General features: G+C 70.4%; 111 protein-coding genes, 9 tRNA genes, 3 pseudogenes and 1 riboswitch. Of the genes and pseudogenes, 62 read left to right on the top strand and 61 right to left on the bottom strand.

The genetic code is table 11. The annotated features are described in order from the left end of the window. The first annotated feature begins 359 nt into the window (after positions 1-359). The 3 genes from J7E93_RS02970 to J7E93_RS02960 are packed head-to-tail and all read left to right on the top strand — an operon-like array spanning position 360 to position 3,072. On the top strand, positions 360-1,337 hold the full coding sequence (locus J7E93_RS02970) for an ABC transporter substrate-binding protein (RefSeq protein ID WP_215065630.1): 978 nt from the start codon (positions 360-362) through the stop codon (positions 1,335-1,337). Between the two features lie 29 nt (positions 1,338-1,366). Beyond that, positions 1,367-2,314, top strand: a complete 948-nt coding sequence (locus J7E93_RS02965) for an amino acid ABC transporter permease (RefSeq protein ID WP_215065629.1) — start codon at positions 1,367-1,369, stop codon at positions 2,312-2,314. Continuing rightward, a complete protein-coding gene (locus J7E93_RS02960) occupies positions 2,311-3,072 on the top strand; it encodes an amino acid ABC transporter ATP-binding protein (RefSeq protein ID WP_285440867.1) in 762 nt (253 codons plus the stop codon). The genes J7E93_RS02965 and J7E93_RS02960 overlap by 4 nt, the downstream gene beginning before the upstream one ends. Positions 3,073-3,132: 60 nt before the next feature. Here J7E93_RS02960 and J7E93_RS02955 read toward each other — a convergent pair whose 3' ends face one another. Next, positions 3,133-3,897: a class I SAM-dependent methyltransferase gene (locus J7E93_RS02955; RefSeq protein WP_215065628.1), complete on the bottom strand. Its 765-nt coding sequence runs from the start codon at positions 3,895-3,897 to the stop codon at positions 3,133-3,135. Positions 3,898-3,990: 93 nt separating this feature from the next. On the opposite strand from J7E93_RS02955, the gene J7E93_RS02950 reads away from it, so the two are divergent. Next, positions 3,991-4,632, top strand: a complete 642-nt coding sequence (locus J7E93_RS02950) for an ABATE domain-containing protein (RefSeq protein ID WP_215065627.1) — start codon at positions 3,991-3,993, stop codon at positions 4,630-4,632. Here J7E93_RS02950 and sodX read toward each other — a convergent pair. Next, positions 4,524-4,970, bottom strand: a complete 447-nt coding sequence (gene sodX, locus J7E93_RS02945; protein WP_215065626.1) for a nickel-type superoxide dismutase maturation protease — start codon at positions 4,968-4,970, stop codon at positions 4,524-4,526. The two genes, J7E93_RS02950 and sodX, sit on opposite strands and share 109 nt — an antisense overlap. 150 nt (positions 4,971-5,120) lie before the next feature. Between sodX and sodN the strand changes: the two genes are divergently transcribed. Beyond that, positions 5,121-5,516 carry a superoxide dismutase, Ni gene (gene sodN, locus J7E93_RS02940; RefSeq protein ID WP_215065625.1) on the top strand — a complete coding sequence of 132 codons (396 nt, stop codon included), beginning with the start codon at positions 5,121-5,123 and terminating at the stop codon, positions 5,514-5,516. Between the two features lie 7 nt (positions 5,517-5,523). On the opposite strand, the pseudogene J7E93_RS37940 reads toward sodN, so the two are convergent. Continuing rightward, positions 5,524-6,118: pseudogene (locus J7E93_RS37940) on the bottom strand (site-specific integrase); the annotation flags it as partial. 253 nt (positions 6,119-6,371) lie between these two features. Between J7E93_RS37940 and J7E93_RS02930 the strand changes: the two are divergent. Further along, positions 6,372-6,752, top strand: a complete 381-nt coding sequence (locus tag J7E93_RS02930) for a hypothetical protein (protein WP_215065624.1) — start codon at positions 6,372-6,374, stop codon at positions 6,750-6,752. A gap of 74 nt (positions 6,753-6,826) precedes the next feature. On the opposite strand, the gene J7E93_RS02925 is transcribed toward J7E93_RS02930, so the two are convergent. The 4 genes from J7E93_RS02925 to J7E93_RS02910 all read right to left on the bottom strand — a co-directional run bounded on the left by J7E93_RS02925 (position 6,827) and on the right by J7E93_RS02910 (position 9,834). Further along, the gene (locus tag J7E93_RS02925) at positions 6,827-7,372 is read right to left on the bottom strand and encodes an HAD domain-containing protein (protein ID WP_215065623.1); all 546 of its coding nucleotides are present in this window, start codon (positions 7,370-7,372) and stop codon (positions 6,827-6,829) included. Between the two features lie 32 nt (positions 7,373-7,404). Continuing rightward, complete coding sequence (locus J7E93_RS02920; RefSeq protein WP_215065622.1) at positions 7,405-8,097, bottom strand: bifunctional 2-polyprenyl-6-hydroxyphenol methylase/3-demethylubiquinol 3-O-methyltransferase UbiG; 693 nt, start codon at positions 8,095-8,097, stop codon at positions 7,405-7,407. A gap of 1 nt (position 8,098) precedes the next feature. Beyond that, a complete protein-coding gene (locus tag J7E93_RS02915) occupies positions 8,099-9,010 on the bottom strand; it encodes a phosphotransferase (RefSeq protein ID WP_215065621.1) in 912 nt (303 codons plus the stop codon). A gap of 74 nt (positions 9,011-9,084) precedes the next feature. Continuing rightward, on the bottom strand, positions 9,085-9,834 hold the full coding sequence (locus tag J7E93_RS02910; RefSeq protein WP_215065620.1) for a hypothetical protein: 750 nt from the start codon (positions 9,832-9,834) through the stop codon (positions 9,085-9,087). A gap of 223 nt (positions 9,835-10,057) precedes the next feature. Between J7E93_RS02910 and J7E93_RS02905 the strand changes: the two genes are divergently transcribed. The 3 genes from J7E93_RS02905 (at position 10,058) to J7E93_RS02890 (ending at position 14,129) form a co-directional block, all read left to right on the top strand. Further along, on the top strand, positions 10,058-11,413 hold the full coding sequence (locus J7E93_RS02905) for a tetratricopeptide repeat protein (protein ID WP_215065619.1): 1,356 nt from the start codon (positions 10,058-10,060) through the stop codon (positions 11,411-11,413). Between the two features lies 1 nt (position 11,414). Continuing rightward, complete coding sequence (locus J7E93_RS02900; protein ID WP_215065618.1) at positions 11,415-11,945, top strand: NUDIX domain-containing protein; 531 nt, start codon at positions 11,415-11,417, stop codon at positions 11,943-11,945. A 1,563-nt stretch (positions 11,946-13,508) separates the two neighbouring features. After that, the gene (locus tag J7E93_RS02890) at positions 13,509-14,129 is read left to right on the top strand and encodes a DUF5753 domain-containing protein (RefSeq protein WP_215065617.1); all 621 of its coding nucleotides are present in this window, start codon (positions 13,509-13,511) and stop codon (positions 14,127-14,129) included. A gap of 291 nt (positions 14,130-14,420) precedes the next feature. On the opposite strand, the gene J7E93_RS02885 is transcribed toward J7E93_RS02890, so the two are convergent. The 4 genes from J7E93_RS02885 to J7E93_RS02870 all read right to left on the bottom strand — a co-directional run bounded on the left by J7E93_RS02885 (position 14,421) and on the right by J7E93_RS02870 (position 16,976). Then, positions 14,421-14,963, bottom strand: coding sequence for a flavoprotein (locus J7E93_RS02885; RefSeq protein WP_215065616.1), 543 nt, complete (start codon positions 14,961-14,963; stop codon positions 14,421-14,423). A gap of 92 nt (positions 14,964-15,055) precedes the next feature. Next, positions 15,056-15,487, bottom strand: coding sequence for a GNAT family N-acetyltransferase (locus J7E93_RS02880; protein WP_215065651.1), 432 nt, complete (start codon positions 15,485-15,487; stop codon positions 15,056-15,058). Between the two features lie 35 nt (positions 15,488-15,522). Beyond that, positions 15,523-16,023, bottom strand: a complete 501-nt coding sequence (locus tag J7E93_RS02875) for a hypothetical protein (RefSeq protein WP_215065615.1) — start codon at positions 16,021-16,023, stop codon at positions 15,523-15,525. After that, positions 16,020-16,976 (bottom strand): LysR family transcriptional regulator, encoded by a 957-nt coding sequence (locus tag J7E93_RS02870; RefSeq protein WP_215065614.1) that lies wholly within the window; start codon positions 16,974-16,976, stop codon positions 16,020-16,022. The genes J7E93_RS02875 and J7E93_RS02870 overlap by 4 nt, the downstream gene beginning before the upstream one ends. Before the next feature lie 199 nt (positions 16,977-17,175). Between J7E93_RS02870 and snpA the strand changes: the two genes are divergently transcribed. Continuing rightward, positions 17,176-17,844 carry a snapalysin gene (gene snpA / locus J7E93_RS02865; RefSeq protein ID WP_215065613.1) on the top strand — a complete coding sequence of 223 codons (669 nt, stop codon included), beginning with the start codon at positions 17,176-17,178 and terminating at the stop codon, positions 17,842-17,844. Positions 17,845-17,983: 139 nt separating this feature from the next. On the opposite strand, the gene J7E93_RS02860 is transcribed toward snpA, so the two are convergent. Further along, complete coding sequence (locus tag J7E93_RS02860; RefSeq protein ID WP_215065612.1) at positions 17,984-18,403, bottom strand: DUF6304 family protein; 420 nt, start codon at positions 18,401-18,403, stop codon at positions 17,984-17,986. Positions 18,404-18,799: 396 nt separating this feature from the next. Then, positions 18,800-19,387: a dihydrofolate reductase family protein gene (locus J7E93_RS02855; protein ID WP_215065611.1), complete on the bottom strand. Its 588-nt coding sequence runs from the start codon at positions 19,385-19,387 to the stop codon at positions 18,800-18,802. Positions 19,388-19,512: 125 nt separating this feature from the next. On the opposite strand from J7E93_RS02855, the gene J7E93_RS02850 reads away from it, so the two are divergent. Beyond that, complete coding sequence (locus J7E93_RS02850; protein ID WP_215065610.1) at positions 19,513-20,088, top strand: TetR/AcrR family transcriptional regulator; 576 nt, start codon at positions 19,513-19,515, stop codon at positions 20,086-20,088. A 7-nt stretch (positions 20,089-20,095) separates the two neighbouring features. Here J7E93_RS02850 and J7E93_RS02845 read toward each other — a convergent pair whose 3' ends face one another. Next, complete coding sequence (locus tag J7E93_RS02845; protein WP_215065650.1) at positions 20,096-21,139, bottom strand: family 2 encapsulin nanocompartment cargo protein polyprenyl transferase; 1,044 nt, start codon at positions 21,137-21,139, stop codon at positions 20,096-20,098. An 88-nt stretch (positions 21,140-21,227) separates the two neighbouring features. Continuing rightward, entirely contained in the window at positions 21,228-22,643 is a 1,416-nt protein-coding gene (locus J7E93_RS02840; RefSeq protein WP_215065609.1) for a family 2B encapsulin nanocompartment shell protein, read from the bottom strand. A gap of 266 nt (positions 22,644-22,909) precedes the next feature. Here J7E93_RS02840 and J7E93_RS02835 point away from each other — a divergent pair, with 266 nt between their 5' ends. Then, positions 22,910-23,500 (top strand): N-acetylmuramoyl-L-alanine amidase, encoded by a 591-nt coding sequence (locus J7E93_RS02835; RefSeq protein WP_215065608.1) that lies wholly within the window; start codon positions 22,910-22,912, stop codon positions 23,498-23,500. Positions 23,501-23,511: 11 nt separating this feature from the next. After that, positions 23,512-24,438, top strand: a complete 927-nt coding sequence (locus J7E93_RS02830) for a 1-aminocyclopropane-1-carboxylate deaminase/D-cysteine desulfhydrase (RefSeq protein ID WP_215065607.1) — start codon at positions 23,512-23,514, stop codon at positions 24,436-24,438. A gap of 35 nt (positions 24,439-24,473) precedes the next feature. Here J7E93_RS02830 and J7E93_RS02825 read toward each other — a convergent pair whose 3' ends face one another. Further along, a complete protein-coding gene (locus J7E93_RS02825) occupies positions 24,474-26,072 on the bottom strand; it encodes a Na+/H+ antiporter (protein ID WP_215065606.1) in 1,599 nt (532 codons plus the stop codon). 40 nt (positions 26,073-26,112) lie between these two features. Between J7E93_RS02825 and J7E93_RS02820 the strand changes: the two genes are divergently transcribed. The 3 genes from J7E93_RS02820 to J7E93_RS02810 all read left to right on the top strand — a co-directional run bounded on the left by J7E93_RS02820 (position 26,113) and on the right by J7E93_RS02810 (position 28,019). Next, positions 26,113-26,373: a UBP-type zinc finger domain-containing protein gene (locus J7E93_RS02820; RefSeq protein ID WP_215065605.1), complete on the top strand. Its 261-nt coding sequence runs from the start codon at positions 26,113-26,115 to the stop codon at positions 26,371-26,373. A 267-nt stretch (positions 26,374-26,640) separates the two neighbouring features. Beyond that, positions 26,641-27,054: an anti-sigma regulatory factor gene (locus tag J7E93_RS02815; protein WP_019889334.1), complete on the top strand. Its 414-nt coding sequence runs from the start codon at positions 26,641-26,643 to the stop codon at positions 27,052-27,054. Then, entirely contained in the window at positions 27,051-28,019 is a 969-nt protein-coding gene (locus J7E93_RS02810; RefSeq protein ID WP_215065604.1) for an RNA polymerase sigma factor SigF, read from the top strand. The genes J7E93_RS02815 and J7E93_RS02810 overlap by 4 nt, the downstream gene beginning before the upstream one ends. Before the next feature lie 5 nt (positions 28,020-28,024). Here the strand turns inward: J7E93_RS02810 and J7E93_RS02805 are convergent, their stop codons facing one another. After that, positions 28,025-28,450, bottom strand: a complete 426-nt coding sequence (locus tag J7E93_RS02805) for a hypothetical protein (RefSeq protein ID WP_215065603.1) — start codon at positions 28,448-28,450, stop codon at positions 28,025-28,027. 74 nt (positions 28,451-28,524) lie between these two features. Between J7E93_RS02805 and J7E93_RS02800 the strand changes: the two genes are divergently transcribed. Together J7E93_RS02800 and J7E93_RS02795 are read left to right on the top strand one after the other, a co-directional pair. Next, positions 28,525-29,493 (top strand): diacylglycerol kinase family protein, encoded by a 969-nt coding sequence (locus tag J7E93_RS02800; protein WP_215065602.1) that lies wholly within the window; start codon positions 28,525-28,527, stop codon positions 29,491-29,493. Between the two features lie 317 nt (positions 29,494-29,810). Then, positions 29,811-30,068 carry a WhiB family transcriptional regulator gene (locus tag J7E93_RS02795; RefSeq protein ID WP_003953983.1) on the top strand — a complete coding sequence of 86 codons (258 nt, stop codon included), beginning with the start codon at positions 29,811-29,813 and terminating at the stop codon, positions 30,066-30,068. A 185-nt stretch (positions 30,069-30,253) separates the two neighbouring features. Here J7E93_RS02795 and J7E93_RS02790 read toward each other — a convergent pair whose 3' ends face one another. Both J7E93_RS02790 and J7E93_RS02785 read right to left on the bottom strand, forming a co-directional pair. Then, positions 30,254-31,720, bottom strand: coding sequence for a sensor histidine kinase (locus J7E93_RS02790; RefSeq protein WP_215065649.1), 1,467 nt, complete (start codon positions 31,718-31,720; stop codon positions 30,254-30,256). A gap of 303 nt (positions 31,721-32,023) precedes the next feature. Further along, positions 32,024-32,704, bottom strand: a complete 681-nt coding sequence (locus J7E93_RS02785) for a TetR/AcrR family transcriptional regulator (protein WP_308367626.1) — start codon at positions 32,702-32,704, stop codon at positions 32,024-32,026. Positions 32,705-32,786: 82 nt separating this feature from the next. Here J7E93_RS02785 and J7E93_RS02780 point away from each other — a divergent pair, with 82 nt between their 5' ends. Together J7E93_RS02780 and nagB are read left to right on the top strand one after the other, a co-directional pair. Then, positions 32,787-33,539, top strand: a complete 753-nt coding sequence (locus tag J7E93_RS02780; RefSeq protein WP_215065601.1) for an SDR family oxidoreductase — start codon at positions 32,787-32,789, stop codon at positions 33,537-33,539. A 152-nt stretch (positions 33,540-33,691) separates the two neighbouring features. Next, positions 33,692-34,477: a glucosamine-6-phosphate deaminase gene (gene nagB / locus J7E93_RS02775; protein WP_215065600.1), complete on the top strand. Its 786-nt coding sequence runs from the start codon at positions 33,692-33,694 to the stop codon at positions 34,475-34,477. Positions 34,478-34,535: 58 nt separating this feature from the next. Here the strand turns inward: nagB and J7E93_RS02770 are convergent, their stop codons facing one another. The 4 genes from J7E93_RS02770 to J7E93_RS02755 form a co-directional block, all read right to left on the bottom strand. Continuing rightward, positions 34,536-36,050 (bottom strand): glycoside hydrolase family 3 protein, encoded by a 1,515-nt coding sequence (locus J7E93_RS02770; RefSeq protein ID WP_215065599.1) that lies wholly within the window; start codon positions 36,048-36,050, stop codon positions 34,536-34,538. Positions 36,051-36,059: 9 nt separating this feature from the next. Continuing rightward, positions 36,060-36,938 carry a carbohydrate ABC transporter permease gene (locus J7E93_RS02765; protein WP_215065598.1) on the bottom strand — a complete coding sequence of 293 codons (879 nt, stop codon included), beginning with the start codon at positions 36,936-36,938 and terminating at the stop codon, positions 36,060-36,062. Next, positions 36,935-37,927 (bottom strand): carbohydrate ABC transporter permease, encoded by a 993-nt coding sequence (locus J7E93_RS02760; RefSeq protein WP_215065597.1) that lies wholly within the window; start codon positions 37,925-37,927, stop codon positions 36,935-36,937. Before J7E93_RS02760 ends, J7E93_RS02765 begins: the two co-directional genes overlap by 4 nt. Before the next feature lie 219 nt (positions 37,928-38,146). Next, positions 38,147-39,424 carry an extracellular solute-binding protein gene (locus J7E93_RS02755; RefSeq protein ID WP_215065596.1) on the bottom strand — a complete coding sequence of 426 codons (1,278 nt, stop codon included), beginning with the start codon at positions 39,422-39,424 and terminating at the stop codon, positions 38,147-38,149. Between the two features lie 285 nt (positions 39,425-39,709). Here J7E93_RS02755 and J7E93_RS02750 point away from each other — a divergent pair, with 285 nt between their 5' ends. From J7E93_RS02750 to J7E93_RS02725, 6 genes are all read left to right on the top strand, one after another. Continuing rightward, positions 39,710-40,474, top strand: a complete 765-nt coding sequence (locus tag J7E93_RS02750) for a GntR family transcriptional regulator (RefSeq protein ID WP_215065647.1) — start codon at positions 39,710-39,712, stop codon at positions 40,472-40,474. A 132-nt stretch (positions 40,475-40,606) separates the two neighbouring features. Then, positions 40,607-40,861, top strand: coding sequence for a DUF3311 domain-containing protein (locus J7E93_RS02745; protein ID WP_215065595.1), 255 nt, complete (start codon positions 40,607-40,609; stop codon positions 40,859-40,861). Beyond that, a complete protein-coding gene (gene mctP / locus J7E93_RS02740; protein ID WP_215065594.1) occupies positions 40,858-42,480 on the top strand; it encodes a monocarboxylate uptake permease MctP in 1,623 nt (540 codons plus the stop codon). Before J7E93_RS02745 ends, mctP begins: the two co-directional genes overlap by 4 nt. Before the next feature lie 94 nt (positions 42,481-42,574). Further along, on the top strand, positions 42,575-43,078 hold the full coding sequence (locus tag J7E93_RS02735) for a GNAT family N-acetyltransferase (protein ID WP_215065593.1): 504 nt from the start codon (positions 42,575-42,577) through the stop codon (positions 43,076-43,078). A gap of 76 nt (positions 43,079-43,154) precedes the next feature. Next, a riboswitch (cobalamin riboswitch) is annotated at positions 43,155-43,243 on the top strand. A 147-nt stretch (positions 43,244-43,390) separates the two neighbouring features. After that, complete coding sequence (locus J7E93_RS02730) at positions 43,391-45,760, top strand: ribonucleoside-diphosphate reductase subunit alpha (RefSeq protein ID WP_215065592.1); 2,370 nt, start codon at positions 43,391-43,393, stop codon at positions 45,758-45,760. Then, positions 45,760-46,773, top strand: a complete 1,014-nt coding sequence (locus J7E93_RS02725; RefSeq protein WP_215065591.1) for a ribonucleotide-diphosphate reductase subunit beta — start codon at positions 45,760-45,762, stop codon at positions 46,771-46,773. The genes J7E93_RS02730 and J7E93_RS02725 overlap by 1 nt, the downstream gene beginning before the upstream one ends. A gap of 85 nt (positions 46,774-46,858) precedes the next feature. Here the strand turns inward: J7E93_RS02725 and def are convergent, their stop codons facing one another. The 8 genes and pseudogenes from def to J7E93_RS02685 form a co-directional block, all read right to left on the bottom strand. Beyond that, positions 46,859-47,488: a peptide deformylase gene (def, locus tag J7E93_RS02720; RefSeq protein WP_215065590.1), complete on the bottom strand. Its 630-nt coding sequence runs from the start codon at positions 47,486-47,488 to the stop codon at positions 46,859-46,861. 69 nt (positions 47,489-47,557) lie between these two features. After that, the gene (locus J7E93_RS02715; protein WP_215065589.1) at positions 47,558-48,538 is read right to left on the bottom strand and encodes a hypothetical protein; all 981 of its coding nucleotides are present in this window, start codon (positions 48,536-48,538) and stop codon (positions 47,558-47,560) included. Positions 48,539-48,617: 79 nt separating this feature from the next. After that, positions 48,618-49,877 (bottom strand): HD-GYP domain-containing protein, encoded by a 1,260-nt coding sequence (locus J7E93_RS02710; protein ID WP_215065588.1) that lies wholly within the window; start codon positions 49,875-49,877, stop codon positions 48,618-48,620. A 317-nt stretch (positions 49,878-50,194) separates the two neighbouring features. Then, positions 50,195-51,583, bottom strand: a pseudogene (locus J7E93_RS02705) (HD-GYP domain-containing protein); the annotation flags it as partial. Between the two features lie 143 nt (positions 51,584-51,726). Then, the gene (rsrA, locus tag J7E93_RS02700) at positions 51,727-52,026 is read right to left on the bottom strand and encodes a mycothiol system anti-sigma-R factor (protein ID WP_215065587.1); all 300 of its coding nucleotides are present in this window, start codon (positions 52,024-52,026) and stop codon (positions 51,727-51,729) included. Continuing rightward, positions 52,023-52,679: a sigma-70 family RNA polymerase sigma factor gene (locus J7E93_RS02695; protein ID WP_189600590.1), complete on the bottom strand. Its 657-nt coding sequence runs from the start codon at positions 52,677-52,679 to the stop codon at positions 52,023-52,025. Before J7E93_RS02695 ends, rsrA begins: the two co-directional genes overlap by 4 nt. 227 nt (positions 52,680-52,906) lie before the next feature. Beyond that, complete coding sequence (locus J7E93_RS02690; protein ID WP_215065586.1) at positions 52,907-53,545, bottom strand: alpha/beta family hydrolase; 639 nt, start codon at positions 53,543-53,545, stop codon at positions 52,907-52,909. Positions 53,546-53,583: 38 nt separating this feature from the next. After that, on the bottom strand, positions 53,584-54,399 hold the full coding sequence (locus J7E93_RS02685) for an SOS response-associated peptidase (protein ID WP_215065585.1): 816 nt from the start codon (positions 54,397-54,399) through the stop codon (positions 53,584-53,586). A gap of 50 nt (positions 54,400-54,449) precedes the next feature. On the opposite strand from J7E93_RS02685, the gene J7E93_RS02680 reads away from it, so the two are divergent. From J7E93_RS02680 to J7E93_RS02665, 4 genes are all read left to right on the top strand, one after another. Then, positions 54,450-55,136 carry a M50 family metallopeptidase gene (locus J7E93_RS02680; RefSeq protein ID WP_215065584.1) on the top strand — a complete coding sequence of 229 codons (687 nt, stop codon included), beginning with the start codon at positions 54,450-54,452 and terminating at the stop codon, positions 55,134-55,136. Between the two features lie 28 nt (positions 55,137-55,164). Beyond that, complete coding sequence (gene aroA / locus J7E93_RS02675; protein ID WP_215065583.1) at positions 55,165-56,502, top strand: 3-phosphoshikimate 1-carboxyvinyltransferase; 1,338 nt, start codon at positions 55,165-55,167, stop codon at positions 56,500-56,502. Positions 56,503-56,505: 3 nt separating this feature from the next. Then, positions 56,506-57,519 (top strand): ribosome small subunit-dependent GTPase A, encoded by a 1,014-nt coding sequence (rsgA, locus tag J7E93_RS02670; RefSeq protein ID WP_215065582.1) that lies wholly within the window; start codon positions 56,506-56,508, stop codon positions 57,517-57,519. A gap of 92 nt (positions 57,520-57,611) precedes the next feature. Next, positions 57,612-57,935, top strand: coding sequence for a multidrug efflux SMR transporter (locus tag J7E93_RS02665; RefSeq protein ID WP_215065581.1), 324 nt, complete (start codon positions 57,612-57,614; stop codon positions 57,933-57,935). Here the strand turns inward: J7E93_RS02665 and J7E93_RS02660 are convergent. Further along, positions 57,827-58,516, bottom strand: coding sequence for a TetR/AcrR family transcriptional regulator (locus J7E93_RS02660; RefSeq protein ID WP_215065580.1), 690 nt, complete (start codon positions 58,514-58,516; stop codon positions 57,827-57,829). The two genes, J7E93_RS02665 and J7E93_RS02660, sit on opposite strands and share 109 nt — an antisense overlap. A gap of 106 nt (positions 58,517-58,622) precedes the next feature. Between J7E93_RS02660 and hisN the strand changes: the two genes are divergently transcribed. Beyond that, the gene (gene hisN / locus J7E93_RS02655) at positions 58,623-59,423 is read left to right on the top strand and encodes a histidinol-phosphatase (protein WP_215065579.1); all 801 of its coding nucleotides are present in this window, start codon (positions 58,623-58,625) and stop codon (positions 59,421-59,423) included. Between the two features lie 154 nt (positions 59,424-59,577). Beyond that, a complete protein-coding gene (locus tag J7E93_RS02650; RefSeq protein WP_215065578.1) occupies positions 59,578-59,979 on the top strand; it encodes a cyclic nucleotide-binding/CBS domain-containing protein in 402 nt (133 codons plus the stop codon). A gap of 70 nt (positions 59,980-60,049) precedes the next feature. On the opposite strand, the gene J7E93_RS02645 is transcribed toward J7E93_RS02650, so the two are convergent. Further along, the gene (locus J7E93_RS02645) at positions 60,050-61,501 is read right to left on the bottom strand and encodes a catalase (RefSeq protein ID WP_215065577.1); all 1,452 of its coding nucleotides are present in this window, start codon (positions 61,499-61,501) and stop codon (positions 60,050-60,052) included. Positions 61,502-61,680: 179 nt separating this feature from the next. Between J7E93_RS02645 and J7E93_RS02640 the strand changes: the two genes are divergently transcribed. Further along, positions 61,681-62,100: a Fur family transcriptional regulator gene (locus tag J7E93_RS02640; protein ID WP_215065576.1), complete on the top strand. Its 420-nt coding sequence runs from the start codon at positions 61,681-61,683 to the stop codon at positions 62,098-62,100. 122 nt (positions 62,101-62,222) lie between these two features. Here J7E93_RS02640 and J7E93_RS02635 read toward each other — a convergent pair. Both J7E93_RS02635 and J7E93_RS02630 read right to left on the bottom strand, forming a co-directional pair. Further along, positions 62,223-62,296 (bottom strand) — tRNA-Met (locus J7E93_RS02635). 63 nt (positions 62,297-62,359) lie between these two features. Then, positions 62,360-62,839: a rhodanese-like domain-containing protein gene (locus J7E93_RS02630; RefSeq protein WP_215065575.1), complete on the bottom strand. Its 480-nt coding sequence runs from the start codon at positions 62,837-62,839 to the stop codon at positions 62,360-62,362. A 235-nt stretch (positions 62,840-63,074) separates the two neighbouring features. Between J7E93_RS02630 and sigJ the strand changes: the two genes are divergently transcribed. The 3 genes from sigJ to J7E93_RS36670 all read left to right on the top strand — a co-directional run bounded on the left by sigJ (position 63,075) and on the right by J7E93_RS36670 (position 65,834). Beyond that, the gene (gene sigJ / locus J7E93_RS02625; RefSeq protein WP_215065574.1) at positions 63,075-63,965 is read left to right on the top strand and encodes an RNA polymerase sigma factor SigJ; all 891 of its coding nucleotides are present in this window, start codon (positions 63,075-63,077) and stop codon (positions 63,963-63,965) included. Between the two features lie 332 nt (positions 63,966-64,297). After that, positions 64,298-65,164, top strand: a complete 867-nt coding sequence (locus tag J7E93_RS02620; RefSeq protein ID WP_215065573.1) for a hypothetical protein — start codon at positions 64,298-64,300, stop codon at positions 65,162-65,164. A 172-nt stretch (positions 65,165-65,336) separates the two neighbouring features. Beyond that, a complete protein-coding gene (locus tag J7E93_RS36670; protein ID WP_251065937.1) occupies positions 65,337-65,834 on the top strand; it encodes a hypothetical protein in 498 nt (165 codons plus the stop codon). A gap of 616 nt (positions 65,835-66,450) precedes the next feature. Here the strand turns inward: J7E93_RS36670 and J7E93_RS02610 are convergent. From J7E93_RS02610 to J7E93_RS02600, 3 genes are all read right to left on the bottom strand, one after another. After that, on the bottom strand, positions 66,451-66,792 hold the full coding sequence (locus tag J7E93_RS02610) for a hypothetical protein (protein WP_215065572.1): 342 nt from the start codon (positions 66,790-66,792) through the stop codon (positions 66,451-66,453). Positions 66,793-66,801: 9 nt separating this feature from the next. Continuing rightward, positions 66,802-67,248, bottom strand: coding sequence for a hypothetical protein (locus J7E93_RS02605; RefSeq protein ID WP_215065571.1), 447 nt, complete (start codon positions 67,246-67,248; stop codon positions 66,802-66,804). A gap of 468 nt (positions 67,249-67,716) precedes the next feature. Further along, positions 67,717-68,016 carry a hypothetical protein gene (locus tag J7E93_RS02600; protein ID WP_215065570.1) on the bottom strand — a complete coding sequence of 100 codons (300 nt, stop codon included), beginning with the start codon at positions 68,014-68,016 and terminating at the stop codon, positions 67,717-67,719. Positions 68,017-68,129: 113 nt separating this feature from the next. Here J7E93_RS02600 and J7E93_RS02595 point away from each other — a divergent pair, with 113 nt between their 5' ends. The 6 genes from J7E93_RS02595 to J7E93_RS02570 all read left to right on the top strand — a co-directional run bounded on the left by J7E93_RS02595 (position 68,130) and on the right by J7E93_RS02570 (position 70,269). Continuing rightward, positions 68,130-68,348, top strand: coding sequence for a hypothetical protein (locus tag J7E93_RS02595; RefSeq protein WP_215065569.1), 219 nt, complete (start codon positions 68,130-68,132; stop codon positions 68,346-68,348). A 3-nt stretch (positions 68,349-68,351) separates the two neighbouring features. Continuing rightward, a complete protein-coding gene (locus J7E93_RS02590) occupies positions 68,352-68,858 on the top strand; it encodes a hypothetical protein (RefSeq protein ID WP_215065568.1) in 507 nt (168 codons plus the stop codon). 63 nt (positions 68,859-68,921) lie between these two features. Beyond that, positions 68,922-69,254, top strand: a complete 333-nt coding sequence (locus tag J7E93_RS02585) for a hypothetical protein (protein WP_215065567.1) — start codon at positions 68,922-68,924, stop codon at positions 69,252-69,254. Next, the gene (locus J7E93_RS02580) at positions 69,191-69,775 is read left to right on the top strand and encodes a hypothetical protein (protein WP_215065566.1); all 585 of its coding nucleotides are present in this window, start codon (positions 69,191-69,193) and stop codon (positions 69,773-69,775) included. Before J7E93_RS02585 ends, J7E93_RS02580 begins: the two co-directional genes overlap by 64 nt. Before the next feature lie 12 nt (positions 69,776-69,787). Continuing rightward, the gene (locus J7E93_RS02575; protein WP_215065565.1) at positions 69,788-70,015 is read left to right on the top strand and encodes a hypothetical protein; all 228 of its coding nucleotides are present in this window, start codon (positions 69,788-69,790) and stop codon (positions 70,013-70,015) included. Beyond that, the gene (locus tag J7E93_RS02570) at positions 70,012-70,269 is read left to right on the top strand and encodes a hypothetical protein (protein WP_215065564.1); all 258 of its coding nucleotides are present in this window, start codon (positions 70,012-70,014) and stop codon (positions 70,267-70,269) included. Before J7E93_RS02575 ends, J7E93_RS02570 begins: the two co-directional genes overlap by 4 nt. 64 nt (positions 70,270-70,333) lie before the next feature. On the opposite strand, the gene J7E93_RS02565 is transcribed toward J7E93_RS02570, so the two are convergent. Together J7E93_RS02565 and J7E93_RS02560 are read right to left on the bottom strand one after the other, a co-directional pair. Further along, positions 70,334-70,909: an HD domain-containing protein gene (locus J7E93_RS02565; protein ID WP_215065563.1), complete on the bottom strand. Its 576-nt coding sequence runs from the start codon at positions 70,907-70,909 to the stop codon at positions 70,334-70,336. A gap of 13 nt (positions 70,910-70,922) precedes the next feature. Next, a complete protein-coding gene (locus J7E93_RS02560; RefSeq protein WP_215065645.1) occupies positions 70,923-72,029 on the bottom strand; it encodes a DNA-binding transcriptional regulator in 1,107 nt (368 codons plus the stop codon). A 170-nt stretch (positions 72,030-72,199) separates the two neighbouring features. Here J7E93_RS02560 and J7E93_RS02555 point away from each other — a divergent pair, with 170 nt between their 5' ends. Continuing rightward, positions 72,200-72,646 carry a DUF6415 family natural product biosynthesis protein gene (locus tag J7E93_RS02555; RefSeq protein WP_251065936.1) on the top strand — a complete coding sequence of 149 codons (447 nt, stop codon included), beginning with the start codon at positions 72,200-72,202 and terminating at the stop codon, positions 72,644-72,646. Between the two features lie 194 nt (positions 72,647-72,840). Next, entirely contained in the window at positions 72,841-73,314 is a 474-nt protein-coding gene (locus J7E93_RS02550; protein WP_215065562.1) for a hypothetical protein, read from the top strand. Between the two features lie 374 nt (positions 73,315-73,688). Here J7E93_RS02550 and J7E93_RS02545 read toward each other — a convergent pair. The 4 genes from J7E93_RS02545 to J7E93_RS02530 all read right to left on the bottom strand — a co-directional run bounded on the left by J7E93_RS02545 (position 73,689) and on the right by J7E93_RS02530 (position 79,203). Next, positions 73,689-73,761, bottom strand: a tRNA-Lys gene (locus J7E93_RS02545). A gap of 101 nt (positions 73,762-73,862) precedes the next feature. Further along, on the bottom strand, positions 73,863-76,100 hold the full coding sequence (locus J7E93_RS02540) for an FG-GAP-like repeat-containing protein (protein ID WP_215065561.1): 2,238 nt from the start codon (positions 76,098-76,100) through the stop codon (positions 73,863-73,865). 240 nt (positions 76,101-76,340) lie between these two features. Continuing rightward, positions 76,341-78,392, bottom strand: a complete 2,052-nt coding sequence (locus J7E93_RS02535) for a DEAD/DEAH box helicase (RefSeq protein WP_215065560.1) — start codon at positions 78,390-78,392, stop codon at positions 76,341-76,343. Between the two features lie 199 nt (positions 78,393-78,591). Further along, positions 78,592-79,203 (bottom strand): hypothetical protein, encoded by a 612-nt coding sequence (locus J7E93_RS02530; RefSeq protein WP_215065559.1) that lies wholly within the window; start codon positions 79,201-79,203, stop codon positions 78,592-78,594. A 175-nt stretch (positions 79,204-79,378) separates the two neighbouring features. Here J7E93_RS02530 and J7E93_RS02525 point away from each other — a divergent pair, with 175 nt between their 5' ends. The 4 genes from J7E93_RS02525 (at position 79,379) to J7E93_RS02510 (ending at position 80,120) form a co-directional block, all read left to right on the top strand. Further along, positions 79,379-79,729 (top strand): metallopeptidase family protein, encoded by a 351-nt coding sequence (locus J7E93_RS02525; RefSeq protein WP_215065558.1) that lies wholly within the window; start codon positions 79,379-79,381, stop codon positions 79,727-79,729. 109 nt (positions 79,730-79,838) lie between these two features. Next, positions 79,839-79,911: transfer RNA gene (locus J7E93_RS02520), tRNA-Glu, on the top strand. A gap of 39 nt (positions 79,912-79,950) precedes the next feature. After that, a tRNA-Asp gene (locus tag J7E93_RS02515) sits at positions 79,951-80,024 on the top strand. A gap of 22 nt (positions 80,025-80,046) precedes the next feature. After that, positions 80,047-80,120: transfer RNA gene (locus tag J7E93_RS02510), tRNA-Phe, on the top strand. A 153-nt stretch (positions 80,121-80,273) separates the two neighbouring features. Here J7E93_RS02510 and J7E93_RS02505 read toward each other — a convergent pair. Genes J7E93_RS02505 through J7E93_RS02495 form a run of 3 tightly spaced genes read right to left on the bottom strand, consistent with a single transcriptional unit; the run spans position 80,274 to position 82,383 of the window. Next, positions 80,274-81,119, bottom strand: a complete 846-nt coding sequence (locus tag J7E93_RS02505; RefSeq protein WP_215065557.1) for a cytochrome c biogenesis CcdA family protein — start codon at positions 81,117-81,119, stop codon at positions 80,274-80,276. Further along, positions 81,116-81,910: a thioredoxin domain-containing protein gene (locus J7E93_RS02500; RefSeq protein WP_215065556.1), complete on the bottom strand. Its 795-nt coding sequence runs from the start codon at positions 81,908-81,910 to the stop codon at positions 81,116-81,118. Before J7E93_RS02500 ends, J7E93_RS02505 begins: the two co-directional genes overlap by 4 nt. Before the next feature lie 56 nt (positions 81,911-81,966). Continuing rightward, positions 81,967-82,383: a hypothetical protein gene (locus tag J7E93_RS02495; protein WP_215065555.1), complete on the bottom strand. Its 417-nt coding sequence runs from the start codon at positions 82,381-82,383 to the stop codon at positions 81,967-81,969. A gap of 106 nt (positions 82,384-82,489) precedes the next feature. On the opposite strand from J7E93_RS02495, the gene hrpA reads away from it, so the two are divergent. The 3 genes from hrpA (at position 82,490) to J7E93_RS02480 (ending at position 87,001) form a co-directional block, all read left to right on the top strand. Beyond that, positions 82,490-86,428, top strand: a complete 3,939-nt coding sequence (gene hrpA / locus J7E93_RS02490) for an ATP-dependent RNA helicase HrpA (protein ID WP_215065554.1) — start codon at positions 82,490-82,492, stop codon at positions 86,426-86,428. Between the two features lie 182 nt (positions 86,429-86,610). Next, positions 86,611-86,687: transfer RNA gene (locus J7E93_RS02485), tRNA-Asp, on the top strand. A gap of 125 nt (positions 86,688-86,812) precedes the next feature. Beyond that, complete coding sequence (locus tag J7E93_RS02480) at positions 86,813-87,001, top strand: DUF6274 family protein (protein WP_215065553.1); 189 nt, start codon at positions 86,813-86,815, stop codon at positions 86,999-87,001. 322 nt (positions 87,002-87,323) lie between these two features. Here J7E93_RS02480 and bldC read toward each other — a convergent pair whose 3' ends face one another. Beyond that, positions 87,324-87,530: a developmental transcriptional regulator BldC gene (gene bldC / locus J7E93_RS02475; protein WP_003949541.1), complete on the bottom strand. Its 207-nt coding sequence runs from the start codon at positions 87,528-87,530 to the stop codon at positions 87,324-87,326. A gap of 539 nt (positions 87,531-88,069) precedes the next feature. Further along, complete coding sequence (locus J7E93_RS02470) at positions 88,070-88,924, bottom strand: hypothetical protein (protein WP_215065552.1); 855 nt, start codon at positions 88,922-88,924, stop codon at positions 88,070-88,072. 157 nt (positions 88,925-89,081) lie between these two features. On the opposite strand from J7E93_RS02470, the gene J7E93_RS02465 reads away from it, so the two are divergent. Next, on the top strand, positions 89,082-90,182 hold the full coding sequence (locus J7E93_RS02465) for a Glu/Leu/Phe/Val dehydrogenase dimerization domain-containing protein (protein WP_215065551.1): 1,101 nt from the start codon (positions 89,082-89,084) through the stop codon (positions 90,180-90,182). 309 nt (positions 90,183-90,491) lie between these two features. Further along, positions 90,492-90,749, top strand: coding sequence for a DUF3073 domain-containing protein (locus J7E93_RS02460; protein WP_215065550.1), 258 nt, complete (start codon positions 90,492-90,494; stop codon positions 90,747-90,749). Positions 90,750-90,912: 163 nt separating this feature from the next. Here J7E93_RS02460 and purM read toward each other — a convergent pair whose 3' ends face one another. From purM to J7E93_RS02440, 4 genes are all read right to left on the bottom strand, one after another. Continuing rightward, positions 90,913-91,992: a phosphoribosylformylglycinamidine cyclo-ligase gene (purM, locus tag J7E93_RS02455; protein ID WP_215065549.1), complete on the bottom strand. Its 1,080-nt coding sequence runs from the start codon at positions 91,990-91,992 to the stop codon at positions 90,913-90,915. Between the two features lie 43 nt (positions 91,993-92,035). Next, positions 92,036-93,562 carry an amidophosphoribosyltransferase gene (gene purF / locus J7E93_RS02450; RefSeq protein ID WP_215065548.1) on the bottom strand — a complete coding sequence of 509 codons (1,527 nt, stop codon included), beginning with the start codon at positions 93,560-93,562 and terminating at the stop codon, positions 92,036-92,038. 276 nt (positions 93,563-93,838) lie between these two features. Next, the gene (locus tag J7E93_RS02445) at positions 93,839-94,672 is read right to left on the bottom strand and encodes an META domain-containing protein (protein WP_215065547.1); all 834 of its coding nucleotides are present in this window, start codon (positions 94,670-94,672) and stop codon (positions 93,839-93,841) included. 132 nt (positions 94,673-94,804) lie between these two features. Beyond that, positions 94,805-95,593, bottom strand: a complete 789-nt coding sequence (locus J7E93_RS02440; protein WP_215065546.1) for a maleylpyruvate isomerase family mycothiol-dependent enzyme — start codon at positions 95,591-95,593, stop codon at positions 94,805-94,807. A gap of 86 nt (positions 95,594-95,679) precedes the next feature. Between J7E93_RS02440 and J7E93_RS02435 the strand changes: the two genes are divergently transcribed. Continuing rightward, positions 95,680-96,081, top strand: a complete 402-nt coding sequence (locus J7E93_RS02435) for a nuclear transport factor 2 family protein (protein WP_215065545.1) — start codon at positions 95,680-95,682, stop codon at positions 96,079-96,081. A gap of 55 nt (positions 96,082-96,136) precedes the next feature. Here J7E93_RS02435 and purL read toward each other — a convergent pair whose 3' ends face one another. Genes purL through purS form a run of 3 tightly spaced genes read right to left on the bottom strand, consistent with a single transcriptional unit; the run spans position 96,137 to position 99,329 of the window. Next, on the bottom strand, positions 96,137-98,386 hold the full coding sequence (gene purL, locus J7E93_RS02430) for a phosphoribosylformylglycinamidine synthase subunit PurL (RefSeq protein ID WP_215065544.1): 2,250 nt from the start codon (positions 98,384-98,386) through the stop codon (positions 96,137-96,139). Beyond that, positions 98,383-99,063, bottom strand: a complete 681-nt coding sequence (purQ, locus tag J7E93_RS02425) for a phosphoribosylformylglycinamidine synthase subunit PurQ (protein WP_215065543.1) — start codon at positions 99,061-99,063, stop codon at positions 98,383-98,385. Before purQ ends, purL begins: the two co-directional genes overlap by 4 nt. Further along, entirely contained in the window at positions 99,060-99,329 is a 270-nt protein-coding gene (gene purS, locus J7E93_RS02420) for a phosphoribosylformylglycinamidine synthase subunit PurS (protein WP_215065542.1), read from the bottom strand. The genes purQ and purS overlap by 4 nt, the downstream gene beginning before the upstream one ends. 323 nt (positions 99,330-99,652) lie before the next feature. Between purS and J7E93_RS02415 the strand changes: the two genes are divergently transcribed. The 8 genes from J7E93_RS02415 to J7E93_RS02380 all read left to right on the top strand — a co-directional run bounded on the left by J7E93_RS02415 (position 99,653) and on the right by J7E93_RS02380 (position 104,354). Then, entirely contained in the window at positions 99,653-100,006 is a 354-nt protein-coding gene (locus J7E93_RS02415; RefSeq protein WP_215065541.1) for an Lsr2 family protein, read from the top strand. 145 nt (positions 100,007-100,151) lie between these two features. Then, positions 100,152-100,223: transfer RNA gene (locus J7E93_RS02410), tRNA-Gly, on the top strand. Between the two features lie 80 nt (positions 100,224-100,303). After that, positions 100,304-100,376: transfer RNA gene (locus J7E93_RS02405), tRNA-Gly, on the top strand. 215 nt (positions 100,377-100,591) lie between these two features. After that, a complete protein-coding gene (locus tag J7E93_RS02400) occupies positions 100,592-101,524 on the top strand; it encodes an ABC transporter ATP-binding protein (RefSeq protein WP_215065540.1) in 933 nt (310 codons plus the stop codon). Further along, positions 101,521-102,285 (top strand): ABC transporter permease, encoded by a 765-nt coding sequence (locus J7E93_RS02395; RefSeq protein WP_215065539.1) that lies wholly within the window; start codon positions 101,521-101,523, stop codon positions 102,283-102,285. Before J7E93_RS02400 ends, J7E93_RS02395 begins: the two co-directional genes overlap by 4 nt. A gap of 115 nt (positions 102,286-102,400) precedes the next feature. Beyond that, the gene (locus J7E93_RS02390; protein ID WP_215065538.1) at positions 102,401-103,645 is read left to right on the top strand and encodes a histidine kinase; all 1,245 of its coding nucleotides are present in this window, start codon (positions 102,401-102,403) and stop codon (positions 103,643-103,645) included. Next, a complete protein-coding gene (locus J7E93_RS02385) occupies positions 103,642-104,256 on the top strand; it encodes a response regulator transcription factor (RefSeq protein ID WP_215065537.1) in 615 nt (204 codons plus the stop codon). The genes J7E93_RS02390 and J7E93_RS02385 overlap by 4 nt, the downstream gene beginning before the upstream one ends. A gap of 22 nt (positions 104,257-104,278) precedes the next feature. Next, positions 104,279-104,354: transfer RNA gene (locus J7E93_RS02380), tRNA-Gly, on the top strand. A 137-nt stretch (positions 104,355-104,491) separates the two neighbouring features. On the opposite strand, the gene J7E93_RS02375 is transcribed toward J7E93_RS02380, so the two are convergent. From J7E93_RS02375 to J7E93_RS02355, 5 genes and pseudogenes are all read right to left on the bottom strand, one after another. Further along, positions 104,492-105,403: a phosphoribosylaminoimidazolesuccinocarboxamide synthase gene (locus J7E93_RS02375; protein WP_215065536.1), complete on the bottom strand. Its 912-nt coding sequence runs from the start codon at positions 105,401-105,403 to the stop codon at positions 104,492-104,494. Positions 105,404-105,496: 93 nt separating this feature from the next. Next, a complete protein-coding gene (locus tag J7E93_RS02370; RefSeq protein WP_215065535.1) occupies positions 105,497-106,957 on the bottom strand; it encodes a N,N-dimethylformamidase beta subunit family domain-containing protein in 1,461 nt (486 codons plus the stop codon). A gap of 193 nt (positions 106,958-107,150) precedes the next feature. Beyond that, positions 107,151-109,088: a hypothetical protein gene (locus J7E93_RS02365; protein WP_215065534.1), complete on the bottom strand. Its 1,938-nt coding sequence runs from the start codon at positions 109,086-109,088 to the stop codon at positions 107,151-107,153. A 217-nt stretch (positions 109,089-109,305) separates the two neighbouring features. Then, positions 109,306-110,556, bottom strand: a complete 1,251-nt coding sequence (gene purD / locus J7E93_RS02360) for a phosphoribosylamine--glycine ligase (RefSeq protein ID WP_215065533.1) — start codon at positions 110,554-110,556, stop codon at positions 109,306-109,308. A 61-nt stretch (positions 110,557-110,617) separates the two neighbouring features. Further along, positions 110,618-111,417 (bottom strand): annotated as a pseudogene (locus J7E93_RS02355) (DNA polymerase III subunit gamma and tau); the annotation flags it as partial.

Genomic DNA, 111,417 nt, shown 5'->3' with positions numbered 1-111,417 from the left:
AGTCCATAACGGAGCGGTGACGCGACTCATACGGCCGTATCGTCGGCTTGCGCAGAGCAGACACGTCCGTCCAAGTCCGGACAAGCGGACGGGTACACCGGATCGTGGCGTTCGTGTCGTCCGAATGGCGAGATCAACGGGAGATTTTTCGGTGCCGGGGAGCTATCCCAGGAGAAGGTCCGGCCCTGACGGGCGGGCCTGTCGCGATTCGAGGGTCACCCGTTATCCGATTTTGACATGCTGGGCCGCCCGTTTGCGGCAGTCCGAATGGCAAGATGCCGTAATCACACGAGGTCGCGACACCCGAAGGTGCGTGCGCGGCCTATGGCAACTCCCTCATACGCCGGAGGAACCCGACCATGACCGCACGCTCCACGCGCTGTACGACCGCCGCCAAGACCCGCACCTCCCGTCTTGCCGCGGTCGCCGCCATCGCGGTCGCCGGCTCGATGCTGCTGACCGCCTGCGGTGACCAGACGGAGGGCGCGAAGACCCCCGAGGGCGGCACGAAGACCGGCGCCGCCTCCAGCGCGCCGCTCTTCTCCAAGCTGCCCGCCGACATCCAGAAGGCCGGCGTCATCAAGGTCGGCACGGACGCCACGTACGCCCCGATGGAGTTCAAGAAGGGCAACGAGATCGTCGGTGTCGACCCCGACATCGCCGCAGCCCTCGCCAAGCAGCTCGGTGTGAAGTTCGAGTTCACCAGCGGCACCTTCGACACCCTGCTCACGGCCCTCCCGACCGGCCGCACGGACATCGTGATGTCGTCGATGACCGACACCAAGGCCCGCCAGGAGGGTCTGGACGACAAGGGCAAGAAGACCGGCACCGGTGTCGACTTCGTCGACTACTTCACCGCCTCCACCGGCATCCTGGTGAAGAAGGGCAACCCGCAGAACATCAAGTCGCTCGACGACCTGTGCGGCAAGAAGCTGGCCGTGCAGCGCGGTACGACGTACGAGCAGGCCGCCAAGGACCAGGCGGAGAAGTGCAAGAAGGACGGCAAGCCGGCCCTCACCTTCGAGTCCTTCCCGACCGACGCCGAGGCCCAGACCCGCGTCAAGGCGGGCGGCGCCGTCGCCGACCTGAACGACTCGCCGGTCGCCGCGTACATCGCCCAGACGGCGGGTGGCGGCAACGACTTCGAGGCCGTCGCCAACAAGACGGACGCGGGCCTCTTCGGCATCGCCGTCGACAAGAAGAACACCCAGCTGCGTGACGCGCTGAAGGATGCCCTGGACGCGATCATCAAGGACGGCACCTACAAGGCCGCCCTCGACAAGTGGAACGCCGGTGACGGCGCGATCCCCGCGGCCAAGATCAACGGCGGCTCCTGACCCCTACGCACCACTGAAGGGCAGTCGCTGTGACTGACAAGCTCGACAAGGTTCCCGCCGGGGCGTCGCCCGCCCCGGCGGGGGTCCCGCCGGAGGCCATCAAGGCCATTCCGGTCCGCCACTACGGACGCTGGGTCGCCGGCGTCCTGGTCGTAGGCCTCCTGGGCCTGCTCGCGTACGCCTTCTCCCAGGGCGATGTGCGCTGGGCCTCGGTGCCGGAGAAACTGTTCGACTCCACCATCCTGTCCGGCCTGGGGAACACGATCCTCATCAGCATCGTCTCGATGGTGCTGGGTCTCGTGCTGGGTGTGCTCTTCGCCGTCATGCGGCTCTCCAAGAACCCGGTGACCAGCGCCGTCGCCTGGCTCTACATCTGGGTCTTCCGCGGCACGCCGGTCTATGTGCAGCTGCTGATCTGGTTCAACCTCGCCCTGATCTTCCCGATCTTCAACATCGGGTTCTACAAGGACGAGATGACCGATGTCATGACCCCCTTCCTGGCCGCCCTGCTGGGTCTCGGCCTCAACGAGGGCGCGTACATGGCGGAGATCGTCCGGGCCGGTATCCAGTCGGTCGACGAGGGCCAGACGGAGGCCTCGCACGCGCTGGGCATGAGCCAGGCGAAGACCATGCGGCGCGTGGTGCTCCCGCAGTCGATGCGAGTGATCATCCCGCCGACCGGCAACGAGTTCATCAACATGCTGAAGACCTCGTCCCTGGTCGTGGCCGTGCAGTACCCGGATCTGCTGCGCGCCTCGCAGGACATCGCGTCGACCTCGTTCGCGGTGATGGAGATGTTCTTCGTCGCCTCGATCTGGTACCTGATCCTGACCTCGGTGTTCAGCGTGGGCCAGTTCTACCTGGAGCGGCACTACGCACGCGGCTCGCTGCGCACGCTGCCGGCGACGCCGTGGCAGAAGGTCAAGGCCAATCTGCGCTTCTTCTCGTCCGACCGCTCGGCCGGAGGTGCCGTATGACCCCCATGGTGAAGGCCGAGGGCGTCCACAAGTCCTACGGGGCCGCCCACATCCTCAAGGGCATCGACCTCGAGGTGAACAACGGCGAGGTGTTCTGCCTGATCGGCCCGTCCGGTTCCGGCAAGTCGACCTTCCTGCGGTGCATCAACCACCTGGAGAAGATCAACTCCGGTCGGCTGTACGTCGACGGTGAGCTGGTGGGCTACCGCCAGAAGGGCGACAAGCTCTACGAGCTGAAGGACAGCGAGGTCGCCGCCCAGCGCCGTGACATCGGCATGGTCTTCCAGCGCTTCAACCTGTTCCCGCACATGACGGCCCTGGCCAACGTCATGGAGGCGCCGATCCAGGTGAAGGGCGAGTCGAAGGCGGTGGCGCGCGAGCGCGCCGAGCGGCTGCTCGACCGGGTCGGGCTGGCCGACAAGGCCGGGAACTACCCGTCGCAGCTCTCCGGCGGCCAGCAGCAGCGCGTCGCCATCGCCCGTGCGCTGGCGATGGAGCCCAAGCTGATGCTCTTCGACGAGCCGACCTCGGCGCTCGACCCGGAGCTGGTGGGTGACGTCCTGGACGTCATGCGCGATCTCGCGGAGTCGGGCATGACGATGGTCGTCGTCACGCACGAGATGGGCTTCGCCCGCGAGGTGGGCGACTCGCTGGTGTTCATGGACGGCGGCGTGGTGGTCGAGTCCGGCCACCCGCGCGAGGTCCTGTCGAACCCGCAGCACGACCGGACGAAGGCGTTCCTGTCCAAGGTGCTGTAAGCGGCGACTCTCTGCGAAGGGGCGGTACGGGACTCCCGTACCGCCCCTTCGCCGTGCGGGCTACCTCACCGCGAGCACCATCGCGTCGGACGGCGAGGCCCAGACGGGGCGGGCCTCGGCGAAGCCGGCGGCGCGCAGGAGCTCGGCGTGGCGGCGGGCGGAGGGCGTGTCGCCGTCTGCGTGCTCGCCGTAGATCTCGAAGCGCCGGGCGGTGGGTCCGGCGAGGACGGGGTCCGCGGCGGCCACCGCCCACCAGTCGGTCCAGTCGAGGACTCCGGCGGCCTTCGCCGTGTCCATGCGCGCGTGGCGCTGAGCGCGCTCGGCGGCGTTGATCCTGGGCGTGGTCTCGTCGATCATGCGGTCGGCGTTCATGAAGACGCCGCCGTCGCGGACGAGACCGGCGAGCTGCCCGTAGAGCGCGGTGAGCGGCTCGGTGTGCAGCCAGTGCAGCGCGGTGGCGGTGAGCACGGCGTCGTACGAGGTGTGCGGGAGCTTCGCGACCCACTCGGGGTCCTTGAGGTCGGCGGTCACGAAGGTGACCCGCTCGTCGGCTGCGAAGTACCCCTCGGCGATGGCGAGCAGGGCGGGGTCGAGGTCGACGCCGGTGCTGCTCGCTCCCGGGAACCTCTTGAGGAGCCTGTCCGTGATACTCCCTGTACCGCACGCCAGGTCGAGGACGCGGGGCTCCGGCCCCACCATGGCCTCGACCATGTCGAGCATCACGCGGAACCGCTCCTCGCGGTCCGGCATGTACCACTCCTGCTGACGGTCCCAGCTCTGCTGCCAGGCCGCCCAGTCGGTTCCGGTCGTCGCCGCGTCCGTCATCTCCGTACCTTCCCCTCTCGTAATACCCTCGGAGGGAAACCATCGCTTACCCCTCCCGACCGAGACCCTAGACCGCCGGAGTAAGGACTACAAGTGGAACTGGCCTATTACTCGGATTACGCCGTACGTCTGGTCAACACCGAGGAGCCGGCCCGCAACAAGGACTCCCTGACCTCGGTCGAGGTGGTCCGCGAGCTCTTCGGCGCGGCCTCGCAGATGGCCCGGCGGGCGACGGACGCCGACGTCACCCGCTTCCGCTCGGTACGCACCCGGCTGCGGGCGGTCTTCACCGCCGCGGACGAGGGCGACCACACCCGGGCCGTGGACCTGCTGAACTCGCTGCTCCTGGAGTTCCCGGTCAGCCCGCAGATCTCGGGGCACGACCACCTGGACGACGAAGGGCGGCCGCGCTGGCACATGCACCTCGCCGACCACCCCTCGAACGCGACCGCGGGCTACGCGGCCATCGCGGCGATGGGGCTCGCCTTCCACCTCACGGAGTTCGGCGCCGACCGGCTCGGCCTGTGCCAGGCGGCACCGTGCCGCAACGCCTACCTCGACACCTCGACGAACCGCTCCCGCCGCTACTGCTCGGACCGCTGCGCGACCCGCGCCAATGTGGCCGCCTACCGGGCCCGCAAGCGCCTGGAGGCGGAACGGACCGACCAGGACGACGACCACACCGGCCTGACGGCCGAGAACAGCCAGGCGAGCACCACGGCCGGCGAACGCTGACGGCCGGGCGTCACGGGCCGGTAGCGCGCCCGTACGCGACCGAGCACCAGCTCCGGCGGCACGGCGCCGAAGACCCGGCTGTCGCCCTCGGTGTCGGGGTTGTCGCCCAGCACCCACCAGCCGGCGGCCTGTCGCTCGATCAGCCGCTTGACGATGAGCAGGTCCTGCTGCAGCGGATGACGCAGCACCGCCACGCTCCCCGGGCGCAGCCGCCCGCCGTAGTGCACGAGCAGCTGGTCGCCGTGGAGCAGCGTGGGCACCATGGACACCCCTGTCACCTCGGCGATCCCGAACAGGGGCCCGGGCCCCCGCCCCGGTTCCCGCCCCGATTCCGACATCCGGCACCTCCCGGTCCGCTCGTCCACTCGTACACGAGTCCTATCGTGACCCTGGACTTTTGTCCTAAGCCCCAGGGGGCGCTCGCGAAAACGCGCTTCTCGGGGAGTAATCTCCCACCTGAGAAGACGATCACGAGGAAGGACAGCTCAATGCTCTCCCGCCTGTTTGCCCCCAAGGTGAAGGTCAGCGCCCACTGCGACCTCCCCTGCGGTGTCTACGACCCGGCCCAGGCCCGGATCGAGGCCGAGTCGGTCAAGGCCGTCCAGGAGAAGTACCAGGCCAACGAGGACGCGCACTTCCGCGCGCGTGCCACGGTCATCAAGGAGCAGCGCGCGGAGCTCGCCAAGCACCACGTCTCGGTGCTGTGGAGCGACTACTTCAAGCCCCCGCACTTCGAGAAGTACCCGGAGCTGCACCAGCTCATCAACGACACCCTGAAGGCCCTGTCGGCCGCCAAGGCGTCGACGGACCCGAAGACGGGCGAGAAGGCGCTGGAGCTCATCGCCGAGATCGACCGCATCTTCTGGGAGACGAAGAAGGCCTGATCTCCCTCTAGGCGGCCTGACCTGCACTTTCGCGGGTCGCGCCGCTTAGCTGTCCGCACCCGGTCCGCAGGCCGCCGAGCACGGCGTCCATGACGGCCCGGGTGCGGTCTTCTTCCCCCGGCCACAGGTGCGCGTAGATCCGCAGCGTGATGACGGCGGACGCGTGCCCGAGGACCAACTGCACCTGCTTGACGCTCGCGCCACCGGCGATGAGCGCGGAGGCGTAGAAGTGCCGCAGGTCGTGCGTGACCATGTGCGGCAGCTCGACGGCCTTCCGGCCTTCCCGCTCGGCGGCCCCGTTCTCGGCCGCCTGGAGCGCCTTGCGAGCCCCGTTCCACTCGGTCTTCCACCGCCGGTAGTTGAGCGGTTCCCCCTCCTCCATGGTGAACAGCCACTCCTGGACGGACGTGCGGCAAGATGCGCGAGGAGCGCGTCGGTGACGACCTCGCCGACCGGGACCGTACGCCGAGACTTGGCGGTCTTCGGCGGGCCGATCTTCCCCGCTGGAGCCGCTGCCGCTCGACGCGGATGGTACCGGCCTTGCAGTCGACGTCCGACGCCTTCAGGCCGAGCAGTTCACCGACGCGGTCTTCATGGCCAGCCTTGACCAGCTTGCGAAGGTTCAGGATCAGACAGCGGCCCGGGTCCGGGAGATCTATGTGGGGTCGACCGCTGACATGGTGGCGCCGTGAGCGTCTGCAACGGCTACAGCTACGACAGCTGCTGGGTACGGCGCTCCATGAGGCTGGGCACGCGGTCGACGCTCGCGTGGCGGGGATTCCCGCCGTGCCGGTGGAGCTTATTGCGGGCCCAACCTGTGGAATGTGTGGCGCTGCTTGGTGGGCTGGTCGGAACGTGGCGGTGCCGTTGGACGCCGGCTCGGCCTACGACACGCTGGTGGCCTTGGCCGCGGGCGTGCAGGCGCAGCTGCTGTGGTGTGAACAGTCGGGGCCGATGACCGCCGGTCGCCGGTGGGCAGTTGAAATCGGGGGTTTAGGGGACCAGGTTCTCGCTCGGGAGGTCTGCGCCGAGACCGCAGGTCTTCCAGGGCTCGGCTGGTGGGAACTGGACTACGGACCGCCGGGCCTGCAGCCGCAGTCGTGGAACTGGGGGCACCAGCAGCAGCGAGCTAGGCAGACCCTGGTAGGCGCTTGGTCGTACGTCGAGAAGCTCGCCCGACGAGTGGCGGAGGACACCCTCGTCTCAGCCGAGGACGTGGCCGCGATCCTTGCTTAGCCACCTTCTGCACCGCTCACGGACCACAGCGCACCCCGATGCCCTCGCTGCTTGTGCAGCGAGGGCATCAGTCGTCAGGCGGTGCGGGCTGCGGGTAACTGCGAGACCCATGTCGTGAGCTCGGTCAGGTGCTCGGGCTGCAGCCCGAGATGTGGGTCAGGCTGAACGAGGAGGGTCGGTGTTCCCTTGGCGGTGCGCTCCACCGCCCAGGCGTGGTCGAGACTGGTGAAGTCGTCGTCGATCCAGACGGCGGGGGCGTCACCGAGCCAGGCGTCGACGTGGTCGCGTTTCCACAAGTAGCCGTTGGGGTGACTGGTGGCGATCTGGGGACGCGGGAGGTCGACGTGCGGTAGGGCTGGGAGGCCCAGGAGGGGCCCGATGAGGGTGGTGGCGTCCTGGCGCCAGCTCGTGCACCAGACCGGGGTGACCAAGCCTGTGCGGACGACGTCCATGAGCAGGCGGCCGTGGTCGGGGTTGAGCCAGACCGTGACCGGGTTGTCGGCGCTGCGGCCGGCGGGGACGACGTCGTGGCGAGCGTGTGTGGCTGGGGTGGTCCCATCCGCGTCGGGGAAGGGTATGAGGACGCCGTCGACGTCGAGAAGCAGGTACGGCGGGCGCATTGGTCCTCCAGCGGCCGGAGAGAAGGCGGCGGTCAGAGCTTGCGAGCGCGGATCAGCAGGGTCGTGGGCCAGTGGCCCATGCGGGCGTCGTGGAACTCCTGTGCCGAGGTGAGCCAGAAGCCCGCCCTGCTGAGGTGCTTCTCCCAGCGGTCCGTGGAGAACTCCCAGCGGGCGATAGGTAGACGGGTTCGATCGGGAAGAGTGACGTGGTCGCGGCGGGGCCGGTCGTCGCCCGAGGGGCTTCGGCCGCCACGCTGCGGGTGAGGGACAGAGAAGACGAGCACCCGGCCGGGCGTGAGGCACTGGGCCACGGCCGGCAACAGGAGCTCGGGGGCGACGAGGCCGACGGCGCCGAATACGGAGTAGATCGCGTCGAACTGCTCGTCGGAGGCGTGCAGGTAGTGGAGGGCGTGGCCGGCGACGAAGGTGAGGTTGTTCAGCCGCCCGTAGTGGGAGCGGGCGCGGCGGACCTGGAGGCCAACCAGGTCGACGCCGGTAACGCGGGCGCCGTGTCGGGTGGCGAGGTGGGCGGCGTTGTGGCCGGGGCCGCAGCCGAGTTCCAGGAGCTGCTTGTCTCGCAGGTCGGGGCCGAGGATCTCGGCACCGGGACCTTGGCCGGGTCTCGTGGTCCATTCCATCCGGGCGGGTACGGAGAGGGGTTCGGCGAGGCCGGCGGCGGTGCGCTGGAGCGCGTGGGCGTGCCAGGGGGATGCCTGGGCGAGCACGTCAGATCTCCAGGAGGTGGAGGACGTCGGTGAGGTGGCGGCGGACGGCCTTGATGTAGGCGGGGTCGGTGGCCGGGTCGTCGATCCAGCGGACGGCCTGCTCCATGAACCACTCGACGGCCCACATGCGGTGCCAGCCCAGGGCCCAGTTCTCGGCCGTAAGCCCACCGCGCGGGGCGAGGGCGTCGGGGGTGCCGCCGGCGGTGACGTACTGCTCCAGGAAGACGCGCAGGCGCACGGGGTGCGGGGGCTCGATGGTTCCGTGCCAGCTGGCGAGGTCGAGCAGGCCGGGGCCGGTGAAGGCGCGGGCGAAGTCGAGGAGCCGCCAGCCGCGCTCCCCGATGTGGAGGCTGGTGGGGTGGAACTCGGAGTGCACCCAGCCGAAGGGGGCGATCGTCGCTCCAGCCGACCGGGCATCGGCGGCCCGGGCGATCCGGTCGAGCGCGTCCGTGACGTCGTCGGCGTCCTGCCACCGGTCGGCCTTGCGCAGCCGTTCGAGATGCTCCAGCGCTCTGGCCGGGAGCGTCCGCAGCCGCTCCTGGCCGAGTACGGGCAAGGGCGGAGCCGTACGGGTGCCGTGCAGCACCACGGCCGCGGCGACGCCGTCGAGGTCGTCGGCCTCGCGTACGGAGGGTCCGAGGTCCTCCATGAGCATGCCGAGCCAGCCGTCCAGGACGGCGGAGGCGTGGACCTGAGGGACGGGTACGCCGAGGGTGTGGGCCAGGCGGAGGGCCTGGTCCTCGCAGTCGAAGGGCTTCTTGGCGTACTTGAAGACGGCCGTGGTGCCGTCGGTGCAGGTCACGCGCTCGACGCCGGACATGGACCACACGCGTACCTCCTCCCGTACGGCGGTGGTCTGGCCAGCCACGGTGAGCAGGTTGTCGAGGAGTTCGGCGCTGGGGTTCGTGGTCACGTGGGGCTCCGGGGGATGGTGGCGTCCGGGGCGGGCGAGGGATGCCGGCCCGCCCCGGAGCCTGATCGGGTGGGTTACGCGGTGGGGTTCACGCGATGGGCGTAGACCTGCTCGATCCAGCCCGCCTTGAACGCGGCGAGGTCGTCGCGGAAGTTCGCCATCGAGGCACCGTAGGGCGCGACCACGCCGCCGGACTGGTCCGGCACGGACTGGCAGCCGTGCACGAGCCGGCTGCCGAGCGCGGCGTGGGCCTTGATGGACTCGATCCGGCGGTGCTCGTTGAACCAGCCGCCGTGGTAGACCTCGTCGAGCATCCCGCCCGTCTCGTCGTCCAGGTCGAAGACGACGGAGGTGACGGCGGGGAAGAACCAGCACGGGCCGACGTTGGAGATGTGCCCGTCCAGCTCGACCTTGTTGAGCACCATGAACGTGGCTGCCTCGCGGAGCATCCGCAGGTGGTCGGCGGTGATCTGCGGCAGGCCGAGGCCGGTTAGGTGCTCGTCGCGGAAGAGGTAGGCGTACACCTCGTGCGCGGTGGCCAGGACGCGGGCCGCGTCGGAGGTGGACTCGCCGTGCTGCTTGATGAAGTCGAGCGCGAGCTGCTCGACCGCGCTCTCGGTCGTCTCGTCCACGTTCAGGAGCTGGGCCTTGACCAGCTCCCAGTCGGCGACGAGCCAAGTGTTGGACTCGAAGCGGAAGAAGTACTCGGCCGGGTCGATCGTGATGCGCCGGCCGTCGATCTGGATGCCGGGCAGGCGGCTCCAGCGCGGGTCGAGCGCCTCGGGCAGTTCGACCGTGATGGCCGCGGTGTCGATGGTGGTCACCGTGTCTCCGTCTCTGATCGGCCAGGTTCGGGCACAGAAATGCCCGAGCCCGGTGTGGGCGTACGGAACTTCGGGGTGCCGCCCGGACCAAGGGGGAGCCTGGACCACGGTCGCGCCGTTCCGGGCGGCTGCTGATAAGTGAACCGGTGGTCACGCTCAGTGGGTACGGTGGAAGGCAGTTGAAGCGGTATACGCGGTTTACAGCTCCAGGGCGGAGGCGATCGTGGCGGCGCAGAGAGAACCCAACTCCCGTCTGTGCGATGTCATCGAGCCGGTCGGCTGCACCTACGAGGCCCTCGCCAGAGACGTGCGGCGCATCGCCGCCGAGAACGGCGAGATCCTCCAGACCAACAAGTCGGCCATCTCGCATTGGGTGAACGGCACCCGCACACCTTCGGGCCGGGTTGGCCAGTACCTGGCCGAGGCGCTGTCCCGCCGAGCGGGACGGACAATCACCCAGAGCGAGATCGGCCTCCACAGCGGTGATACCGATGCGCCGGCGGAATCCGACCCCGTCCTCGCGGTCACCGACCTGGGCCGCGCCGACGTCCAACGGCGCCGCTTCCTCGCCATCGCAGCCTTCACCACCGCCGGCGTCGCCATGCCGCTCGGCTACGACCACGAGGCCACCGCCCGCCTGCTCCGCGCCCGCACCGGCACGTCACTGGTCGGGACGGAGGATGTGGACGTCGTACGGCAGATCACCGCGGCCTTCAGCGCGGCCGACGAGCGCCTCGGCGGCGGGCACGGCCTGACCACCGTCACCGCGTACCTCGCCGACACCGCCGCCCCCATGCTGCGCGGACGCTTCCCCAGCGAAGCCTTACGCCGGGCCGCCTTCGGCGCCGTCGCCGAACTCGCCTACCTCGCAGGATGGAAGCACCACGACCTCGGCCAGGAAGGCGCGGCTCAGCGCTACTACCAGGTCGGCTACAAGCTCGCCTGCGAAGCCGACCCCCACGGCCACGCCGCCTGGATGATGCGCGCCCTCGCCCACCAAGCCCTGAGCCTCAAGCAGCCCCACCACTGCGTCGACCTCGTCGAAGGCGCCCTACGCACAGGTCTCGGCCACATCGACGGCCAGACCGAGGCCCTCCTCCACATCACCCACGCCCGCGCCTACGCGGCCACCGACGAGCACCCGTCGGCCGCGCGCGCCCTGCTCGCAGCCGAAGACGCCCTCCTACGAGACGACGGCCCCCAGCCCAGCTACTCCCGCGTCAGCGGCCCCGCCGCCGGCACCGTAGCCAGCCACACCGCCCGCACCCTGACCGACCTCGCCGACCACATCGGCACCGAGCAGCAGCACCGAGACGCCCTCACCCGCTGGGACCCGGAGAAGTACAAGCGCGTCCACGCCCTCACCCACGCCGACCTCGGCGACAGCCTCGCCGCCCAGGCCCGCGCCGACGAAGCCGTCGCCGCCTGGACCCAGGCCCTGGTGCTCATGGAAGGCATGACCTCCGACCGCACCCGCAAGGCGATCACCTCGATGCGCTCTACCCTCGCGGTCTACCAGCGGCGCAAAGTGCCCGGCGCTGCCGATCTCGCCCGCCGCGCCCGCGAGGCGCTCGCCTAACATGCCCAACAACCCGCCCGACGAAGGGAACACCGTGGCCCAGCAGACCGACAATCAGCCGAAGGCCCTCAAGCCCGCGCTCGAATCCATGGCCCTGCTGGTCGCCGCGGTCATCGTCCACGACAAGGCCGCCAACCGCGTGGTCCTCCTCCAGCGCAGCGAGAACGCCAAATTCGCCCAGGGCATGTGGGACCTCCCCGTCGGCAAGAGCGAGCCGGGCGAACCCATCACCGAAACCGCCGTCCGCGAACTCTACGAAGAGACCGGCCTTATGGTGAAGCCCGAGTCCCTCAGGGTCGCCCACATCATCCACGGCGCCTGGGGCGTCGAGGCCCCCAATGGCTTCCTCACCGTTGTCTTCGCCGCACACGAATGGACCGGCGAACCCGAAAACCGCGAGCCGCGCAAACACTCCCAAGTTTGCTGGGTTGATGCCGACGCCATCCCCGGGGACTTCGTGGACACCACCTCAAGCGCACTCCGCCGGTATCTCGCGGGAGGTCCCGAGGTCTCCCTCGACGGCTGGCGGTAGAGATATCCACTGCCCACAGCGGGAGCGGGCCGACGGCCAGCCGTACAACGCGGCCCCGCCCCCTTGCTTGGTACCCAGGTGCTCTGAGCTGACTGCCAACGGTGTCCACTGCGCAGACGGCAACGTTCAACCGCTGCCGACGCTGCCACAAGCTCAAGGCCCGTGACGATTTTGGGTGATCACTCCCCCGTTATTACGGCTGACGTTTTCGACGCAAGTCGGTCGAAGAATTGACCGGAACGCAAATAAGTCGAAGAATTGCGCGGGACTCAATATTGCGCGGCACGCAAGGTAAGCGGAAAATTGCGCAAGTGTCGATGGTTTCAGCGAAATTGACTCTTGCTTCCTATTGGAGTTGCCACTGGAGGCTGTTAACGTCGATGCCATGAACGGCCTTTTCGACTCCGCGATTACACTCCTCTTTTCTGCCTTGACTGCCGTCATCGTGGTGGCAGTCTCACACCCTGATCCGTGTATTAGAGAGCGTACTTTGGTCGTTCTCTACGTGATCTTTGGTAAGGATCGCTAGCCCATACGCCCATACGCTCCGGTTGTCCGCAGGGGCTTGTCACGCCAGACCCCGTTTTCATGTGACCCCATGCCTCGAAAGCCCCGCCCCCGTTGCTCTGTCCCCGGCTGCCCTGAGCCGACCTGGGCCGGTGGACCATTCGGCCCGTCGCTCTCGGCGGGACGGACACAGACGGGAACGTGCACGTGCTGTGCGGCGAGTGCCACCGGCTCAAGACAGGTACCAAGTTCGGGACATCCGATTGCGAGGCGTTCCGCCCCTGTCAGCGCGCTGTCCACCATGCGGTGAAACCCGAGCAGACCAGGGCCGACACGGCGGCGAAGAGGCGCACGGGCGCTCTCTGAACCACGAGGTGGAACCCGCCAATGCGGATCTCGACGAAGGGCCTTGGCGGTGTGGTGTAAGGCATGACGGACTCCCGTCTGGTGCGTGGGCTGTGAGTGAGACGGGGCGGGTGCCGTTCCATCTCACGTCCTCACGAACGGACTCTGACAGCCGTGACCACCTGACGTCAGGTCGGCGGACCCTGGCGAAGTCTCGCGAATACTTGACGCGCCAATGACGCCGGGCTACTGCCAAGCAAGCCGCGGATCCTTGGCGTTTGACGTGAGTGGAAGGACCAAATGCCAGGTCACAGACCCTAGCGAAGCCCGGCAAATAGTCATACGGGCGCAAGGGGGGTGTGGTGTGCCTCAACCCGGTGGGGTTGAGGCTAGTCGATGGACCAACGTCTCAGTGCCCGCCACCACCTCGATGAATCGGCCCAGTGGTCCTCAGTGAATTCAGCAGAATACACCTCATGCCCGAACTGGCCCCCGAGACGGAGGCACCCACGCCCAGACGACCCCACCTCCCTTGCTCTGTTCCCGGCTGCCCCGAGCTGACTGCCAAGGGGAGGTGCCCGCGGCGACGAGCTGGAGCCCGTGGCCTGACCGATTCCCCCTCTTACAAGATCGGAAGCTCGACGCCATGCTCGACCGGAACGGCTACGCCCATCGAAGCCGCCCCGGCGGCACCAATCAGGAGGGGATGCGGTGACCAGTTCAGTTCCCTGGACGGATCGTCTGTCCACCGGTACGGAAGCCACTCAGGACGACGTGGTGCGCTGGTACCAGAACACGCGCGAGGGCAAGGCATACGTACCCACGATGATCTGGGGCACGCTCCAGACCGAGGCATACGCCACCATGATCCTCGGCCAGGTCGTCGACTTCCTCGGCATCCCGAACGACGTGCCGGCGGGCGTCGCCAAGCGCATGCAGCGACAGCAGGTGCTGTACGACGGCGACCACCATTACGACGTCGTCCTCGGAGAGCAGGCCCTCTACACGAACATCGGCGGACCCGAGGTCATGCGACAACAGATCGAGCGCCTCCGGCGAGAACTCGGCCTGGCCTCTCTCACACTCGGAATCCTTCCCTCCACCGCGCGGGTGGACCTGTTCCCCGTCCACGGGTTCAACATCTACGGCAATGGCGACCGGGCCCACGTCGAACTCGTCTCCTCCTCCGTGGACATCACGGAACAGAGCGAGCTCGACCTCTACAGCAAAGCCTTCACCGCACTGAGCAGTGCGGCATCGTACGGTGAGGCCGCCGAGGAGCTTCTGAGAAAGGCCCACACCTTCTGGGCCAGCTCCCCGCTCCAGGGGTAGCCCAAGCTACTCCGGCGGCAGAGCGCCGCAGCAGTCCGCACAGAGTCCGCAGGACACCCGATTGAGACCGTCGCACCCCATCGCCAGTCATCAGCAAAAGGCCCGGTCAACGACCTGCGGCCACCATAGCCGCCGGTCACCCAACCGGCCCATTACTAGGAGACGAAGAAGGCCTGACTCAGGCTGCCTTCCCTCCCGACGCTGCAACGCAGCTCGGACGGTGAGAACGAACGGCCCGACCATCCCTGATGGTGGGGCCGTTCGCCTTTCGCATGCTCCACGTGGCTCGGGTCAGTCGGTGTGGGGGCGCAGCACCGCGTCCAGGGCCAGCCGCCACGGGTACGCCGCCGGATCGCCCTGGCCGGGGTGGTTCGGCACGAAACCGCCTTCGCCGTGGAGCACGCTCACTCCGGTGCCGCGCAGGGTCTCCACCGACCGCTCGAACTGCGGGTGGACGGCCTGGGCGTCGTTCAGGCACGGCATCGTCACCATGGGGATCCGCTTCCCGATGCCTTCCGCTGCGACGCCGACGATGTATTTGTCCGTGATCCCGAGCGCCCACGCGTTGACCGTCGTGAACGTGGCCGGCGCGACGAGGATCGCGTCCGCCTCCGGCCAGACGTCGGGCTCCCCGGGCAGCTTGTAGTCCCAGCGCACCGGGTGCCCGGTGAGGACCGCGAGTCCGTCGAGGGAGTCGGCCAGCCAGCGGGCGGCGGTCGGGGTGAGGCCGAGGCAGACGTCCCAGCCGTCCGCCTGGGCCTCCTCGATGACGCGGGCTATGTCGAAGACCGGCGGGGCTGCGCTGCTGAACAGGTACAGGGTCCGTGAGTCCATGCGTCCATCCGATCACATGCAACCGGCGCCGCTTCGGGTGGAGTCGGGGGCGGACCGGACACACCCGGCGCGGACCCGCCGGACCCGAGCGGTCATCGGTCGTCGCCCACCGGCAGGGAGTAGCGGAGCTTCTGCTTCGACGTGGCGCCGAGACGGTCGTAGAAGCGGATCGCCCCCTCGTTCCAGGTGGGGGTCTGCCACTGGATCTCGGTCAGGCCCAGGGCGCGGGCCTCGGCGCGCAGGGCCGTCATGAAGAGGGGGCCCAGGCCCAGGCCCCGTTGGGTCTCGGAGAGGTAGAGGCAGTCCATGTGGAGGTACTCGGCGCCGTCCCAGGTGGAGAGTTCGGGGGCGCAGGTGGCATAGCCGACGATGCTGCCGTCGGGGAGTTCGGCGACCAGGCAGCGCAGACGGGACGGGGCGGGGCCGAACAGCAGGCGGGCCAGACGGTCCGCGAGGCCCGGGGCCGGCGGCGCGGCCTTCTCGTAGGCGGCGTGTTCGGCGGCCAGTTCGGCCACCCGCTCCATGTCGCCGGGCAGCGCGTGACGCACGCGTGCGGCGCTCACCGCAGCTCCCCCTCGACGACGTCCGACGCCCACGCCCGGACGCGCTCCTGCGCCCCGCCCGTGCCGTCCAGGACCTGCCGTACGAACGCCTCCCGCTCGTGCGCCAGTACGGCCGCCTCCCAGACGCAGGGCGCGAGACCCTGCCGCCCCGGGCGCAGCTCCTCGGTGCGCCCCGCCGGGCCGGTCCAGATGGCCAGCTGGGACATGTGGCCCTCGATCCAGCTGTGGACGAGGACGTAGTCGCCGTCGCCGCCCGCGTGCAGGATCACCACGCCGAGCCCCAGCGACCCGCGGCGCCGGCCGAGCGCCAGTTGGTCCGCCGCGATCCCCAGCGCGGGCGCGAGCTCTGCCTCGCCCACCGCGCGGCCGGGCGCTTCGATGGCGTACACCTTCACGAGGTGGCCACCTGCCTCCCGCGTCCCGAAGGCCCGGGCGGTGCGGGCGTGGTGCCCCTCCGCCAGCGTCATGAGCGCCGCCGCGTCCACAAGATCCGTCATACCGTCATCATGCCCGGCCCCACCGACATCCCGTGCAGCCGGAGCCACTGCCGGTACGGTGCCGCCCGCAGGGCCGCCTCCCGGTACGCCGCCGCGAGATCGGCGTACAGCGGGTCCAGCGGCGCCCCGCGGCGGGCGTACAGCAGCAGGCGTACCGCGAGCGGATCGTCCCGCAGCGGGCGGATCGCCATGTCCTCGCGGGGGCCGGACGTCGGCTGACAGGGTGCCACGGCCTCACCGAGGACGATCAGGGCTGCCGCCGTGTGGTAGTCGCCGTGCAGGAGCGGAGGGTCGATGCCCGCCGCTGCCAGGACGCGCCGGAGCCCGTCCCACTCGCCGTCCACCGTGGGGTCCACCATCCAGCGGTCCTCGGCGAGGTCGGTCAGCTCCACCACGGGCCGGCCGGCGGCCGGATGGTCCCGGGCCATCGAGATGAACTGGGGCTCCCGTTCCACCAGGACCCGCTCCTGAAGTCCCTCGGGCACCCGCAACGGGCACCCCTCCACCTCATGGACGAAGGCCACGTCCAGCTGGCCGGCCGCGACCGACCGCAACAGCGCGTTGGCGGAGACGTCCATGTGGAGCGCGATGTCCGTGCCGGGGCGCCCCTGGCGCAGTCGGCGCAGCCACCCCGGCAGGGCACGGCTTGCGGTCGATCCGACGCGGAGCAGCGGTCCGTCGGCGCGGGCGGCCGCGGCCCGGGTCTCGGTGATCAGCGTGGCCATCTGGTCGACGAGCGGCCGCGCCCTGCTGAGGACCGATCGGCCCAGGGGCGTGGGCCGGCAGCCGGTGCGGCCGCGCGCGAAGAGCTCGGCGCCCAGCGCGTTCTCGATCCGGCGCAGCTGGGTCGTCAACGAGGGTTGGCTCACGCCCAGTTGGCGCGCCGCCTTGTGCAGACTGCCCGTGTCCGCGATGGCGCAGAGCGCGCGCAGATGCCTCACCTCCAGCTCCATGCCCCGAGGGTAGGACGGCACCCTGGGTCGCACCAGACACCCGAGCCTCGCCAATCTCCTTAGTTCCATGGGGTGTTGACGGAGGACGGGGCTGGCGTCCGCGCGGTGCTGATGTGCTCACGCTATCGCCTGCTGCCATCATCCGCGGCGGGCCCGGCTCCCCCGACACTCTCTCCAACCGATCAGGAGGAGCCCCCCCATGAGACACCCCAAGGTCCTCACCGCCTCGCTCGCCGCGACCGTCGGACTCGGCCTCGCCGCCGCGCTCGGCGTCGCCGCCCCCACCGCCTCGGCCGCCCCTGCCGCCTCGGCCACCTCGGCCACGGCGCCTTCCGGCTATGCGGCCTACGCCGGATCCGCCGAAGAGGCCAAGGCCAACAAGGCGTTCTTCGAGGCCGTCATGAAGTCCGTGGCCGAGAAGCGGGCCGCCAACCCGGGTGCGGCCGCCGTCACCGTCGTCTACAGCGCGGCCAACGCCCCCACGTTCCGCACCCAGATCGCCCGTAGCACCCAGATATGGAACAGCTCGGTGGTCAACGTACGTCTGGTGGAGGGCAGCAACCCGGACTTCCGTTACTACGAGGGCAACGACTCCCGCGGCTCGTACGCCAGCACCGACGGCCACGGCAGCGGCTACATCTTCCTCGACTACCGCCAGAACCAGCAGTACAACTCGACCCGCGTCACCGCCCACGAGACCGGGCACGTCCTCGGCCTCCCGGACCACTACTCGGGCCCGTGCAGCGAGCTGATGTCCGGTGGCGGCCCGGGCACCTCCTGCCAGAACGCCCAGCCGGACTCCCGGGAGCGCGCCCGCGTCGACCAGCTGTGGCGCTACGGCCTGGCCTCGGCCTTCAAGACCTCCTGACGCGACGACCGGGGGGCGCCCGCCCTCCGGACGGCGCGGAGAATCGCCCCCTCCGGGTCCGGAAACCGGGGCCCGGAGGGGGTCCGGGGTTCGGGCCGGAAGGGGGTCCGTACTGTCGCGGGGCGCGCCGCCCGGGACGTCAGGCCGCCTGGGGCAGCCGGCGGCCGAACTCGGCCCCGGCCGGCAGCTGACGCTTGACCCGTTCCAGGGCCTCGTCGAAGTCGCCCCCGGCGATGCCCGACGCGAAGGCCGCGCCGGCGTAGTGCAGCGTGAGGCTCAGATCCACGCGCTCACCGAGCGTCAGCAGACAGCTGAGAGTGGCCTGCTCGGCCGCGCCGTCCAGGACGACGGGAAGCGGCAGATCCCACTCCAGTACGCAGCCGGTGAGGGCCTCGCCCCCCTCTCGCGCCGTGCACAGGGTGGCGAAGCTCGCGCCCGTGTACTCGATTCCCCTGATGCGGGTGGACACCCGGCCCCCGCCCGCCGTGATCACGATCGCTTCCGCGCCGCTGCGATCCCGGTACCAGCCGGTCCAGACTTCCGTCGACTCCGATGACATGCGCGGACTGTAGCGGCCTGACCGACTCCTGCGCGCGGCCGGTCACCCAGAGGCCGGACTTCTCCCGGTCTCGCCGTTCTTGCCGGTCACGTGCGTGCTAGTGGCTTCCGCACCCTCCGGCGCGTGGCCCTCCGAAGGCTCCGCGGCCGGCGGACTCTCCTGCTCCCCCGCCCTCTCGGGGACCGAGCCGTCGGCTTTCCTGCCGAAGAGTTCGCATGCCGGGTTGGCGCAGGGTCGCGCCTCCCAGAACGGCACCCAGGCCCCGAGGACCTTGTGCCGCTTGATGACCGTGCCCACGGGCCGACCACAGGCCGGGCAGACCGGCTCGGCCTGGGGATCGTGGCCCGTGTGAAGTCCTTGGCTGCCCATACCCTCAAGGGTAGAGCGGCCCCATTGTCACCGCTTCCTGGTGTACGTACGGACGAGCACGCCGTTGTCGAAGGTGCGAACCGCCCCGAGCTCGAAGTCACGGACCGCGAAGTCGGTGCCGAACATCGGCATGCCGGAGCCGTACACCTGCGGATACGTCTTGATGATCAGCTCGTCGATCTCGTCGATGAGTTCGCCGGCGATCGTGGAGCCGCCGCAGAGCCAGATGTCGAGCGCGCCGTCCTCGGCCTTGAGCTCGCGGACCCGGCCGACCAGGTCGTCGGCGATCAGCTCGACGTTCGGGTCCGGCGACTCGGTCAGTGAGCGGGTCGCGACCAGCTCCCGCAGATGGCGGTAGGGGCTGGTGACACCGACGTCCAGGCCGATCCGGTACGAGTTCAGGCCCTGGATCACGGTGTCGAAGTGCTGGTTCTCGGAGTCGGGATCGAGACCGACCACGGGCCACCCGGGGGCGGCGATGGTCTCCGGGTACTCGGTCTTCAGGAAGTCCAGGTACTCGCCGGCCACGTAACCGTACGTGGACGTGGCATCGCCCTTCGGGTCACCGATGAAGCCGTCGATGGTGCAGGCGATGAAATAGGTGAGCTTGCGCAAACCGGTCCTCTTCGTCAGGGAAAGTGGGCTGCGAGCGCAACCACGACAGTTATAGTGCTTCAGCTGTAGTGGTTGCGCAAGACCTATTTTCGAAGAGATCCCGAAGGGGATGGAAGGAGCCTGGGATGGCACGGAACCCCGAGCGCCGAGCGGCCCTGCTCGACGCCGCGATCGAGGTGCTCGCGGACGAGGGGGCCCGCGGTCTGACCTTTCGCGCGGTCGACTCCCGGGCGGGTGTCCCCACAGGCACCTCGTCCAACTACTTCACCGACCGGGACCACCTGCTCTCCCAGGTCGCGGACCGCATCTTCGTACGGCTGACCCCTGACCCCGACTCCATGGACACCGCGATGCGGCCCGAGCCCAGCCGGGAGCTGGTCGTGGAGCTGATGCGGTGGCTCGCGCGCCGGATGGCGGCCGAGCGCACCTGCTATCTGGGGCTCTTCGAGCTCCGCCTGGAGGCCACCCGCCGCCCCGAACTGCGCAGCCAGCTCACCTCGGTGCTCCGCGCCGACCTCGACCAGAACGTCCGCTTCCATCTCGACTCCGGCCTGCCGGGCGACGGCGACACGGTCCGGCTTCTCTACTTCGCCCTCACCGGACTGCTCCTGGACCACCTCACGGTCCCCGGCCTTCTCTCCGACGGGGACCTGGACGACCTGATCGAAACCGTCGTGACCCGGATCGTGCCCCGGTCCTGACCGAGCCTCAGCGGGTGCGCCGGGTGACGAACTCCGCGAGGGCCAGCAGATCCCCCGCGGCCGCCAGATCCGGGACCGCACGGGAGAGCTGCTGCACGGCCCGGCCCATCCGGTCGGCCGCCTGGGTCTGCGCCCAGTCCCGGCCCCCCGCCCGCTCGACCGCGTCCGCCGCCGCCCGTACCGCCCGGGCGTCGAGCGTCGTACGGGCGTACAGCGCGGCCAGCTCCTCCCCCGCCTCGGTCCCCGAGGCGAGCGCCGCCACCACCGGCAGCGACTTCTTGCGGGCGACGAGATCGGCACCGGACGGCTTGCCCGTGCGCTCCGGATCGCCCCAGATCCCGATCAGGTCGTCGATGAGCTGGAACGCGAGCCCGGCCTCCCGGCCGAACGCGTCCAACGCCGCGACCTCCTCCTCCCCCGCGCCCGCGTACAGCGCGCCCACGGCGCAGGCGCACCCCAGCAGCGCGCCCGTCTTGGCGGTGGCCATCGCGAGGCATTCGTCCAGCGAGACCTCGTGCGGTCCGCGCCGCTCGAACGCGCAGTCCGCCTGCTGACCGGCGCACAGCTCGATGACACACGCGGCGAGCCGGGCCGAGGCGGCGGCCGAAGCCGGGTGGCCGTCCTCGGCGAGCAGCCGCAGGGCGAGCGCGAGCATCGCGTCCCCCGCGACCAGCGCGTCCGGGGTGCCGAACACGGTCCATGCCGTCGGCCGGTGACGGCGGGTCGGGTCCTCGTCCACGATGTCGTCGTGGAGCAGGGTGAAGTTGTGCGCCAGCTCCACCGCGGCGGCCGCCCGCACCGCCGGGGCCGGATCACCGCCGAGCGCCCGGGCTGCGGCGAGCACCAGCGCGGGCCGGATCGCCTTCCCCGTCTGCCCGGCGGCCGGGGAGCCGTCGGCGTGCTCCCAGCCGAAGTGGTACATCGCCACTCTCCGTATGGAGCCCGGCAACGACTCCACCGTCGCGCGCAGTTGGGGGTGGACGACGCTACGCGTCTGATCGAGGAGGGCCACGGCGCCCTGGCTGTCGACGGCGGCATCCGCACGGGTCATGGTCACGGTCTTCCCTCTTCCTCTCCGGGCTCGGCGTGGGGCGGTCGTGGCGGGGGCCGGTTCGGGGCCCCCGCCCCCGCTCACCGGGTCAGCGCCAGCGGCTGACCTCCACGTTCTCCAGGACGCCGAGCGCGTCCGGGACGAGCACCGCGGCCGAGTAGTAGGCCGTGACCAGGTAGGAGATGATCGCCTGCTCATCGATGCCCATGAAGCGGACGGACAGGCTCGGTTCGATCTCGTCCGGGATCCCGGTCTGGTGCAGGCCGATCACGCCCTGGTCGGACTCGCCCGTACGCATACAGATGATGGAGGTCGTGCGGGCGTCCGAGATCGGGATCTTGTTGCACGGGTAGATCGGCACCCCGCGCCAGGTGGGGATCCGGTTGCCGTTGATCTCGATGGACTCGGGGACCAGACCGCGCCGGTTGCACTCGCGTCCGAAGGCGGCGATGGCCCGCGGGTGGGCGAGGAACATCTTGGAGCCACGGCGACGGGAGAGGAGCTCGTCCATGTCGTCGGGGCTGGGCACGCCGTCGTGCGGCTGGAGCCGCTGTCCGTAGTCGCAGTTGGAGAGGAGGCCGAACTCCCTGTTGTTGACCAGCTCGTGCTCCTGGCGCTCGCGCAGCGCCTCGACCGTGAGCCGCAACTGCTGCTCGGTCTGGTTCATCGGCTGGTTGTAGAGGTCGGCGACCCTGCTGTGGACCTTCAGCACGGTCTGGGCGACGGACAGTTCGTACTCGCGGGGCGAGGCATCGTAGTCCACGTACGTGTGCGGGACGAGCGCCTCGCCGACGTGGCCTGCGGAGAGGTCGATCGCGGCCTCGCCGTACTTGTTGGTGCGCTGGTGGGGCAGGGCGGCGACGCCCGCGAGGTGGGCGCCGAGCGAGGTCGCGCGCTCGGCGAGGTTGCGCACGTCGTCGCGGGTGAGTTCGAGGACCGTGCAGGTGGTGGCCGCGCGCGCGGTCCACTCCCAGGTGGCGTCCTCGTGCGTCAGCGAACTGTCGCCGAAGTACGCCCCGTCGGCCAGGACTTCGAGGACCGTCTCGTCGCCGTACGGCCCCTCGCCGATCTGCTCCACCTTTCCGTGGGCCAGGAGGTGGACCCGGTCGGTGGGCTCGCCGGCGGTGGCGATCACCTCTCCGGCCGCGTACTCCCGCTGCCGGCAGCGTGAGGCCAGCTCGGCGAGGGCCTCCTCGTCGTCGTATCCGCGCAGGGCGGGAAGTTCGCCGAGCTCCGCGGGGATGACCGCGACCCGCTCGCCGGTCTGCACGAAGGTGACGCGGCCGTCACCCACGGCGTAGCTGAGCCTCCGGTTCACCCGGTACGTGCCGCCCTGCACCTGAACCCATGGCAGCATCCGCAGCAGCCACCGCGAGGTGATCTCCTGCATCTGCGGCGCCGACTTGGTCGTGGTCGCCAGGTTCCGCGCGGCGGCGGTACCGAGGCTCTGCTGCGGCCCTGCCTGTTCCGCGCGGACCTCGTCGCCAACCGAACCAACGGACATGGAACTCCCTCTCGATATGACTGAACTGCGAGAGGAAGCCTTTCAGCACGGAGCGTGTCGGCGCCATTACACAAATGAGTGGGAGTGGATCACCGCCGCCTGGGCATGTCACTCGGTTTCCACACGAACGGCCCAGCCCCGTCAGCCCCATGGCGGGGTGTCCGGATCGGCTCGCACACGGCCCGAACGGATAGCGCGGAGGGGACCCCTCCGGTACTCCGGTACGACGAGCACTCTTCCGTTCCGCTCATCCGAAGGAGTCGGCCATGGCCCCGCCCATGCCCGCGAGCAGGTTTCTCGCCGCACTGCGCGACGAGGGCCTCTCGGTCGTCGAGGTCGGCGACTGGCGCACGCACAACCGCAACCACAAGGGCCCCTGGGGTCCCGTCCACGGCGTGATGATCCATCACACGGTGACCAGGGGCACCGCGAACACCGTCCGTATCTGCCGAGACGGCCACGCGTCCCTGCCGGGCCCGCTCTGCCACGGCGTGATCGCCAAGGACGGCACCGTCCATCTGGTCGGCTACGGCCGCGCGAACCACGCGGGGGCCGGCGACGACGACGTACTGCGGGCGGTCATCGCCGAGAGGCGCCTCCCTCCGGACAACGAGGCCACGACGGACGGCAACCGCCACTTCTACGGCTTCGAGTGCGAGAACCTCGGGGACGGGAAGGACCCGTGGCCGAAGGTCCAGCTGGAGGCGATCGAGAAGGCCGCGGCGGCGGTGTGCCGGGTGCACGGCTGGAACCAGCGCTCGGTGATCGGCCACCTGGAGTGGCAGCCGGGGAAGGTGGACCCGCGCGGCTTCACGATGGCCTCGATGCGGGAGCGGATCGCCGAGCGGCTGCGGTAGACAATGAGCGGGTGAACGCGTTCGACCTCGCCCTCTCCCGCCTGCGGCCCCGGCTCCCGTCCCCCCTGGAGCCGGTCGAGGACGAGCGCCTCGCCCGGCACGGCCTGCGGCTGCTGCTCAAGCGCGACGACCTGATCCACCCGGAGCTGCCGGGCAACAAGTGGCGCAAACTGGCGCTCAACCTGCGCGCGGCGGACGGCCGCCCGGTGCTCACCTTCGGCGGGGCGTACTCCCACCACCTGTGCGCGACGGCCGCCGCCGGCCGGCTGCTCGGCTTCGACACGGTCGGGGTCGTACGGGGCGACGAGCTGGCGGGCCGGCCGCTGAACCCGTCGCTCGCGCGGTGCGCGGCCGACGGGATGCGGCTGTGGTTCGTGGACCGGTCCACGTACCGGGCGAAGAACGACCCCGACGTGCTGGCCGGGCTGCTCGACCGGTGCCCTCCGGGGACGTACGTGGTGCCCGAGGGCGGCAGCAACGCCCTCGCCGTCCAGGGGTGCGTGGAGCTGGGCCGCGAGCTGTCCGGCGCGGTGGACGTCGCCGCCGTCGCCTGCGGCACCGGCGGCACCCTCGCGGGCCTCGCGGCCGGTCTCGGCCCCGGGCCGGGAGAACCCCCCGCCGAAGGCGGGGCGAGGGCGCTCGGCGTCCCGGTCCTCAAGGGCGGTTTCCTGGGCGCGGAGGTGCGCGGACTGCAGGCCGCGGCCTTCGGCGGCCCACGGGGCGAGTGGTCCCTCGACGAGCGCTTCCACTGCGGCGGTTACGCCCGTACGACGCCGGCCCTGGAGACGTTCGCGCAGGATTTCGAAGCGCGGCACGGACTCGCCATCGAGCGACTGTATGTCGCCAAAATGCTTTACGGACTCTTCGCCCTGGCGCGGGAGGGCGCCTTCGCCCCGGGGACGCGGATCGCGGCGGTGATCACCGGCGCCCCTTCCTGACGGCCGCGCCCCGCCGGGCCTCCTCGCCCAGCCCTTCAGGGGCTCTCCTCGCGGTACGCCGCCGCCTCCTCCAGGTCCAGGCGGCGCAGCAGGGTGCGCAGCATCTCGTCGTCGATCCGGCGATCGTCGCGGAGCTGGACGAAGACCTCCCGCTCGGCCTCGATCATCTCCCGCGCGAGGCGCCTATAGGTGTCGTCGGCCGTCTCGCCGGTGATCTCGTTGACCGCGCCGAGCCGTTCCCACACCGCGTTGCGGCGCCGCTCCAGGACCGTGCGGAGCCGGTCGGCCAGCGGTTGCGGGAGGGTGTTGTCCTCGTCGGAGAGGAGCGCGTCCAGACGTTCCTCCGCGGCCCGGGAGGCCTCGCTCTGGGCCTGCGCCTCGGCGAGGGTCTCCTCGTACGTGTCGCGCCCGGGGAGCTTCAGGAGCCGGATCAGCGGCGGCAGGGTGAGGCCCTGCACCACCAGGGTTCCGATCACGGTCGTGAAGGTGAGGAAGAGAACGAGGTTGCGCGCGGGGAACTCTGTCCCGTCGGTCGCCACCGGGATGGAGAAGGCGATGGCGAGGGAGACCACGCCCCGCATCCCGGCCCAGCCGACGATGAGCGGGGCCTTCCAGTCCACGCCCGGCTCGCGCCGCCGGATGCGTTCCGACATCCGGCGCGGCAGGAAGGTGGACGGGAAGACCCAGACGAACCGGACCACCACGACGGCCACGAAGACCCCCACCGCGTACCAGACGGCCTCGCCGATCCCGTACCGCCCGAGGCCCTGGACGACGTACGGCAGCTGCAGTCCGATGAGGGCGAAGACCGAGGACTCCAGGACGAAGGCGACCATCTTCCAGACGGCCTCCTCCTGGAGACGGGTGGCGAAGTCCACCTGCCAGTTGCGGTGCCCCAGGAAGAGGCCGACGACGACCACCGCGAGGACGCCGGAGGCGTGGAACTCCTCCGCGGCCGCGTAGGCGACGAAGGGGATGAGCAGCGAGAGGGTGTTCTGCAGCAGGGCCTCGCCGCCGAGCTTGCAGCGGAGCCAGTGGATGGGGGCCATGAGCACCAGGCCCACGCCGATGCCGCCGACCGCGGCGAGGGCGAACTCGCCGATGCCGCCCGCCCAGCTGACGCCCTCCCCGACCGCCGCCGCGAGCGCGACCTTGTAGGCGGTGATCGCGGTGGCGTCGTTCACCAGGGACTCGCCCTGGAGGATGGTGGTGATGCGGTTCGGCAGCCCGAGCTTGCGGGCGATCGCGGTCGCCGCGACGGCGTCCGGCGGTGCGACGACCGCGCCGAGCACGAGCGCGGCGGTCAGCGGCAGGTCCGGGACGAGGACGTACGCGAGCCAGCCGACGGCCACCGTGGCGAACAGGACGTAGCCGACGGAGAGCAGCGCGACCGGCCGGATGTTGGCGCGCAGATCGAGGTACGAGGACTCCACCGCGGCCGTGTAGAGGAGCGGCGGAAGGATCAGCGGCAGCACGATGTGCGGATCGAGGGTGTAGTCGGGGACGCCCGGGACGTAGGAGGCGGCGAGTCCGGCCGCGACCAGGAGCAGCGGCGCGGGCACCGGCGTTCTGCGCGCGATCCCCGCGACCGCGGCGCTCGCCGCGACCAGTGCCACCAGCTGCAGTGCGTCCATGCCCGGTCCCCGTCTCGTTCCACCACGTAACCTGGCCATCATGAGCGAGTGCCCGCACCTTGCCGAAATGCCGCGCCCCGAACCGGCGCCGCTGGCCGACACCTGTCCGGAGTGCCTGTCCGACGGCACCCACCCCGTCCAGTTGCGGCTCTGCCTGAGCTGCGGGCACGTGGGGTGCTGCGACTCCTCGCCGGGGCGGCACGCCACGGGGCACTTCTCGAGCACCGGGCACCCGGTGATGCGGACCTTCGAGCCGAACGAGCGCTGGCGCTGGTGCTTCGTGGACGGTTCGATCGTCTGACGGCTGGGTACGTCACCCCGGTCAATTGCTGCGGTCAATGAGCCGCCGAACGCTCCCGATTGGGCCCCGCAGACCCCTAGCCACTGTGTGTACTCGTGGACTTACCATGAGTGACAGCGGGTGGGGGCCTCGACGGGGGCCCACGGCGACACGGCAGCATGGATCGCGATAGCGTCACGGCGGATTGCGCAACCGACTGCGTACCGCCCGGTTCGGGGGGGTTTCTCCCCGGGCCTCGAATGAGCTTGTGCCACCTTGGAGGTGAGGGTGTCCCAGATCGCAGGCGAGCCCGGGACCCAGGACTTCGTGGAAGTCCGGCTGCCCGCTGCGGGTGCCTACCTGTCCGTGCTGCGTACGGCCACGGCCGGTCTCGCGGCGCGCTTGGACTTCACCCTCGACGAGATCGAGGACTTGCGGATCGCGGTCGACGAGGCCTGCGCGATCCTGCTCCAGCAGGCCGTACCGGGGTCCGTCCTCAGCTGTGTCTTCCGTCTGGTCGACGACTCGCTCGATGTGACGGTCTCGGCCCCGACGACGGACGGGCGGGCGCCGGAGCGGGACACCTTCGCCTGGACGGTGCTCTCGGCACTGGCCGGGAAGGTCGAGTCGTCCGTGGCGGACGACCGCACGGTCTCCATCAGCCTGTACAAACAGCGCGGCGCGGGGCCAGGCCCGGCGTGAGGAGCGGGGACGCGACGGCCGGCATCCCTGAGCAGCAGGCGCGGCCGCATCCGGAGGTCGAGGTCGAGGTCGCTACGGAGCAGGCGGTCCACATGAGCGAGCACCAGCAGCACAACGAGGTTCCCGAGGTCGCCCTGGCCCCGGCGGGCCATGAGGACCCCGGGACCCCAGGGGCCCCCGAGGTGGCCGAGCCGCAGGAGGTTCCGGATCCGCACGACCGGAGCGGGGCCCGGGCGCTCTTCATCGAGCTGCGCAAGCTGCCGGAGGGCTCCGCGGAGAAGGCGGAGCTGCGCAATCGGCTGGTCCGGATGCATCTGCCGCTGGTGGAGCACCTGGCCCGGCGCTTCCGTAACCGCGGCGAGCCGCTCGACGACCTGACGCAGGTCGCGACGATCGGCCTGATCAAGTCGGTGGACCGCTTCGACCCGGAGCGGGGCGTCGAGTTCTCGACGTACGCGACGCCGACGGTCGTCGGCGAGATCAAGCGCCACTTCCGGGACAAGGGCTGGGCGGTCAGGGTGCCGCGCCGGCTGCAGGAGCTGCGGCTCTCGCTGACGACCGCGACGGCCGAGCTCTCCCAGCAGCACGGCCGCTCCCCGACGGTGCACGAGCTGGCGGAGCGCCTGGGCATCTCCGAGGAGGAGGTGCTGGAGGGTCTGGAGTCGGCCAACGCCTACTCGACGCTCTCCCTGGACGTCCCGGACACGGACGACGAGTCCCCGGCGGTCGCGGACACGCTGGGCGCGGAGGACGAGGCCCTGGAGGGTGTCGAGTACCGCGAGTCGCTCAAGCCGCTGCTGGAGGACCTGCCGCCGCGGGAGAAGCGGATCCTGCTGCTGCGCTTCTTCGGCAACATGACCCAGTCGCAGATCGCCCAGGAGGTCGGCATCTCCCAGATGCACGTCTCCCGTCTGCTGGCCCGCACGCTGGCCCAGCTCCGGGAGAAGCTCCTCGTCGAGGAGTAGCCCTCCTACGCGTCGCCGCGACGGCCGATGCCCAGGGCCTCGGTCGTCGCCGGGTTCACCAGGAGCACCAGGCCGGTCACGGCGAGGGCCGCGAGGGCGATGCCCGCGGGGATCATGGCGCTGTTCGCCTGGAGGAGCTGCCAGGCGACCGGCAGGGCCAGGATCTGAGTGATGATCGCCGGTCCGCGGCTCCATCCCTTGCGCCGGAGGAGTCCGCGCGCCGCCGCCCCGGGGATCAGTCCGAGCGCGATCAGCGTCACACCGCCCATGACGGCCTGGGTCGGGTCGTCCGGGCTGCCGGTGATTCCGGTCACGAGGACGTACAGGCCTCCGGCCATCAGCGCCAGCCCCTCGATCCCGGCCACGGCGGCGGCCGCGGTCAGTCGGGCGGGGCGGGAGGTCTGCTCAGCGGTCTGCTCCGTACTGCTCATACCTGGCAGGGTAGCGGGGCACGGCGCACCCACCCCTCTGGGCCCGGTACCGCCAGGTAGGTACGCTGGCGGCCATGCGCGCACTTCTTGTGGTCAATCCGGCAGCAACCACCACCAGTGCACGCACACGTGATGTCCTGATCCACGCCCTGGCGAGCGAGATGAAGCTGGAGGCCGTCACCACCGAGTACCGGGGCCACGCCCGTGACCTCGGCCGGCGGGCCGCCGAGTCGAAGGACGTCGAGCTGGTGGTCGCCCTCGGCGGGGACGGCACCGTCAACGAGGTGGTCAACGGACTCCTCCACGGCGGCCCCGACCCGGACGGGCTGCCCGGGCTCGCGGTCGTCCCCGGCGGCTCCACGAACGTCTTCGCCCGGGCGCTCGGACTGCCGAACGACGCGGTGGAGGCGACCGGCGCGCTCCTGGACGCGCTCCGTGAGCGCCGTGCACGCACCGTGAGCCTCGGTCTGGCCTCCGGGACCCCCGGCACCGACGACGAGGCGGTGCCGTCCCGCTGGTTCACGTTCTGCGCCGGATTCGGCTTCGACGCCGGTGTCATCGGGCGAGTCGAACAGCAGAGGGAGCGCGGCAAGAGATCGACGCACGCCCTCTACCTCCGTCAGGTGGTCCGCCAGTTCCTGGAGGAACCCCACCGGCGGCGCGGCACGATCACCCTGGAGCGCCCCGGCGCCGACCCGGTCGAGGACCTGGTCCTGTCGATAATCTGCAACACCTCCCCCTGGACCTACCTGGGCAATCGTCCGGTGTACGCGTCTCCGGAGGCCTCCTTCGAGACGGCCCTGGACGTGCTCGGACTGAGCCGGCTCTCGACCGCCGCGGTGGCCCGGTACGCCACCCAGTTGCTGACGTCGACCCCCGAGCGCGGCCCCCATGGCAAGCACGCCGCCTCTCTGCACGATCTGACCGACTTCACCTTGCATTCGAAGGTTCCCCTCCCTCTGCAGATGGACGGAGACCACCTCGGACTGCGTACCAGCGTGACGTTCACAGGCGTTCGCCGTGCACTGCGTGTGATTGTGTGAGTGGAAGGGGCCAAAGTCCTTTCACTCGAACGTTTAGGCTGGCATCCACCCCTTAGAAGTACGGCTGTGACCTAGCCGACACCGAGGAATCAAAAAAAACTTTCCGGAAGGGGTTGTATCCGCCGCCGAGGTTTGCGAATCTCTTCATGGCGATCGGGACGGCCCGCAAGACCGGCCTCCACTGAGAGCCAGAACCCCTCCTCAGTCTTAGGACCACACCAGTTCATCTGGCAGTCGGCCCTTCCCTTGCGGGGGGATTCGTGAAAGCGTTCACATTCACAAGCAACCCGCACGTAATACCAAGAGAGGTAGCAGCCATGGACTGGCGTCACAACGCCGTTTGTCGTGAGGAAGACCCCGAGCTGTTCTTCCCCATCGGCAACACCGGTCCTGCGCTGCTGCAGATCGAGGAAGCCAAGGCCGTCTGCCGCCGCTGCCCCGTCATGGAGCAGTGCCTGCAGTGGGCGCTCGAGTCCGGCCAGGACTCCGGCGTCTGGGGTGGCCTCAGCGAGGACGAGCGCCGTGCGATGAAGCGCCGCGCCGCTCGCAACCGGGCGCGCAACGCCAGCGCCTGAACACCCTGACAAGCCTGAGGCAAGCGGCGCGTACATCGCGTACGCAATCACCGCCCCCGAGCCGCAGCGCGCAGCAGTAACCCACAGCATTCGAGCCCCGGACCGATCTCCTTCGGTCCGGGGCTCGCTGCTGTGGAAGGCCCGAGGGGGTCTGCCCCCGACCGGCCGCTCCGCGACCGGCTCGGCTACTTCTGGGGCTGTACGGGGATGTCGAGGACGACCTTGGTGCCGCGCCCGGCGCCCGGCTGCATGTCGAAGCTGCCGCCCAACTCGCCTTCCACCAGGGTCCGCACGATCTGCAGGCCGAGATTTCCGGCTCGCTGCGGGTCGAAGCCCTCGGGCAGGCCGCGGCCGTCGTCCTTGACCGTGATCAACAGGCGGGCGTCGGCGCGGGGCTCGCCCCGGACGGCCGTGACCTCGACCGTGCCCTGCTCCCCCGGTGCGAAGGCGTGCTCCAGGGCGTTCTGGAGGACTTCGGTGAGAACCATCGACAGCGGCGTGGCGACCTCGGCGTCGAGGATGCCGAAGCGCCCGTTGCGCCGGCAGGTGACCTTGCCGGGCGAGATCTCGGCGACCATCGCGATCACGCGGTCGGCGATCTCGTCGAACTCGACCCGCTCGTCCAGGTTCTGGGACAGCGTCTCATGGACGATCGCGATCGAACCGACCCTGCGCACCGCCTCGTTGAGGGCCTCGCGCCCGCGGTCGGAGTCCATCCGGCGGGCCTGGAGGCGCAGCAGCGCGGCCACCGTCTGGAGGTTGTTCTTCACCCGGTGGTGGATCTCCCGGATAGTGGCGTCCTTGGTGATCAACTCGCGCTCGCGCCGGCGCAGTTCGGTGACGTCACGGAGCAGGACGAGCGAACCGATGCGGGTGCCCTTGGGCTTGAGCGGGATGGCGCGCAGCTGGATCACGCCGCCGTTGCCCTCGACCTCCGCCTCGCGGGGCGCGTACCCGGAGGCCAGCTTGACCAGGGCCTCGTCGACGGGGCCGCGGGAGGGGGCGAGTTCGGCGGTGATCTGGCCGAGGTGCTGGCCCACGAGGTCGGCGGCGAGGCCGAGCCGGTGGTACGCGGAGAGGGCGTTGGGCGAGGCGTACTGGACGATGCCGTCGGCGTCGAGGCGGATCAGGCCGTCGCCGGCGCGCGGTGAGGAGTCCATGTCGACCACCTCACCGGGGAAGGGGAAGGTGCCGGCGGCGATCATCTGCGCGAGGTCGGAGGCGGACTGGAGGTAGGTGAGCTCCAGCCGGCTCGGGGTCCGCACGGTCAGCAGGTTGGTGTTGCGGGCGATGACGCCGAGGACGCGGCCCTCCCGGCGTACGGGGATGGACTCGACGCGTACCGGGACCTCCTCGCGCCACTCGGGATCGCCCTCGCGCACGATCCGGCCCTCGTCGAGGGCCGCGTCGAGCAGCGGGCGGCGGCCGCGCGGGACCAGGTGGCCGACCATGTCGTCCTGGTAGGAGGTCGGGCCGGTGTTGGGCCGCATCTGGGCGACGGAGACGTACCGGGTGCCGTCGAGGGTCGGGACCCACAGGACGAGGTCCGCGAAGGAGAGGTCGGAGAGCAGCTGCCACTCCGAGACCAGCAGGTGGAGCCACTCGAGGTCTGACTCACTCAGAGCGGTGTGCTGGCGTACGAGGTCGTTCATGGAGGGCACAGGTGCGAGCGTACCCGCGGAATCGGAGGGCGCTGAACCTGGATCTCGGGGCGTTCGTGATGGAGGATGGACCAGGAAACCCGCCGAACCCATGGATGGACAGACCAGAATGGTCTAGTCCACAATGGCGAGGCAGCATCACATCATGACCCCCACCCTCCCCGCACAGGAAGGTGGACGAGGTACCCGGCGCTCTCTGCCCTGACTGCGCCGAGACCTCCCATACGGCCGTGGGACCGCACACCCCCGGCCGGGCAGCTCCGGGCTGCGGTGCCGGACGGGTTGAGGGTCCCGTCAGGCGCCGCGGCCCGCGGGTGTTTCCGGGGCCTTTGCCGATTCCATTTCCGGGGCCTTCTCCAGGGCCTTCTCCGGGCCGCTCCGCGCGGAGGGCCAGGCCAGCATCGCGGCCTCTGCCACCGCCTCCAGCTCCGTCCGCGTCGCCCCGTCGCGCGCCTGCTGGGACATCCCCTGCAGCACCGCGCCGCAGAAGCGCGCGAGAGTGCCGGCGTCGGTGCCCGCGGGCAGCTCCCCGGCATCGACCCCCTTGCGAATCCGGGCCTCGAAGGCCGCCAGGTTGGCGTTGCGGCGCTCGCGCAGGCCCTCCTCCACCTCCGGGGTCGAGCAGTTGATCGCCGCGGAGATCATCAGGCAGCCGCGCGGATGGCACGGGTCCGTGAAGACGTCCGCCGCCTCCCGCAGCATCCGGCCCAGGGCGCCGCGCGCGGTCGGCTCCTCGGCGAAGGCCCGGCCGCCGTAGGCGCCGTACGAGCCGGCGTACGCCTCCACGACCTCCTCGAACAGGGTCCTCTTGTCGCCGAACGCCGCGTACAGGCTGGGCGCGCTGATGCCCATGACGCGGGTGAGGTCGGAGACGGACGTCGTCTCGTACCCGTGCTCCCAGAACGCCATCGTGGCCCGCTCCAGCGCCGTGGGGCGGTCGAAGGAGCGGGGGCGCCCACGCTGTTTCGTCGTCACGGCGCCGATTCTATAACGAGCACTACGGAACGTGGTACGGTGCTTTCTGTAACGACCACTACGGAAGTGAGGGGGGCTCGCCATGGGCGCGCTCAAGGGGAAGACGGCGCTGGTCACGGGCGGCAGCCGGGGTATCGGGCGGGGGATCGCGGAGCGGCTCGGGCGGGACGGGGCGCGCGTCGCGGTGCACTTCGGAAGCAACGAGGCGGCGGCGAAGGAGACGGTCGCGACGATCGAGGCCGCCGGGGGCGAAGCGTTCGCGATCGGGCAGGAACTGGGGGTGCCGGGAGACGCGGCGGCGCTCTGGGAGGCGTTCGACGCCCACGCCGACGGCCTGGACATCCTCGTGAACAACGCGGGGATCGGGGCCTCGCAGCCCTTCGCGACGATAGAGGAGGCGGAGTACGACCGGCTCTTCGCGGTCAACACCAAGGCGCCGTTCTTCCTGGCGCGGCTCGGCGCCGAGCGGCTGCGCGACGGCGGCCGGATCATCAACATCTCCACGGGCCTGAGCAAGGCGGCGATGATGCCGGACACCATGGCGTACGCGATGTCGAAGGGCGCCCTGGACGTCTTCACCCGCTATCTGTCCAAGGTGCTCGGCGGACGGGGCATCACGGTCAACGCGGTGGCGCCCGGAATCGTGGACACGGACATCAACGCGGGCTGGCTGCGCGGGAACGAGGAGGCATGGGCGGGGGCGGCGGCGATGTCCGCGCTCGGCGCGGTCGGGACGTCGGCGGACATCGCGGACGTGGTGGCCTTCCTGGCCTCGCACGACGGCCGGTGGGTGACGGGCCAGTGGATCGACGCCACGGGGGGCTCCCTCGCCTGACGCCGAGTGGCCCGTGAGGTGGTCCCGGCCGAGGATGGAGAGGGCTGGGTCCGCCCACCGGACGAGCCTGGGCGGAAGGCCCTTCCTCTGCTAGATTTCGCTATGATTGGTCTATACCACACAGGCCCCTCACACGATCGGCAGGCACCAGCGTGGAAGTTGTCATCGTCCCGGACGCCACGGCAGGCGGCGCGCTCATCGCGGACGGCATCGCCGGCCTCCTGCGCCGCAAGCCCGACGCGCTGCTCGGCGTTGCCACCGGCTCGACTCCGCTGCCCATCTACGAGGCCCTGATCGCACAGGTCCAGGCCGGTTCCGTGGACGCCTCGCGGGCGCGGATCGCCCAGCTGGACGAGTACGTCGGGCTCCCCGCGGGGCACCCGGAGTCGTACCGCTCCACCGTGCTGCGCCAGGTCGTCGAGCCGCTCGGGCTCTCCCAGGAGGCGTTCATGGGTCCCGACGGCTCGGCCGAGGACGTCCAGGCCGCCTGCGAGGCCTACGACCGGGCCCTGCGGGACGCCGGGGGCGTGGACCTGCAGATCCTGGGCATCGGGACCGACGGGCACATCGGCTTCAACGAGCCGTGCTCCTCGCTCGCCTCCCGGACCCGGATCAAGACGCTCACCGAGCAGACCCGGGTCGACAACGCGCGCTTCTTCGACGACGACATCGAGCAGGTGCCGCACCACGTCATCACCCAGGGCATCGGCACCATCCTCGAAGCCCGTCACCTGGTGCTCCTGGCCACCGGCGAGGGCAAGGCCGACGCCGTGGCACAGACGGTCGAGGGGCCGGTCGCCGCGCTCGTACCGGCCTCCGCGCTGCAGCTGCACCCGCACGCCACGGTCGTGGTGGACGAGGCCGCCGCGTCCAAGCTGAAGCTCGCGGACTACTTCCGCCACACGTTCGCGAACAAGCCCGCGTGGCAGGGCATCTGACCCCCTGCGGTACGACGAGGGGCCGGCCACCAGGTGCCCGGCCCCTCGTCGTACGCCGTCAGACTCCGGCGATCGCCTCGGCCGCCGCCCGGCCGCAGACCCGCGCGGCCCCGTGCGTGGCGATGTGCAGGGCGCCACGGGGCTGCGAGCCGTTGAGGCCCATCTCCACCACCACGGTGTCCGGGCGGGCCGCGAGCAGGGCGTCCAGGGCCTCGGTCATCCACGGGTGCCGGTGGGCGTCCCGTACCACCGCCACGATCCGGCGCTCCCCGGCGGCGGCGAGCACGGCGTCCACCGACGGCGCGCCGTAGGTGCCCGTCGCGGTCCCCGGAAGCAGCCGCTCCAGCTCCGCCGCGACGCCCCACGGCGTCTCGTCGCCGACCGCGATGTTGGGAACCGGGGTGAAGGCGGCGACATAGGGAGCGCTGGTCATCGGCGTGTGCCGCTCCCCCGGCGTCACCGTCAGGGCCCGGCGGGCCGCGACGAGTCCGATCTCGGTGCCGGGCGCGGTCCCCTCCTGCACTGCCGCGCCCGGCCCCGACAGAGCCCCCCTGGCCCGGTGCGCCTGGGTCCAGGCCGCCAGGGCGCGTACGCGCGCCGCGGCGTCGGCCAGCCGCTCCTCGGGCAGTTCGCCGGTCCGTACCGCGTCGATCAGCGCGTCGCGCAGTCGCAGTACGGTGCCCTCGTCGGCCAGCCCGCCGCCGACGCAGATGGCGTCGGCGCCCGCGGCGATCGCGAGGACGGATCCGCGCTCGATGCCGTACGTCGACGCGATGGCCCGCATCTCCATGCCATCGGTGACGATCAGCCCGTCGAAGCCCAGCTCCTGGCGGAGCAGACCGGTCAGGATCTGCGGGCTCAGGGTGGCCGGGCGGTCGGGGTCGAGCGCGGAGAGCAGAATATGCGCGCTCATGACCGCTTTGGTACCCGCGGCGATCGCGGCGCGGAAAGGTACCAGCTCACGGGCGTGCAGTGTGGCGAGACCCACATCGATCCGGGGCAGCGCGTGGTGGGAGTCCACGTTGGTGTCGCCGTGTCCGGGGAAGTGCTTGGTGCAGGCGGCGACGCCGACGGCCTGTAGGCCCTCGACGTACGCCACCGTGTGCCGGGCGACCAGGGCCGGGTCGGCGCCGAAGGACCGTACGCCGATCACCGGGTTCTCGGCGTTGGAGTTGACGTCCGCCGACGGCGCCCAGTTGAGGTCGACCCCGCACTCGGCGAGCCGGCGTCCGAGCTCCCGGGCGACGGCCCGGGTGAGGTCCGTGTCGTCGACCGCGCCCAGCGCGTAGTTGCCGGGGAACGAGGAGCCGTGCCGCACCTCGAGGCGGGTGACGTCACCGCCCTCCTCGTCGATGGCGACCAGGACGTCGTCCCGCTCGGCCCGCAGTCGCGCGGTGAGTGCGGCGAGCTGCTCGGGCGAGGCGATGTTCCGGCCGAAGAGACCGACCGAGGACAGCCCCTCGCCGATCCTCCGGAGCAGCCAGTCGGGCGCGGTGGTGCCGACGAAGCCGGGCTGGAGCACGGTGAGCGCGTCGCGGGTCAGGGTGTCAGTGCCGGTGGTGAGAGTGGTCATGGTTCGGCGTTATCCCTTCACCGCGCCGGCCGTCAGACCCGCGGCCATCTTGCGCTGGACAAGGAGGAAGAGGATCACGATGGGGACGGCCATCATGGTGGAGCCCGCCATCATCGGGGCGTACTCGGTGCCGTTCTTCGTGATGAAGTTGCTGAGCCAGACGGTGGCCGTCTGGTTCTGCTGGCTCATCAGCATCAGGGCGTAGAGGTACTCGTTCCACGCCTGGATGAAGCCGTAGACGGAGGTGGCGACCATGCCCGGGGCGAGCAGCGGGAAGACGACCCTGATGAAGGCGCCGGTGCGGGTGCAGCCGTCGACCTGGGCGGCCTCCTCCAGCTCCTTGGGGATGTTGACGATGAAGCCGCGCAGGGTCCACACCGTGAAGGGGAGGATGAAGGTCAGGTAGGTGATGATCAGGCCGCTGAGCCGGTCGTACTGGCCGAGGTCGTTGAGGAGCAGGAAGACCGGGATGATCATGGCGACCAGCGGGACCATCTGGACCGCGAGGATGCCGACGATCACGATCTTGCGGCCGCGGAAGGCGAACCGGGAGATCGCGAGGGCGGCGAGCAGGCCGACCGCGATGCCGATGACGACCACGACGGCCGAGACGACGAGGCTGCGGAAGACCGGGCCCCAGAAGTCCGCGATGTCGAGGGCGCGCTCGAAGTTCTCGAGCGTGAAGGTCGACGGGAAGAAGTGCGGATCCGGGTCGATCGCGTCCTTGGCCGGCTTGAAGGCCGTGTTGATCATCCAGTAGACCGGGAAGCCGGCCGTGAGGACGACGAGCAGACCGAGCAGGTTCCAGCCGAGCTTGGACTTGCGGCGGCGGGTGGCGGCGGGCGCGGGCGACTTGGCCGGGGCTGCCGTGGCGTTGGCGGCGCTCACTCCACATCTCCGATCTTGAGCATCTGGCGCATGTAGACGGCGACGACGCCGAGCAGCAGCAGGACCGTGACGAGTGCGATCGCGGAGCCGGTGCCGTAGTCGTTGACGACGAACGCCCGGTCGAAGGAGTACGTGGTGAGCAGCTGGAACTCGGCCTCGGGGTGGCCGTTGCGCATCACGTAGACCTGCGGGAAGACGCCCATGTCCCAGATCACCGAGAGCGTGGTGAGCATGACGATGATGGGCTTGAGGATGGGCAGCGTGACGAAGCGGAAGACGCCCCAGGCGCCCGCGCCGTCGAGGCGGGCGGCCTCTTCGAGCTCCTTGGGCACCTGCGTGAGGCCGGCGCTCAGGGTGATCACCACGAAGGGGACGGCACCCCAGACGACGAGCAGCATGATCACTGCGAGGCCCTGCGGGCCGCTGGCGAACCAGTTGTGGCCGATCATGTCGACGCCGGGGAGGCGGCTGAGCAGCCAGTTGAGCACGCCGTAGTCGGCGTCGAAGAGCCACTTGAAGATGGCGGTGGCGACGATGATGGGCATGCCCCAGCTCGCCACGAGCACGATGTTGATGAGGGCCTTGACCCAGCCGGAGACGCGCTGGAGCAGCAGGGCGATCATCATGCCGAGGACCATGGTGACGATCACGGCGCCGGCGGCGAAGATCACGGTGCGCAGCACGACGGCCCAGAACTCGCCGTCACCGAGGATCTTGGCGAAGTTGTCGAAGCCGGCCGACTCCGCTTCCTGGAAGCCCCACAGCTGGGGCTGGCCGAACTTCTGGAACGAGAGGGCGACCAAACGGACCAGCGGATAGCCCAGCACCAGCAGCAGGACGAGGAGACATGGCGCGAGAAGCAGCCATGGGACGCCCGCCCCGCCGTTCGACTTCTTCCCGGGCTTCCCCGGGACACCGGCCGTGGAGCCGGAGGGTGGCGATTGCCGCACCGGCGGCACCTTCGCGGTGGTTGTGTCTGCGGCACTCATCCCGTGCTCCTCAGCGATCCCTCTCCTGGTACGGGCGACAGGGCCCCGTCGGCCCCCCTTTTTTTTGGGCTCGGTTCGCCTCCGGGGCGCTCTCAGCGTGCGTCGACGGTCGATCGTGCTCGGGTCGCTCGTTCCTCGCGACTCTCCGCGCGTTCTCCCTTTCGACGCCCGCGCGCCCCTTCGGCTCACTCGCCAGGGTGACGGGGCCCTGCCCATAGGTCACTTGACGTTGATGACCTTGTCGATCGCGGTGTCCGCAGCCTTGGCGGCGTCCTCGACGGACTTGCCCTTGGCGATGTCGATGAGCATCGTCTTGAGGATCTGGGCCTTCTCGACCTGGCCCCAGCCGGGGGCGGTCGGGACGAACCAGCTGGACTCGGCGGCGGTCGCCGGGACCGTGGTGGCCGGGTCGGCCTTCAGCGGGGCGAGGTCCGCCTTGTTGTTGGGCAGGTTGCCCTTGGCGACGAGGCCCTTCTGGCCCTCGGCGCCGGTGAAGGCGGCGATCCACTCGGCCGCGACGCCCTGCGCCTTGGACTTGACCGGCACGGCCAGGTCGGAGCCGCCGAGGAAGACCGGGAGGTTCTTGCCGGACGGGCCGGGCATCACGAAGTTCTCGAGCTTGTCCTTCAGCCCGCCGACCTTGTCGGTCTTCGGGTCGGCGGCGGTGCTGCCCTCCCAGCCGGCGGCGAACATCGTCGCGGACTTGCCCTGGCCGAAGACGACGGGACGGTCGGACTCGTCCTTCGTCTTGTCGCCGTGCATGTACTTGTCGAGGATGTTCTTGTACGCGGTGAGGCCCTTGAGGGACTCGGGCGAGGACAGGTTGGACTTCCAGGTCTCGCCGTCCTGCTTGGCGATGGAGCCGCCCGCGTCGAAGACGAAGGACATGGCGGCGTACCAGTCGGGCGACGGCTGGTACCAGGCGCTGAACTTGTCGCCCTTCTTCGCCTGGATGGCGTCCAGGGCGGCGGTCAGCTCGGCCCAGGTCTTCGGGGCCGCCTTGACGCCGACCTCGGCGGCGATGTCCTTGCGCCAGGTGCCCACGCGGCCACCGGCGTAGTAGGGGACGCCGTAGGTCTTGCCGTTGTAGGTGACCGAGTCCTTGAGGGCGTCGAGCCACTTGTCGGAGTTCTCGAACTTCGCCGGGTCGACCTCGGCGAAGGCGCCCTTGGCCATGTAGCTGATCATCTCGGTGTTGCCCATTTCGACAACATCCGGGGCCTTGTCCGTGGCGAGCACCGCGTCGAGCTTGGTGTTCTTGTCCGGCCAGCCGTAGTACTCGTGCTTGATCGTGATGCCCGGGTGCTTCTTGACCACCGCGTCGTCGGCGGCCTTGACGAGCTCGGGCCAGTTGTTCTGGGCGTCCACCGTCAGCCAGACGGTGATCTCCTTGACGTCGCCGCCGACCGAGTCCCCACCCTTGTCCGAACCGCCACACGCCGCGATGGAGACCATCATGCCCGCGACGCCGATCGCCGCGATGAGCTTGCGCTTCACGCCACCCTCCTCAGGGATGCCTGCAACCCCTGCCCACCGCGCGAAGACATACGCCGAGTAAAGCTCGTGGGGCTGGGACCTGGTCTTTAATGGTTTAGACCAGTACCGGGAGCTTGGCCTAGACCTTTAGGGGTGTCAAGGGTGTATAAGAAGGGCAGTCGGGTCCGTTATCGGACCGACACCTGAGGGAGGGCGACGACCCGTGACCGGTCCGTGCCACCATGTGAGCCGCGACAGACGGAGGAGCCGGTGACGGCAGCAGCACAGGAGTCGGGAAGGCGGGCCATGGCCACGGACGCGGGCAGTACGGAGAAAGAGGGCGGCGTCGCCACCCGCACCGCTCGCGTGCCCAAGTACTACCGGCTGAAGCGGCACTTGCTCGACATGACGGAGACGCTGCCGCCCGGCACGCCCGTCCCGCCGGAGCGCACTCTCGCCGCCGAGTTCGACACCTCCCGCACCACCGTGCGCCAGGCCCTGCAGGAGCTGGTCGTCGAGGGACGACTGGAGCGGATCCAGGGCAAGGGCACCTTCGTGGCCAAGCCCAAGGTCTCGCAGGCCCTGCAGCTCACCTCGTACACCGAGGACATGCGGGCCCAGGGCCTCGAACCCACCTCGCAGTTGCTCGACATCGGTTACGTCACCGCCGACGACACCCTCGCCGGACTCCTGGACATCTCGGCCGGCGGACGTGTGCTGCGGATCGAGCGGCTGCGCCTGGCCAGCGGCGAGCCGATGGCGATCGAGACCACGCACCTCTCGGCCAAGCGCTTCCCGGCCCTGCGGCGTTCGCTGGTGAAGTACACCTCGCTCTACACCGCGCTCGCCGAGGTGTACGACGTGCACCTGGCCGAGGCCGAGGAGACCATCGAGACCTCGCTCGCCACCCCGCGGGAGGCGGGTCTGCTCGGTACGGACGTGGGCCTGCCGATGCTGATGCTCTCCCGTCACTCGCTGGACGCGCAGGGCGAGCCCGTGGAGTGGGTGCGCTCGGTCTACCGCGGCGACCGGTACAAGTTCGTGGCCCGGCTGCAGCGGCCCAACGGCTGACCACCGCCCTTTCCGCACCCCCGGCATGACGGAGTCTTATCCGTTATCCGGACAGGGGTTCCATAGAGCGAAACCGTCCCCTAGATTTCCTGCCCATTACAACAGGTGATCAGCGAGGGGACGGTTCGTCGTATGTCCGAAGTGCCGCAGGAAAAACAACCAACCGTCACACCCGTGCGGGTGGTGGTGGCGCTCTGCCTGTTCGCGCCGTTCGTGTCGATGCTCTGGGTGAGCTCGTACGCGAAGGTCGAACCGACCTTCATCGGCATCCCGTTCTTCTACTGGTACCAGATGGCCTGGGTGCTCATCTCGACCGCACTGACCATGATCGCGTACAAGCTGTGGCAGCGTGACCAGCGCGCCCGCAAGGGGGGTGCGTCCCAGTGAAGGACGGCGTGAACGGCGTAGCACTCGCCGTCTTCATCTTCTTCTTCCTGGCCGTCACGGTCATGGGCTTCCTCGCCTCGCGCTGGCGCAGGGCCGAGAACGAGCACAGCCTGGACGAATGGGGCCTGGGCGGAAGATCTTTCGGCACCTGGGTCACCTGGTTCCTGCTCGGCGGCGACCTCTACACCGCGTACACCTTCGTCGCCGTCCCGGCGGCGATCTACGCGGCGGGCGCGGCCGGCTTCTTCGCCGTGCCCTACACCATCCTCGTCTATCCGCTGATCTTCACCTTCCTGCCGCGCCTGTGGTCGGTCTCGCACAAGCACGGCTACGTCACCACCTCCGACTTCGTCCGCGGCCGCTTCGGCTCCAAGGGCCTGTCCCTCGCGGTCGCCGTCACCGGCATCCTCGCCACCATGCCGTACATCGCGCTCCAGCTCGTCGGCATCCAGGCCGTCCTGGACGTGATGGGCGTGGGCGGCGGCGAGACCACCCACTGGTTCATCAAGGACCTGCCGCTGCTGATCGCCTTCGGCGTCCTCGCGGCGTACACGTACTCCTCCGGGCTGCGCGCGCCGGCGCTCATCGCCTTCGTCAAGGACACGCTGATCTACATCGTCATCGCGGTGGCGATCATCTACATCCCGATCAAGCTGGGCGGCTTCGACGAGATCTTCGCCAAGGCCGGAGAGGCGTACGCGACGGTCAACCCGGCGACCGACAAGCCGCGCGGCGCGCTGGTGCCGGGCGAGATGGGGCAGTGGGGCTACGCGACGCTCGCGCTCGGCTCGGCGCTCGCGCTCTTCATGTACCCGCACTCGATCACGGCGACGCTCTCCTCGCGCAGCCGTGACGTGATCCGACGCAACACCACGATCCTGCCGCTGTACTCGCTGATGCTGGGTCTGCTGGCGCTGCTCGGCTTCATGGCGATCGCCGCCGGGGTCAAGGTCTCCAACGGCCAGCTCGCCATCCCGCAGCTGTTCGAGGACATGTTCCCCGACTGGTTCGCGGGCGTGGCCTTCGCCGCCATCGGCATCGGCGCGCTCGTCCCGGCGGCGATCATGTCGATCGCCGCGGCGAACCTCTTCACCCGCAACATCTACAAGGACTTCCTGAAGCCGGACGCCACTCCGCAGCAGGAGACCAAGGTGTCCAAGCTGGTGTCGCTGCTGGTGAAGGTGGGCGCGCTGGCGTTCGTCCTCACCATGGACAAGACGGTCGCGATCAACTTCCAGCTGCTCGGCGGCATCTGGATCCTGCAGACCCTCCCGGCCCTGGTCGGCGGTCTGTTCACCCGTTGGTTCCACCGCTGGGCGCTGCTCGCCGGCTGGGCCGTGGGCATGGTCTACGGCACAGCGGCGGCGTACGGCGTGGCCAGCCCGACCCAGAAGCACTTCGGCGGTTCGTCCGCCGAGATACCGGGCATCGGCGAGATCGGCTACATCGGCCTCACCGCGTTCGTGATCAACGTGGTCGTGACGGTGGTCCTGACCTTCGTCCTGAAGGCCGTCAACGCGCCGGACGGCGTGGACGAGACCTCCCCGTCGGACTACACGGCGGACGCGGGGGACCCGGGCGTCAAGACCGAACTGCCGGCGGTCGCCGCAGGCCACTAGGACACGACCGGCCCTGGTGAAAGCGGCGAAGGGCCCGGGATCTCCGAGAGGAGATCCCGGGCCCTTCGCCGTGTGCGCGGGGCAGACTGCGTCCATGGACTTCATCATCAGGGCGATACGGCCCGAGGAGTACGAGGCCCTCGGCGAACTCACCGCTCGCGCCTACCTCGACGACGGGTTCCTCGACTTCGGCGAGGACGACGGCTATCTGCACCTCCTGCGGGACGTGGCCCGGCGGGACGCGGAGGCCGAGGTGCTCGTGGCGGTGGACGGCGCAGGCACGGTCCTCGGCGGGGTGACCCTCGCCGTCACCGGGGGCGAGTGGGCCGACATCGCCCGGGACGGGGAGGCGGAGTTCCGGATGCTCGCCGTGGCGAAGGACGCCCGCGGCCGGGGCGTCGGCGAGGCGCTCGTCCGGGCCTGCGTCGAGCGGGCGCGGGCGACCGAGGGGTGCCGGCGGCTGGTGCTCTCCACCCAGCCCGGCATGGCCTCCGCCCACCGGCTCTACGAGCGGTTCGGCTTCGTCCGCACCCCCGCCCGGGACTGGAAACCGATCCCGGACATGGACCCGCTGATCACCTACGGCCTGGAGCTCTGAGCGCCAAGACACAACATCTGGGGGGTGCTTCGAGGGGCGCCCCCCACATGTATGCTCATGCTCGCTGTCCTCGCAGGGGAATCCGGTGGAAATCCGGAACTGTCCCGCAACGGTGTGTTTTTGGTGTGCTTGCCTCGCTCGCGCACCGAAGCGAGTCCGAAGACCTGTGGACAGCGCGCCCGGTCCGTCCGTTCCGGGTGCCACAGACGTCCGGGCCTCGCGGAGTGGGCCGTGGCGCGGCGCTGCCCTGTGCAGGGGTGCGCCGCCGCCCGCCTCCCGCCGGCCCCGAGCCGAGCGAGGGAGAGCCCCCACGTGACCATCGCGCCCGCCGATCCGGCCACAGCGATCAACAGCGACGGTAACGAGAGCGACGGACCCGGGACCGTACTCCTGCGGACCCTGACCGATCTCACCGCCGATCTCCCCGACACCGACCCCGGCAAGGTCGCCGCCGCCGCGCTGCGCGGCCGCAACGCCGGCTCGGACGAGGCGGAGCTGCGCGAGCTGGCCACCGAGGCGGCCGCCGGTCTGATCGCCGAGGACCCCGCGTACTCCCGGCTCGCCGCCCGGCTCCTGACCATCACCATCGCCGACGAGGCGGCCGGCCAGGGCGCGGTCTCCTTCTCCGCCTCGGTCGCCGTCGGCCACCACGAGGGCCTGATCGCCGACCGCACGGCCGGTTTCGTCGCTCTGCACGCCGAGCGGCTCGACACCCTCCTCGACCCCGCGGCGGACGACCGCTTCGGCTACTTCGGTCTGCGCACCCTCTACTCGCGCTATCTGCTGCGCCACCCGATCACCCGCAAGGTGATCGAGACCCCGCAGCACTTCATGCTGCGGGTGGCCTGCGGTCTCGCCGAGGACGACAGCACCCGCGCCCTGGACGAGGTCGCCGCGCTGTACGGCCTGATGAGCCGGCTCGACTACCTGCCCTCCTCCCCCACGCTCTTCAACTCCGGTACCCGCCACCCGCAGATGTCGTCCTGCTACCTGCTCGACTCGCCGCAGGACGAGCTGGACTCGATCTACGACCGCTACCACCAGGTCGCACGGCTCTCCAAGCACGCGGGCGGCATCGGGCTGTCGTACTCCCGTATCCGTGCGCGCGGTTCGCTGATCCGCGGCACCAACGGCCACTCCAACGGCATCGTCCCCTTCCTGAAGACGCTGGACGCGTCCGTCGCGGCCGTGAACCAGGGCGGGCGGCGCAAGGGCGCGGCCGCGGTGTACCTGGAGACCTGGCACGCGGACATCGAGGAGTTCCTGGAGCTGCGCGACAACACCGGTGAGGACCAGCGGCGTACGCACAACCTCAACCTGGCGCACTGGATCCCGGACGAGTTCATGCGCCGGGTGAACGCCGACGCCGAGTGGTCGCTGTTCTCCCCTGCGGACGTGCCCGAGCTGGTCGACCTGTGGGGGGAGGAGTTCGACGCCGCCTACCGCGCGGCCGAGGCGAAGGGCCTGGCCCGCAAGACGATGCCGGCCCGTGACCTGTACGGCCGGATGATGCGGACCCTGGCCCAGACCGGCAACGGCTGGATGACCTTCAAGGACGCCTCCAACCGCACGGCCAACCAGACGGCGGAGCCCGGCCACACGGTCCACTCCTCCAATCTCTGCACGGAGATCCTGGAGGTCACGGACGACGGCGAGACCGCGGTCTGCAACCTCGGCTCGGTCAACCTCGGCGCGTTCGTGGACGGCTCGGACATCGACTGGGAGCGCCTGGACGCGACCGTCCGTACGGCCGTCACGTTCCTCGACCGGGTCGTGGACATCAACTTCTACCCGACCGAGCAGGCCGGGCGCTCCAACGCCCGCTGGCGGCCGGTGGGTCTGGGCGCGATGGGCCTGCAGGACGTCTTCTTCAAGCTGCGGCTGCCCTTCGACTCCGCCGAGGCGCGCGCGCTGTCCACCCGGATCGCCGAGCGGATCATGCTCGCCGCGTACGAGGCGTCGGCGGACCTCGCCGAGCGCAACGGCCCGCTGCCGGCCTGGGAGAAGACCCGCACGGCCCGCGGTGTCCTGCACCCGGATCACTACAGCGCCACCGTCGAGCTGAACTGGCCGGAGCGCTGGGCGGCGCTGCGCGAGCGGATCGCGGCCGTCGGCATGCGCAACAGCCTCCTCCTCGCCATCGCTCCGACGGCGACGATCGCCTCGATCGCGGGCGTGTACGAGTGCATCGAGCCGCAGGTCTCCAACCTCTTCAAGCGTGAGACGCTGAGCGGCGAATTCCTCCAGGTCAACGCCTACTTGGTCGACGAGCTGAAGAGGCTCGGCGTGTGGGACGCCCAGACCCGTGAGGCGCTGCGCGAGGCGAGCGGCTCGGTCCAGGGTTTCAGCTGGATCCCGGCCGAGGTCCGCGAGCTGTACCGCACGGCGTGGGAGATCCCCCAGCGCGGCCTGATCGACATGGCGGCGGCCAGGACCCCGTTCCTGGACCAGTCGCAGTCCCTGAACCTGTTCCTGGAGACGCCGACGATCGGCAAGCTGTCGTCGATGTACGCGTACGCCTGGAAGCAGGGCCTGAAGACGACGTACTACCTGCGCTCCCGCCCGGCGACCCGGATCGCCCGCGCGGCGTCCGCGACGCCGATCCCCGTCCAGCAGGCCGCCGACCCCGACGCGGTCGCCTGCTCCCTCGAAAACCCCGAGTCCTGCGAGGCCTGCCAGTAATGAGCTCCACCGAAAAGAATCTGCTCGACCCGGGCTTCGAGCTGACCCTGCGCCCGATGCGCTATCCGGACTTCTACGAGCGCTACCGGGACGCGATCAAGAACACCTGGACGGTGGAGGAGGTCGACCTCCACTCGGACGTCGCCGACCTCGCCAAGCTGACGCCGGGTGAGCAGCACATGATCGGCCGGCTGGTCGCGTTCTTCGCGACGGGCGACTCGATCGTGGCGAACAACCTCGTGCTGACGCTCTACAAGCACATCAACTCCCCCGAGGCGCGGCTGTACCTGAGCCGTCAGCTCTTCGAGGAGGCCGTGCACGTCCAGTTCTATCTGACGCTGCTCGACACCTACCTGCCCGACCCGGGCGACCGCGCCGCCGCGTTCGACGCCGTCGAGAACATCCCCTCGATCCGCGAGAAGGCGCAGTTCTGCTTCCGGTGGATGAACTCGGTCGAGAAGATCGACCGTCTGGAGACGCAGGCCGACCGCCGTCGCTTCCTGCTCAACCTGATCTGCTTCGCCGCGTGCATCGAGGGGCTGTTCTTCTACGGCGCCTTCGCCTACGTGTACTGGTTCCGCTCCCGCGGCCTGCTGCACGGCCTGGCCACCGGCACCAACTGGGTGTTCCGCGACGAGACGATGCACATGAACTTCGCCTTCGAGGTCGTGGACACCGTCCGCAAGGAGGAGCCGGAGCTCTTCGACGACGCGCTCCGGCAGCAGGTCACCGACATGCTGAAGGAGGCCGTGGAGGCGGAGCTGCAGTTCGGCCGCGACCTGTGCGGCGAGGGGCTGCCGGGCATGAACACCGAGTCGATGCGCGAGTACCTGCAGTGCGTCGCCGACCAGCGGCTGCAGCGCCTGGGCTTCGCCCCGGTGTACGGCTCCGAGAACCCGTTCGCGTTCATGGAGCTCCAGGGCGTCCAGGAGCTGACGAACTTCTTCGAGCGCCGCCCGTCCGCGTACCAGGTGGCGGTCGAGGGCTCGGTCGACCTCGACGAGGACTTCTGAGCAGGCGCCCGGCGGCCCTCGCGGCCGCCGGGCTCACGGCCCGCCGCGGGCCCGGGTGCCGGGTCCGCGGCGGGCCGGGCCGTACTCAGTCGTTGGGGACGGTCTCGTAGCGCGGGGTGCCCTCCGCCATCTGGCGCAGGGCGTCCTTGCGGTCCCGCTTGGAGAGCCGGTCGATGTACAGGTAGCCGTACAGGTGGTCCGTCTCGTGCTGGAGGCAGCGGGCGAAGTAGCCGGTGCCGCGGACCTTGATCGGGTTGCCCTGGGCGTCCCGGCCGTGGACCTCGGCGTAGTCCGGGCGGGCCAGCGAGGCGTACGCGGTCGGGACGGAGAGGCAGCCCTCGTTGGAGTCGTCGAGGACGCGGCGGTCGGCCGGCAGGTCCTGGAGGACGGGGTTGACGACGACGCCGGTGTGCCGCACGCCGTCGTCGTCCGGGCAGTCGTAGACGAAGACCTTGAGGTCCACACCGATCTGGTTGGCGGCCAGGCCCACGCCCTCGGCCGCCTTCTGGCTGGCGAACATGTCGTCGATCAGCGCCGCGAGCTTGTCGTCGAACTCCGTGACGTCCTTGCACTCCTTGTGGAGCACCGGGTTGCCGACGACCGTGATCGGGCGGGCCGTGCCGCGCTCACGGTGGGCGAGCTCACGCGCCTCGCAGTCCTCCGTGTCCACGACGAAGCCGTCGTTGATCTGCTCGTCCGTCTCCTGCTGCGCCATGTCGCTTCTGCGCCTTCCTCAAAACCCCAGCGATGGTCCCGTACAGCCTACGGGGCCCACGGACCGGGCTCAGCAGACCTCTTCGAGATCCCGCCACTCACGGCTGTCGGGGCTGTCGGCGACCCAGCCGTCGAGGAGCCCGCGGACCAGTCCGACGGGGGCGGCGATGCCGCACTCGCGCTCCGGGACCCAGAGCTCGCCCGGTGAGCGGTGGCCGAGCGGGCCGGGGTGGCCCGGTTCGCTGTGGTCGTGGGGGTCGAGGTGCTCGCCCTCGCCCTCGGCGCTCGGCATGGTCGACTCGGAGCAGGCGCGGCAGAGCAGCCGGACCGACGAGGACCAGTCCTCGGCGGCGAATCCGGCGTCGGCGGCGAGCTGCTCCAAGGCGTCCCGGTCGGCCTCGGTGGCGGCCTCCAGGAGGACCACCCAGGTGGGCACGGGTGACGGGGCCCACAGCTCGATCTCGTCGAAGACTGGGTAGGACGGGCCCGCGGTGGTGGTCCGCTCGCCGTTGGGCACTCCGTCGTGCAGGACGACCTCGCCCCAGCGGCGACCGGAGGACGGCAGCGGGATGGAGAGCACCTCGATACGGGCCGGGTCGAGCCGGCGGCCCCACACGACCTCGGCCTCGCCCTCCGGCGAGAGCCGGACGGCCGCGCTGCCGAGCTCCATCCCGGCGGGCTCGCCCGTGCCTGCGGAGGCCCCGGGCACCTTCAGCCCGTACGCCTGCCAGGCGCGGCGGGCCAGCGGCCAGTCCTGGAGCGCGGTGGCGGCGATGCCGACGTTCCACCAGTCCGGGGCGCCGGTCTCCTTGTCGAGCAACGCGACGGCGCGCAGCCCGGCGGCCCTCGCCTGCTCCCAGTCGTGCCGGAACTTGTGCAGCAGCGCCAGGTTGAACCAGGACTCCGAGAGCCAGGGCTCCAGATCCGCCGCGCGCGTGAGCAGCGCGCCCGCGTCCTCGTACCGGCCGTCGCCGATCAGCGTGAACGCGCGGTCGGTGGCCTGCCGCCACGAGGCGGAGGGCCGATGCCGTACCTTCCCGAAGATCCTCACGATTCCCGCCTGCCGGTCGCTTCACCCTCTTGTTCGCATCCAACCATGCCCGGTTGGACGCGCGCTCATTACCCATGGGTTACCCAGGAGGCAGGGGGGCGATGCTCTCCACTCCCCCACCGCGTGCGAGGACTCTGGCAAGGGATTCGACGACCTCGGGGTGATGGTCGCGGGCGGTGCCCAGGCGGAGCTGTTCGAGGGCGGTGAGCGCCCCGCAGGCGCTGCCGCGGGCGAGGTCGTCGTAGGCGTTGACGGTACGGACGATCCGGGCGGGCAGGGGCTGCTCCCGGTACGGGTCGGCCTGCCGTTCCACGACGAGGGCCACGGCCGCCGGGACGCCGGTCTGGCGGACGACGGCACCCCCGAGGAGCGCGATCCGGCGCTGCTCCTCGGCCGGGAGGAGTGCGGTGGCGCCCTCGGGGACGGGGTCGACGAGGGAGAGCTGCCCGATGTCGTGCATGAGCGCGGCGTACTCCAGGACGGTCAGGTCGGGCCCGGAGAGGCCGAGCTCGCGCCCGACGGCGCCGCTGAGCGCCGCGACGCGGCGGGCGTGCCCGGGAGGGGTGTAGCCGGCGACCTCGGTGGCGCGGGCGAGTGAGGCGATGGTCTGCCGGTTGGTGGTGCGCACCGCCGTGTACCGGCGGAAGGAGAGCTGGGTGAGGAGGAGCGGGACGCAGAAGACGGGCAGGGCCCAGAGCCCGGCGACGGCCACGCCGAGGGCCATGACGGTGCCGGTGGCGCAGACGGCGGAGCCGATGCCGAGCAGGGCACGGAGCTCGTCGCGGAGCAGGGGGCCGTACGGGTAGCCCTTGCGGGCGCGGAGCATCAGGGCGGCCAGCACGGCGTCGCACAGGGCGGTGAGCCCGAGCAGGAGCAGCAGGAAGAGGGCGTAGAAGGGCCCCTGGCCGAGGACGGCGGTGACCTCGCCCGCGTTGTAGAGCGGCTGGAAGCAGAAGGCGGCGAAGCCGACGGTGAGGATGCGCCGGGCCAGATGGTCGAGGTCGGGGCCCTCGCCGCGGGCGACGTGCGGGACGATCCCGGCGAGCCCGCCGGCGACGACGACGGCGATGATCTGGAGGACGCCGTGGGTCGTGGTGCCGTCCGCGCTCTCGCCGAGCAGGGCGTACGCGAGGGCTCCGGCGGCGGCCAGCGGCGCGGGTTCGCGTTCGCCGGGCAGGGCGCCCCAGCGGGCGAGCTCGCCGAGCGCGATGAGGACGCCGAAGGCGAGGGCGTTGCCGGGCTCGTCGACGCCGTACCAGAGCGTGGAGGCGAACCCGGCGAGCGTGAGCAGGAGGGCGCTGCCGTGGACGGCGCCGACGGTCCGGCTGCCGGGCTTCACCCGCGACCCCGTCGGCGGGCGATCGGCTGGCCGAAAGACCGTTCGAGGGGCCGGGCCCAGCGTCGGGCGAGCGGCGGGTCGAGAGGCCGGCCGAGGGGACGGTCGGGAGGTGGGTCGAGGGGCAGGTCGGAGGGCCGGTCGGAGGCCGCGTCGAGGTGTCCGTCGGAGGGCCGCTCGGAAGGTGGGTCGAGGGGCCGGTCCGAAGGTGGGTCGTGGGGCCGGTCGGAGGGTGGGGCGAGGGGTCGGTCGAGGGAGCGGGTCGTACCGGGCTCGGCGCCGTCCGCGGGGGGCTCGGGCTCCGGCGCGGACGTGGCCGTGGCGGCGGGCGGGCGGGCGGTGCCCGGGGCGGTGTCGCGCCCCGCGGGGGTGCGTGGCGGCGGGACACCGGCCCCCAGCGGCCCGGACTCGTCGGCGGTGACCGCCGTCTGCCAGCCGTGCCGGTCGAGCGCCCGCACCAGGGCCCGTACCATCCGCGGGTCGAAGTGCGTGCCCGCGCACCGCTCCAGCTCCGCCACCGCCGTCTTCACCGGGCGTGCCCGGCTGTAGGAGCGGGTCGACGTCATCGCGTCGAAGGCGTCCGCGACCGCCACGACCCTGGCGACCTCGGGGATCTGGGCCCCGCTGAGCCCGTACGGGTATCCGCTGCCGTCCATCCGTTCGTGGTGGTGGAGGATCGCCGACCGCGCCTCGCCGAGGAAGCCGATCCCCCGGACCATCTCGTGTCCGTACTCCGGATGCAGTTCGATGATCCGGCGCTCCTCCGGTGTCAGCGGCCCGTCCTTCGTGAGCACGCGGGTCGGCACGCCCAGCTTCCCCACGTCGTGCAGGATCCCCGCGAAGCGGAGGATCTCCGTGCGCTCCTCCTCCATCCCCAGCTCACGGGCGATCAGCACCGAGGCCGCGCCCACCCGTTCGCTGTGCCCGCGGGTGTACCCGTCCTTGATGTCGACGGCCTGGACCAGGGCGCGGATCGTCGCCTGGTGCGCGGCGCGCTCGCGGTGGTACTGGGCGAAGACCCAGCAGGAGATGTACATGGGCAGCAGGACGAAGAGCGCGGCGACGGGGCCGTACGTACTGCACCAGAGCACCGCCATCATCAACCCGGCGAGGCCGTGCACGGCGTGCGGGGCGAGCGCCCGCCCGAGCAGCCCGCGCCAGGCGGTGCGCGGCGGCACCCTCTCGGCCATGATCCGGACGCCGCCGTCGAGGGCGGTCAGGACCAGGCAGAAGGTGAGCGCGGAGGCCGCGGCGGGGAGCAGGACGTACGGGAAGTCGGGGAGGTGCGGCCCCCGGCCGAGGGCGCTGTGGCCGTGCAGGGCGCCCGCGACCAGCGCGGCGGCCCAGACTGCGAGCACGAGCTGGGCCGACCGCCACACCCGGCGTACGCCGGCCGGCCGCTGCTCGACGCGGGCGAGGAGCGCGCCCGGCAGCGCGGTGAGCGCGGCGGCCGCGGGCGGCAGCAGCAGCGCGGAGGCGAGCAGGACGGGGAAGAAGGAGCCGGCGCCCATGGCCCCCGAGCCGCCGAACGCCCTGCCGAGCAGCCGGCAGCGGGAGGGCAGTTCGCACACCGCGTACAGGACGGTGAGCAGTACGACGGTGGTCCAGGGGACGTGCGCGCCGGGGCGGAGGGCCGGCAGGACGCACCCGGCGGCGCCGAGGAGGACGCAGCCGATGTACCCACGTGCCGCCGGAGGAATCGCCTTCACGCCCATCACGCCTGTCACGCTAGCGAGTTGGGTGGAGCGCGCGGGCCGACGGCCGCTGATTCGCACCATCGGGTGATACAAGCTGATGTATGCGTGAGGGCCGCCGCGATCGGATCGCGGCGGCCCTCACGTACATCCGGGGGTCACTCCTGGGCGGTCGCCGTCACGTCCTGCTCGGGCACCAGCTGGCCCGAGCGGATGAGATCGATCCGGCCCATGACCTTGGCCCGCAGATCGCTGGGCACGTCGTCACTGCCGCAGCAGCGCTTGACGAGCTTCTTCACCGCCTGCTCCAGGCCGTACTTCTCCAGGCACGGGGAGCACTCCTCGAAGTGGACCTCGAACTTGGTGCAGTCACTGTCGGGCATCTCATGGTCGAGGAACTCGTAGAGATGATCCAGAACCTCTGAGCAATCCGTCTCGTGCGGCTCTCCGCAGCTCATGAGCCCGAGCCTTTCAGATCGTTCGACGACTCTCCGGCGCCCGCGGGAACGAGCCCGCGGTCGCGGGCGTAGTCCTCGAGCATGCCGCGCAGCTGGCGGCGGCCCCGGTGCAGTCGGGACATCACCGTACCGATGGGTGTCCCCATGATGTCCGCGATCTCCTTGTACGCAAAGCCCTCTACGTCGGCCAGATAGACGGCGATGCGGAATTCCTCGGGGATCGCCTGAAGCGCTTCCTTCACGTCGGAGTCCGGCAGGTGGTCGAGGGCCTGCGACTCGGCGGACCGCAGTCCGGTCGACATGTGCGACTCGGCGCGGGCGAGCTGCCAGTCCTCGATCTCCTCGGCGGCGCTGCGCTGGGGCTCACGCTGCTTCTTGCGGTACGAGTTGATGAAGGTGTTGGTGAGAATGCGGTACAGCCACGCCTTGAGGTTCGTCCCCTCGCGGAACTGGTGGAAGGAGCCGTACGCCTTGGCATACGTCTCCTGCACGAGGTCCTCGGCGTCCGCGGGATTGCGCGTCATGCGCAGCGCGGCGGAGTACATCTGGTCGAGGTAGCCGAGGGCGTCCCGCTCGAAGCGCGCGTTGCGCTCCGCGGTCGTCTCCTCGGGGCCTTCGTCGGTCCCTGTGTCGGTCCCAGTGACCGGACCCACCTCCTCCAGCGCTGCGGCGAACCCGAATGCGGACCCGCTCGTTTCGGAGGATAGACGAGGAACCGCTCCGCCCGCCGCCCGAATAGGGGCGACCTTGGCCGCGGGCAGCACTGTCCACTCGAGGTCAGCGGCCTGCGGGCGCGCGGGGCAGATGGTCGAACCCATGCGACGGACTCCCTCTTCCTTTGCTCTTCACACCGACATGCGTCACAACCGTGGTCGTGTGCTCAGCATTCCCGGAGCGAGGAAAGCCACCCGGAGACCGCGCGGGTGATCAGTTCGAGGGCTTCGTCCTGGGTGAGCGCCGCCTTCTTGGCGACGGCGAATCCGTGATCGCTGTACGGCACCTCGACGAGTCCGTACTCCCCTTCGGGGAATTCCTCGGGCTTTCCGAAGGGGTCGTTGCCGCCCTGGACGACGAGGGTGGGCAGGCCGGCGCCGAGCAGCTCGTCGGCGCGGGACCGCTCGGGCTTGCCCGGCGGGTGCAGTGGGAAGCTCAGTGCGAGCACGGCGGTGGCGCCGAGCTCCTTGCCGGTGCGGCAGGCGACGCGGGCCCCGGCGCTGCGGCCCCCGGCGATCACCGGGAGGCCTGGCTTCGCGAGGGCGGGCCAGATGCCCCGCCAGCCGGTGTCGAGGGTCTTGGGCGCGGGCGCCAGCTTCTTGCCGGCGACCCGCCACGGCTGCTCCACGAGGGCGACGGTCACTCCCTCGGCCGGCAGCGCGGCGGCCAGTGCCCGGAGGTCCCGCGCCTCGATCCCGCCCCCGGCCCCATGGCTCAGCGCCAGGACCGCCCAGGGCTTCCTGCCGGGATGCCAGGTGAGGCGGGCGTCCCCGGCGTCGGTCGTCACGATCTCGCTCTTCGTCACGCCCCCATCCTGCCGCGCGGGGGAGGGCGGCAGCGGGATCAGAACAGCGTGCCGACCTCCGGGCCCTCCAGCTCCTCAAGGAGCTCCGGGCCGTTGTTGCGGACGTTGCTCACCGCCGTCGCCACCGGATAGGCCCGCATGATGCCTTCCGGGGGCGCCGTGAGGAGGCCTGTGAGGTCGTCGACGTCGGTGCGGCCCGGGTCCAGCCACGCGTCCCACCGGTCCGGCGTCAGCATCAGCGGCATCCGGGGGTGGATCTCCGCGAGCGACCGCGGGCCCTCGGCCGGGGCCACCCCCAGCGGCCCCGTCTCCGCCTCCGTGGTGATGACGGAGCACGTCACCCACCACGCCGCCGGATGGTCGTCCGGCAGGGTCCGGTCCCGCCAGAACTCGTAGAGCCCGGCCATCGCGAAGACCGACCCGTCCGCCGGGGTCACGAAGTACGGCTGCTTCCGCGACCGCTTCTTCTTCCCCTCGACCTCCAGGTCGCGCTCGCCCGCCCCGGTCACCCACTCGTAATAGCCGTCCGCCGGCAGGATGCACCGCCTCGACGAGAACGCCCGGCGGAAGGAGGGCTTCTCATGGACCGTCTCGGCCCGCGCGTTGATCATCCGGGCCGCGCCCTCCGGCGTCCTCGACCAGGACGGCACGAGGCCCCACTTCAACGTCCGCAGCTGGCGAACCGGGCGCGGCGACCCCGCGTCTTTCAGACGACGCTCCAGAACCACGTGGACCTCTTTGGTGGGGGCCACGTTCCAGTCCGGAGCGAGGGTCTCCTCGGGCTCCCACTTCTCGACGCCGAAGAGCCCCACCAGGTCCTCGGGCCGCCGACTCGCCGCATACCGTCCGCACATACGTGCCACACTGCCACGATCCACGACCCTCCCGAGGAGCCAGTCCGGAAATGACCGAAGTCCTCGGTACGCAGCCCGCCCCCGACCTGTGGCTGGTGATCGCGACCGCCCTCGCGGCCCTCGCCGCCACCGCGCCCCGCGCGATATGGCGGCTGTCCCGCAACGCCGTCACGATCGCCCACGAGGGCGGCCACGGTCTGATCGCCCTCGTCACCGGCCGCCGCCTCCAGGGCATCCGGCTGCACTCCGACACCAGCGGGCTCACGGTCAGCCGCGGCCGTCCCACCGGCATCGGCATGATCCTGACCGCCGCCGCCGGCTACACCGCCCCGCCGCTGCTCGGCCTCGGCGGCGCCTGGCTGCTCGCCGACCACCGGATCACGCTTCTGCTGTGGCTGGCCACGGCGCTCCTCCTGGTCATGCTGGTGATGATCCGCAACGCGTACGGAGCGCTCACCGTCGTCCTCACCGGTGGCACGTTCCTCCTGGTCTCCTGGCTGACCGGCCCGGACGTGCAGTCGGCGTTCGCCTACTCCGTCGTCTGGTTCCTGCTGCTCGGCGGGGTCCGCCCGGTCTTCGAGCTCCAGGCCAAGCGGCGCCACGGCGGGGCACCGGACTCCGACGCCGATCAGCTCGCCCGCCTCACCCATGCCCACCCGGCGATGTGGCTCTTCCTCTTCCATGCGGTCTCCATCTGTTCCCTGATCGGCGGAGGCCGCTGGTTGCTGGGGCTGTAGTCGGTGTGGTCCCCACTAAAGTGAGGGCATGACCGAAAGCTCCGCGCACTCCGAGCACGCCGCCCCGATCTCCGACCCCTGGCCCGCCCCGTATGCGAGCGGCGCCGTCGACGCGACCGTCACCGTGCCCGGATCCAAGTCGGTCACCAACCGCGGCCTGGTCCTCGCCGCGCTCGCCGCCGAGCCGGGCTGGCTGCGCCGCCCGCTGCGCTCCCGCGACACGCTGCTGATGGCCGAGGCGCTGCGCACGCTCGGCGTGAAGATCGAGGAGGGCGTGGGCCCGGACGGTACGGGCGAGGCCTGGCGGATCATTCCGGCCGCGCTGCACGGACCGGCGACCGTGGACGTCGGCAACGCCGGCACGGTCATGCGCTTCCTGCCGCCGGTCGCCGCCCTCGCCGACGGCCCGGTGCACTTCGACGGCGACGCCCGTTCGCACGAGCGCCCGCTGCACGGCGTGATCGACGCGCTGCGCGTGCTGGGCGCCAGGATCGACGACGACGGGCGCGGCGCGCTGCCGATGACCGTGCACGGCGGCGGCGCCCTGGACGGCGGCCCGGTGGAGATCGACGCCTCCTCGTCCTCCCAGTTCGTCAGCGCCCTGCTGCTCTCGGCGCCCCGCTTCAACCAGGGGGTGGAGGTGCGCCACGTCGGCGCCAAGCTCCCCTCCCTGCCCCACATCCGGATGACGGTGGACATGCTCCGCGTCGTCGGCGCCCAGGTCGACGAGCCGGAGACGGGCGGCGAGCCGAACGTCTGGCGGGTCTCCCCCTCCGCCCTGCTCGGGCGTGACCTGATCGTCGAGCCCGACCTGTCCAACGCCCAGCCGTTCCTGGCCGCGGCCCTGGTCACCGGCGGCCGGGTCACCGTCCCGGACTGGCCGGCCAGGACCACCCAGCCCGGTGACGCGCTGCGGGAGATCTTCACCGAGATGGGTGGCTCCTGCGAACTCACCGACGCGGGCCTCACCTTCACGGGCACCGGCCGGATCCACGGCATCGACGTCGACCTGGGCGAGGTCGGCGAGCTGACGCCCGGCATCGCGGCGGTCGCCGCGCTGGCCGACTCCCCCTCGACGCTGCGCGGCGTCGCCCATCTGCGGCTCCACGAGACGGACCGCCTGGCGGCCCTGACCAAGGAGATCAACGAACTCGGCGGCGACGTCACGGAGACCGAGGACGGCCTGCACATCCGCCCGCGCCCGCTGCACGGCGGTGTCTTCCACACGTACCACGACCACCGGATGGCCACGGCGGGCGCGATCATCGGCCTCGCGGTCGAGGGCGTGGAGATCGAGAACGTCGCGACGACGGCCAAGACCTTGCCCGACTTCCCCAGGATGTGGACCGAAATGCTCGGGGTCTGAGCCATGCGGCGTTACGGGAAGCACACCGACGAGGACGACATCCGCCAGCGGCCCAACCGCAAGGGCAACCGTCCCCGTACGAACATCCGCCCCAAGCACGAGGACGCGGTCGAGGGCATGGTCCTCACCGTGGACCGCGGCCGGCTCACCTGCCTGGTGGACGACCGGGTCGTCCTGGCGATGAAGGCCCGTGAGCTGGGCCGTAAGGCCGCCGTCGTCGGCGACCGGGTCTCCCTGGTGGGCGACCTGTCCGGCGAGAAGGACAGCCTGGCCCGGATCGTACGGATCGGTGAGCGCAGCTCCGTACTCCGTCGCACGGCGGACGACGACGATCCGTACGAGCGGGTGGTCGTCGCCAACGCCGACCAGCTGGCGATCGTCACCGCGCTCGCCGACCCCGAGCCCCGCCCCCGGCTGATCGACCGCTGCCTGGTCGCCGCGTACGACGGGGGCCTCACCCCGCTCCTCGTGCTGACGAAGTCGGACCTGGCCTCGCCGGACGAGCTCCTGGAGATGTACGGCGCGCTCGGTGTGCCCCATGTGGTCACCACCCGCGACGAGTTCGTCGACGGGGTCGCCGCCGAGCGGGTCCACGAGCACCTCAAGGGACGGACCACGGCCTTCGTCGGTCACTCCGGTGTCGGCAAGACGACCTTGGTCAACGCCCTGGTGCCGGCGGACCGCCGGCGGACCACGGGTGTCGTCAACGCGGTCACGGGCCGCGGCCGGCACACCACCACCTCGGCGCTCGCCCTGCCGCTCGACGACAAGGAGGGCGGCTGGGTGATCGACACTCCGGGCGTCCGTTCCTTCGGCCTGCACCACGTCGATCCGTCCCGGGTCATCCTGGCCTTCCCCGATCTCGTCCCCGGTACGGAGAACTGCCCGCGGGCCTGCAGCCACGACGAGCCGGACTGCGCGCTGGACGCGTGGGTGGCCGAGGGGCACGCCGACCCGGCGCGGCTGAACTCGCTGCGGCGGCTGCTCGCCACCCGGGAACGACGCGAGGGCGACTGAGTCGCGCACGTTTGCGGTCGACCGCTGTTGGTAAGTGCATAATCGCACCAAGTGCGACGAAGCAGTCACCGACGGCGTGGGAGGCACTGACGATGGCGTGGCTGCTGGTGGTGATCGCGGGGGTCCTGGAGACCGGTTTCGCGGTCTGCCTCAAGCTCTCGCACGGTTTCACCCGGCTGTGGCCGACGATCGCCTTCGCCGCCTTCGCCCTCGGCAGCTTCGGTCTGCTGACTCTCGCCCTGCGCAAGCTGGACGTCGGCCCCGCGTACGCGGTGTGGACCGGCATCGGCGCGGCGGGCACGGCGATCTACGGAATGATCTTCCTCGGCGACATCGTGTCCACCTTGAAGATCGTCTCGATCACGTTCGTGATCGTGGGGGTCGTCGGCCTCCAGCTCTCCGGTTCGGCCCACTGACCCCGCGCGGCGTCGTTCGCCGGGACGACGCCGCCCGGGGCGATCACGTACGACAGCGCGAGGCGCAGGGCGACCTCGCAGGACCGCAGCGCCTGCTCCGCGTCCTCGCCCCGCCCGCCCTCGACCAGCGCCGTCGCGGCCCGGTCCCGGGCCTGCCCGAGCAGGTCCACGGGTGAGGGAACGCCCCGGTCGGCCCGCCGCTGGGCGGGGACGGCGGAGGCACGCGCACCGGCCCGCGCCGGGCGGGGCGGGGGGAGCCGCCTGCCCCAGCAGCCGGTGAGCAGGGCTCGCAGCAGGGGACGGGCGACGGCCTCCGTGACGGTCCACTCGGCGACGGCGGCGACGTTCCGCTCCGGCGGGTCCGGCCGGGCCAGGAGCCGTTCCACGCCGTGCAGATAGGCGTCCGCCTCGCGCCGTACCAGAGCGCGGGCGAGCCCCTCCTTGCTGCCGAACTCGTTGTAGAGGGTCTGGCGCGAGACGCCGGCGGCGGAGGCGACGTCGACCATCCGGACCGCGGACCAGGGCAGCCCCGCGAGGGCCGTGAGCGCGGCATCGAGCAGGGCATCACGGGCAGTAGGCATCGTCGCCTCCCGGCCAGAACGGTTCTGCGCACAGAGTTGACGCGTGGCCACGCACTGTCAAGGGCTCCCGTGAGCCCCCGCCCCTTCGAGGGATAGAGTTTCGACCATGGCCGATTACCACGATGATCTGCGTCTCGCCCATGTCCTCGCGGATGCCGCCGACGCGGCCACCATGGACCGCTTCAAGGCGCTCGACCTGAAAGTCGAGACCAAGCCGGACATGACGCCGGTGAGCGAGGCCGACAAGGCCGCCGAGGAACTGATCCGAGGTCAGCTCCAGCGGGCGCGGCCGCGTGACGCGATCCTCGGCGAGGAGTACGGCGTCGAGGGCACGGGCCCGCGGCGCTGGGTGATCGACCCGATCGACGGCACCAAGAACTACGTGCGCGGGGTGCCGGTCTGGGCCACCCTGATCGCACTGATGGAGGCCGGCGAGACCGGTTTCCAGCCGGTCGTGGGCGTGGTCTCGGCGCCGGCCCTCGGCCGGCGCTGGTGGGCGGCGAAGGGCGCGGGCGCGTACACCGGCCGCAGCCTGACGTCCGCGTCCCGGATCCATGTCTCGAAGGTCGGGGAGCTGGCGGACGCCTCCTTCGCCTACTCCTCGCTGAGCGGCTGGGAGGAGCGGGGCCGCCTCGAAGGCTTCCTCGACCTCACGCGCGCGTGCTGGCGGACCCGCGCGTACGGCGACTTCTGGCCGTACATGATGGTCGCCGAGGGCTCGGTGGACATCTGTGCCGAGCCGGAGCTCTCCCTCTGGGACATGGCGGCGACGGCGATCATCGTCCAGGAGGCGGGGGGCACCTTCACCGGCCTGGACGGTCAGCACGGCCCGCACAGCGGCAACGCGGCGGCGTCGAACGGGCTGCTCCACGGTGAGCTGCTGAGCTACCTGAACCAGAAGGGCTGACCCCGGCCGACCGCCGCGGGCGCCCCCACGAGCACCCTGCGCGCCCCCTTGTTGAGCCGGTCACCCGGTGCCACTCTGGGAGCCCCCCACTTGTGAACTTGTGAATCGGTTCTCGTTGAAGCGGGAACCGTTCACCAAGGAGGTGGCTCCATCCATGCTCGTCCGTGACGCCATGAGCACGGTTGTCCTCACCATCGGACCCGCCCACACCCTCCGGCAGGCGGCGCGACTGATGTCGGCCCGCCGGGTCGGCGCGGCCATAGTCCTCGACACCGACACCAGCGGGCTCGGCATCCTCACCGAGCGCGACATCCTCAACTCGATCGGCGCGGACCAGGACCCGGACCACGAGACCGCCGGCGCCCACACCACCAACAACGTCGTCTTCGCCGCGCCGACATGGACCCTGGAGGAGGCCGCGGCGGCCATGACGCACGGCGGGTTCCGTCACCTGGTCGTGCTCGACGGGACGGGGCCGGTCGGCATCGTCTCGGTGCGCGACATCATCCGCTGCTGGACCCCGGCACATCGGCGCACGCCCTCGCTGGCCGGGTAGCGCCCGGACAGCGCGAGAGGGCCGGACTCCCGTACGGAAGTCCGGCCCTCTCTGTCCACGACAAGCGTCGTCAGCCGCGCAGGGCCTGGACCGCGGCCTCCAGCCGCTTGCCGAAGTCGCCGTCCGCCTGGCGGAAGTTGTTGATCGCGCGCTCGGCGATGTCGTCACGCGAGACCTTGGCGATGAAGCCCGCCAGGTTGTCGACGAGACGGCCCTTCTCGTCCTCGGACATCAGGCGGTAGAGGTTGCCCGCCTGGGCGAAGTCGTTGTCCTCGGAGTGGATCGGGGCGGCCTGGTCGCCGGTCACACCGGTCACCGGGACCGGCTGCCACAGCGGGCGGTCGATCTGGTGCGGACCGCCGAAGCTGTTGGGCTCGTAGTTCTTCGCGCCCTTGTGGCGGCCGTCGTAGAGGAAGCCGTCACGGGAGTTGGTGCGCGCCTCGGTGGCGTGCGGGCGGTTCACCGGCAGGTGGTCGGCGTTGATGCCGACGCGGTAGCGGTGGGCGTCGCCGTACGCGAAGAGACGGCCCTGGAGCATCTTGTCCGGGGACGGGCCGATGCCCGGCACGAAGTGCGCGGGGCTGAAGATCGACTGCTCGACCTCGGCGAAGATGTTCTCCGGGTTGCGGTTGAGCTCCAGCTTGCCGATCTCGATCGGCGGGTAGTCCTCGTGCGGCCACACCTTGGTGAGGTCGAACGGGTTGAAGCGGTAGTTCGCCGCCTCGGCCGCCGGCATGATCTGGACCTGCACGGTCCAGGACGGGAAGTCCCCGCGCTCGATGGCCTCGCGCAGGTCGCGCTGGTGGCTGTCCGGGTCCTCACCGGCGAGCTTGTTGGCCTCGTCCTGGGTGAGGTTCTTGATGCCCTGGTCGGTCTTGAAGTGGTACTTGACCCAGAAGACCTCGCCGGCCTCGTTGTTCCACTGGTAGGTGTGCGAGCCGTAGCCGTTCATGTGGCGGTACGAGGCGGGGATGCCGCGGTCGCCGAAGAGCCAGGTCACCTGGTGGGTCGACTCCGGGGACAGACCCCAGAAGTCCCAGACGTTGTCCGCCTCCTGCGAGCCCGTGTAGGGGTCGCGCTTCTGGGTGTGGATGAAGTCCGGGAACTTGATGGCGTCCTTGATGAAGAACACCGGGGTGTTGTTGCCGACGAGGTCGTAGTTGCCCTCTTCGGTGTAGAACTTCAGCGCCCAGCCGCGCGGGTCGCGCACCGCGTCGGCCGCACCGAGGTTGCCCGCGACGGTGGAGAAGCGCAGGAACGTCTCGGTCTGCTTGCCGACCTCGGAGAGGAACGCGGCACGCGTCCACTGCGAGACGTCGCGGGTGAGCGTGAAGGTGCCGTACGCACCGGCGCCGCGCGCGTGGACCACACGCTCCGGGATGCGCTCACGGTTGAAGTGGGCGAGCTTCTCGAGGAGGAGCTGGTCCTGGACGAGGACGGGACCGCCGACGCCCGCCGTCTCGCTGTTCTGGTTGTCGGCGACCGGCGCGCCGGCCTCCGTAGTGAGCGGTCCCTGCGTCACGTGCGCCTCCTGCGTCATTTCCTGCAAGTCCTGTCCCTTGGCCTGCCCCGAACGGATCCAGGGTGTTGCTCTTGGCCAATGCCGGGTTCGATCCTACGATAGACAATGTCTAAGTCAAGTGAACTTCCAAAGTCACACCCGTTCGGGACCGCGGTCCCCTCACTGTTAGGCTGGTCCTCATGAGTGACCTGTTGGAACGACTGCGCGGCCGCGGCTGGCGGATGACCGCGCAGCGGCGTGTGGTGGCCGAGGTCCTCGACGGGGATCACGTACACCTGACCGCCGACGAGGTCCACGCCCGCGCCGTGGAGCGACTGCCCGAGATCTCCCGGGCGACCGTCTACAACACGCTGGGCGAGATGGTCACTCTCGGCGAGGTGATGGAGGTCGCGACGGACGGCCGCGCCAAGCGGTACGACCCGAACGCCCACCGACCGCACCAGCACCTGGTCTGCGGCAGCTGCGGCGCCATCCGCGACGTCCACCCGGACGGCAATCCGCTGGCGGACCTGCCGGACACGGAGCGCTTCGGCTTCACGATCTCGGACGTCGAGGTGACGTACCGCGGGATCTGCCCGAACTGCGCGACGACCGCCTGAGACCACGCGAGCCCCCGGACTTCGGTTCGGGGGCTTCGTCGTTTCCGGGTGGCGCGGGCACGTGTCGCACGCGGACATACGTCGAAGGCCCGGATCCTGAGGATCCGGGCCTTCGACTTCAGTAGCGGGGACAGGATTTGAACCTGCGACCTCTGGGTTATGAGCCCAGCGAGCTACCGAGCTGCTCCACCCCGCGTCGGTGAATATGACCTTACGGCATGGGGAGCCGATCCGGAAATCCGTTTCCCCGGCAGCCCGCTCAGCAGCCGCAGTCCTCGGCGTCGACCGGGGCCGTCAGCGGGTCCGCGTCCTTCTTCGCGGGGCCCTCCCACGTCTCGTACGGGAAGCCCTCACGGACCCAGTACTCGAAGCCGCCCAGCATCTCCTTCACCTGGTAGCCGAGCTCGGCGAGGGCGAGTGCGGCGCGGGTGGCGCCGTTGCAGCCGGGGCCCCAGCAGTACGTGACGACCGGGACGGACCGGTCGAGCAGCTGCTCGGCCTGCTCGGGGATGAGAGCGGTCGGCAGGTGGATCGCGCCGGCGACGTGGCCCTGGTCCCAGGACGCGGTGGAGCGGGTGTCGATGACCACGAAGCCGGGGTCGCCTTCGGCGGCGAGGGCGGTGGCGACATCGGAGACGTCGGCGTGGAAGGCGAGGCTGGCGGAGAAGTAGGCGGCCGCTGCGGCGGGGGAGGCCGGCGGAGTGCGGAGTACGGCGTTGACCTGCGAGGTTGTCGTCATGCAGGAAAATCTACGGCCGAAGATCACGACGCTGAAGGGGCAAATCCCGGCACTGGAGCGGATCGGCCGGGGAAATCCGCGCGTTCGGCGGGGGTGGGCGAGGATCTCACGCAGCGGACGGTACGGGGGCCGGGAAAGGCCCGGGGGTTCGGACCTCAGCGGCCGTGGACCTGTCACGTTTCGCCGGCGCCTTCCGTCATACCGGATGACGGGACACGACGAGGGAGAGACACCGATGGACGAGAAGGACCTCCTGGCCGAGCGCTTCCAGGCCGACCGCACCCACCTGAAGGCGGTCGCCTACCGGATGCTCGGCTCGCTGAGCGAGGCCGAGGACGCCGTCCAGGAAGCGTGGCTCAAGCTCAACCGCTCCGACATCGGCGAGGTGCGGAACCTCAGCGGCTGGCTGACGACGGTCGTCGGCCGGGTGTGCCTGGACATGCTGCGCTCGCGCTCCTCGCGCCGCGAGGACCCGCTGGAGTACTACGTCCCCGATCCGGTGGTCCGGGGCGCGGACACCGTCCGTGACCCCGAGGAGGAGGCGCTGCTCGCCGACTCGGTGGGCCTGGCGCTGCTCGTCGTCCTGGAGACGCTGGGTCCGGCGGAGCGGCTGGCGTTCGTCCTGCACGACATGTTCGCGGTTTCCTTCGAGGAGATCGCCCCGATCGTGGACCGCACCCCGGCCGCGACCCGTCAGCTCGCCAGCCGTGCCCGCCGCCGCGTCCAGGGCGCGGCCCCGGCGCCCGCTCCCGACGTCACCCGCCAGCGCCAGGTGGTCGACGCCTTCCTGGCGGCCTCCCAGGGCGGCGACTTCGAGGGCCTGCTCGCGGTCCTCGACCCGGACGTGGTCCTGCGGGCGGACGGCGGCAAGCTCCTCGCGGCGGCCTCGAAGCTCGTCCGCGGCGCCGAGGCGGTCGTGAACCAGGCCCTCACCTTCGCCCGCTTCCGCCGCGCCTACCGCACGGTCCTGGTCAACGGCGCCCCCGGCCTCGTCTCCCTGGTGGACGGCCGCCCGGCGGGGCTGATGGCCTTCACGGTCGTGGACGACCGCATCGTGCAGATCCAGATCCTGGTCGACCCGGAGCGACTTGCGGCGCTGCTGCCGGCGGGCTGGTCGACCGACTGACGCGAACAGCGGGGCGCGGAACCGCCCCTGAAACGACTCCGGCCCCAGGTCAGAACGTCTCTGCCTGGGGCCGTTCGGTAGGCAGCAAATCCGGCGAGACACCCCATCGGATGAATCCAGCGTGTGGAACACAGCTGATCCATCGATCACGCCGGTACTGTCGCCTGCAACCGGTCCGCGGAGGCCCGGAGGACGTAGCGGGTCGCCCGGGTTTCCTGGCTCGTCCAGGGTGCGGCGCGCCCACTCCGCGACTCCTCTCATGTTGTGCCTCCCGATGTGCGAACACGGACGCGAACCCCTGCTGACCCGGCAGCGCCAAAGGACATCGCGCCATGCCACACACCACAGCCAAAGCTGCCTCACTCATCCGCGCCGGCTTCACGGGAGAGATCCCTGCCACCGCCCTGCCAGGAATCGATAGGTCCGGCGGGCTGGGACTAGACCACTGCACTCCGGAGCAGACCGAACTGCGCGCTCTGTTGGCCCTTGCCTGCTTCAACCACGGAACGCTGGCCGCGCCTCGGCTGCGCTGGCGGGTCGGGCAGATCGGCGCCTACGGCCCGGTCGTCTCCCCTCGATTTGATCACCTCGTGCTGATCGTCAGTGCCTGCGACAACGTCGCCCTCCGCCTTGTCGGCAGTCCGACCGACCCGCACATCCCTGGGATGCGGGTCGAGGAACGCTTGGGCTACCACCTGTGGCGCCTACGGCACCTGCCAAGTGGCGCTCAGCTGTACGTTTCCCAGCGAGAACTCCTTCCAGCGAACCGAAGCCAGGCTCAGCGCCTGCCGAATCTGCGACGGCGCTTGGGCATGGAGCAGCCACTCACGGCTGGCGAATGCGACAAGATCGCTGCCGTCCCCGAGATCAGCCTTTCCATGAAGCGACTCCTGGCCGGCATCTGCGTGCGCATGTCCCTGCGAGATCCAGACGGATCCTTCGACCTGGGGGGTTGGTTCACCGATCCGCTCGATCGCACAGCCGAGCGAGCCCGCTGGGCGCCCGCGAGCCGTCTGTGGGGGCACGAGGGACGATGGGACCTCGAATGGCGGGGCTACCCCTTCCCTGGGGACCTCACCGCATCTCTCACTCATCCCAAAGCCGGCCTCGAAGGAGTCACGGTGAACCGCACGTCGACGCGTACTTGGCTGATCCGACTCGACGATGCCGAGCTGCATCTGCACGACGAAGAGGTATGAGCTTGGGAATCACCCGGCGCTTGGGCTCCGCTCATTCCTCGTCGGCGCGAAGACCGGCGCACTGCAGGCTCAGGCCGGATGCCTGCAAGGCGACGCAACCGCATCGCCAATGAACCGGGCATTGTTGGCTGTTTTCCCTCCCCGAGGTGGACCCGAGCGTCATGCTCGGTCCATGGGACGAAACAGCCAGCGCCGCCGGAGCGCACGCGCCGCTCGGGCGGCACACGACGTCAGGCCCGATCTCTCGGAGATCTCCCGCGTCCGGACCCAAAAGCGCCTGCGCGCGGACATCGCCTCGTGGATGCAGAACCCCTCCAAGGGGCCCGGAGGATCCTTCATCGAGGGTGAGCACCTTTCGGACCCCACCATGGTCTGGGCAATCCTGATGGCCTGGCTCGTAGGGGCTCGGGAGCAGATCACCGAGGATCAGGCTCGGGACACTGTCCACTGGGTGTCCGACACCCTGGGGATCCAGCACGACGACCTTCTCCAGGCGGCAGGGTTCATCGGCCATCCGGACGCGCCCAACCTGACCCTCAATGAAGCAGTGAAGCGCTACGGAGACCCGATCGCTTTCACCCTGTACATGGTGTTGCTCTGCGGCGGCCTGGTAGCCACGATCGGCGACGCCGACCCGAATTGGCTCAAGCAGTTCGACCTGGCGTCCTGAACTGAGTCGGCCTCACCGAGAAGACCGGGCCCGCCCGCTCACGCAAGCGCCCTCGAACGAGGAAGCGCCCCGCCCGGTCGAAACCGGTCGGGGCGCTCCGCAGCAGGTCAGAGGGGTCACCCCTCCCCCACCTTCGGTAGGCCGTGTGGGACTCGAACCCACAACCAAGGGATTAAAAGTCCTGGCCGGGTCCGACCGGCTCATGCCGGACGGTGTCGCTCCGTCCGGGACTGCCTGGTCGGACGCGGTGAACGGTGCCGCGCGATCCTGCCGGACCGGGTTGTGCCGGAACATCCGCTCACGCATCGCTCACGCACAGACGGTGCCGCAGCCTGCAAGGGCGGAACGCCCACTCGGCGTCCCTTCATGAGGGCCTGACCTGGCCTTACCGGATGTCGGGGGGCGGGATTTGAACCCACGACCTCTTCGTCCCGAATGAGGTTCGGTCCGATTCCTCACCGGCCGTTTCGCTGTTTCTCCTGGTTACAGCGTTGGTGCGCCGTGGGCTTGGGCGGTGTCGCGAAGGCTTGGGGAGCAGGTCGGCTCCCAGATGGCTCCCAGTGCGGGCCGGCGCCTGCCCGGCGGGCGATGTGTCACTCACCGAAAGATCGGGGACCTACCCGATGCGGCGGGGTGGCAGGGGCATGTTGGGCTCGGTTTTCCGTGTGTGCCACCATTCGATGATGTTTGTCTTCGCCATCAAAGCGAACCAGGAGTGCGCTTCTGCTGTTTCGTCCTGATGCGCAGCGGCGGCGTCAAATTCGGAGAACTCCAGACTGAGGAGCCACCGCTCGCTGTGCTCGCGGTCCGGGGTGATGTCCACGGTCGCAGACAGGGTGAGTTCTCCGCCTTCACGCGAGAACGCGATGTTTGACAGCTTGAAAGCAGGATCCCCTCGACCTCCGAACGGCTTTTCCAATTCCATTTGAAGTCCGGGAGGAATGCTCACTTGCTCCATGCGTTGATTTTAGCAGGCTGCTTCGGTCGACTGAGGGGCGATGGATGAAATGTGGCCGGCCTGGTAGTAGGCGGTAATGATGCCCTGCGGCCTGACTCCGGTACCGCCAAGGGCCCCGTCGTTATAGACGACCTTGAACGTCATGGGCGGACACTGGGCCAGGTTCGTGTAGTAGAACCCAAAGCTCTGCTTGCCTCGTGCCACCGTGTTGGCGATCTGGCTGTCATTGAATCCGTGCTTGGGGACCAGGTGTCGGTATCCCCAGGTCGACGTTCCGCAACGCAGGGGGAGGTTGACGAATCCCCTGGTGTAGTTCTTGACGATGTAGTTTTCGGACTTCCCTGCGCACGGGTCCGCTGTGACGGTGGCGCTTGCAGGGGTCGATGTCATCGCGAGCGCCGAGGCTGCGATTGCGAGTGTGCTTCCGAACGTTGAAATTCGCTCCGTGAGCTTCACGGTTCCCCCTCTGTTCCAGACTTGCGGTCGTCATAGAGGCTATGGAGAAACGAAGGGGATATGCCAGGAGAGTCGGATGGTCTGGCCAATAATCCACGCACTTGTCCAAAAGGCGATTATCGAAATTCGGCCACGCCGCGCTCTGGTGCCCGCGCCAAGGTCCTGAGCGATCCGTCGGGGGCGGGGCGGTGGAATCCTCCCCGGACCCGAAGCGGGTCATCCACGCCCCGTCTGCAGGACCACCTCTGCCGCGAAGCGGCTCGCAGACGGCTCCAGGGGCGCTCCGTCTGCCGCGCTGCCGATGCGCTCCCGTACGGGGTCGCTTCCCGGGCGCGATGGAGCGCACTACGCGGAGGGATCACGCTGGATCAGTGGGACCCGCGGCTGGTTGGTTCGGCGGGAAGGACACATCGTGGATATGCGCATCCTCGCCGAACGCGAAGACGCTTGAGTCGACGCGGCTGATGGTCACGGCAGACCCTGCCGGGGTCGCGTGAGGAAGTCCCGGAGGGCGCGTGCTGTGGGACTGAGGTGAGGCGCGATGCTGGCGAGGAAGGCGATGCTGACGATCGCCGCAGCGAGTTCGCCGATGTCTCCCAGGAAGGCGAAGAGGGGCGGGACGCTCAGCAGCAGGAACGTCAGGGAGAGGAAAGCAGGGACGTGTTCCCGGTCGTCTCGTCTGCGCTCGGCGGAGCGCTCATGGAAGCCGACATCCCCGCCGGGGTTGTGGGGTATGACCTTCCACTTGCCGGCATCCCTACCTGACACGAGGATCCGGAAGGTGACGGTCTGGCCGCATTCGAGGTGGCCAATGGTGAAGACGGCCTCCCGGGCGGACTGTTCGCGCCCTGGTTGCCTGGTGGGTAGCGACGTGCACCTGCATGTCAGCGCAGGTCGTCACCCCGGCCGACCCGCGCATGTGGTGCGTCGAATGCGGCACCGGCTGGTGGACCCTCGACTTCCCCGCGGACCCGGAGGCAGCCGAGCGGCAGATGGCCCTGCTCCCCGTCGCCGAGCGGAACTGGTGGCACCCCGCCGCCCCGTCCCGGCCGGCGGAACCTGTGCCGGTCGAGCCGCCCACCCCCGACCCGGAGGTCTGACCCATGCCCCTGGCCACACCCCGCACATGGGTCGTCGGTGAATTCGTGACCGCCGCCTACATGAACGCCGAGATCCGTGACCAGTTCACCGACCTCATCGCCACGTGGGTCGCCTACGTTCCGGCTTGGACCGCGAGCAGCACCAACCCAGCCATCAGCAACGGAACGTTGACCGGCCGGTCCAAGCTCGTCGGAAAGACGTGCACCGCGATCGTCGAGATGGTCGCCGGAACGACCACGACGTTCGGCACCGGGACCTGGCAGTTCTCGCTGCCCTACACCGCGGCGAACCCGGCCGGGACGTCCGCGAACTTCGTCTACTGCGGGGCGGCCCGCGCGCACAGCGCCACGGCCTGGTTCACCGGCACCACGGCCGTCATCAAGAACCAGTCGACGATGAAGGTCTTCTCGCACAGCGCTTCGCAGGAGTGGTCACCCAGCCAGCCGCACAGCTGGACCGCGGCGACCACCAACTACCTGCACGCGCAGATCACCTACGAGACCGCCTGACCCTGCCCCTCCCGCCCGCCCCGCGCCTGCTGGCCGGGGCCTCCCTCATGTCTGGAGGCTCACGTGGCCTGGTACCCCGGCGCGATCCGGATGGAGCTTCAACCGGAGTCCGACTCCCAGGCGTCGATCCGGCCGACGCAGCTCATCCTCCACAGCATCGCGGCGCCGTGGGACGAGCGCCGCATGTACGAGTACTGGCGCGACTCCACCAACCTGGAGTCCCACTTCGGCCTGGACTACGACGGCTCGTTGGGGCAGTTCATCGGCACTGGTACGAAGGCTGACGCCAACTACAGGGCGAACCTGAGACCGGACGGCTCGGGGCGATCTCGTTGGAGTCGGCCTCGAACCTGCAGCACACCGACCCGTGGACCGCAGCGCAGATTGAGGAGCTGATCAAGCTCGGGGTGTGGGCTCACGAGACACACGGGATCCCGCTACGGATCTGCCGCACCTGGGACGACCCCGGCTTCGGCTACCACTCGCTGTTCCGCGAGTGGTCCGTCAGCGGCACCGCCTGTCCCGGCGCGGCCCGCATCAAGCAGTTCAGAGAGATCGTCTTCCCGGGCATCGTCTCCCGGGCCAACGGAACGCAGGAGGAGGCCCCCGACATGGACGCCACCCAGGCCAAGCAGCTCAAGGAGATCCACGCCGCGCAGGTGCCGTACAGCGGCTGGCAGTACAAGGGCAAGGGCACCGTGGACGCGTGGGCCCTCCTGAACAACACCGCCGCGCAGGCCTCCACCGCCGTGAAGTCCGTCGCCGCGCTCGGCACGAAGGTCGACGCCCTCAAGGCCCCGACCCTCACCCCGGACCAGTTGGCCGCACTCGCCACCCAGGTCGCCGCCCACCCCGCGCTCGCCGAGCAGATCGCCGAGCTCGTCGCCGACAAGCTCGCCGCCCGCCTCACTGACTGAACGGAGCCCCCCATGTCCGAAGCCTCGAAGCGCACCGCCCCAACGATCCTGCAGACCGCGCTCGGCATCGCCGTCGTCCTGCCCGCGATCGTGTCCGCCTCCGGCATCCCCGAGTCCCTGCCCTGGGTCGCCGGCGCCCTCGCCCTCGCGGGTGGCTTCGCCCGCGTCATGGCCGTTCCCGGCGTGCAGCGGCTCCTGCCCGGCGGGCTCCGCACCGACGAGCCGGCGGGCCGCGGGTGACGCCCATCGAGTCGGGGCAGGTCGCCTTGGAACTGGAGCGGCTGCGCGGGACCGTGGAGACGGGGTTCGCCCGCAACGACGGCTCGCTCGCACTCCTCGTCCAGCGGAGCGACCAGACCGACAAGCAGCTCGCCGACCATGAAACGCGCCTCGACACCCTGGAGAAATCCCGCTGGCCCCTGCCGTCCATCGCCGCCATCACCGCGTGCGCCGCGCTGGGGCTGACGCTGTACGAGAAGGTCGCCGCCCGCTGAACACCACGCCCCTTCCCCGCCTACGGGCGCGGGAGGGGCGGTTTCGTCGTGTTCGGGGTAGTGCTTACGTCTCGCCGAGGACCGATCGCAGCCAGTCCAGCGAACCGTGTGCGAGGAGTTCTTCAGCGAGTCTCTTGCCCGTCTCAGTCGTCAGCCGGGCTCGGCTGTTGTCGATCCACCGCTGGGCGTTCTCGTACCCCTGCGCCTTGTACTCGATGCCCTGCAGCATGCACTCCAGCTTGTCGGCATCCCGGGCACAGAGCGCCTCAGGAGACTCCTTCGCTTCGTACTCGGCGACTAGCTCGCGCACAGTCGTTGACAGAACCTCGGGCATGCCACGTGTCTGATCCGCAGTTACCTCCCGAGGGTCAGCGCCGGCGGCGTACTTCTTGCCCAGGTAATTCACGTCCCCAGTGCGCGTCTCCTGGGTGTCATGCCAGACGGCAAGGAAGGCGGCGCGAGCGGGGTCAGCACCTTCGAGCTTGGCGATGATGGAGGCGATCAGCGAAGCACGCCAGGAGTGCTCGGCGACACTCTCAGGATCGCGGACGCCAGCCATCCACCAACCGGTGCGCCGAGTGTGCTTGAGCGTGCCCGCCTCATAAAGGAAGTGAGCCACCGCGGACAGGTCGTCTCCCACCGTCCGTCTCCTCTCACGCCTCAGCGAGGCGGATCGCGTACCGGATGCCTTCGAGCTCGCGGCGGGATCGCGCCGACAGCTCCTTGCTATCCAACAGCACCGGGAGACTGATTCGCAGGCCCTGACCGGCGCCAGATGACGGGCGCAGCAGGCTGGGGCGTGCGGCCAGGAGCGCCCACAGGGTGTGTACGTTCAGGTCGAAGAAGCCGTGGTTCGGGGTGAGCCCGCGCACAAGGTGCTGCATCAGCTTGTCGCCTTGCCAAGGCGCTGGCTGGGGCGAGGCGATGAAGTCGTCAGACAGCTGAATGTGCGGCGTCTCTCCGATCCAGTACGCCCAGTAGTTGAGGTTGGCCGCTTCGCTTGGGTCGCTGTCGGCGAGGGTCGTTCTGATGAAGTGGTCCATCCTGTCCTGGTCACCCTGACGGGCGGCGACGGCAGCGACCGACCGCGCGTTGAGCCACCGCGTGAGCCAGTCGTCGGGCCGCGCCGTGCGCTCCTTCGATGAGAGCCACTCCGTGGTGTCGGGCGCATCGTCGTATCCCGCCAGGTACAAGGCCTGACGACGCAGCAGGAAGTCCTCCTTACTGCGGGCCTGTTCAGCCGTGCGGCGCATGCGGGTGAAGAACCGCGTGCGGTCCCCGGCGGGTAGCTCTGGCGCTGCTGGGACGGGGCCGCGGCGGGGACGGGGCGGAGGGGGCAGGTCGCGCAGCGGGGCGGGGGGGACGCCGTTCAGTGGCCAGGCGAGAACCTCGACCAGGTCCCGCTGCATGACCCAAGCTCCCATCGGGTTGGCCGAAGTGGGCGCCTCCTCGTCCAAGGCGCTGGCGAGGAGGACGTCCGCTTCCATCGCCCGCTCCAAGGCGAGGAGCAGGGCAGGGACGGCGCCGAGCTGGAGAAGGCGGTGCCGGTGGACGAGCATCTGGCCGACAGGTGTGGCGGTCAGGGGCCGGCGCCCTGACTCCCAACCAGCGATCGTGTCTGGGGAGACAGGGAATTCCTCGGCCAGGTCTTCCTGGGTGCGGCCGAGCTGCTCGCGGATGAGGCGGAACACGTACCCGGAGCCCACTCCCCCACGCGCTCGCGAGCGGGAACCCTGACCGGGGGTCTGGGTTGTGCGGATGGCTGTCCATGGTGCCCCCTCTGCGCCCTGTCCGGGTCGAATACCCGTACCTGCGGTCACTTCTGGCAGCGATCTCCGGCTTCTACCGTCTTAGTTGCAGTGCCGAACGGACAACTCAGCGTAGTAGGAAGGGCGCCGTTGTGGACGCTATCGAGCTGACACCACAGGTTTTGGCCGACCCCAGGACCACTGTCGAGGTGGAGCTGGGCGAGCTCCTGCTCCAAGGCTCCGGCGACGTCGAGGACCCGGTTAAGGACTCTGTTGAGGCCGACATCCGTCGGGTCCTGGAGATGCGGCACCACCCGGACGCGCTGGCCCTCGCCGCATTGACCGACCGACTCCTCACGCACTGCATCACCCTCGCGGCCGGCGTCGAGGAGATCCCCCCGGCTGAACGCTCGGTACGCGGTGCCGCCGTCCTGGAGACCTGGACGCAGCTGCTGGCGGACGGCCCGGAGGACGGACCGCTGGGCCCGTGGTCCTATGCCCGGCACCTGGCTCTCGCCGCCCGGGACATGCTGAGCGCCCTCAACGACCACCAGGCCGCCGACCGGGGGGCGGGGGCCCCGTTCGTGGGCCGCTCGGGGCTCCCGCCCCTGACACCGGAATCGCCATGAGTGACCTCCAGCGGCAGGCCGTCTACTGCCTCGTCGTCCTCGTCGTCTTGGCCGTTCTGGCGCTCGGTATCACCCTCTGAGCACCCTCCCGGGTCACACGCTGTGGCCATCTGAGCTCGCCTCGGTGAAGCCTCTCCAGCCCCGATGCTGACCCGCCTAGACTGGCTCGGCCGCCATCGACCGAAAGTTCACAAATGCGACTCGACACGTTCCACCAGTTCGCCGTCTCCGCTCTGGCCGCAGCGCCCGATGTCCTGTCCGCAGAGGCGTGGGACCGCGGCGCTGAGCACCTGCGCGGCATCCACGTGACGCTCACCACCGGCGCCCAGTTCTGGCTGGGCGTCACGGCCGCCGCCGCCCCCGGCGACAAATGGGAGGGTCCGGAGATCCCGGTCGAGGGCGAGCCGCCGGCCGAGGTCGCGTACCCCCAGCTGTTTGAGAACGGCAAAGCCTCCCCTGCCCGCGCTCAGGAGTATTTCGCCGCCGCGCTCGCGAATAGCGGAAACAAGCAGATCGCGGAGGCTTACGCCTACAGCAGCGAGGCTCAGACCCCTGGCTTCGGCGTGATCTTCCAGAACGAGGCGCGGGCGTTCTGCCTGATCCACCACACTGCCCGCCCCGGGCAGGGTGTCGGCGGCCGGGCTTTTGACCTCCAGGCCGCCGTCTGAGACTCCCGCCCCCGACGCGGGGCGGGTGGCACCACCCCTATCAGGCACCACCTGATCCAGGAGGACTGATATGCGGTTCGACCCTGCCCTTGTCGAAGGCAACTGCCCCGTGTGCGGAGCGGGCGTAGGCGCCGAGCGCGGCCAGCCCGTCGCGATGCACCAGAGGGGCGGCACCGGCACTGAGACGTGCCCGGGAAGCGGTTCACCTGCCGTGTAGCCCACGGCTTTAGCCCCGCTCGGCCAGGCCCGTCCCCCTGGCCGAGCGGGGCTCCTTCGTATGCAACTCGGCTGAGCATCGGCTGAGCTAACGATCTTCACCTGCCAAAAACGACTCCGGCCCCAGGTCAGAACGTCTCTGACCTGGGGCCGTTCGGTAGGCCGTGTGGGACTCGAACCCACAACCAACGGATTAAAAGTCCGCTGCTCTGCCAATTGAGCTAACGGCCCGCACCCGCAGCATAGCCTCCGTCACCCGTCGGCTCCGACCCCATATGGGGTCGGAGCGTCGCCGGATGGCACGGCCGGGGCCGCGCGGGGCCGCGCGGTCGTCAGGACAGGGTCTTGTACATCTGCCAGCCGCCGCCGAGCTTCACACGGGCACCGAACGCACCCGCGCCGGTGCCGTCGTACCGCCACAGCACACCGGCCGTGTCACGGGCGACCAGGTCCGCCCTGCCGTCGGCGTTGAGGTCGCCGACGCCCGCCACGGCGTTGTAGATCTGCCAGCCCGTGCCGGCCTTCACCCGGCCGCCCAGCGTGCCCGTGCCCGTGCCGTAGTACCTCCACAGCACACCGGCCGTGTCCCTGGCCAGCACGTCGCCGAACGTGTCGCCGTTCAGGTCGCCGACGCCGGTGACCTGGTTGTAGATCTGCCATCCGGTGCCGATCCTGACGCGCGTGCCGAACCTGCCGGCGCCGTTGTCGGGGTACAGCCACAGCTCACCGGTCGACGTACGCGCCAGCAGGTCCGCCCGTCCGTCGCCCGTCAGATCGCCCGGCGAGGTCAGCGAGTTGTAGATGTTCCAGCCGCTGCCGAGTGCGAGCCGGGGACCGCTCGGCGAGAAGGCCTTGCCACAGCTTCCGTCGTGGCGGGTCAGCGCGCCCGCCGAGTCACGCACCACCAGATCGTTGCAGCGGTCCCCCGAGAGGTCCCCGACCGGAACCACCAGCGACGACGCCGGCCAGCCGCTCGCCGAGGCCCCCGTTCCCAGGCTTCCGGTGCCCGTTCCCGTGCGGACGGTCAGCGTGCCGGCCGAGGTGAGGGCGATCAGGTCGCCCTTGCCGTCGCCGCTGAAGTCACGCCACTTGGGCAGTGGCTCGGGCGGCAGGGGAGCGGTGGTGGCCGCACGCAGCTGGGTGGTGAAGTCGCCGGTGGACTGCTGCCATACGGCGACCGGGCGGTTGGTGGCGTCGACGGTGATCTCACCGAGGGCGTAGCCGTCCGTGTTGGTGCTGAGCGGCGTCGGGGCCGCGGACCAGACACCGTCGATCCGGGAGGCTGTCATCAGCTTCCCGCCCGCCGACGAAGAGTTCTGGGTCCAGACGGCGTGCGCGCTGCCGTCGGGGCCGACCGTGAGGTCGAACTGGTCGTCCGGCACATAGCCCGTGGAGAGCGTCTTCAGAGCGGACCAGCTGCCGGTGGAAGCGGACCGGGTGGTGGTACGAGCGCCGAACACGGAGCCGGCAGGGGCGACACCGAGCAGGGTCACGTCGCCCTCGGGGCCGACGGCGACCTTGCGCCAGGCGCCGGTCTCGAATCCGTTGGCCGGCTCCTGGGCCCCCCAGATCAGGCTCCCGGCGGGGCGCTGGGCGACCACCTCCACCGCATCACCGCTCGACGGGGACTCCCGTGCCGCCCAGACCAGGGCGGCGTGACCGCCCTGGCCGAGCGCCAGCGTGGGGTTGCCGGCGTACTCGCCCGGGGCGGAGACGGTGACCGGCTTGCTCCAGCCCGTCCCGTCGGCGGCCAGGTCGGCCACCTTGACCACGCCGCTGTCGGCACCGCTCTGGGCGAACGCCACCGTGGCCGTGCCCTGGCCCGAGGCGATGAGCTGCGGGTGGGAAGAGAGCGGCATGTCCGTCAGAGCCTCGTCGAGCCTGTCCGGCTTCGACCACGCCTCGCCGGGCGCCGTACGGACCGCGGAGTACAGCTCGGTCGACGGTCCCGTGTAGCGCGCCCAGACCGCGACGAGCGTCCCGGACGGGGAGCCGGCCAGCTTCCCGCTGTGCACCCAGCCGGGGTCGGTCATGATGTCGGACGGGGCGGACCACGTGGTGGCTCCGGCCGCGAGGACGGCCATCCGGAAGGAGCCGCCCGGCTTCTCGTTGTACGGCGGCAGATCGTTCGGGAACTCCATCCAGGCCGCCGTGACCGAACCGTCGGCCGAGACGACGAGCTCGGCGTCGCCGCGCCCGGTGGACGTCGTGGCGAGGAGGTGCGGCGCGCCCCAGACGGCGCTGCCGGCCGGGCGTACCGACACGAGGAGTTCGTGCTTGCTGTGGTCCTCGGGAGTGCGGTCCCAGAGGGCGACGACGGCACCGTCCTTGGCCGTCCTGAGGTCACGGATGCCGTGGATGGCCGCCCCGTCCGTCAGGGGCACCGAGGCGGCCCACGGGTCGGGGGCCACGGAGGTTCCCGCGGTGGTGCCGAGGGCGGCGCCGGCCGTCGGCGCCGCGAACGCGGCCGGGGCTCCGGCCGCCACGGCGCCGAGCCCGAGGACGGGTACGAGCGCGGTGCCGAGTATCCGGCGAAGGGTGGCCCTCCTGGGCCGAACGTGCTGAGTCACGTCGTCTCCATGCATGCGATGAGTGCACGGAGGGGACGCGGCACATGTGCCGCGGTCGGCAGCGCGAACGCGCGTGCCCCCCACTGCAGACCCCCCATGCAAGTGCGCCGACTGTAACACCTGTTCAGGCACCGCGGAAGCGATTTTCGAACCCGTTCAAAGAGCGGTGGCGAGGGGATACGAAAGGGCCCGTACGACACCCTCGTGTCGTACGGGCCCTGTTCCTCAGGTCACTCGGCGTCAGCCGTTGCGCTTCCAGCGCGGCTTGTCGTCGCGGCGGCCGAAGGAGGAGCTGTTCGAGCCGGTGCCGCGGTGCTCGCCGCCGCCGCGGTGGTCGTCACGGCGGCCGTACGGGCGGTCGCCGCCGCCCGAGCGGAAGCCGCCCGCGGGACGGTCGTCGCGACGGTCACGGTTGAACGGACGGTCGCTGCCACGGTGGCCGCCCGTGGGACGGTCGCCACCGCGGTCGTCGCGGTTGAAGCCGCCCGACGGGCGGTCGTCACGACGGAAGCCACCGGACGGACGGTCGTTGTCACGGCGGAAGCCACCGGACGACGGACGGTCGTTGTCCCGACGGAAACCACCCGACGACGGACGGTCGTTGTCACGACGCTCGAACGAACGGCCACCACGGTCACCGCCGCGGTCGTCGCGACGGAAACCGCCACGGTCGCCGCCGCGGTCACGGCGCTCGTAGTTGCCCCGCTCGTCGCGGAACGCCGGGCGCTCCTCGCGGCGCTCCTCGCGCACCGGCTCGGCCACCACCGCGGCGATCTCGGCCTCGGCGGCCTCGGTCACCTCGGCGACCGCGGCCTCCGGGTCCTCGCCCCGCTCACGCGCGGAACGGGCGACCAGGCGGTCGGCCTCCTCGCGGAGCTCGGCGGCACGGCGGGTCAGGCGCTCCAGCTGCTTGGTGAGGTCGGCGACCTCGCGCTCGGCCTGCTTGGCGGCGTTGTTCGCGGAGTCCGCCTGGACCTCGGTGAGCGAACGCGCGCCGGTGATCTCGGCGACCTCCGGGTCGAACGCGCCGACGCCCTGCACGATGTGGCGCGTGGCGTCGACGCCCGCGTCCTCCATCAGCCGGAAGATCTGGCGGCGCTGGTGCGGCAGCGACAGGGAGACGACGACACCGGACTTGCCGGCCCGAGCGGTACGGCCCGAGCGGTGCAGGTAGTCCTTGTGGTCACCGGCCGGGTCCACGTTCAGGACCAGGTCGATGCCGTCGACGTGGATGCCGCGGGCGGCGACGTCGGTCGCGACGAGCGCGTTGACGTAACCCTTCTTGAAGTCCTCGAGGACTCGGGTACGGGCGCCCTGCGTCATGCCGCCGTGCAGCGCGTCCGCCTTCACGCCGGAGTCGATGAGCTGCTCGGCGATGCGGTCGGCACCCAGCTGGGTACGGACGAAGATGATCGTGCGGCCCTTACGGGCGGCGATCGCGGCCGTGACCGGCGCCTTGTCCTTCGGCTTCACGACGAGGACGTGGTGCGTCATGGTCGAGACGTTGCCCTGGGCGCTGTCGACCTCGTGCGTGACGGGGTTGTTCAGGTAGCGCTTGACCAGGGTGCCGATCTCGTTCTCCATGGTCGCGGAGAAGAGCATGCGCTGGCCGCCGACCGGAATCTGGTCGAACAGCTCGGTGACCTCGGGCAGGAAGCCCAGGTCGGACATCTGGTCGGCCTCGTCGAGGACCGCGACCTGGACGTTCTCCAGGGAGCAGGCGCCGCGGTTGATGATGTCGCGCAGTCGGCCCGGGGTGGCGACGAGGATGTCGACACCGCGCTCGAGGGCGTAGATCTGGTTGCCCATCGACGTACCGCCGCAGACGACCTTGATCTTCAGGCCGAGCACGTCACCGTACGGCTGGAGGGCGTCCGCCACCTGCATGGCGAGCTCGCGGGTCGGGGTGAGGATGACCGCGCGGGGCTTCTTCTTCTCGGTGTGGCCGCCGGCGAGCTGCGCCAGGGTCGGCAGACCGAAGGAGAGGGTCTTGCCGGAGCCGGTACGGCCGCGGCCGAGGATGTCCTTGCCGGCCAGGGCGTCCGGGATGGTCGCCGCCTGGATCGGGAAGGGGGTGGTCACGCCGTTCTGCGCGAGCTTGCGCACGACGCCCTCGGGAAGACCGAGATCGGCGAACGTGATGGTGGGCTCGGAGGACTCGGCCTCGGTGGACTGGGTCTCGGAGGACTCGAGCTCGGCAGCCTCGGTCTCGACGATCTCGGTGACCTCAAGGGCCTCGACGATCTCGTCGTTCTCGGGCATGACGGCGTGGTCAGAACTGAAAATGGACATGCGAAATGCGAAACCTTCCGGAGTCTCGGCACGCGCCCGTCAACTCCGTGAAATTCGCAAATCGACCGCCTCAATGCGGTCAGCCACGGCTAGGGAGAGTACGCGCCACACGGCGCTCTTCTTTTTCGGCGCCGGGCAATGGGATCAAACGATCTATAACCATACGCACCCTCCCCGCCTCATTGCAAACCGGCCTTCGTCACACCGGCCCCACCTGCGGCGATGCCTCCGGCTCGGCCGGCCCGCCGGGCCCGTCCGCCGCCTTCATGGCACCCATGTGGGTGTCCGCTCCGGGGGACGACGTCGGCGGTTCGGTCGGCTCGGTGGTCGGCTCCGCGGTGGGCTCCTGCGTCGGGGGCGGAGTCGGATCCGGGGTCGGCGTGGGCTCCGGCGGCTCCACCGGCGGGGAACTCTCCCCGCTCGGCGCACTGGGCCCGCCGGCGCCTCCCGCCCCACCCGTCCCACCGGGCTCCTGGCCGGGCTCCGGCCTGCCCCCCGGGCCGCCGCCCGACGACGAGTCCGCCGACGGCTTCCCGGTGGGCGAAGGCGAGCCGCTCGGCACCGGCGACTCCTCGCCGGAGCCGTCCGCCTCCGGCCCGCCCTTCCCGGACACGTCGTGCCCCCCGCCGCGCCGGTCCGACACGCCGACCCCGCCGTCGGACTCGGCGGCCACGCCCTGCTTCCCCGCGGACTTGCTGGGCGCCGGCTTCGCACCCTCGTCCCCGACACTCATACAGCCGCTCAGACCGGCACAGGCGGCGACCGCCAGCGCGGCAGCGGCCCATCTGACACGGGTGGGCAAACAGGGCACGGAGGGCACCTCCAGGACACAGCGGGCAGGATCGGAACGCGGAACGCGAGAGAAGTACGCGTCGCGCTGCCCAACTCCCTTCGCGCCACAAGGGACACGCCCCCGGCGGACAACCCCCGGGGACCACTTCGGCAGGACGCCCCGCAACCGGGCGGCCGTCGCGGACAATGGCGGTGTGCTGGAGATGACACGCGACACGTTCGAAGAGCTGGTGGCCGAGGCCCTGGACACGATCCCCCCGGAGCTCACCCGGGTCATGGACAACGTGGCCGTGTTCGTCGAGGACGAACCCGACCCCTCGGACCCGGAGCTGCTCGGGCTGTACGAGGGAACGCCTCTCACCGAGCGCGGGGAGTGGTACGCCGGGGTCCTGCCGGACCGCATCTCCATCTACATGGGCCCGACCCTGCGCTACTGCGAGACCCGGGAGGACGTGGTCCACGAGGTCGCCGTGACCGTGGTCCACGAGGTCGCCCACCATTTCGGCATCGACGACGACCGACTGCACGAGCTGGGCTGGGGCTGACCCGGGCGGGGCGGCGGCGCCGACGGGAAACCGTTTTGGCGATAGCGGCCGGCATCCCATATGCTTCTCACGTCCCCGACGCGCTGGAAAGCGCCCAGGTGGGCCCTTAGCCCTCATCGTCTAGTGGCCCAGGACGCCGCCCTTTCAAGGCGGTAGCACGGGTTCGAATCCCGTTGGGGGCACGCAACACTGTGTGCGAGACTTGTTCTCGCACATTGCAAGGTCCTGTGGAGCAGTTGGTTAGCTCGCCACCCTGTCAAGGTGGAGGTCGCGGGTTCAAGTCCCGTCAGGATCGCTGAGGTCAGAAATGATCTCGTGGCTGGGTAGCTCAGTTGGTACGAGCGATCGCCTGAAAAGCGATAGGTCGCCGGTTCGACCCCGGCCCCAGCCACAAAAAAGAAGGCCCCGTCCATCGGACGGGGCCTTCTTCGTCGCGCCGCCCCACGGAGCGGTGCCCCACGGAGCGGTGCCCCACGGAGCGGTGCCCCACCGAGCGGTGCCCCCGAGCGGCGCCCACCGGGCGCCGCCGGGTTACGCCGCCCGGTCATGCCGGCTCGTTGGGCTCCTCGCGCTGCCTGCCGCGCCACCCCCGTACCGCGAGCACCACCGCCACCACCGCCACCACCGCGATCAGCAGCACCCCGTCCGGTACCGATCGGCCCAGTGACGCCACCCGCTCCTCCACCGCGAACGAGTCGTCCACCGAGAGCAGCCCCGGCAGCGCCGTGGTGCCGTCGAAGACCAGGAAGACCGTGCCCAGCACGACGAAGAAGAGACCGGACAGCAGCGAGGTCGAATGCGCCTCGAAGCGGCCCACACGGATCGGGCGGCCCCGCAGCCAGCGGCGCCGGCCCAGCTCGTACCGCTCCCAGACCAGCGCGAGCAGGAACAGCGGGACCGCCATGCCCAGCGCGTACACCGCGAGAAGCAGCCCGCCGTACGCCGGGCTGCCGCTCAGCGCCGCCACCGTCAGGACGCTGCCGAGGATCGGGCCGGCGCAGAAGCCGGCGAGGCCGTAGACCAGGCCGAGGGCGTAGACGGAGAGGGCCCCGGTGGGGCGGATCCGGCCGCTGACCTCGGCGATCCGGCGGGAGGCGAAGCCGATACCGAGGATCTGGAGCACACCGAGCACGATGATCAGCCAGCCGCCGAGCCCCACCAGCAGATCGCGGTGGCCGTAGAACAGGCGCCCGGCGAAGGACCCGGCCGCGCCGAGCGGGACGAGCGTGGTGGCGAGCCCGGCGTAGAAGATCCCGGTACGGGCGAGGAGCCGGCTCGCCGAGTCGATCGAGTACGCGAAGAACGCCGGGAGCAGCAGCGCGCTGCACGGGCTGAGGAGGGCCAGCAGCCCCCCGAGGAAGGCCGCCAGATAGCCGATGTCGCTGGTCACCGCCCCACCGTCCCGCCGGTGCCGGTCTTGGCCTTCGCCGCCTTCGCCGCCGCGTCGATCGCCTCCGTGAAGGTCTCCATCGGCTGCGCCCCGGCGATCGGCCGCCCGTTGATCAGGAAGGAGGGGGTCGAGGTCGCCCCCAGCGCGTACCCCTGCTCCTGGTCCTTGCTCACCGCCGTCCGGGCCGCCGCGCTGTCCGTGTCACGTGCGAACCGCGCGAGGTCCCCGACCCCCGCCTCCTCGGCGAGCGCCGCCAGCCGCTCCTTGCCGAAGCCCTTCTCCTTGGCGCCCTCGGCGTACGCGGCCCGGTGGAACTCCCAGAACCGCCCCTGCTGCCCGGCCGCCCACGCGCCCCGCGCCGCCGCCTCCGACTCCTCGCCGAAGATCGGGAAGTTCCGCCACTCGATGCGCAGGGTGCCGTTCTCGACGTACTTCTTCACCAGCGCGGGCTCGGTGTCCCGGGCGAACTTCCCGCAGTAGCCGCACTTGAAGTCGGCGTACTCGATGAGGACGACGGGCGCGTCGGCCCGGCCGAGGGCCAGCTTGTCGGAGGGGTCGCGGCGGGCGTACGCCTCCAGCTCGGGATAGACGCCGGCGGTGGGGTCGGCGGTGACCTCCGCGACCGAGGTGGAGCCACCGGCGCCTCCGGACCCGGACGGCTTGGTGGCGGTGTACGAGACGATCCCGAGCAGGGCGGCGGCGACCGCCACCCCGGAGGCGATCATGATCGGCTTGGAGTGGGACCGGGACGCGGACGTGGACGCGGAGGACCGGGACGCGGGCTTGGACATGGGGAAAACGCTCCTGAACGTGGAGAAAGCGGACGGACGACGACGGGGTCGGCCCGCTACACCCTCAGGATCGACAGTTCCACCGGGGACGGCGGTACGAGCTCCGGCGGCTCAGGACCCGGCAGCAGATCGTGTACGTCCTGGCCCACGGCCCCTGCCCCGCCGGCCGGTCGCCCGGCCGCGAGCGCGGGCAGCAGCTCCCCGAACCCGTTCGGGCGCGGCGGGCTCGCCGGCCGGGCGGCGCCGTCGACCGCGTGTCCCTGGTCGCAGCCCGGCGCCCTGGCCCCGGCGTCCCCGGCCACCGCGTCCACGACCACCACGTCCACGGCCACCGCAGTGCTCGCGGTGTTCGCGTTCGCCGCCACGGCACTCGCCGCCGCCGGGGCGGCCGACGCCGCGCCGCACACCAGCAGCCCCAGGGCCACGCCCAGCAGCGCGGCGAGCGCCACCGACGCGCGGGCGGTGCGGGACATGGGGAGACCTCTCGGGTGGACTGCCCGAAATCTTACGGGCCGCCCGCCACGGCCCCGGTAAATCGGTTCGCCGGTTCTCGGCCCGGGGTGCGATCCTGGATTCCGTATGTCTACTTCCTTCGCCGCCCTCCAGTCCGTCCTGGCCGAGGTCTCGCTGCGGGACGCCCACCGGCTCGGCCGCCGTCTCGAGGGCGCCCGCCGCATCCGCAAGCCCGAGGCCCGTGAGGCCGTCCTGGACGAGATCGCCGCCGAGGCCGGCAAGGCCAAGGAGCGCGTCGACGGACGTGCCGCCCGCGTGCCCGCCGTCACGTACCCCGAGCAGCTGCCCGTCTCCCAGAAGAAGGACGCGATCCTGGAGGCGATACGCGACCACCAGGTCGTGATCGTCGCCGGTGAGACGGGCTCCGGTAAGACCACGCAGATCCCCAAGATCTGTCTGGAGCTCGGCCGGGGCGTGCGGGGCATGATCGGCCATACGCAGCCCCGCCGGATCGCCGCCCGTACCGTCGCCGAGCGCGTCGCGGACGAGCTGAAGACACCGCTCGGCGAGGCGGTCGGCTGGAAGGTCCGCTTCACCGACCAGGTGAACCCCGAGGCGACCTTCGTGAAGCTGATGACGGACGGCATCCTGCTCGCCGAGATCCAGACGGACCGCGAGCTGCGCGCCTACGACACGATCATCATCGACGAGGCCCACGAGCGGTCCCTCAACATCGACTTCCTGCTCGGCTATCTGGCCCAGCTGCTGCCCAAGCGCCCCGACCTCAAGGTCGTGATCACCTCCGCGACCATCGACCCCGAGCGCTTCTCCCGCCACTTCGGCGACGCGCCGATCGTCGAGGTCTCCGGCCGGACCTATCCCGTCGAGGTCCGCTACCGCCCCCTCCTGGAGGAGGACAGCGACGAGTCCGACCGCGACCAGATCACCGCGATCTGCGACGCCGTCGACGAGCTGCAGTCCGAGGGCCCGGGCGACATCCTCGTCTTCCTCTCCGGCGAGCGCGAGATCCGCGACACGGCGGACGCGCTGATCAAGAAGCAGCTGCGCGCCACGGAGATCCTGCCCCTCTACGCCCGCCTGAGCCACGCCGAGCAGCACCGCGTCTTCCAGGCCCACTCGGGTCGCCGGATCGTCCTCGCCACGAATGTCGCCGAGACCTCGCTCACCGTCCCCGGCATCAAGTACGTGATCGATCCGGGCACCGCCCGCATCTCGCGCTACTCCCACCGCACCAAGGTCCAGCGGCTGCCCATCGAGCCGGTCTCCCAGGCCAGCGCCAACCAGCGCAAGGGCCGCTGCGGCCGTACGTCCGACGGCATCTGCATCCGTCTCTACTCCGAGGACGACTTCCTCTCCCGCCCGGAGTTCACGGACGCCGAGATCCTGCGGACGAATCTGGCGAGCGTCATCCTGCAGATGACCGCGGCCGGCCTCGGCGAGATCGAGAAGTTCCCCTTCATCGACCCGCCGGACCACCGCAACATCCGCGACGGCGTGCAGCTCCTCCAGGAGCTCGGTGCGATCGACCCGGCCGAGAAGGATCCGAAGAAGCGGCTGACCCAGCAGGGCCGCAAGCTCTCCCAGCTCCCCGTCGACCCGCGTCTGGCCCGGATGGTCCTGGAGGCCGACAAGAACGGCTGTGTACGGGAAGTCATGGTGATCGCGGCCGCGCTCTCCATCCAGGACCCGCGCGAGCGCCCCGCCGAGAAGCAGGCCCAGGCCGATCAGCAGCACGCCCGTTTCAAGGACGAGACGAGCGACTTCCTCGCCTTCCTGAACCTGTGGCGGTACATCCGCGAGCAGCAGAAGGAGCGCGGATCCAGCTCCTTCCGCCGGATGTGCAAGCAGGAGTACCTGAACTTCCTGCGCGTCCGCGAGTGGCAGGACATCTACGCGCAGCTGCGGACGGTCGCCAAGCAGCTGGGCATCCATGTCAACGAAGAGGACGCGCCCGAGCAGTCCGTCCACACCTCGCTCCTCGCCGGACTCCTGTCCCACATCGGGATGAAGGACGTGAAGGAGGGCGCCAAGAACGAGTATCTGGGCGCCCGCAGCGCCAAGTTCGCGATCTTCCCCGGCTCGGCGCTCTTCAAGAAGCCCCCGCGCTTCATCATGTCCGCCGAGCTGGTGGAGACCTCCCGCCTGTGGGCCCGGGTCAACGCGAAGATCGAGCCGGAGTGGATCGAGCCGCTCGCCCAGCACCTGATCAAGAAGACGTACAGCGAGCCGCACTGGGAGAAGGACCAGGCGGCGGTCATGGCGATCGAGAAGGTGACGCTCTACGGCGTCCCGATCGTCACGGACCGCAAGGTGAACTACGGGAAGATCGACCCCGAGGCCTCGCGCGAGCTGTTCATCCGCAACGCGCTCGTCGAGGGCGACTGGCGCACGCACCACAAGTTCTTCGCCGACAACCGCAGGCTCCTCACCGAGGTCGAGGAGTTGGAGCACCGCGCCCGCCGCCGGGACATCCTGGTCGACGACGAGACGCTCTTCGACTTCTACGACCAGCGGGTGCCCGAGCACGTCGTGTCCGGCGCGCACTTCGACTCCTGGTGGAAGCACAAGCGCCGTGAGGAACCGGAGTTCCTCGACTTCGAGCGCGAGATGCTCATCAACGAGAAGGCCGGCGCGGTCACCAAGGACGACTATCCGGACTCCTGGCGTCAGGGTCCTCTGAAGTTCCGGGTGACGTACCAGTTCGAGCCGGGCGCGGACGCGGACGGCGTCACGGTCCACATCCCGCTCCAGGTCCTCAACCAGGTCACCGACGAGGGCTTCGACTGGCAGATCCCGGGCCTGCGGGAAGAGGTCGTCACGGAGCTCATCCGCTCCCTGCCCAAGCCGATCCGCCGCCACTACGTGCCCGCGCCGAACTACGCCGACCGCTTCCTCGACTCGGCCGTACCGCTGCAGGAGCCGCTGCCGGTCACGCTCGCACGCGAGCTGCAGCGGATGGTGGGCGTCCCGGTCACGGCGGACGACTTCGACCTGTCGCGCGTCCCGGACCACCTCAAGATCACCTTCCGGATCGTCGACGAGCGGCGCCGCAAGGTGGCCGAGGACAAGGATCTGGAGGCGCTCAGGCTGAAGCTGCGCCCCAAGGCCCGTCAGGCGCTCTCCAAGGCCGCCGCGGCGGCCACGGCGGGCCCGGACGGCTCCGGGCAGTCCCTGGAGCGCACGGGGCTCACGGAGTGGACGATCGGCACGCTCACCAAGGTCTTCGAGACCCGGCGGGCCGGGCAGCCGGTCAAGGCGTACCCGGCGCTCGTGGACGAGGGCGAGACCGTCTCCGTACGCCTCTTCGACACGGAGGCGGAGCAGGCGCAGGCGATGTGGCGGGGGACGCGGAAGCTGATCCTGCTGAACATCCCGGTGAACCCGGCGAAGTTCGCCTCGGACAAGCTGACCAATCAGCAGAAGCTGGCCCTGTCCCGGAACCCGCACGGCTCGATCCAGGCGCTCTTCGACGACTGCGCGACCGCGGCGGCCGACCGGCTGATCGCGGACCACGGCGGGCCGGTCTGGGACGAGGAGTCCTTCCGGAAGCTGTACGACAAGGTCCGCGCCGACCTCGTCGACACGACGGTACGGACGGTGGGCCAGGTCCAGCAGATCCTGGCGGCCTGGCAGGCCTGCGAGCGGCGTCTGAAGGCGACGAACAGCCTGGCCCTGATCAACAACCTGGCGGACGTGCGCGAGCAGCTGGCGTGGCTGATGCCGTCGGGCTTCGTGACGAGGACGGGGCTGCGGCGGCTGCCGGACCTGATGCGCTACCTGGTGGCGGTGGACCGGCGGCTGCAGCAGATGCCGACGGGGGTCCAGCGGGACACCACGCGCATGGAGAAGGTCCAGGAGATGCAGGACGAGTACGCGTGGCTGCTCGAACAGCTCCCGCAGGGGCGGCCGGTGCCGAAGGAGGTCACCGACATCCGCTGGATGATCGAGGAGCTCCGGGTCAGCTACTTCGCGCACGCGCTGGGCACGGCGTACCCGGTCTCGGACAAGCGAATCGTGAAGGCGATCGACGCGGCGGCACCGTAGCGGCACCGTAGGCACCGTAGGCACCGTGGCGCCGTGCCGCCGAGGCGACCGGCACCACCGCCGTAACGACCGAAAACGCCGCAGAGGGGCCCGGTCGGGAGTGGCGCCTTGCGTCGGTTCGACCTGACCCTCTGACCTGCTGTACAGTCTTCTTCGCAGCCCCTTCGCGGAGCTGCGAACGAGGTCCTGTGGAGCAGTTGGTTAGCTCGCCACCCTGTCAAGGTGGAGGTCGCGGGTTCAAGTCCCGTCAGGATCGCCATGAAGAAGGCCCGCACCGTGAGGTGCGGGCCTTCTTCGTTGCCTTCCCGTGTATTGACGGCGTCGCCCGTCGCCCGGTACCCCAGACATCAGGGAATCGGGGGCCCACACCGGAGGTGGTCGCGCATGGCCGCGGCATCCGCAGCACGTGAGTCGAGACACGAGACACGCGCGCTCCTGCGCGCCCATTTGGCGGCCGCGTCCCGCTACGGGCACATCACGCGCCACTGCACCGTCTGCCATCGCCTGCTGCGGCTCGCCATGGAGCTCCCGGACCCCGACGACTCCCAGGACGAAAGACCCACCAACCCCTGACCAACGGCGGGTTGGGCTCTGTCCCGGGGGTGGGAGGCTGTTCTTTGGCAAGACTTCGACACTGTGACGGGTGTCACCGAACGAGTTTGTGGAACCCCTTCACTTACACCCTCCCTACACGCGCCCGATTTAATATGTGCAATTGCACTAGCCCCCGGGGTGTGCGAGCGGGCACAAAAAAGATCGCGCTGGACCCGGCGGAGTCCAGCGCGATCGATGACCAAGAGCCTGTTGGGGCAGGCGCCGGCCGGCAGAGCTAGGGGTGGGCGGTCCGAGTTGGGGGACCCGGAAATGCCCGGTGAAGCGGGGTGTTGCGCGTACCTCAGGCCTCGCTGCGCTGCTGCGGAATGCCCGCCAGCAGTGCGCGGACCTCAGCCTCGCGGTACCGGCGATGCCCACCCAGCGTGCGGATGGACGTGAGCTTTCCTGCCTTCGCCCAACGGGTCACCGTCTTCGGGTCCACACGGAACATCGTGGCAACCTCGGCGGGGGTCAGCAGCGGCTCGGCATCAGGGGTGCGAGCGGTCATGAGCGGCCTCCTCGGGAGAACCGAACCTTCTCGGTTCTTTCCTCTAAATTCTGCACCTTGACCCGCGTTGCCCGAAATGGCGGACGCGAGCCGAGTCGGTTATAGGACGAACGGCTTGTCCTCGGCACTACAACTACACCATCCGTCCAGCCACGTCGGCCAAACCGATGGAATTGCCCTCGCAGGTGTTCATCAGCGGCGGAAGTCGATGGACCATGCCATAACGGACAGTCACGCGCCTGTGACGATCAGTCACAGAGCGATCAGGAGTCCTCAGACCCCCCATAGAGTGCAATGCTGAGCGTTCCGCCCAAAGATGGACGGAAGGAACCCTCCCCGGACTCCTTGTCCTATTTTGGCACGAGGGTGGGCGATGGGCGCAAGGGCACGGTAAGTGCTGTCCGTCACGCTTGAGCCAAAGGCCCGGATCGGGACCTACGTCCCCCCACGACCCGGCCGTGAGGTTTCTCCGGGGTTCGCGAAGGTTCTCGAAGGTGCTTGAAGATCATTTACATCAGGTGGACGGGTCCTGTCGATGATCAATTGGCGAACTGGAGGTCGCGGACCTCCCGCCACCGCTCCGCGAGCCGGCCGTACGCCTCGCTCGCACCGTCCCCGTCGCCGTCCCGCAGCGCCGCCACCGCCTCGGCCACGTCGGCCGCCGACCGGTCCTCCGCCAGCCGCTCCGCCGACAGGGCGTGCACCAGGCCGCCGTAGTCCAGCTCCACCAGCGCGCGCGGGTGGAACTCCTCCAGCCACCGGCCGACCTCGACGAGCCCCTCGGTGAGCGGCCCCTCGTCGATCGCCTCCCGCAGGGTCCGCAGCGCCCGCGCCAGCCGGCGCCGCGCCTGGACCATCGGCGTGCGGTAGCGGAAGACCGTCGCCGTGCCCCGCTCCGGCTCCCCCGGCACGTACTCCCGCTCCTCGTCCGCGAAGAGCGTGAACCAGCGCACCGGGACCTGCCAGACCGACGTACGGATCCAGGGCCGCGCGTCCGGGTTCCGCTCCCGCCAGCGCTCGTGGTCCGCCGCCACCTGCCCCCGCACCACCGGCGGCACCATGGCGTCGAGCACCGGCCGCGGCAGGCTCTCCCCCTCCGCCAGCTCCTCCAGGGCCAGCCAGCCCCGCATCCGGGTCCGCCACGGGCAGACCACGACCACGCCGTCGACGTACGCGACGAAGGCGTCCCCGCTCTCGTGCACCGGCACCGGGACCGGCGGGGTCGGCAGCAGGTCCGCGAGCGAGCGGCGCAGTTCGTCCTGTGCCGTGGGGATGTCCGCCCGGCGCGCGTACTGCGCCCAGTGCCCCCGCTCCGGCTCGGGGAAGGCCGCCAGCGGCTCGTACACCCGCAGATAGGAGGCGTACGGAACGAGGACCGAGGAGGCGACCGACATGTCGCGAATCCTTCCACGGAGGTACTCCCCCGGGGGGTGATCCTGAGCACTGGTGCGGATCTACGCACGCGTAGGACTTACTCTCTTGCCGAACCGGTCCTCCCCCACCCGCAGGGGGGACCGCCTAACCGCCGCTTCGTACTTGGGAGTCACCACCGTGACCGATGTGACCGGCGTTCCTGTCGTTTCCGCTGACGTGCTGCACACCCTGTTCCACTCGGAGCAGGGTGGCCACGAGCAAGTCGTGCTGTGCCAGGACCGTGCCACCGGCCTCAAGGCCGTCATCGCCCTCCACTCCACCGCCCTGGGCCCCGCCCTCGGCGGCACCCGGTTCTACCCGTACGCCTCCGAGGCCGAGGCCGTCGCCGACGCGCTGAACCTCTCCCGGGGGATGTCGTACAAGAACGCCATGGCCGGTCTCGACCACGGCGGCGGCAAGGCCGTCATCATCGGTGACCCGGAGAAGATCAAGACTGAGGAGCTGCTGCTCGCCTACGGGCGCTTCGTGGCCTCGCTCGGCGGCCGGTACGTCACCGCCTGCGACGTCGGCACCTACGTCGCCGACATGGACGTCGTGGCCCGCACCAACCAGTGGACCACCGGCCGCTCCCCCGAGAACGGCGGCGCCGGCGACTCCTCGGTCCTCACGGCCTTCGGTGTCTTCCAGGGCATGCGCGCCTCCGCGCAGACCCTGTGGGGCGACCCCACCCTGCGCGGCCGCAAGGTCGGCGTCGCGGGCGTCGGCAAGGTCGGCCACTACCTGGTCGAGCACCTCCTGGAGGACGGCGCCGAGGTCGTCATCACGGATGTACGGGAGGAGTCGGTGCGCCGGATCACCGACCGGTTCCCGCAGGTCACCGTGGTCGCCGACACCGAGGCGCTGATCCGCGTCGAGGGACTCGACGTCTACGCCCCCTGCGCGCTCGGCGGCGCCCTGAACGACGACACGGTGCCGGTCCTGACCGCGAAGGTGGTCTGCGGTGCGGCCAACAACCAGCTGGCGCACCCGGGCGTCGAGAAGGACCTCGCCGACCGCGGGATCCTCTACGCGCCCGACTACGTCGTCAACGCCGGTGGCGTGATCCAGGTCGCCGACGAGCTGCACGGCTTCGACTTCGACCGGTGCAAGACGAAGGCCGCGAAGATCTTCGACACCACGCTGGCCATATTCGCGCGTGCGAAGGCGGACGGCATCCCGCCGGCCGCCGCCGCCGACCGGATCGCGGAGCAGCGCATGGCGGAGGCTCGCCGCGGCTGATTCTTGACAGGGCCGGCCCGCGGGGCGATCGGAGCGGACTTTGTAGGTTCACCCCAATCGAGAGATGACTCACCCCGGTCGGCGGGTCGGCCCTCAAGAAGAGGTTAAAATCGCGATTGACCAGCGAGGACAGGGCACCTCGATGGTTCTGTACCGGGTCATGTGATGCGTGCGGCGTACCGTATGGCCACGGAAGCAGGTACCGTTGAAGCCCTACGGACCGGTCTCTCAGCCGAGAGCCCGTTCCGAACCATGAACGCGTGTCAAGACTCTGGGGCCGTCGAGCCCCGTCACCGAGGGGGTCGAGCCATGGGGCGCGGCCGGGCAAAGGCCAAGCAGACGAAGGTCGCCCGCCAGCTGAAGTACAGCAGCGGCGGGACTGACCTGTCGCGTCTGGCCAGCGAGCTGGGCGCTTCGACTTCGAGCCAGCCGCCGAATGGCGAGCCGTTCGAGGACGACGACGAGGAAGACGACCCGTACGCGCAGTACGCGGATCTCTACAACACGGACGACGAGGACGAGGACGACGAGTCCGGTCCCGACACGTCCTCCCAGCGTCGCGCTTGACCTCTTAACGAGAGCGGTGCTCACACAGAAACCCGGTCCGGGGATCCCTGGACCGGGTTTCTGTGCTGCCCGCGTGCGTATGCGCTGCGGCCTGCGTACGCGCTGCCCGCGCAGGAGCGGGCCGCAGCCGGAGTCGCCTCCGGACGTACGGCCCGCGTGTGTCCTACTTCGCGTAGTCCCCGACCAGCTCCGCACCCGTCGTGCGGTCGCCGCGCTCGGTGATCTCGCCCGCGACCCACGCCTCGACCCCGCGGTCCTCGAACGTGGCCAGGGCCACCTCCACAGACTCCGCCGGAACGACGGCCATCATGCCGACGCCCATGTTCAGGGTCTTCTCCAGCTCCAGGCGCTCCACCTGTCCGGCCTTGCCGACCAGGTCGAAGATCGCGCCCGGGGCCCAGGTCGAACGGTCGACCGTGGCGTGCAGCCCGTCCGGGATGACCCGCGCCAGGTTGGCGGCGAGCCCGCCACCCGTGATGTGGCTGAAGGCGTGCACCTCGGCCGTGCGGGTGAGCGCCAGACAGTCCAGCGAGTAGATCTTGGTCGGCTCCAGGAGCTCCTCGCCCAGGGTCCGGCCGAGCTCGTCGACGCGCTGGTCGAGCCGCATGCCGGCCCGGTCGAAGAGCACGTGGCGGACGAGCGAGTACCCGTTGGAGTGAAGGCCGGAGGCCTCCATCGCGATCACCGCGTCACCCGTACGGATGCGATCCGGGCCGAGCAGACGGTCCGCCTCGACCACGCCCGTACCGGCGCCGGCGACATCGAAGTCGTCCGGGCCCAGCAGGCCGGGGTGCTCGGCGGTCTCGCCGCCGACCAGGGCGCAGCCGGCCAGGACGCAGCCCTCGGCGATGCCCTTGACGATGGCGGCGACCCGCTCGGGGTGGACCTTGCCGACGCAGATGTAGTCGGTCATGAAGAGCGGCTCGGCGCCGCAGACGACGATGTCGTCCATGACCATCGCGACCAGGTCGTGACCGATCGTGTCGTACACGCCGAGCCGGCGGGCGATGTCCACCTTCGTGCCGACACCGTCGGTGGCGGAGGCGAGCAGCGGACGCTCGTAGCGCTTGAGAGCGGAGGCGTCGAAGAGGCCGGCGAAGCCGCCGAGGCCACCGAGGACCTCGGGTCGCTGGGTCTTCTTCACCCACTCCTTCATGAGCTCGACAGCGCGGTCGCCCGCTTCGATGTCGACGCCCGCGCTCGCGTAGCTGGCGCCGCCTGCGGCACTGGGGTTCTGAGACATGGGTTCAGAGCTTTCGTGTCGTACTGCGGGGTGCAGCGGGGTATTACGGGCGGCGCAGGGCGTCGGAGGCCGCGGTGGCGGCCGGGCCGGCGGCCAGCTCGGTCTCGAGCAGCTGCTTGCCGAGCAGTTCGGGGTCCGGAAGCTCCATGGGGTACTCGCCGTCGAAGCAGGCACGGCAGAGGTTCGGCTTCTGGATGGTGGTCGCCTCGATCATCCCGTCGAGGGAGATGTACGAGAGCGAGTCGGCACCGAGGGACTTGCCGATCTCGTCGACGGACATGCCGTTGGCGATCAGCTCGGCGCGGGTGGCGAAGTCGATGCCGAAGAAGCACGGCCACTTCACCGGCGGGGAGGAGATCCGGATGTGGACCTCGGCGGCGCCCGCCTCGCGGAGCATCCGGACGAGGGCGCGCTGGGTGTTGCCGCGGACGATCGAGTCGTCGACGACCACGAGCTTCTTCCCCTTGATGACTTCCTTCAGGGGGTTCAGCTTCAGCCGGATGCCCAGCTGGCGGATGGTCTGGGAGGGCTGGATGAAGGTACGGCCCACATAGGCGTTCTTCACCAGGCCCGCGCCGAAGGGGATGCCGCTGGCCTCGGCGTAGCCGATGGCGGCCGGGGTGCCGGACTCCGGCGTCGCTATGACGAGGTCCGCCTCGACCGGGGCCTCCTTGGCGAGGCGACGGCCCATCTCCACACGGGAGAGGTAGACGTTCCGTCCGGCGATGTCGGTGTCGGGGCGCGCCAGGTAGACGTACTCGAAGACACAGCCCTTGGGCTTCGCTTCCGCGAATCGAGAGGTGCGGATGCCGTTCTCGTCGATCGCGATCAGCTCGCCCGGCTCGACCTCGCGGACGAAGCTGGCGCCGCAGATGTCGAGGGCGGCGGACTCGGAGGCGACGACCCAGCCGCGCTCCAGGCGGCCGAGGACCAGCGGGCGGATGCCCTGCGGGTCACGGGCCGCGTAGAGCGTGTGCTCGTCCATGAAGACGAGGGAGAAGGCGCCCCGGACCTCGGGGAGGACCTTCGCGGCGGCCTGCTCGATGGTGAGCGGCTTGCCGTCCTCGTCGACCTGGCCCGCGAGGAGCGCGGTGACCAGGTCGGTGTCGTTGGTGGCGGCGACCTGAGTGGCGCGGCCGTCCTTCTTGGGAAGGTCGGCGACCATCTCGGCGAGCTGCGCCGTGTTCACCAGGTTGCCGTTGTGGCCGAGCGCGATGGAGCCGTGGGCGGTTGCCCGGAACGTCGGCTGCGCGTTCTCCCACACGGAGGCACCGGTGGTCGAGTAGCGGGCGTGACCGACCGCGATATGACCCTGGAGGGAACCGAGAGAGGTCTCGTCGAAGACCTGGGACACGAGGCCCATGTCCTTGAAGACGAGGATCTGGGAGCCGTTGCTGACCGCGATTCCCGCGGATTCCTGGCCCCGATGCTGGAGGGCGTAGAGCCCGAAGTACGTGAGCTTTGCGACCTCTTCACCCGGAGCCCAGACACCGAAGACGCCGCAAGCGTCCTGGGGGCCCTTCTCGCCGGGAAGCAGATCGTGATTGAGTCGACCGTCACCACGTGGCACGCCTCCGAGTGTAGGCGAGGTAGCGCACTGGTCCGAATTGAGGAAACTGACAGGGTCCTCGAATGGTGTGATCGTACGAGCTGATCCACTGGCAGGCCCCCGGGCCCCGCGACCCGTGCGGCGACAGGGCCGCAGGCCATCGGAAGCAGGGCAAGCGCACGCTCGTACGCCACCCCGGAAGGGCGTGACATGTGACGCAGCTCGCACCTCGCGGTCGCGCGTACCCCGCCCGGGAGGCCCGGCGGTGCGGTATCGGCACGGTGACGAGGGCGCCGCTCAGCCCTTGGCGGGCGGCTTCGCGACCGCCCCGAAGCCCTTGCCGTCCGCCGTGGTGAGGGTGAGGGCGCGGTGGCTCAGCTCGTACGTCGCCGATCCGCCGAAGACCTCGTACAGCTCGGTCTCCAGCTTCATCTCCGGGCCCGTGCACATCATGCGGGTGGTGGTGATCTCGCCGAAGTCGATCGTCCGTCCGGAGATCTTCGCGGTGGTGGAGAACCTGTTGCAGCCGAGGCTGCCCCTGACCTTGCCGTCCTTGTCGATGACGAAGTGCGCCTTGCCCTCGCTGTCCTGGGGCAGGGAGGCGGCGGTGTCACCGGACAGCAGCGAGTCGACGGTCCAGGTGGTGCCGTTCAGCGGGGCGGCCGGCTCGGAGCTCAGGGCGAGGGTGGCCGTGCCGTCGGGGGCGGTCAGGGTGAGGCGGTCGTCCTCCAGCTTCGCCTTGAGGGTCCCGGAGAAGGCCTTCCACAGGGTGGACTCGAAGCTCTGCAGCTCGGCGGGGCAGCCCATCTCGGTGGTCTCGGCCATCGACACGGTGAGGGTGTCGCCGTTGACGGCGACGGCGGCCCCGAAGTGGTTGCAGCCGCTGTTGCCCTTGGCCCGGCCGTTCTTCTCGATCTCGACGTGGGCGCCGGCCGGGGCCCGGGTCGTCTTCCCGGCGACGGTCACGCTGTCGAAGGCCCAGTGCACGCCGGTGACGGGCACGTCAGGGGCGACCGTGTCGGCGCCCGGGTCGGTCCCGGCCTTCTCGGTGCCGCACGCGGCGAGGACGAGGAGCGAGGCCAGGGCTGCGGCTGCGGTGATGCGCGGCTTCCGCGTGGAGGGCTTCTGCATGGAGGGCTTCTGCATGGAGATGGGACGGGCGGGCGGCACGGACGGTTCCGCCAGCGCCGGGACCTCGGGCGAAGACCGGTTCCGCCCGCTTCGGGACCTCGGGCGAAGACCGGTTCCGCCCGCTTCGGGATCTCAGCCGAGGAGCGGCAGCAGACCGGAGAGGTCCGCCCGTTCACCGCTCGCGGCGACCTTCGCCTCGTCCACGGCCTGGGCCCAGGTGGTGCGCCCGGTGGCCAGCCGGATCCAGGTCAGGGGGTCGGTCTCCACGACGTTGGGCGGGGTGCCGCGGGTGTGGCGGGGCCCCTCCACGCACTGGACCACGGCATGGGGCGGGATCCGCACCTCGACCGCGCCGCCCGGGGCCTTCACGGCGAGCGCGTCGGCGAGCAGGCGGGTGCAGGCGGCCAGGGCCTGCCGGTCGTGCGGGACGGCGAGACCGGTCGCCGCGTTCAGGTCGTCGGTGTGGACGACGAGTTCGACGGTCCGGGTGACCAGGAAGTCGGCGAGACGCATGGCGCCGAACCGGGTCGGGACGAGCCGGTCGTCGGAGGCACCGGCGATCCGCTCCTCGTAGAGCGCCGCCGACCGGTCGTACAGGCCCGGCAGGTCGGTGGTGTCGATCGCCCGGGTGTCCTCGTCGATCGTCGCGGCCTGCGTGGCGGTCACCGAAGGCCAGTCCAGCAGCGCCAGTTCCTGCTTCGCCGGCTCCGGCTCGCCGAGCTTCCGGGCGAGCGAGCCGACCGCCATGGTCATGTGCGCCGCCAGCTCCCGCACGGTCCACTCCCCCAGCCGGGTCGGCCCGGCCAGCTGCTCCGGCGTGAGCGCCGCCACCGCCTCCCGTACGTAACGGAACTGGGCGAGCACGGCGGCCCGGGTCTTGGCGGAGTCGTAGCTGCGGGTGCGCTTCTTGGCCGGTGGCATGGGGGCGAGGGTAGTCGGCCGCCGTGTGGCGGGGTGGGGATGCGCGGCAGAGACTGGAAGAGGGTTACGAGAGGGGTGCAAGGATCATGGCTGAACACCCTGACGCCGCACTGGTGCGCAAGGGCTACGAAGCGTTCACCACAGGAGACATGGACACCCTCGCCTCCCTGTTCACGGGTGACTGCACGCACCATTCGCCCGGCGAGAGCCAGATGTCCGGGCACTACAAGGGGCGTGACAACGTCATGGCCCACTACGGGAAGCTTTTCGAGCTCACCGACGGCACCTTCCGCGTGGAGCTGCAGGGCATCTACCCGGACGGCCGGGGACACGTCATGTCCGTCCACAAGTGGCACGCCGACCGTGGTGACCGGGGCATCGAGATGAAGGGCGGCCTCTTCTTCACCGTCCTGGGAGGCAAGGTCTCCGACATCGACGAGTGCGTCGAGGACATCGACGAAGCGGATGCCTTCTGGGGCACCGGCTGACGAACGGAAGAGCCCCCGCCCGAGAGGGGCGGGGGCTCTCCTCGTACGGGACGCGTCAGGCCAGCAGGCCCGGGATCGTCGCCTCGTGGGCCGCGCGCAGCTCCTCCAGGGAGATGCTGAACGCGCCCTGCACGTCGACCTCTTCGCCGTCCACGACACCGATCCGGGTCGCGGGCAGACCCCGCGCACCGCACATGTCCGTGAAGCGGAGCTCCTCGCTGCGCGGGACGGCGACGACCGCGCGGCCGGCCGACTCGCTGAAGAGGAAGGTGAAGGCGTCCAGGCCGTCCGGGACGACCAGGCGCGCGCCGGTGCCGCCGCGCAGGCAGGACTCGACGACCGCCTGGACCAGGCCGCCGTCGGACAGGTCGTGCGCCGCGTCGATCATGCCGTCGCGGGAGGCCGAGATCAGGATCTCGCCGAGCAGCTTCTCCCGGTCGAGGTCCACGGCCGGCGGCATGCCGCCGAGGTGCTGGTGGATCACCTCGGACCAGGCCGAGCCGCCGAACTCCTCACGCGTGTCGCCGAGCAGATAGAGGAGCTGGCCCTCTTCCGCGAAGGCGATCGGCGTACGGCGGTTGACGTCGTCGATCACACCGAGCACGGCCACGACCGGCGTCGGGTGGATGGCGACCTCGCCCGTCTGGTTGTAGAGCGACACATTGCCGCCGGTCACCGGGGTGCCGAGCTGGAGGCAGCCGTCCGCGAGACCACGCGTGGCCTCGGCGAACTGCCACATCACGGCCGGGTCCTCGGGCGAACCGAAGTTCAGGCAGTCCGAGATCGCCAGCGGCTTGGCGCCGGAGGCGGCGACGTTGCGGTACGCCTCGGCCAGCGCGAGCTGCGCGCCCGTGTACGGGTCGAGCTTCGCGTACCGGCCGTTGCCGTCGGTCGCCATGGCCACGCCGAGGTTGGTCTCCTCGTCGATCCGGACCATGCCCGCGTCCTCGGGCTGCGCCAGGACGGTGTTGCCCTGCACGAACCGGTCGTACTGGTCGGTGATCCAGGACTTCGACGCCTGGTTCGGGGACGAGACCAGCTTCAGGACCTGGTCCTTCAGCTCCTCGCCGCTCTGCGGCCGGGGCAGCTTGTTCGCGTCGTCGGCCTGGAGCGCGTCCTGCCACTCCGGGCGGGCGTACGGCCGGTGGTAGGTCGGGCCCTCGTGGGCGACCGACCGCGGCGGTACGTCGACGATCTGCTCGCCGTGCCAGAAGATCTCCAGGCGCTCGCCCTCGGTCACCTCACCGATGACGGTGGCGATGACGTCCCACTTCTCGCAGATCTCCAGGAAGCGGTCGACGTGCTCGGGCTCGACGATCGCGCACATGCGTTCCTGCGACTCGCTCATGAGGATCTCCTCGGGCGAGAGCGTCGCGTCACGCAGGTGGACCCGGTCGAGCTCGACGCGCATGCCGCCGGAGCCGGCGCTCGCCAGCTCGGAGGTCGCGCAGGAGAGTCCGGCGCCACCCAGGTCCTGGATGCCGGCGACCAGCTTCTCCTTGAAGATCTCCAGGGTGCACTCGATGAGGAGCTTCTCCTGGAAGGGGTCGCCGACCTGGACGGCGGGGCGCTTCGTCGGCTTCGTGTCGTCGAAGGTCTCCGACGCGAGGACCGAGACACCGCCGATGCCGTCGCCACCGGTGCGGGCGCCGTAGAGGATCACCTTGTTGCCGGGGCCGGAGGCCTTGGCGAGGTGGATGTCCTCGTGCTTCATCACGCCGATGCAGCCGGCGTTGACCAGCGGGTTGCCCTGGTAGCAGGCGTCGAAGACGACCTCGCCGCCGATGTTCGGCAGGCCCAGGCAGTTGCCGTAGCCGCCGATGCCGGCGACGACACCGGGCAGCACGCGCTTGGTGTCGGGGTGGTCGGCCGCACCGAAGCGCAGCGGGTCGACGACCGCGACCGGGCGGGCGCCCATGGCGAGGATGTCGCGCACGATGCCGCCGACACCGGTGGCCGCGCCCTGGTAGGGCTCGATGTACGACGGGTGGTTGTGCGACTCGACCTTGAAGGTGACCGCGTACCCCTGGCCGACGTCGACGACGCCCGCGTTCTCGCCGATGCCGACGAGCATGGCGTCGTTGTCGGGGGTCTTCTCACCGAACTGCTTCAGGTGGACCTTGCTGCTCTTGTACGAGCAGTGCTCGGACCACATGACGGAGTACATGGCGAGCTCGGCGCCGGTGGGACGGCGGCCGAGGATCTCGCGGATGCGCGCGTACTCGTCCTCCTTGAGGCCGAGCTCCTTCCACGGCTGCTCGCTGTCGGGCGTCTCACCCGCGTGCTTGACGGTGTCGAGAGTCATGCGTTGACCAGCTTCTTCAAGATCGAGGTGAAGAATCCGAGGCCGTCGGTACGGCCCGTGCCGACCAGCGGCTCGACGGCGTGCTCCGGGTGCGGCATGAGGCCGACCACGTTGCCCGCGGCGTTGGTGATGCCCGCGATGTCGCGGAGCGAGCCGTTGGGGTTCATGCCCAGGTAGCGGAAGGCGACCCGCCCCTCGGCCTCCAGCTCGTCCAGCACGCGCTCGTCGGCGACGTACCGGCCGTCCATGTTCTTGAGCGGGACCTGGATCTCCTGGCCCTGCTCGTAGTCCACGGTCCAGTCGGTCTCCGCGTTCTCCACCCGCAGCTTCTGGTCGCGGCAGATGAAGTGCAGGTGGTTGTTGCGCAGCATCGCGCCCGGCAGCAGATGGGCCTCGGTGAGGATCTGGAAGCCGTTGCAGATACCGAGGACGGGCAGCCCTGCCTGCGCGTGTTCAATGATTGTCTCCATCACCGGCGAGAAGCGGGAGATGGCTCCGGCCCGCAGGTAGTCGCCGTAGGAGAAGCCGCCGGCCAGGACCACGGCGTCGACCTGCTTGAGGTCCTTGTCGCGGTGCCACAGCGAGACGGGCTCGGCGCCCGCCAGACGGGCGGCCCGCAGCGCGTCCTGGTCGTCGAGCGTTCCGGGGAACGTGACGACGCCGATGCGTGTGGTCACGACTGGACCTCGGCGGGGACTTCGGACTCGACCTTGACGACGAAGTCCTCGATCACGGTGTTGGCGAGGAAGGTTTCGGCCATCTCATGGATGCGGGCGAGGGCGGCGTCGTCGACCGGTCCCTCCACCTCCAGCTCGAAGCGCTTCCCTTGGCGGACGTCGGCGATCCCGTCGAACCCGAGGCGGGGCAGTGCACGCTGCACCGCCTGCCCCTGGGGGTCGAGGATCTCCGGCTTGAGCATGACGTCGACTACGACGCGTGCCACTGGCACTCCCGGTGGTGTGTTGCGTGGGCGGTTCCCTCAGCGTACCTGCCTCCAAATTCTACGCGGGTAGAAGTCTGGAGGACCCTACAAAAGGACCCTACGACCTCCACGGAAAATTCAAGTGAAATATTGCATGGCCCATTGCGGCGGGACACGCTGATGCAATTGGCTGGGCTTCACAATGTGAGGCACACCACTGTACAAAGGAATACAGAGGAAAACAGCATTGCCCCGGGGCAGCCGTGAAGCCGGTGTCGCCGCACGTCAGAGGCGTTACACACGCCGAGAACGGCACGGCGGGCCGCAGGAAAGGACCGATATCCGTGGCTCAGCGAGTAGTGGTCACTCTCTTCGACGACATCGACGGCGGAGAAGCGGCGGAAACGGTTGCGTTCGGCCTGGACGGGAAGATGTACGAGATCGACCTGAATCCCGCCAATGCAAAGAAACTGCGCAAGGCGCTGGCTCCGTACCTCGCGGCCGGCCGGAAGCTGACCGGGAGGGCCGCGTCGGCTCGCGCCGGCGGATCGGCCACCCCCGTCACTTCGTACAAGCACACCGCCCTCGCGCCCGACCCGGCGGCGGTCCGCGCCTGGGCCCAGTCCAACAAGATGGACGTGCCCGCCCGAGGGCGGATCCCGAAGCACGTCTACGAGGCGTTCCGCGAAGCCAGCTGAGACGCGCCACCGACGCGGCGCCGACGGGTCGCCGACACGCCGCTGACGGGCCACCAGGAACGGATTTGCATTGCACCCCCGCTGATCCGCTAGAGTCTGGATCACGCCGAGGGGCGAGGCCGCAGGGCCGAACCTCACGCAGCGTGCGGGTGTAGTTCAGTAGTAGAACATCCCCCTTCCAGGGGGAAGGCGCAGTGTGCAATTCCTGTCACCCGCTCTGCATCGCATGACCGACCACCCCGGTGGATCAGGTAGAGTGGTGCTCGCACCGCCCAGTGAAAGCTGGTCGGGGGCAATGCGGACGTGGCTCAGTTGGTAGAGCATCACCTTGCCAAGGTGAGGGTCGCGAGTTCGAATCTCGTCGTCCGCTCAGAGAACGAAGGCCCCGGTTCTGAGGAACCGGGGCCTTCGTCATGTCCGCTCCCGGTGTGGCGATGCCCGTGGCCCGGGGCCCCTGTCCGTGGGGTCCGCTGTCCGGGGGGTCCGCGTCCATGGGGTCCGCTGTCCGCCCGTTCTGACATTTGTCATGTGCAGTGATGACAGCGCGCACTGCCGACCGCCCCCGTCCGGCGGAAGGCTGGAGCCATGACCAACGTGATCGAGGCCGAGGACCTCCGCCGGACCTACTCCGGCGGCTTCGAAGCCGTCAACGGGATCTCCCTCGCCGTCCCCCGGGGCGAGATCTTCGCCCTCCTCGGGACCAACGGGGCCGGCAAGACCTCCACCGTCGAACTGCTGGAGGGCCTCGCCGCCCCCAGCGGCGGCACCGTCCGCGTCCTCGGCCACGACCCGTACCGCGAACGCGCCGCCGTCCGTCCCCGGATCGGCGTGATGCTCCAAGAGGGTGGTTTCCCCTCCGACCTGACGGTGGCCGAAACCGTACGGATGTGGGCGGGGTGCACCAGCGGTGCGCGGCCCACTGCCGAGGCGCTGGACGCGGTCGGCCTCGGCGCTCGCGGCGGAGTGCGGATCAAGCAGCTCTCCGGCGGCGAGCGACGCCGTCTCGACCTGGCGCTCGCGCTCCTCGGCCGGCCCGAGGTCCTCTTTCTCGACGAACCGACCACCGGCCTCGACGCCGAAGGCAGGCGCGACACCTGGGCGCTGGTGCGCGCACTGCGCGACAGCGGGACGACCGTGCTTCTGACCACGCACTACCTGGAGGAGGCCGAGTCCCTGGCCGACCGGCTCGCGATCATGCACCGGGGCCGGATCGTCCTCTCCGGCACCCCGGCCGAGGTCACCGCCGCCCGGCCCGCCCGGATCCGCTGCGTCCTCCCCGACGGAGTCGACGCGGGCCGGCTCCCGCTCGGTCTGCGCGCCGCGGCCGACGGCAGGCGCGTGGAGATCCGGACGCACGCGCTGCAGGACGCGCTCGCCGAGCTGCTGATCTGGGCACGCGACACCGGCGTACGGCTGGAGGCGCTCGACGCCCGCTCGGCCTCGCTCGAAGAGGCGTTCCTGGAGATCGCCTCCGCCACCGACGCCCTGGACACGCCCGACCTGGAAGGTGCCCGATGAACGCGACCGCACGCCGGATGGCCTCGCTCGGGCGGGCCGAACTCACCCTCCTCGGGCGGAACAGGAACAACCTCTTCATCGCCCTCCTGATGCCGCTGCTGATGATCTTCGTGCTGCGCTCCTCGCTCTCGCAGATGGGCACGGACGAACTGCCCAGGGGCATCGCCGGAGCCACCCTCGTCGGCGGTACGGGAATGGTCCTCGTCCTCGTCGTCTACATGGGCCTGGTCTCCGCCTACGTGGCCCGGCGCGAGGAGCTGGTCCTCAAGCGGCTGCGCACGGGTGAGGCGAGCGACGCGGAGATCCTCGCCGGCGCCGCGCTCCCGTCCGCCGCCATCGCGCTCGCGCAGTGCGCCGTGCTGGCCGTGGGCGGGGTCACCGTCCTCGACATGCCGGCTCCGGAGCGCCCGGACCTGCTCGCGCTCGGACTGGTGGCCGCCGTGGCGCTGCTCGCCGGTCTGGCCGCCGTGACCACCGCCGTCACCCGCAACGTCGAGAGCGCGGGCCTCACCACCCTGCCGTTCTTCCTCGTCTCGGCCATGGGCTCGGGGATGCTCGTGCCCCGCGAGGCGCTGCCCGACGGCGTCGCCGACGTCTGTGAACTGCTGCCGCTGAGCGGGGTCATGGAGTTCGTCCGGGCGGGCTGGTTCGGCGTCGAGGACACCGCGGACCTGCTGACGGCGGTGCTCACCACACTGGCCTGGGGAGCGATCACCGTGTTTGCTGTCCGGCGGTGGTTCCGCTGGGAGCCGCGACGCTAGAAGACGCGCCGGCGGATCTGGAAAACGCCGGACACGTCATACACGTCGGACACGTCGGACACGTGGGAAGCCGCCGCGAGACGGCAGGAAACAGGGGAAAAGGGGGGCCGGGCGGGTGTCCAGGCTGACAGGGTGGTGGGTCCGCCGCAGCACGGCGGGCAAGGTCGAGCTGTACACACGGTGGACCTTCCACTTCTTCGTCCTGATCGAGTGCGCCTCCATCGGCGGCGTACCGATCGGGCAGAGCGACCGCTACCCGCTCGGTCTGCCGCTGGCGGCCGCCCTGGCGCTGTTCGTCTGCACGCACGCCGTCCTGAACGGCGTCCTCTCCTCCCGCGCCCTCGACTGGGTCCTCGACCGGCGCGAGCGGCCGGTCCGGCTCGCGGTGGCGCAGGTGGCCCTGACCGCGGCCGGCGCACTGACCGTCCTCGGCCTGCGGGCCACGGGCGTCCTCGCCAACGGGTCGGTCGCCGCCGGTGTCGTCACCGGCACGGTCACCTTCACCCTCGGCGCCCTGGTCATGTGCATGAATCGAGTCCGGCACATGCTGTACGCGGCGCCGCTCGCCGCCCTCGCGACCGGCGCCGTCGTCGCGGCGATGGGCGTCGGACTGCCGGAGGCGCTCGGCTACGCGGTGGGCATCCTGCTGGGCGGCGGCGGGCTGGCGGCCGCCTGCGGGTTCTCGGCCTGGCTGATGAAGATGGTCTGGGAGCTGGAGCGGACCAAGGAGCTCAAGGCACGCCTCGCCGTCGCCGAGGAACGGCTGCGCTTCGGGCGCGACCTCCACGACGTCATGGGCCGAAACCTCTCGGTGATCGCGCTCAAGAGCGAGCTCGCGGTCCAGCTCGCCCGGCGCGAGCGCCCCGAGGCCGCCGTCGACCAGATGATCGAGGTGCAGCGCATCGCCCAGGAGTCGCAGCGCGAGGTGCGTGACGTGGTGCGCGGCTACCGCGAGGCGGACCTGCGGGTCGAACTGGAGGGAGCGCGGGGCGTGCTCAGCGCGGCGGGGATCGTCTGCGCCATGGAATCGGCCGTGGACGCGACGGACGCCGCACTGCCCTCCGAGGTGCAGTCGGCGCTCGGCTGGGTGGTCCGGGAGACCACGACGAACGTACTGCGGCACGGGGACGCCTCGCGCTGTGTGATCTCACTGCGGAGGAAGGACGGTGCGGTGGTGCTGACCGTGGAGAACGACGGGGTACGGGAGGTGCCGGGGCCCCGGGTCGGCGGCTCGGGCCTCGCGGGCCTGCGCGAACGGTTGTCGGCGGTCGACGGCACCCTGGCGGCGGGGCCCGGCGACGGCGGCACCTTCCTGGTGACGGCTCGCGTGCCCGTACCGGGGCGGGGGGAGGCAGCGTGACCGGGGCCGTACGCGTGCTCCTCGCCGACGACGAGCACCTGATCAGGGGAGCGCTCGCCGCGCTGCTCGCCCTCGAGGACGACCTCGTGGTCGTCGCCGAGGCGGCCACCGGACCCGAGGCGCTCGCCATGGCCCGCGCCCACCGGCCCGATGTCGCGGTCCTCGATCTGCAGATGCCGGGCGCCGACGGTGTGAAGGTCGCCACACTGCTGCGCGAGGAACTGCCGGAGTGCAGAACCATGATCGTGACCAGTCACGGCCGGCCCGGGCACCTCAAGCGGGCGCTCGCGGCGGGGGTGCGGGGCTTCGTCCCCAAGACCGTCAGCGCGCAGCGACTGGCCGAGATCATCCGTACCGTGCACGCCGGAAACCGTTACGTGGACCCGGAGTTGGCGGCCGACGCGATCGCCTCCGGCGACTCCCCGCTGACCGCCAGGGAGGCCGAGGTGCTGGAGCTCGCGGCCGACGGGGCACCGGTGGCGGAGATCGCCGAGCGGGCCTCCCTCTCGCAGGGCACGGTCCGGAACTACCTCTCCTCGGCCGCCGCGAAGCTCGGTGCCGAGAACCGTCATACAGCGGTGCGTCTCGCGCGGGCGAAAGGTTGGGTATAGTTGTCTCCGCGCTACGGCGCATGCGGACGTGGCTCAGTTGGTAGAGCATCACCTTGCCAAGGTGAGGGTCGCGAGTTCGAATCTCGTCGTCCGCTCCATACGAAGAAGCCCCCGGTCGATCCGACCGGGGGCTTCTTCGTGTTCCGAGCCCGTGTTCCGAGCTCCGTGTCCGGGGTGTTCGAGGCCTCGCCTCCCGGGCCGGGGGCGGTCCCGGCCCAAGACGCGAGGTTCCTCGTCACGACCAGGTGTGGCCGGTCAGCAGCTCGTACGCCTCGATGTACTTGGCGCGCGTCGCGTCGACGATCTCCTGCGGGAGCGCCGGCGGCAGCTGCTCGCTCCTGCGGTCCCAGCCGGAGGCCGGGGAGGTCAGCCAGTCGCGGACGAACTGCTTGTCGTACGACGGCTGGGCGCGGCCCGGCTCCCAGCTCTCGGCCGGCCAGAAGCGGGAGGAGTCCGGGGTCAGCACCTCGTCGGCGATGACCAGCTTCGGCCCCTTCTCGGTGGCCTCGAAGCCGAACTCGAACTTGGTGTCGGCCAGGATGATGCCGCGCGTGCGGGCGATGTCCCGGGCCCGGCTGTAGACGGCGAGGGTCGTCTGGCGCAGCATGGCGGCGGTCTCGGCACCGACCTGGTGGGCGACCTCCTCGTAGCTCACGTTCTCGTCGTGGTCGCCGACCGCGGCCTTGGTGGCGGGCGTGAAGATCGGGGCGGGCAGCTCGGAGCCGTCGCTGAGACCCTCCGGGAGCGCGAGGCCGCAGACCGTACGGGACTCGTTGTACTCGACGAGGCCGGAGCCGGTCAGATAGCCGCGGGCCACGCACTCGACCGGAACCATGTTCAGGGACTTGCAGACGAGGGTGCGGCCCTCCCACTCGGCGGGGGCGCCCGCCGGCAGGTCGGTGGAGAGGACGTGGTGCGGGACCAGGTCGGCCAGCAGGTCGAACCACCACAGGGAGAGCTGGGTCAGGACGCGGCCCTTGTCGGGGATCTCGGTCGGCAGGACCCAGTCGTACGCGGACATGCGGTCGCTCGCCACCATGACGAGGTCGCCGGCCTCGTTGCGGTAGAGGTCACGCACCTTGCCCGTGTGGAGATGGGTGAGGCCCGGGACCTGCACAGGCTCGGGCTTTTCTACGAATCCGGACACGGTTCCTCCGCGTAGGTTGTTCCAGGAGCGCTTCGATTCTCTCGCACCGGGACGCGGGGTGGGCGGCCGGGCCCGTTCGGCCCGCCATGTCGCTCAGTCCCTTTTGCAGATGCGGTCCAGGAGGTTCGCCGTGGCGCGCTGGATGCGGTGGTCGACATGGCCCGGCCGGTCCAGAGCGGGTGACCAGGCGAAGGTGCCGGAGGCGAAGACCCACGCACCGGACGGCGCCCGGTAGAGGGAGGTCTCCTGGTGGCGTAGGGCGCCCTCGCTGTCCCGGTAGGGGGAGTGGGCGAGGAGGATGCGGCCGTCGTGCTCGGGGAGCGCGGTGCGCGGGAAGTAACGGTCGGCCTCACCGGCGACCAGACCGGGGATCTCGTCGCCGTCGCCCGCACCGGTGGCCTCCCAGAGCCAGTGCCCCGCGTTCCGTACGACCAGGGGGTGCGGCTCCGGCACCCTTCCCGCGTACTGGATGCCGAGCAGCTGCTGCTCCGGACGGTCGACCTCGCGCCAGAGGGCGGGCCGGCCCGGGCCGCGGCGCTTGCGGCAGGTGAGAAGGCGGTCGGGGACGCCGGAAGGGGAGGGGCCGAGCTCCACCTGCCAGTACATGGTGTTCGCGGAGAGGAAGACGAGGGAGGTGCCCTGCTCGCGGGCGAGTTCGACGGTCCGGCGCATGGGGACCGACCAGTACTCGTCGTGGCCGGGGAAGACCAGGCCCCGGTAACGGGAGGGATCGACGCGGCCCGCGTGCAGGTCCCGGGTCTCGGCGTAGGCGAGGTCGTAGCCGTACCGCTCGGCCCAGCGGATGAAGTCGTAGGCGTGGCCGACGTGCAGAGGCAGTCCCGCGCCCGCGTAGGGGCGGTCGAAGGAGACGGTGATCGCCGCGTCCTCCTCGCCGAGGAGGCGGCCCTGCTCGTCCCAGGCGTGATAGAGGCTGGCCCCGGTCCTGCCGTCCTCCGGATAGAGGTTGTACGCCTGCCACGTCACGTCGGGGAGGACGAGGAGGAGGTCGGCGGGGTGGTCGTCGCGGACGGTGAAGGGGATGTGGGAGCGGTAGCCGTCGACGGTGGTGAGTACGGCGACGTACGCGCCGATCGACCAGAGGGACGGGATCTGCAGCCGCCAGGACTGCCACCAGTGGTGGCAGGAGACCGTCCGGTCGGCGGCGAGCGGGGCCGGCTGGACGATGCCGGCGAGGCGGGGGCTGGTGGTGATCTTGGTGGCGCCCTCGCCCGCGTAGTGACCGATCCGGTAGATGTCGACCGAGAACTGCTGCGGCGGGTCCACGGTGATGTGGAAATCGATCGCCTCGCCGGGGGCGACGGCGCCGTTGGACGCGAAGCCCTTGATCTGGCTGCGGACGTCATCGGCCGTACGAGGGCCGCCGCCCGCGCCGCGCGCCAGGGTGTCGTCGGCGTACCAGGGGACGACCTGCCCGGTGTCGTCGAAGTAGTTCTCCGATCCGCGCAGCCAGGGCAGGGGGCCCTGACCGAAGGGGTCCGTGACGGCGTGGGCGAGCGCGCCCGACTCCCACCGCCTGATCTGCTCCGCCCCCATGCCGCGCCCCTCCCTCGACTCCCCCGCGTCGTGTGCTGTCGTCTTCTGTCATGGGCCCTGACGCATCTGCTGCGTGGGTTGCAAGTGCTGCTGTCAGTGCCGATCCCCAGCACATCACATAACGCACGCACTCCGTCACCGTTCGTCGCGAATTGACGTGAACGGAAGCCAGAGTTCCGTATCGGCGCGGGCGCTACACGAGGCGGACGGGCTTCTCGGGGCGGACGCCGGTCTCGGCGAGCCAGGCTCGCAGCGGCTCCGCGTCGCCGTCCTCGACGAGGGCGAGGACGCGGGCGGTCAGGTCGGTGTTCCGCTCTCCGCCGATGAGGAGCGCGGGTCCGTCGAGCCAGTCGAGGCCGGGAGCGGCACCCGCGGTGTCGACGGCGGCGCAGCAGACCATCGCGGTCACATGGTCGGCGAGCAGATCGCGCCCGGTGCGCGGCGGCTGCAGCGGGAAGAGTGGCAGCTGATCGGCGTCGGCCACGCTCAGGGCGGCCCCGTGCGGCCCGCCCATGGGCGGTGCGGGCTTGGCGGCCTCCTCACGGGCGACATGAGCGGTCAGAGCGGCGGCCAGGGAGTCGGCGGCGGGGTGGGGGGCCTGGCCGGAGGGGGCCTCGGCGTGGGGAGCGCCGTCGGCGTGGGGGGCGCCCTCGGCGTGGGGAGCGCCGTCGGCGTGGGGGGCGCCCTCGGCGTGGGGAGCGCCGTCGGGCGCGAAGGGGTTCGCCGGGTCCGGGGCCATCGAGGCGGGCCTCCCGGGCTGCTCGGGCTGACCGGCGGGCATCCCTGGCCGGCCGGCCTTCCCGGTCACCGAGAGGTGGGCCATGACGCGGGCCAGGGTCGGGCCGTCGGCGGCCGCGCCGCTGGAGTCCGTACCGGTTCCGGTGCCGGTGCTGTCGCCGTCGCCGTAGCCGTTGCCGTGGCCGTTGCCGGTCGGGAGGACGCCCAGTTCGTCGAGGACCTGATGGAGCCGGGCCGCGTCGGCGCGCCACTTACGGTCCACGACCTCCTCCGGGTACTGGCTCCAGTCCACCGGGGACCAGGCCGGGCCGGCCTCCGCCGGGCCGCCGTGGAAGAGGCGGGCGGCGAGCAGCGAGGTGGCCTCGTCGACCGCGCCGGGTTCTTCGAGGAGGTCGCAGGCCGGCCGCTCGCCGAGCCGGGAGGTGAAGCCCTCCGCCAGGCGGTCGCGGCGGGAGAGTTCGGTGAGGGCGGAGACCACGCCCGCGTCGAGGCGCGAGGGCCAGCGGCCCATCCGCCATGCGGGCAGCGCGACCCGGGTCAGCAGCCGGTCCCAGCCCGCGTAGGCGAGGCCCACCTGCTCCTGGGCGACGATCCGGACGCCGTAATCCACAGCCTGTGCACGCTCGGAGCCCGCCACGGCGACTCCGCGCTCCATCTCGACGGCATGCCCGCGGCAGCCTCGCAGCAGGACCCGGGCCACCCGCCCGACCCCATGGGCGCCGAGCCGGCTCACCGGGTCGAGACCGGGCCGACGGGGCACCGCGACGGCGGCGTCCAGGCCCTGCACGAAGCGGCGGGCCGCGGCTATGTCGGGGTGCGCGGCCGGAGCCGTACCGGCGACGACCGGGGCGAGGACGGCCCGCAGCTCGCCCACGCGCATCCACCACAGGAAGGGGGAACCTATGACGAGGACGGGCGCTTCGGCGGAGCGCCGCAGCCCTGCCGTGCCCGTACGGTCGTGTGCCGGATGCGTACGGTCCTCGAGCCAGCTGTCGCAGTCCGGGGTCAGAGCTATCGCGGACGGGGCCGGAACGCCCAGCCGGTCGGCCAGGTCCCGGACCATCCGGTAGAGATCGGGGGCCGCTGTCTCGGCGAGCTCGACGGTCGGTGTGACGGCCGGACGGGCGCGCGCGACGACCAGCGCGACGGCGGCCGCGGCGAGCAGGACGACCAGCGCCAGCACGGTCGTGACCCAGCGGGCGGCGTCCCAGCCGGGACCCGTGAGATGACCGCTGACCCCTCCCGCGTACAGGATCACGGCCGCGGCCGCCGGGAGCAGCGCGACGGCGAACGCCCTGCCGCGGACACGGAGCACGGCGAGGGCCCGGGTGCGCGCGGCGCGCGCACCCATCTCCTCGCCCACAACGGAACCGGTACCGGACACGCCGTACATCACCCCCTCCTGTCCTCGTCGGGACTGCCCGTGGCGGTGTTGCTCACTCCCCCACTGTGGCACCCGCCACTGACATCGCAATGCCGGTGGGCCATGTGCCGGAACGCCTTCGCCGCACCCTAGTTGGGGGTTCGGCGGGCGTCATCCGGATGGCCCAGTCGTCACTCGATCGAATGGCTTTGGGTAAAGGTGATGCCGATCGGACGTGCTTACGGATTCACTCCCCGGCGGCCTTGCGCGCGATGTCCGTACGGTGCTGGGAGCCGTCCAGCCGGATCCGACCGACCGCCGCGTACGCCCGCTCGCGGGCCTGGGCCAGGTCCTTCCCGGTCGCGGTGACCGAGAGGACACGGCCACCGGCGCTCACGATCGCGTCGCCGTCCCGCTTCGTCCCGGCGTGCAGGACGTACGCGTGCGGGGCATCCTGCGCCGCGACCTCGTCGAGGCCCTCGATCGGGTCGCCCGTCCGCGGGGTCCCCGGGTAGTTGTGCGAGGCGACGACCACGGTCACGGCGGCCTCGTCGCGCCAGTTGAGCGGCGGCTCGTTGTCGAGGGTGCCGTTGGCCGCGTTCAGCAGGACGCCCGCAAGCGGGGTCTTGAGCCGGGCGAGGACGACCTGGGTCTCCGGGTCGCCGAAGCGGGCGTTGAACTCGATGACCCGCACGCCGCGGCTGGTGATCGCCAGACCCGCGTACAGCAGACCCTGGAACGGCGTGCCGCGGCGGCGCAGCTCGTCGACGGTGGGCTGCAGGACGGTGGCCATGACCTCGTCGACCAGCTTGGGGTCGGCCCAGGGCAGCGGGGAGTAGGCGCCCATCCCACCGGTGTTCGGGCCCTCGTCACCGTCGAGAGCGCGCTTGAAGTCCTGCGCGGGGGTCAGCGGGAGGACCGTGACACCGTCGGTGATCGCGAAGAGGGAGACCTCGGGGCCGTCCAGGAACTCCTCGATGACCACTCGGCCGCAGGCGAGCGCGTGGGCGCGGGCCTCGGCGAGGTCGGAGGTCACGACGACACCCTTGCCGGCGGCGAGGCCGTCGTCCTTGACGACGTACGGAGCGCCGAAGGCGTCGAGCGCCTCGTCGATCTCCTCGGCGGTGGTGCAGACGTAGCTACGGGCGGTCGGGACGTTGGCCCCGGCCATGACGTCCTTGGCGAACGCCTTGGAGCCCTCCAGCTGCGCCGCCTCCTCGGACGGGCCGAAGCAGGGGATGCCGGCCGCGCGGACGGCGTCGGCCACCCCGGCGACGAGCGGGGCCTCCGGGCCGACGACCACCAGGTCCGCCTGGAGGTCACCGGCCAGCCGCGCGACGGCGTCGCCGTCCAGCTGGTCGACGGGGTGCAGCTCGGCGACCTCCGCGATTCCGGCGTTGCCGGGCGCGCAGTGCAGAGCGGTGACGTCGGGATCGAGGGAGAGAGAGCGGCACAGGGCGTGTTCGCGGGCGCCGCCGCCGATGACGAGGACCTTCACGCCAGCCAGGGTAGCCCGCGGGGCGGGATGCCCCTTGTGCGGGCCACCGAGCGAGACGCTCCTATTCGTTCGTGTATTCCTCCAGCACCGTGGCCCCGAGCTCGCGGACGATCAGGTCGTGACCGGAGAGGGCGGAGTCGACGAGGTCGGGGTCGTCCTCCTCGGGCACGTCGTCCTCGGGCGCGACGGGCCGCGGCGCGGGCGGTGCGTGGACGGGCGCGGGCGCCGGGGACCGGTACTGCTGCGCAGGGGGTACGGAAGCGGGCGCCGTACTCTGCTGCGCGGGGCCCTGCTGCGCGGAGGCCGAGGCGGATGCCCACTGCTGCTGCGGGGGCGCGGCAGGAGCGGACCCCTGGCCGGACCCCGGGCCGGGTCCCTGCGCGGAGCCTTGGGCATAGCCCTGGGCGGGGCGTCCGCCGCCGAAGTTCGCGGCGGCGGGCGGCGGATTGACGCCGCCCGAGGGGTCGATGATCGCCTCGATCTTCCACTGCACGTTGAACTGCTCGGCCAGCACCTGCTTCAGGACCTCCTCGCTGCCGCTGCTCGCGAAGTTGTCGCGTGCGCCGGCGTTGAGGAAGCCGAGCTGGAGGGTGGTGCCGTCGAACCCGGCGACCTGGGCGTTCTGGCTGAGCAGGATCCAGGTGAAGCGGCGCCGGTTCTTGACGGCGTCGAGGATCGGCTGCCACATGTTCCGCACCTGGGCGGCGCCCTGGGCCATGTCACCGCCGGCGGCTGCGGGGGTCGGGGCGGGCGCCTGGGGCGTGGGGGCCGGTGCGGGGGCTGCCTGGGGCGCGGGCGCGGAGGCTCCCGGCCAGGCACCGGGCGTACCCGCTCCGGGGGTGGCCGCTCCGGGCCAGGCAC

The sequence above is a fragment of the Streptomyces sp. ISL-36 genome (assembly GCF_018614205.1).
Classification (GTDB): domain Bacteria; phylum Actinomycetota; class Actinomycetes; order Streptomycetales; family Streptomycetaceae; genus Streptomyces.
Note: the sequence above shows the minus strand (reverse complement) of the source record. Positions and strands in the feature narration are given on the sequence as shown.

Bases quoted from the DNA above. Each gene is read 5' to 3' on its own strand.
- sodN (WP_215065625.1), top strand. From the start codon at position 5,121: ATGCTCTCCCGCCTGTTTGCCCCCAAGGTGAAGGTCAGCGCCCACTGC.
- J7E93_RS02590 (WP_215065568.1), top strand. From the start codon at position 68,352: ATGCCCCTGGCCACACCCCGCACATGGGTCGTCGGTGAATTCGTGACC.
- J7E93_RS02800 (WP_215065602.1), top strand. From the start codon at position 28,525: ATGCGCGCACTTCTTGTGGTCAATCCGGCAGCAACCACCACCAGTGCA.
- snpA (WP_215065613.1), top strand. From the start codon at position 17,176: ATGAGACACCCCAAGGTCCTCACCGCCTCGCTCGCCGCGACCGTCGGA.
- J7E93_RS02470 (WP_215065552.1), bottom strand. From the start codon at position 88,924: ATGTCGGTCGCCTCCTCGGTCCTCGTTCCGTACGCCTCCTATCTGCGG.
- J7E93_RS02745 (WP_215065595.1), top strand. From the start codon at position 40,607: ATGTCCGAAGTGCCGCAGGAAAAACAACCAACCGTCACACCCGTGCGG.
- J7E93_RS02835 (WP_215065608.1), top strand. From the start codon at position 22,910: ATGGCCCCGCCCATGCCCGCGAGCAGGTTTCTCGCCGCACTGCGCGAC.
- J7E93_RS02750 (WP_215065647.1), top strand. From the start codon at position 39,710: ATGGCCACGGACGCGGGCAGTACGGAGAAAGAGGGCGGCGTCGCCACC.
- J7E93_RS02575 (WP_215065565.1), top strand. From the start codon at position 69,788: ATGTCCGAAGCCTCGAAGCGCACCGCCCCAACGATCCTGCAGACCGCG.
- purL (WP_215065544.1), bottom strand. From the start codon at position 98,386: ATGACTCTCGACACCGTCAAGCACGCGGGTGAGACGCCCGACAGCGAG.
- J7E93_RS02640 (WP_215065576.1), top strand. From the start codon at position 61,681: ATGAGTGACCTGTTGGAACGACTGCGCGGCCGCGGCTGGCGGATGACC.
- J7E93_RS02630 (WP_215065575.1), bottom strand. From the start codon at position 62,839: ATGACGACAACCTCGCAGGTCAACGCCGTACTCCGCACTCCGCCGGCC.
- J7E93_RS02495 (WP_215065555.1), bottom strand. From the start codon at position 82,383: ATGTCCCGCACCGCCCGCGCGTCGGTGGCGCTCGCCGCGCTGCTGGGC.
- J7E93_RS36670 (WP_251065937.1), top strand. From the start codon at position 65,337: ATGGGACGAAACAGCCAGCGCCGCCGGAGCGCACGCGCCGCTCGGGCG.
- sigJ (WP_215065574.1), top strand. From the start codon at position 63,075: ATGGACGAGAAGGACCTCCTGGCCGAGCGCTTCCAGGCCGACCGCACC.
- J7E93_RS02660 (WP_215065580.1), bottom strand. From the start codon at position 58,516: ATGCCTACTGCCCGTGATGCCCTGCTCGATGCCGCGCTCACGGCCCTC.
- J7E93_RS02770 (WP_215065599.1), bottom strand. From the start codon at position 36,050: ATGACCACTCTCACCACCGGCACTGACACCCTGACCCGCGACGCGCTC.
- J7E93_RS02550 (WP_215065562.1), top strand. From the start codon at position 72,841: ATGCGACTCGACACGTTCCACCAGTTCGCCGTCTCCGCTCTGGCCGCA.
- J7E93_RS02885 (WP_215065616.1), bottom strand. From the start codon at position 14,963: ATGGACTCACGGACCCTGTACCTGTTCAGCAGCGCAGCCCCGCCGGTC.
- aroA (WP_215065583.1), top strand. From the start codon at position 55,165: ATGACCGAAAGCTCCGCGCACTCCGAGCACGCCGCCCCGATCTCCGAC.
- J7E93_RS02680 (WP_215065584.1), top strand. From the start codon at position 54,450: ATGACCGAAGTCCTCGGTACGCAGCCCGCCCCCGACCTGTGGCTGGTG.
- J7E93_RS02500 (WP_215065556.1), bottom strand. From the start codon at position 81,910: ATGTCCAAGCCCGCGTCCCGGTCCTCCGCGTCCACGTCCGCGTCCCGG.
- J7E93_RS02870 (WP_215065614.1), bottom strand. From the start codon at position 16,976: ATGGAGCTGGAGGTGAGGCATCTGCGCGCGCTCTGCGCCATCGCGGAC.
- J7E93_RS02395 (WP_215065539.1), top strand. From the start codon at position 101,521: ATGAACGCGACCGCACGCCGGATGGCCTCGCTCGGGCGGGCCGAACTC.
- J7E93_RS02370 (WP_215065535.1), bottom strand. From the start codon at position 106,957: ATGGGGGCGGAGCAGATCAGGCGGTGGGAGTCGGGCGCGCTCGCCCAC.
- J7E93_RS02955 (WP_215065628.1), bottom strand. From the start codon at position 3,897: ATGACGGACGCGGCGACGACCGGAACCGACTGGGCGGCCTGGCAGCAG.
- J7E93_RS02850 (WP_215065610.1), top strand. From the start codon at position 19,513: ATGGCACGGAACCCCGAGCGCCGAGCGGCCCTGCTCGACGCCGCGATC.
- J7E93_RS02460 (WP_215065550.1), top strand. From the start codon at position 90,492: ATGGGGCGCGGCCGGGCAAAGGCCAAGCAGACGAAGGTCGCCCGCCAG.
- J7E93_RS02665 (WP_215065581.1), top strand. From the start codon at position 57,612: ATGGCGTGGCTGCTGGTGGTGATCGCGGGGGTCCTGGAGACCGGTTTC.
- J7E93_RS02480 (WP_215065553.1), top strand. From the start codon at position 86,813: ATGGCCGCGGCATCCGCAGCACGTGAGTCGAGACACGAGACACGCGCG.
- J7E93_RS02400 (WP_215065540.1), top strand. From the start codon at position 100,592: ATGACCAACGTGATCGAGGCCGAGGACCTCCGCCGGACCTACTCCGGC.
- J7E93_RS02365 (WP_215065534.1), bottom strand. From the start codon at position 109,088: ATGTACGGCGTGTCCGGTACCGGTTCCGTTGTGGGCGAGGAGATGGGT.
- J7E93_RS02845 (WP_215065650.1), bottom strand. From the start codon at position 21,139: ATGACCCGTGCGGATGCCGCCGTCGACAGCCAGGGCGCCGTGGCCCTC.
- J7E93_RS02825 (WP_215065606.1), bottom strand. From the start codon at position 26,072: ATGGACGCACTGCAGCTGGTGGCACTGGTCGCGGCGAGCGCCGCGGTC.
- J7E93_RS02960 (WP_285440867.1), top strand. From the start codon at position 2,311: ATGACCCCCATGGTGAAGGCCGAGGGCGTCCACAAGTCCTACGGGGCC.
- J7E93_RS02875 (WP_215065615.1), bottom strand. From the start codon at position 16,023: ATGACGGATCTTGTGGACGCGGCGGCGCTCATGACGCTGGCGGAGGGG.
- J7E93_RS02925 (WP_215065623.1), bottom strand. From the start codon at position 7,372: ATGCGCCCGCCGTACCTGCTTCTCGACGTCGACGGCGTCCTCATACCC.
- J7E93_RS02620 (WP_215065573.1), top strand. From the start codon at position 64,298: ATGCCACACACCACAGCCAAAGCTGCCTCACTCATCCGCGCCGGCTTC.
- J7E93_RS02790 (WP_215065649.1), bottom strand. From the start codon at position 31,720: ATGAACGACCTCGTACGCCAGCACACCGCTCTGAGTGAGTCAGACCTC.
- J7E93_RS02860 (WP_215065612.1), bottom strand. From the start codon at position 18,403: ATGTCATCGGAGTCGACGGAAGTCTGGACCGGCTGGTACCGGGATCGC.
- J7E93_RS02440 (WP_215065546.1), bottom strand. From the start codon at position 95,593: ATGCCACCGGCCAAGAAGCGCACCCGCAGCTACGACTCCGCCAAGACC.
- J7E93_RS02880 (WP_215065651.1), bottom strand. From the start codon at position 15,487: ATGGAGCGGGTGGCCGAACTGGCCGCCGAACACGCCGCCTACGAGAAG.
- rsrA (WP_215065587.1), bottom strand. From the start codon at position 52,026: ATGAGCTGCGGAGAGCCGCACGAGACGGATTGCTCAGAGGTTCTGGAT.
- J7E93_RS02805 (WP_215065603.1), bottom strand. From the start codon at position 28,450: ATGAGCAGTACGGAGCAGACCGCTGAGCAGACCTCCCGCCCCGCCCGA.
- J7E93_RS02820 (WP_215065605.1), top strand. From the start codon at position 26,113: ATGAGCGAGTGCCCGCACCTTGCCGAAATGCCGCGCCCCGAACCGGCG.
- J7E93_RS02735 (WP_215065593.1), top strand. From the start codon at position 42,575: ATGGACTTCATCATCAGGGCGATACGGCCCGAGGAGTACGAGGCCCTC.
- J7E93_RS02650 (WP_215065578.1), top strand. From the start codon at position 59,578: ATGCTCGTCCGTGACGCCATGAGCACGGTTGTCCTCACCATCGGACCC.
- J7E93_RS02780 (WP_215065601.1), top strand. From the start codon at position 32,787: ATGGGCGCGCTCAAGGGGAAGACGGCGCTGGTCACGGGCGGCAGCCGG.
- J7E93_RS02725 (WP_215065591.1), top strand. From the start codon at position 45,760: ATGAGCTCCACCGAAAAGAATCTGCTCGACCCGGGCTTCGAGCTGACC.
- J7E93_RS02610 (WP_215065572.1), bottom strand. From the start codon at position 66,792: ATGGAGCAAGTGAGCATTCCTCCCGGACTTCAAATGGAATTGGAAAAG.
- purM (WP_215065549.1), bottom strand. From the start codon at position 91,992: ATGTCTCAGAACCCCAGTGCCGCAGGCGGCGCCAGCTACGCGAGCGCG.
- J7E93_RS02535 (WP_215065560.1), bottom strand. From the start codon at position 78,392: ATGTCCATTTTCAGTTCTGACCACGCCGTCATGCCCGAGAACGACGAG.
- J7E93_RS02760 (WP_215065597.1), bottom strand. From the start codon at position 37,927: ATGAGTGCCGCAGACACAACCACCGCGAAGGTGCCGCCGGTGCGGCAA.
- J7E93_RS02595 (WP_215065569.1), top strand. From the start codon at position 68,130: ATGTCAGCGCAGGTCGTCACCCCGGCCGACCCGCGCATGTGGTGCGTC.
- J7E93_RS02840 (WP_215065609.1), bottom strand. From the start codon at position 22,643: ATGTCCGTTGGTTCGGTTGGCGACGAGGTCCGCGCGGAACAGGCAGGG.
- hrpA (WP_215065554.1), top strand. From the start codon at position 82,490: ATGTCTACTTCCTTCGCCGCCCTCCAGTCCGTCCTGGCCGAGGTCTCG.
- J7E93_RS02685 (WP_215065585.1), bottom strand. From the start codon at position 54,399: ATGTGCGGACGGTATGCGGCGAGTCGGCGGCCCGAGGACCTGGTGGGG.
- J7E93_RS02900 (WP_215065618.1), top strand. From the start codon at position 11,415: ATGCCCAACAACCCGCCCGACGAAGGGAACACCGTGGCCCAGCAGACC.
- J7E93_RS02445 (WP_215065547.1), bottom strand. From the start codon at position 94,672: ATGCAGAAGCCCTCCACGCGGAAGCCGCGCATCACCGCAGCCGCAGCC.
- J7E93_RS02795 (WP_003953983.1), top strand. From the start codon at position 29,811: ATGGACTGGCGTCACAACGCCGTTTGTCGTGAGGAAGACCCCGAGCTG.
- bldC (WP_003949541.1), bottom strand. From the start codon at position 87,530: ATGACCGCTCGCACCCCTGATGCCGAGCCGCTGCTGACCCCCGCCGAG.
- def (WP_215065590.1), bottom strand. From the start codon at position 47,488: ATGGCGCAGCAGGAGACGGACGAGCAGATCAACGACGGCTTCGTCGTG.
- hisN (WP_215065579.1), top strand. From the start codon at position 58,623: ATGGCCGATTACCACGATGATCTGCGTCTCGCCCATGTCCTCGCGGAT.
- rsgA (WP_215065582.1), top strand. From the start codon at position 56,506: ATGCGGCGTTACGGGAAGCACACCGACGAGGACGACATCCGCCAGCGG.
- sodX (WP_215065626.1), bottom strand. From the start codon at position 4,970: ATGTCGGAATCGGGGCGGGAACCGGGGCGGGGGCCCGGGCCCCTGTTC.
- J7E93_RS02435 (WP_215065545.1), top strand. From the start codon at position 95,680: ATGGCTGAACACCCTGACGCCGCACTGGTGCGCAAGGGCTACGAAGCG.
- J7E93_RS02970 (WP_215065630.1), top strand. From the start codon at position 360: ATGACCGCACGCTCCACGCGCTGTACGACCGCCGCCAAGACCCGCACC.